We start from the raw sequence: 111,854 nt of genomic DNA on the forward strand, positions 1-111,854 counted from the left end.
CGATGCCGCAGCACTGAAGCGGTTTGTCCCTGCAGGGCTTTAGATACTTCTGGTACATGTAGAAAAGACCCGCTGACCGATCCGCTGCTGGCAATGATCCGGCCTGAATGGTCCATGAAGACATATCCCGACAGAGTCGTCTTCTTTGCCGAACTTGCCAGCTGTGACAACGTTTCAGAAATCGCCTCATAAGGCGCATCCAAAGGTACATCAATTGAAACCGGGTCGGGGCGGGGCGGGGATACCTTGGCGCGAAGCAGATCCAAACTGGGTGAGATGGGATGAAAATCCTGTCTAAGGCGTTTGATCTGCTCGGTGGACAAGCTGTGGCCAATACCCGGCGCGGATTGGAGTTCGGAGAAAGCCGCAGCATAGACCTCGGCAAAGATAACCGCCTGAGACAGCAGACTGCGTTCCGTTTCACGCGCGAACTGGTTGCTGGAAAGGCGGGCGCCCAGTACGCCGATGATTGGAAGCGTTACCAAAGCGATGCAAACCAACGAAATTACCAGCGCAAGAGACGGCCGCCATTTTTGCTTGATGGTCAACACTGACAAACGCCCAGTTTTACGCCAACCCCGTGCACGGTTTGAATGAGGTCGGGATAGCCCGCCGCGCGGGCCTTTTGACGGATATTGCGAATGTGGCTGTCGACCGTACGACCAGACAGATAGGTGTTGTGACCATAGACCAATTCGATTAGCTGCGCCCGCCCGTAGACCCTACTTGGTGCCTTGGCCAGGATCGACAGCACCGAGAATTCGATCCCGGTCAGCTGAATCTCGGCCCCGGCAAGGGTGCAGCGATGCGCGCTATGGTCCAGCCGCAAATCCTGAACAAGCGTTATCTCGTCCGGCGACTTTATGTCTGCCGAGCGGGCGAGAATGGCCTTGATCCGAAGGACCAGTTCACGCGGGCTGAACGGCTTGGTGACATAGTCATCGCCGCCAAGCTGAAATCCAAGGATGCGGTCGATCTCATCATCCCTTGCGGTTAGAAACAGGATCGGCACGGCTGAACTTTTCCGCAGCTCTTTGCAAGCTTCCAACCCATCCATTTCGGGCATTCCGATATCCAGAACAATCAAGTCGGCCGGTGATTTGCAAAACAGGTCCAACGCCTCCTGACCGGTGCCTGCTTCGGTTGTTTGAAAGCCGGAATCTTCCAGCGCAAAGCGGACGACATCGCGGATACGGGCATCATCATCTACGATCAGAATGTTGTTCACGATATGCGTCCGCCATCGAAGTTTCACCGAAGTCACGATCAGAGATCATACTGCCATTGGCCGGGTCAAGTGGAGCTTGCACCCGTGGTTTGTGCCACGTGAAGTCATCCCCCAGCCACCAGGCATCTGTGCGCAGTTTGTAGGGTATGTTTCTCATGCCGCAACCCTCCGACCTCGGGTCAGACGCAGCGCGCCCAAAGCCGCCAGAATTATCAGCCCAAAAATAGTTTGAGGCTCGGGTGTGGACGATCCACTGAACGCGGTTCGGGGGTAGGCCCCGGCGCCTACGCCCGCAACTTGCGGCAAGGCCACCGGTGCGGTGCCCTTTGGCACTTCGCCGGTGTTGACGGCCATTTTGGACACAGCAACAAAAGAGGTGAACTGCGTTTGAAGATTGAACTTCAACCCGAGATCGGTGATCTGCGCCTCAAGCTCGTTAGGATCACTGGTCTGCACCGCCATGGCGCGGTCCAGATCCGCAATCTTGGTGAGCGCCCAGGTCAGTGGGATCGCAGCGCCCTGATCCGCATCGTCTTCGGATGTGGGGCCGGTGGGCAGGGTTGGCGACAGCGGCATCTGTGCTTTTCCACCCTGAACCAGACCGTTGATCGTGATATTGCTCGGACCGCCTCCTTCGTACCGGGCCAGAACCCGGATTGAACCGCCGTCGAACAGGTCGGGAATATGTCGGGGCACCACTTCGCTGACGCTCAGCCCACCCCAATCAATGGATATGTCCGTCAATACTGGTGATTTGAGCTCTCGGGCGAGCGTGTCGGCCACATCCGAGGCGCGCTGAGTTGGGTCAACGTAGCGGGCATAGCCGCGGCCTTCTTCGGCCATCGCGTCCAGAAGATAGCGATTTACCGCAGTGCCCACGCCAAATGCATAGATGCGCGCGTCACCGATTTGCCGACGGACCGTGCGCAAGACATCCGCTTCACGCCCGATATAGCCATCGCTGAGGAAAACGACGATGCGCAGCGTGTTCGTCGGTTGCGGCGTTGCAAAGGCGTGACGGATTGCATTGTCGATCTCGGTTCCACCCCCGGCCCGAAGGTTGTGCACATAGCGCAAACCGGATCGGATGTTGCCGCGCGTGGCAGGAACGGCTTGGGATGCGAATTCGGACGCGCCCGAAGAAAACCGGATTACGCGGAAATAATCCTCGGGGCGCAGACCCTTCAAAGCGGTTTCCATAAACCGTTTGCTGGCATCCAGGGGTGCGCCGCCCATCGATCCTGACGTGTCCAGCACAAAGACCAGTTCCCGTGCGGTGATCTGATCCAGCTGCGGGATTTTTGGCGGCTCGACCAGCAAAGATACAAAGCCACCCCTCTCGTCATGGTGGGCCAGAACTCCGGCCGTCGTTTGATCGCTGCCAAGTTCATAGCGCAGCACAAGATCGCGGTTGTCGATCACCCGTCCGTCCTGAAAGGTGGCACTGACCGTGCCATCCGACCGCCGGACTTGCAGGTCATGCGTTGCACTTGTCAGATTGGAAACGGGAACACCGGCGCGCAGGTTCAAATCCAGCGAGACCCGTGCGGGCTCAATAGTATCGGGGTTCGTCAGGCGCGGGACCGGCGGGTAGTTCGGCAATTCGGAGACCTGCCAGTCATCTATCTGGCTTACGGTTGCGGGGGCCTGGTCTTCTTCGGTGAAATCCGCCAGCACGACGTCTCCAGACGCTTGATCGAAATCCACAGTGCCCTGATAGTGCGGCCCGACGATCAGCGGCAACACCAGCTCATAGGCGTCATCGATCTTTGGGACTGCCTGCACATAGCTAAGCGTCACCGTAATCGACTGCCCCGGCATCAGATTGGCGACATTCTGCGTGAACATGTTGGGGCGATGCTGGGTCAGCAGGGCTGCGGCCTTGCCCTCTTGCTTTGCAGTTTCAAAGGTTTGTTCAGCCTCGTGCTTTTGTTGAATCTGTGCCTCAACCACTTCGTCGCCCACTTGCATCTGCATCGCGTAGACGGCGGCCTTTTGGTTGAGAGGGAACAGATATTCTGCCGACATCGGATCGTCCGACGGGTTTACGAATACCTGCCGCACTTGAACGGTTGCCATATCGCCCTGAATATCAACGGAAAGGTCCGATTTGAGCAGTGGCAGGTCCATTTGCCCGGCTGCTCCGCTGCCGACCAATCGACCCGCAACGTCGTCTTCTGGTTGGGCGTGCACCGTCACTGGCAATAGCAGGAAGAGAAAAGCAAAGCGGCGTATCATATATCCGTTCCTTTGATGGTTTGAATGTCCAGAGCTGCAATCGTGGCAGCGTCGAGTTGCGTGCGTAGCGCGGGGTCCATGGTCCAAGGGGTGATCCTTTGGACGCTGCTCCAGGTGCCGCCGGAGCCGTTCAGCCAGCGCCAGATCGCTTCACCGACGCTGGGTGTGACATGCCCGCTTTGTGAGACGTAGCTAACCGCAACCAGCCATTGATCCCCATCAGGGCCGGTGGCCCGGTAGTAGGCGCTAGGAACACCGTCGTAGCGTGTGCCCAAAAAGCGAACCTTGTAGCCGAGGCCGCGCAGACAGATCTCGGGGGCATGCAGATGCCGTAGTGGCGCGCGCGTGCTGACCACGTTCAGCCCCAGGGGGCCGAACTGCGCTTTTTGCGCCTGACCGCCATAGGCTTCGAAATAATGTGCCTCCATCGCGGTCAGAGGCACGTGTTGCGCAAGATGCCCGTGGATTTGTGTGGGCAGGTTTGGCGTTACCACATGACCAGATACATCCACCGGATTTGCCTTGAGGGATACGATGGCAATGCTGCCGATCAGGCAAGCAATCCCGGCCAGCGCCTTGATGGGGTTCGGCAGGATGATCCGGCTGGACTGTGGGAAACCTGCACGCGGAACCGCATTGCGGGGTCGATAGAACAGCGCAAAGGGCGCAACCGTCAGGCCAAGTGTCGCCAAACCAACAAGGCTGTGCCAAGGCTCGGCCATCACATCGAGATCATGTGCGAGCCCGATCGCCAGAAGCGAAATGCGCAGGCTATTGCCCAAGGTGGCACATCCGATCACGGCCAAAACGCTGAGGCCGCCGACATACCATCGAGGGCGCCTGACCGCGTTTTGGGTGACTACAAAGGCCAGCGACAGCAAAAGCCCGGATGCTCCGGAGCATGGCAAGTCCACCAGAATGTCCCTCTGTTCCAAGGTGATGCGCACCCCGTCGCAGACGACATTCGAGAATAGAGCGCCGAGCCAGCGACAGGACAGCTCCGCCGAAGCTATCTGCAACGGAAATCCAAGTGTGCGCTGTAAGACCATCTCGGTCGGTAGCGAAAACAGGAACAGTGCCGCCATCCAGACTGGCAAAAGCGCAAAAGGACGTCGATTGAGTTGCAACAACCCAACCAACGCAAAAACATCCAAAGCAAGTGCAAGGGCGCTGAGGATATTGACCGCCAGAACCTGCCCCAAGAACCTGATCAAAGCTGCCAGCAGCAGCAAGGCAATCGCTGGCATCTGCGAGCCCGCTTCCCTCGGACGGCCGCTCAGCAGGCTCCTACCGGCCAAACCTAAAATCAGCAGGACATAAACATACCCGTACGATCCATAAGCCGGGCTGAGCCAGCTTCTAACAAGCCATTGTAAAGGCTGCGCGGCAAGAATTGCAGAAGCAATCGCAAAGGCGCACCATGCCAGGGTATCTGCGGTCAAATGTTTCATGCCGCCAGTTGTGACCGGCGAATGCGCATTTCCGCTGCCCAAGATGTGCAGATTTTGATGAGATACTTTTAGCCGAGGTCCTCGTCGCTATTCTCGGTCCTCTGTTTACTGCTCGTAGCGATGGGCTCGCTCAGGTGGGGCGGCTCAGCGGCTTTTGAGCCGTATTGCGTTAAGTCTCTAAGATACGTTTAAGTTTCGCGCGATCAACTTTGGAGGCATGACGCTTGTCCATAGGGATACTATCTACCGAAATCACATTTGGAACGCCAAAACCCAGCGCAGATTTTTTCCATTCCTCGAGGTGATCCGAGGATCCTTGGACGCAAAGAGTGGGGCCTGCTTTCGTTGTGACAAGCGCGCAGCGATCTACGCCCGGCCATTGCTGGGCCGCGACTTCAATCGCAAAGGGGAAAAGCACACCTGAAGCAACTTCAATTTCGGACCCGATCCGTCCCCAAAGCCACAAACGCCCGTCTGCATCCAGCATGCCAGCGTCACCAGTCCGGTGCCAAATGACGTCACCTTCCTTGATTTTGTTTTTCTTTGAGTGAGTTGGGTTCAAATACCCTTCATTCACATGTGCGCCAGCGACTTGAATCTCATTGTCGCGAATGCGGAGCATGATGTCGGGCACTGGATAGCCCACGAGAAGACCCCTTCCAGCAGCCATGTCGCGGTGATCCTCGTCCGAGATGTCCATGGCGTCGAGATGGGCAATCGGTTCAGCCTCGGTCGATCCGTAGACGCACACAACCGAAAGTCTGTGCCGGGTTCTCAACGCCTCCACCAGGTTCGGAAACACAGGTCCGCCGCCGGTGAACACCGTGTGTAGCGGCCCGGTGTCGTTGGATTGAAGCAGTTTTTCACACAGCGATGGAGGGATCAGGGCCCGGGTGATTTTTTGCGCCTGAAGCCAGCGTTCCAACTGTGCGGGCGACAGGCGTTCCAGCTTGCTGAGCCGCCAGTTGGGCAAAACACTTGTACGCCCGGCCGCCAGATTGATCAGGGTGAACACCGGAAAGGCTACCAGATCGCGTTCGGACTTGCCGCTGTCGAGGAGGGACGCGATGGCATCGTACTGCGCCATGAGAAAGGCGTGCGAGCGTGGAATAGCCTTGGGCTGACCGGTCGTGCCGGAAGTGAAGGAGATTAGGGCGATATCATCCGGTTGCACCTTTTGCAGTGCCGGATTGCGGTGGCTCTTTCCGGGTGTCAACAGGGGCAGGGTCCAAAGGCTTGCGATCAGAAACTTCAGCAAAGCATACGCGCCCGCCGAACAAAAAGCCTTTGGTTCTGTGGTCCGAATAGCATGGCGCAAACCGGCCAGTCCCATGGCCGGTTCAGGCAAGACAGCGGTGGCACCAAGCGACCACAGGGCGGCCAGACTGGCATAGAGGTCCGCGTTGACAGGCATCGCCAACAAAACACGATCCCCTTGCTGGACACCCTTTTCCTGCCACCGACACGCCAATTGTTGAACGCGCGATTGAAGGGCTTCAAAACTGATTTGGCGACCCTTGCCGTCTACGATGGCGGTTCGGTCCGGAGCCCGCTTAACTGCAGCAGCGAATTGGGACAGCAGATCAGCCATTCAGCTTGCGCCCAAGCAGGGCATAGCGCCGGAAAATCGTCGCGCCTTCCGCAGCACTCCGATCGGCCGATCTGTTGTCATCATGGATTAGCGCGTGAATGGCCGTGTCGTACCCCATGCTGAGTGCCGTCTTGTGAAACCTGTGGGCCAAATGCCGCCCAGCGCCCGGTTCGAGACTTGCATAGGTCTTAAGGATTGCGGATCTCGGATTGGGGCCTTCGGCATAGTTGGGAATGCCGAACAGAAATCCGGCCAATGTTCCGTTACGGCGGCGAGCAAACAGGATCAGGTCGGGCTTCATCATCGGCACAACCGGCATGTACATGGCCAGAAAATCTGCCTCGGAAATCGGCTTGTAAAACGCGTTGTTTGAGAACGCCCGGGTCGAAAGATCGAAGACCTGACGGAACAGGGCTTCTGGGTCTGTTCCATCCCATTCTTCCACAACGAAACCATCGGTTTCCGGCGGTGCCGACCCGGCAGCGGCCTGCAGCAGCACCCGGGCCGAAAAGTACCGGCTTATTTCGGCAAAACCTGCCGAACGGAACACGTCGGGCGCATGAGGTTTGTTGCTGGGCTCCATCAGGAACGGAGCGGTCCCGTCGCTGTCCTGCGACGAATCTGTAACTGTGCCAGGTATCGCCCGACATAGGTCCAATGATGCGGTCGAGGCCCGCGTCTTGCACCCGCTCTATGCCTTTGCGCAGGATTTCGAGGCCGGCTTCGGGCGATTTACAGGAAAAATCGCCGAAGGTTGCAGCGGGAACGCCGCCCCAGTTCGGACCGTTCAGATATACGGTCAGCTTTGCATCAGCCGTTTTGATGGTCTCTTTGGTCATGAAATAACTCCGGAAAAGAACGCCGCACCAAGCGATCCAGCAACGATCCAAACGTAATAAAGCAAGGGCGGGGCAACGGCCAACAACGTCAGCCTGAGCACTCTGTCTTCTTCGAGCCAATGTGGCCGGACCAATGGCACTGCGACTGTACAAAATAATGAGAACAGGGCCAGAACCGTCAGCGGCTCGGCCCAGTTTGATTGTTCAGAATTCAGGGAAACTGCCCAAGTCCGAATGATAAACAAGGCAGACGCAGCAAGCAGTATTGCAACAGGGCTAGAACGCAACGCAACTGCAATATGCCCCATGGCCAACCCCATGGCACTGAGCCCGAAAAAGGAGATCGCATCCCATCCTGTTGCATTTCCCACAGCAAGCCAACCGAATCCCAAAAGCCCCAGGGCGGCTATGATATCCAGATCAGGGTACTTACTATCACAAGGAGAAGACGTACGCGCCCAGCCGTGTGCGGCAAGAACCATAATCGGCAGTACTGTGTTCTGCAATTTCGCGGCGGCCAGCAGCAAAAAAACTGCGACAACATAAACGCGGGTCGCGTGTTTGGTCAGGCCCAGCTTGGTTCCCACCGCGCCGAAACTGGCAAGGGCGGCAAAGAACAGGGTGGCCAATAGGGTAAGCTCGGCCAAAGAGCTGTGATAATGGCTTGTCAGAAAAATCAATAAGCCAAGCGGCAAGAACAGGTTGTCAAACCCTCGCCAACTTTGTGCCTCGACCAACGTGCCAAAACCCGCAACCATAAGGCACAACATCATGATGTTAGAGGGCGGTAGTTTCGACAAAAACAAAAAGCAGATGATCGCAACCAATAGCGTTACGACAAAAAACACCACTGACCCTTCTAAGCTCTTGTCGCCATCTTCTACCACGTAGCGTTTGGTTCCATACGTGGTTCCGGCAAGTGCAGCGGCAGCATCCGCCAGTGTCAGAACGGCGACTGGCAGGATGTAGAACAGCGTATTTTCCCCGGCCAGCAGGAAGCATAGTCCGACCGACAGAGCGAGCAGGAAATCACCGTAGGACGTACGATCCACCCCATGCAGGGTCGCGCCCAGGCCCGATGAAAAACGGGGCAGACGTAGCACCAGCATCACCAGAACTGTGGCCGCAATCAGCATGTAGACCGGCCAGCGATCAGGAAAGAGCCAGGGCAGCAGCAACGCATAGAGGCCCGTACTGACATGCATCAACTTGCGCTGTACTTCGGCACTCAGACCCGCCGTCTTGGCCAGATGGCGTATGACCATCATGACACCGATTAAAGCCAGCACGGACCCCGCCGCCAACAGAATCTGAACAAGAACAGTCACGGCTGAACCCCTTCGACGACGAAATCCGAATAGAAGAATGCCATGTCGCGGGCCTTCTGCTGTGTTTCGATGTCGGTCAGGGTTTCTATCTGGTCTCTGTATTCCGGCGGAACCCGCCGGGGTGCCATCATGTTCCAATAGACCAACCGGGCGTTAGGCTCGGCGGCGGTCAGGATTGAGCCGTAGACCTGCCGGAAGGTCTGGGGCGACATGTACTCGAAGATGTCGGACAGGTTGAAGCCGCTGGCTTTCTCACCGGTCGACACAAATGCCTCAAGCGATCCAAGGCGGATGTCCAGACGATCCAGTCTGGATCGGATTGTCTCATATTGCTCGGGACGCCAAGCCATCGGCAGCGCGTCGCCGTGATCGCCCTTGAGAATCCAGTGCAGATAGGGATTTTGCGAGGGATTGGTGGTGACCCCCGCGTGACGAATGCGACGGGCGACATGCTGGGCCGGGCTGCCCTCGACATGGTCGAAGAATGCGCTGTCCCGGCCCATACGGCCCATGACTAAGCGAGAGAAAAAGATGTTCAGCAAAAACCGCCATCGAACGGTGTTGAATCGCGTGTCGAAGAAAGTCTGCCGTTCTGCGGCAGCGCGGGGAACGAACACCGCGTCAATGGTTCGGCTTGAATGCACAAGTGGCAGAAGCCAGGTTCGAAAGATGCGAAAATAGCGCTCGAACTTGCCGACGCCACCGATACCGTGTTTTTCAACCTCCGGGGTCAACGCCTGCCAGAAAGCACGCGTTTCGGCATCCGCGGCCTCCAAAACCCGGTTCAGCAATGCCCCCCGTCGGATACTTGCGCGCGAGCCTGTGAGTTCGAGGAATTCGGGATGGGACAGCACCTGATAGGCCGCGACCCTGAGGTTGAGGCAGGCGATCTGCGCCGGTGACAGGTCCAGAACAACAACGCGCGCAGGATCGAGCGTCAACATCGCCAGTGCATTGTCCCCGGCCGAGCAGATGGACACCAATGTCTTGCCCGCACAATCGCCCAAGGCTGATGTGAGAACGTCTGCGTCCTCCCACAGTTGGGCGTAGCGGATATGGTCGAAATCCGCCTTTTTCTCAATCTCACTGCTACCCATCGCACCGCGCCACCGCGCCGCTTGCCCCATCGACCGAGATCATCTCACCATCCTTGATCCAGTGCGTGGCACCCTTCAGGCCAACCACGCAAGGAATACCCAGTTCCCGCGCGACAATGGCCGAGTGAGACAACAACGACCCCCGCTCGACTACGATTGCAGATGCGTTTGAGAATACGGCAATCCAGCCTGGGTCGGTGTGGCGCGCCACCAGGACGTCACCGGGGTTCAGAGCCTCGGTGCGCGGGTCGCGGATCACACACGCGCGCGCCATGATCTGTCCTGCGGAACAGCCCGTGCCGTGCTTCACCCGTGCTGTGTCCACCTCGGCTTCCGCGTTTTTGGACCAAATCGGCGCGATGGCGGGGCCACGAATTTCGATGCGTTCCGGCGGGTCGGGGCGTCGGGACGAGGCTTCATCCTCCTGTTTGCGCTGCGCAACGATACCTTTCAGATCAGGCGATAGGCTGTAGCCTTCGACTGCTCCGAGAACCTCATGCGTTGTCAGGAAAAATACATCCTTTGGGGACGAAAGCAGATCGCGCGTGGCGAATTCCCGGCCGATGCCCAAAAACACACGCCGCGCATAACCAAAGATACGCGTGCGTTCAAAGCGCAGGTTTTCGCGGTCGCGCACACGCGCCTTGGTCCAGCCCAAAATCCATTTGGCCAAATGCCGTTTGAGGGGGTTTGCCGGAAACAGCGCCTGCCAGTCCGGTTCAGCGCCTTCCTTACGCCCGGACGGGGGACGCTCGGCGCTGGCTGCAATGGCCAGCAACAGGCTGGTCGGGTCGTCTCGCAGCGGAACGCTTTCCAGCTTTAGCTCTTCGGTGCACCGGTCGCCGAATTTTTCCAGATACGCTTCAACCTCGGCTTCGATTTGCTTGTGCCCGGACAAAACCGACAGATGCGCAGTGGCCTTCAAAGGTGCGGCAAGACCCGCCTGCCGGACCAACTCTCCCATCCGGGCAATGCGTTGCGCGGGTTCCGCCGAAACGATATCACCTTGCCCGATCATGAGGCCATTGTGCAGGATCAACCCGTCTTCGCCGAGCCATTTTTGCAGCAGATTGCGCGAGCCGCCAAAGGCAATCATGCACAGGAAATCGTTGATCAGCGGGGCGTCCCAACGATCCAGCAGGGTGCTTTCTATGCGCCGGTATTCCGCGGCCAGTTGGGTCGCGTTAGAGGCGTCCACGTTCAGCCCCGTCTGCAATATGTCGTTCAGCCTACGGTAAAAATCGCGCCGGGTCCGCGTCAATCGGATAGCCTGCCAGATCAGGCCACCCGCAACCTTGGTCAATTTCGCGTACTCCACGACCTTGCGCCAGCCGGTGATGGGTGGCGGCGCAAGAGCATCCGTGACCTCACGCGGCATCGGTTCAGAAACGCCCATCATCGTTTCCATGTAGTCGCGGTTCAGCGAAAAACCGGGCAACATTGCCAGCGCGCGATACCAGTTGATCAGATTGTAATAGGCGCGCCCGTCCACACGCCCCAGAAAATTGTCAAACACGGTTGGGTTCTGGGCAACCGTGTGCCGGGACACGCCCAACAGCCTGACAAAGGCGCGATACACCTGAGAATACACATGCAGGGCAAAGGAATAGGTCAGCGGGCTGACGATGCCCGGATAGCTTTCGACGATATTGGAATTGTCGAAAATGGTCAGTGTTTGATCTTCGAGTGGCGCAGGACGCAGGGCCGTGGTGATCGGTCGGGACTGCAGAATATGCAGTCCTTGCGCATCAATCGCCCATTCGATGTCCTGCGGGGGTCCGAACAGCGCTTCGGCCTTTCGCGCGAGGGCAGCGATGGATTGTGCCTCGGGCACGGTCAAATGCGCAGGCGTGCCCGGTGCGCATTCCCGTACGCCATCCGCGCCGATGACCCAGTCCTCTCCGTCCGCTTCCCCTGACACAAGCTGTTCAGCAAGCCCATCAATGGCCGAGATCACGACCACATTGCGCCGACCACTGACCGGATCGGCGGAAAAGGCGACCCCGGCCGCCTTTGCATCGACCATGCGCTGTACGATGATCGCAGGAGCCTCGGCCTCGCCGCCGGATTTGACCGCGCGGTAGGTTTCGACCGTAGTCGAGAAACCGGATTGCCAGACCTGCTTGGCCGCTTCGACTACAGTCTTGCCGGGAACGTTCAGGACCGTTGCGAACTGTCCCGCATGGCTGTGGTCCACGCCATCTTCGGACCGGCCAGAGCTGCGCACCGCGTAAGGTCCGGGCCCGAGTGTTTCAAGCGCGGCAGTCACAGCCGATCGCAGGCCCTTCTGCGCGATTGGGCCGGATTGCCCCATGCGAAACGCATCATTTGTGATGACAAAGAACGCGGGCGGCGAAAATCCGTGCTGCGACAGATGCGACAAGGCTGCCGCTTTCCCTCCGACAACCGAGACATCGTTGGCATCCGTTTGGGCGACAATGAAAGTCATACAACGGCTCCGATCAGTAAGGGCAGGAAGCCGGCCGTGGCATAGCAGAAGAACACCCACAGACCGGAAACAGTGTCCATCCTGTTCTGGGCTTTCACGGTTGGTGCCTGACTGTAGCGAAATGCGGTAGCCCCGCAGAGAACCAGCGCTATCGCGCCGATCAGGGCGCTTGGCCAGCCAACTCCAGTGGCGCTGCCCGTGCCGACAAGAAGCGTGTAGGACAGCAGGACGCAGCCGATCCAGATACGTCCCGCCAGACGCGGACCCCATAGGGCGGAATAGGTGTCGACCCCGGCAATCTCGTTTTCGGGTGCCCATAATTTGCGCCCTATCTCAAGGACGCAGCCATTTACAAAGGACAACGCAAGGAACAGCCACAGAGAGGGCGCTGCCGCGCCTGCCGGCAGCCATTCGAGGCCGCTCAGCAACAAATCAATCAAGGGCATGATTGCCATATGGCTTAGCAAGTACAGAACCGGTCGAGCCTTCAGCCAGGCCGGAACACCGAATTCAACCGTCATCGCCGCGAGCCAGATCCAGACCGCACCCAACAGCCACAAAACCGAAGGGTGCCAAAACCAAGCGGAGGCAAGTGCCAGAGGAATGGTCAACAAACCAAGGCTAAGGACTTCGCCTGGTGAAACCAATCCGCGTGGGATCGGCCTGTCCGGCCTGTATCGCCGGTCATCCTCGGCGTCCTTGAACTCGTCGCAAACACGCATCTGGAAGAACAACACCATGGCCAGCACAAAACCGGCGGCAAAGGCGGGCCACTCGGGCAGTGGGCGGTCTGCCAGACGGGCGGACACGCATATACTGGCCGAGGAAAACACCAGCAGAAGAGGGACGGTTTTCTTCAGCGGAAATCGCTCGGATTGATAAATCCAGAATCGGTTCTGAATGCTCATCTGTGGCGGGCCAGACTTTCATGGGCGCGGGTGAAATGGCCCGCAGCTATCGCGGCGACGATGGAGATTTCACCGCACAGGCATGTGGTTGCGGCCACCTCGGCCAAAGCCGTGCCACACCCACTGCCCCGGAGGCCGAGTATGTTCAGCGCAGCTGCCTGGCTGGGCAAACCGGTTCCGCCGCCGACCGATCCAACAAGGATGTTGGGGAGCGTCACCGAGCAGAAAAGATCGTCGCCCCTTGGTTCCATACGCGTTACACCCATTGCGCTTTCTGCAACGCAGGCCGCGTCCTGCCCGGTTGCGATGTAAAAGGCCGCCAACCCGTTGGCATAATGCGCCTGCGCACCAAACTGCCCGGATAAATGCGCGCCCAGATTGGCGACGCGGCCATAATCCAGCATCGCCTCGACCGTTGTTCCCAGCGTCTTTTCGACAATCTCAGCCGGAAGCGTGACCGAAGCGCTGACCTTACGCCCGCGCCCCGTCACCAGTCCCAGTGCCGAGGCCTTTTTGTCGCCCGAGAAATTACCTTCGACATACCAGTTCTCAATCGCAACAGGACAGTTGTCAGTGATTGCGTGGCACAGGGCATCGGTGGCGATTGTAACCATATTCTGTCCGGCTGCATCACCAGTGGTATAGCGGCAGATCAGGAAAACGACGTTTGTGTCAATGAACGGCTCCAGCGATACAAGCTTGCCATGACGGGTCGTCGCCTCGGCCGCAGATTGGAGCATGTCAATATTCGTCACCACCCAATCCACAAATTGCCCAGCTTTCAGCAGACTCTTGAATACAAACGCCGGTGTCCGCAAAACACCTTCGTACAATACCGCTGTACTAACACCGCCCGACCGGGTGGCGGCGTAAGCACCCCGGGCGTAAGACGCGACCAGCGCGGCCTCGGTGGTTGCGAGGGGGACATGATAGTCGCCGTTTGCGTTCATTCCGTTCAGGCGTAAGGGGCCAATAACCCCGACAGGCAGCTTAATCGTTCCAATGAAGTTCTCGATATTGGTACCATAGGTTTCGGCGTCTTCGATGGTTGCCGGATCTGCGATCTGTGCTTGATCCTCTGCACTGGCTGTCGGTTTCAACTGGTTCCAGAAGCGTCCGATGATCTCTTTGGTAGGCTTGCGGGACGGGCGCAATGTTGAAAACTCTGCGTCGCTTGGGGCCAGCTGCTGGGGTATCTGATCGGCGTCAAGCCGTGCTTTTATGCGTTGAAGCATTTCCCGAACGTGAAACGGAATTACCAATAGCGCGCTCCAATAGATTTTCTGTACAGAGGTGTTGCAGCTAAATACCGCTGCGAGGGCAAGTTATCAGTCGCATGATCGAAATCCAGCCAAATGTTCAACGATCAAGTGTTTGATCCCAAAGGGTCTCGCATTTGTCGCAGTTGAAAGTACCGGTATACTTGGCAATGATATTTTGGGCACGGAAAGCACCGACAAAAGGAATGTGACCCTTCTGAATCTGAACGTGGAGCGATCAAACTTGGGGCACTTTTCAGCCACGAGTTTAGATGCGAATTTTGCTGATACAGCTTGTGTCTGATTGGGCCCGTATCTACAGCTCAAAGAGATTGGTCGAATGTTGTTACAAACCTAAAACTTAAGAAGAGAAGAATTCGTGCTTGACGCTAATCTGGGTGTGACGGTTAGACACACGGGCACTGCGAGCCATTGTGTTCATATGCGAGCAAAAAAAAGTCCAACTAACATATATCTGTTTGATAATAAAAAATTGTTATTCTCCTCGGTCCGCCACTGGTTTCCTGTGTCAGGCGGCACATAGTTCTGCCAGCAGCGACAGAACCTTGCCATTTTCGCCTCATTTCCTTCATCCAGCACCTAGACCGATTTCAATGATCCTGACTTCCATTTTGGGAAAATCAGGGCTGATTTGCAGATCAGACGCCGAAGGCGCCTGTTCCTGCCAATCTGCCACGTGGCGAACGCGGGTGATGCCAGCAAACACCCAATGGTTGTGAAACTCGTAATTCGAGGCGGATATCAACTTTGGCGACCATGTTGAACTGACAGCCATTCGGTTGGCGGAATGTGTGAACTTATCCCAATAGAAGTGAAGGCCGTTAGAAAAGGTCGGTCGCCGACTTGAACTTGCCACAAACCAGCTTATTTGATCACTGGAAAGTTTGATGTATATTTTTGGATGTCTCGATAAGCGCTTTTTCGATGGTTGTTCTTTGTTTTTTAAACCGAGTAGTTGGTACCGGGATAGAAATCGCGTGCAAATCTCCGACCCAGTCTACGAAAGAGAAACCGATAGCCGATACACCTGCAGAATGCTCATCCAAATCATAGGCAAGACCCTGTCCGCGGACCGTATTCAGTTCGGAAAGGAATTCATCTAAATTCCGTTGGATACCATTCCGTTTCCATTCGTTCTGAATAAGCTTTGTCGCATCTCCTTCATCGAGTTGAGCGAGACAAGCTTTCCCGTTTGCCGTGGTGGTCAGTGGAAACACCTCACCCACTTGCGAAACGGTCGTCAATCGATAGACACCTGGGACCTGATCTAAGAAAACCATGCCGATACCGCGCATGACCGCGAGGTCTGTGGTTTCCCCGGTCTTTTGGGTTAACTCCGTCAAGAGAAGCCGGCAGTGTTCTACGATGCTGTACTGCGCGGCGCCCGCGAGAGCGTTTAGTTCCGGGCCGAGCCTTAAGCCACCCCCATTTGCATCTGCTATGACAAGTTTTTCTTCAGCAAGTGCACTTGTGATTCTCTGTACCGTAGAGCGGGGCAGGTCAACACGCTCGGCGATTTTCCCCAAGCTCATTCCGGATTGGCTTTCTTTCAGAACACGCAAAATCGAGGCCGCTCTGGAAATGACCTGAATGCCACCTTTATCCGCTTTTTCAGACATTTAACTTACCCCATTCTGTCTTCGCATCGTGGCTCAGGATGCTTACCGATTTTTCAGTGTTGTACCACAATACGGTGCAAGTCAACCGTATAGTGAGTTTTTAGTTGACCGTTATGCAGTGCGTGTGCATCATCATACGGGACAGGTTGGGAGGCCACCCAGACAATAGAAAAGCGAACACCGCCGCGTTGCCGGCGAACAGAGGAGATATGCCCAATGGTCGAAATCCGCGGCATTGAGTTTCAGGCAAACACCAACAATGACATGGGGCTTGAGTTTTATAACCTGAGCCACAGATACGGGTTTCAGTGCCCCAACTGGCCCTATTTCAAGGACGTCCAGATCGACCGAAAGCACTATATGGCCAAGTCAGGCGTGTTGTCTCAGACGATTACCACGACGATGCACGTGACCACTCATATTGATGCACCGGCGCATGTCGTTCAGGGAACGCCGTTCATCGACGAAGTCCCGCTCCCCCATTTCTTTGGCTCCGGCCTGGTGGTTTCCGTGCCCAAAAAGAAATGGGAGCAGATTACCGGAGATGATCTGGAAAAAGCCTGTGGGCATGCGATCCGCAAGGGTGACGTGCTGATCATCAATACCGGTTGGCACAAGCAATATGAGGATGGCGATTATTTCGCGTATTGCCCAGGTCTCGTTCCTTCCGCTGCGGAGTGGATGATCGAAAAAGGTGTGAAAGTTGTTGGCCACGATACGCAGGCGAACGATCACCCGCTGGCCACGGCCATTGGTCCGCAGCGAAATGGTCCGATCATGCCTCATCTCGAAAAAGAGTATCTTGAGTGGTCAGGCGGAACGCCGTGGGACGTAGATTTCCCCGATTGGGAACCGGTTCACAACATGCTTTTCTCAAAGGGCATTCTCGGCATCGAAAACGTCGGAGGTGATCTGGATGCGGTGACCGGCAAGCGCTGCACCTTCGCGTTCTTCCCTTGGAATTGGGATCGCGGCGATGGCTGCATTATCCGATTGGTTGCGATGATCGACAAGAACCAGTCCTACCGCATCGAAGCTGGCGAAGATTTCTGAACACTCACGGACCGGTCGCCGGTTCTCCGGCGGCCGACAATAACCTTGAGCGGAGGCGGACATGCATCTGAAGCGTTTTCAAGACGCCCAACCTTACGAAGCACCGAACCATTTCGGATGTCACGGGCTTCGCTTGCAAGGGTTCGAAGAGGGCGGGCCGACAAATCAGTGGATCGGCTTCAGCCAGTTCCTACCGGGCGGTGCTGCCGGGCCGGACTCCACGCCCTTTGAGAAAGTCTACGTCGTTCTGGAAGGCGAGATGACCGTAATCGTAGATGGTACCGAAACCACTCTTAGGCCGATGGATAGTTGCACGATCGCACCGGACGAAGTGCGCAAAATTGAAAACCGCGCCAACCACACCTGCAAAATGCTGGTGGTCATTCCGTATCCACCAGAAAGCTGAGGACGAAAAGAATGTCTGATCCACTCAAGATGTTTGACGTAAAAGACAACGTCGCACTGATCACCGGAGCATCTGGCGCGTTTGGCATGGTCGCTGCGCGCGTTCTGGCTGGTGCTGGGTGCAATCTGGTTCTGGCTGCGGGCAATCAAGATGTGCTCGATGAGATTGCCAAAGAGTGCGAAGCGCTTGGTGCCACCGTCGTCGCAATAAATACGCGCCCGACTGATGAAGCGTCATGTGAGGCATTAGTCGACGAAGCCGTCAACAACTTTGGTAGGCTCGATATTCTCGTTGTCGCGTCTGGTATGAACAAGGTGGCGCCGATTAACGAAATGGCTCCGGAGACCTTCGACGCAGTGATGGACGCCAACGTGAACCAAAGCTGGCTGTTGGCACGCGCGGCGGCGGCGCACATGAAGCAAAGCGAGTATGGCAAGATCATTTTCGTCAGCTCCGCGCGCAGCATCCTTGGGCACCCTGCCGGTTACACGGCTTATTGCGCGTCAAAGGCCGCAGTAAATGGGATAACCAAAGCCTTGGGCTGTGAGCTGGGGCCAACAGGGATTACCGTCAACGCGATCGCGCCGACGGTATTCCGCTCGCCTTTGACGGCTTGGATGTTCGAAGAAACCGACGAAGCGAAAGCTGTGCGCGACGGCTTCCTGACCCGGGTTCCAAAGGGGCGACTGGGTGAGCCAGAGGACCTTGCCGGTCCACTCCTGTTTCTCGCCTCGCGGGCATCTGATTTTTACACCGGGCATATCCTTCATGCCGACGGCGGATATACGGCGGGCTAAGAGATGGTGCGCAAGAAGCAGCAGATAGCGGTAATTGGTGCGGGCCTTATGGGGCACGGCATTGCTCTGACTTTGGCAAAGGCGGGCCAATACGTCGCCATCACCGATCCTGTGGAAGATGCGCGAGCCACTGTGCCTGACCGCATTCGCGCAAGCATGGTCGCGATGGGGGATGATGAGGCTACGATCGCAAATACCCTCAAGATGATTGAGATATTTGCGACAACTGCAGGTGCGGTTCGCAATGCCGAAGCTGTCTTTGAAGCGGCGCCGGAAAAGCTGGAGCTAAAGCAAGCAATCTTTGCCGAGATCGAAGCGCATGCACCAGAGACCTGCATACTCGCATCAAATACTTCGGTCATGCCCATCACTCAGATCATGTCCGGTTTGCGACTGAAAAGCCGTGCGTTGGGAACGCATTGGTGGAACCCACCGCACATGATTCCATTGGTCGAAGTCATCAAGACGGAATGGACAGACCCCGAGATAGCACGGACCATGTTCGATCTGCTGAAGGACGCTGGAAAAACTCCGGTGATGGTCGAAAAGGACGTGCCGGGTTTTATCGGCAATCGCCTTCAGCATGCGCTGTGGCGCGAAGCGGTCAGTCTGGTGGAAAACGGTATTTGCGATGCGGAAGCTGTTGATACTGTGATCAAGTCCAGCTTTGGGCGCCGGTTGGCGGTACTTGGGCCATTAGAGAACGCAGATCTGGTTGGTACTGATCTCACACTCGATATCCACGAAAACGTGCTGCACGATCTTGAGGCGCAAAAGGGTCCTTCATCCTACCTGAAGTCGCTCGTTGAAGCGGGCAAGCTCGGCATGAAATCAGGTGAAGGTTTCAGGAAATGGGCCGAGGGCGAGGCAGATCAGGTCCGCCAACGTGTCGCGAAACATCTGAATAATCTCGAGAAGAGTTTGTAAGATCAATCAAACACTGGCGGGAGGTCGGTGAAGGGAGGACGCAATGACAAAGACATTTAAAACGGCCACGAGGCGCAGTTTTATTGCCGGGGCTACGGTGGCAATCGCTGCTCCGGCCATCCTCCGGGCAACGCGCGCCTATGCGGCAAACCCGACGTTAAGGATTGGCAATGTCAGCCCACGTACCGGTCCATTGGCCGGTTTCGCTGAGGCCGACGAGTATGTGCTTCAGGCCATCCAGCAGGTCTTTTCGGCCGGGTTGGACAACAATGGGAAGATTTGGAATGTCGAGATTATCTCAAAAGACAGCCAGTCCAACCCCAACCGCGCAGCCGAGGTCGCGGCTGACCTGATCTTGGGCGATGAGGTCGATATCATCGTTGCCGCTTCTACCCCGGATACGGTGAACCCGGTCGCTGATCAGGCAGAGATCAACGAAGTTCCCTGCATCACGACCGACTGTCCTTGGCAGCCTTATTTCTTTGGCCGCAATGGTGTTCCGGGTGAGGGTTTTGAAACGACCTATCACTTCTTCTGGGGGTTGGAGGATGTGATCGCAGCATTCCTCGATATGTGGGATAAAACGGGTGTCACAAAAACCGTCGGCGGTCTTTTCCCCAACGACGCTGACGGCAATGCTTGGGGCGATGCGGAACTTGGTCTACCAAAACCGCTGGCCGCCGCTGGATATACGCTGACAGATCCCGGTCGCTATCAGCCTCTGTCCGACGATTTCTCAAATCAAATCGCAGCGTTCAAGGCTGCCGGTTGCGAAATCGTAACAGGCAATATGATCCCACCGGACTTTGCGACATTCTGGAGCCAGGCCGCCCAACAAGGGTTCAACCCGAAGGTTGTGACAATCGGCAAGGCACTGCTGTTCCCGTCCGTCATTGAATCGCTGGGCGACCGAGGTGACGGGTTGTCGACTGAGGTCTGGTGGTCCCCGCACCACCCGTTCTCTTCCTCGCTCACCGGCATTTCTTCGAAAGACCTTGCCGAAGGTTATACAGCAGAGTCGGGTCGACCCTGGACGCAACCGCTCGGCTTTAAGCACGCGCTGTTCGAGGTCGTTGCGGATGTCATCAAACGGGCGGATGATTTGGAAGACCCGTCTTCGATCATTTCGGCAATCACGTCCACCAACCTGAACACAATTGTCGGGCCGGTGAACTGGGGTGACGGGCCGATGAACAACGTCACCAAAACTCCGCTGGTCGGTGGCCAGTGGCAGAAGTCCGGAGACGCATATGAGTTGCAGATTGTTGCAAATAGTACCGCGCCCGAAGTTCCGGTGACGGCAGATATGAAACTGCTGGGCTGACCAGACATTCGGCGCCGATCTTGGCGCCGAACCCTCTATCCGAGAGACGCATGACAACGATCCTGAAACTCCAAGACCTGAGCAAGGCATTTGGCGCAGTCACTGTCGCCGACGCTATGAGCTATGAGGTCCAGCAAGGCGAGGCACTCGGGGTAATAGGCCCCAACGGCGCTGGCAAAACCTCGATGTTCAACTTGATCACTGGGACGCTCAAATCCAATTCCGGGGTGATAGAATTCAGTGGGCAGAACGTCACCAAATGGAGCGCGGCAAAGCGCAGCCATACAGGCATCGCGCGTTCTTTTCAGGTCCCACAGCCGTTTTCGGGCATGACAGTTTTCGAGAACGCGATGATCGCCGCCACGCAATCAGCTGGCATGCACGGACATCAGGCCGAGCGCTTTTGTCTGGAGGTCTTGGACCAAACAGAACTGCTGCCCAAGGCAAACGTTCTTGCCGGTAGCCTGACTTTGCTGGAGCGCAAACGCCTGGAACTAACACGCGCGCTTTGCGCTAAGCCCAAACTGCTGTTGCTGGATGAGATTGCCGGTGGCTTGACCGAAGCCGAGTGCAAGTCACTGGTTCAGACCATCAAGGACATCCACGCGTCTGGAGTCACCATCATCTGGATCGAGCATGTTGTTCACGCGCTGCTGGCCGTTGTTGACCGCCTGATCGTTATCGACTTCGGAAAGAAGATCGCCGAGGGCGAGCCGCAGGCAATCATGGAAAGCGCTGAAGTCAAACAAATCTATCTGGGGATCGAAGCCGATGCCTGACTCAATTCTTCAGACACGCGGTTTGAACTCCTACTACGGCGATTTCCAAGCGCTCTATGATGTCGAATTGGACGTCGGCGAGGGAGAAGTTCTCGCAATCATTGGTGCAAACGGCGCAGGCAAGACGACCCTGATGCGGTCAATCACCGGGTTGCTGACGAACGGAGTGGATCAGATTCACTACCGAGGTCAGGATATCAGCCGGCTTCGCGCAGACGAGGTTGCAGAACTTGGCCTCGCCATGGTTCCAGAAGGTCGCCAGTTATTCCCATCTTTGTCAGTCAAAGAAAACCTGTTGATCGGAGCCCAAGTTGGTCGCTCGGGCCCTTGGGATCTGAAAGCTGTCTATAATCTGTTCCCGATCCTCGAAGAGCGCAAAGATCAGGCATCAACATCGCTTTCAGGCGGTCAACAGCAGATGGTAGCCATCGGGCGCGCATTGATGGCCAATCCTGATCTGATCCTGTTCGACGAAATTAGCCTAGGGCTGGCACCGATCATCATCAAAGACATCTATGAGGCGCTGCCCGGCATCATCGGCGAGGGCATGAGCGCGATCATCGTCGAACAGGACATCACCAAGGCACTTTCGGTCTCAAGCCGGGTCTATTGCCTGCAGGAGGGGCGCGTTTCGTTGGAAAGCGCGTCTGACACCGTTTCGCGCGAAGAGATTTCGCGCGCGTATTTCGGGATCGAATAATATGGAATGGCTGAACGCTATCGTGCAGGGAACTTTGCTTGGTGGACTCTACGCCCTGTTTGCCGCAGGTCTGTCGTTGATTTTTGGGGTCATGCGGCTCGTCAATATTGCCCATGGCGATCTGATTGTGTTGGCCGCATATCTCGGACTGACCGTGACGACCGCGACCGGGATGCACCCAATGGCCGCGTTGGTGATTGTCGTTCCCGCTATGGCGCTGATTGGGTATGCCCTTCAACGCGGCCTACTGAACCAAACTCTGGGCGACGATATTCTCCCGCCGCTGCTTGTGACCTTCGGGCTGAGTGTAATTATCCAGAACGGATTGCTGGAGGTCTACACGGCCGACCCCCAAACACTGAATGCCGGTGCACTGGAAACAGCCAGCGTTGCAGCAGGCGGTGTGACCCTCGGGATCTTACCGCTACTGACCTTCGGGATCGCCATCGCTGTGATCTGGGGGCTGCAATGGACCTTTTATCACACCGCACTTGGTCGAGCATTTCGGGCTGTTTCCGACAATCAAGACATCGCCCAGCTTATGGGTCTCAATCGCCGGCACATCTTCGGGCTGGCCATGGCGCTGGCCCTCGGTGTGACAGCGATCGCTGGTATCCTGCTCGGCATTCGGACAAGCTTTGATCCTTCAATCGGTGGAGGTCGTCTGATCTTTGGCTTTGAGGCCGTTATCATCGGTGGACTTGGCAACCTTTGGGGCACGCTGATTGGCGGCGTTATCCTTGGCGTCGCGCAAACCATCGGAGCCAAGATTGATCCGGGCTGGCAGGTGCTAGCCGGCCATATCGCTTTCCTTGTCATTCTTGCCGTTCGTCCGAACGGCCTCTTCCCGAGGGTTTCCGGATGAACTTACAGGACTATTCCGTTTCCCGATCGTCAAAAGCAGCGCGGATTGCTGCAATCCTGGCCGCAATAGGTCTGCTTGTATTGATTGCAGCGCCGTGGTGGGCGGGTCGCGCTGACATGCGCCTGATGGGCGAGCTGTTTCTCTACCTGTCCCTAGCCACCCTTTGGAACCTCATGGCGGGCTATGCCGGTCTCGTCTCGGTTGGTCAGCAGGCTTACGTGGGTTTCGGCGGTTACATGCTCTTTGCGCTTACGATGCTGGGTGGTTTGCACCCACTAGTTGCTATTGCAGCCGCAGGTGCGCTGGGGGCTTTGATCTCCGTCCCTGTTGCTGTTCTGATCTTCAGGCTTCGGGGCGCATATTTTGCGATTGGCACCTGGGTCATCGCAGAGGTCTTTCGACTGAGCTTCGCACAAATTTCTGCGCTCGGCGGGGGATCAGGATCTTCGCTACCGGTCGCCATAGTGAAATCACTGGCGTCCGGACGAGCGATGCGTGAGGCGCTGAGCTATTGGCTGGCGCTCGGAGCTGCTGTGCTGGTGGTGTCTGCCGTGTATCTCTTCTTGCGCTCGCGCCAAGGTTTGGCGTTGACGGCAATTCGCGACAACGAACTGGCCGCCGGAAGCCTTGGCATCGATATCTGGCGCACGAAGTTCATCGTGTACGTTGTCACCTCGGCATTCACGGCAATGATCGGCGCGCTCATCTTCTTGCAAAAGCTACGCATATCACCGGATGCTGCGTTCAGCGTCAATGACTGGACGGCCTTCGTCATCTTCATCGTCGTAATCGGCGGCATCGGTACCATCGAAGGACCAATCATCGGCACTCTCGTCTTCTTTGCACTGCGCGAAACGCTGGCCGACCTCGGAACAATTTACCTCATCGTGCTCGGCGTCGTTGCGATTGTCGTCATGCTCAAGGCACCGAAAGGCATCTGGGGCCTGATCCGCAGCCGCTATGATCTGCAACTTTTCCCGTTGGGCTATCGCGTAAAGCACATCGGACAATCCAAGGAAAACTGAACCTATGGCCCGTCAGAAAAAAACTATCATCACATGTGCCGTAACCGGTGCAATACACACGCCCACCATGTCGGATGCGCTTCCGTACACTTACGACGACATCGCACGGGAGGCGATGGAAGCTGCCGAGGCTGGTGCGTCGATCCTTCACCTGCATGCCCGCAACCCTGACAACGGATCGCCATCCGTTGATCCGAATGACTTTGCGCCTTTCCTGCCCCGCATAAAACAGGCGACAAACGCCGTTGTGAACCTGTCCACCGGAGGATCGCTGACTCTGTCTATTCAGGACCGGATCAATCCGGCTAAGACCTTTAGCCCCGAAATGTGCTCGATGAATATGGGTTCGATGAACTTCTCGTTTCACCCATTGGCCAACCGATATGGCGATGACGATTGGAAATTTGATTGGGAGAAAGACTATGTCGCGAATTCGGATCAGAACATCTTTCGTAATACCTTCCGAGACATTCGCGAAGCAGGAGAAACGCTCGCGCCGCATGACATCAAATTCGAACATGAATGCTACGATGTCGGCCACTTGTATAACTTGAAATTCTGCATGGATATCGGGCTGTTCAAGGCTCCGATCTTCATTCAGTTCATCTTCGGCATTCTGGGCGGCATCGGGCCCGAGGTTGATAATCTGATCTTTATGAAACGCACAGCAGATCGTCTGTTTGGCGAAGACTATCGCTGGTCTGTTCTCGGGGCGGGCGGTGCACAAATGTCGCTTGCCACAACTGCAAGCCAGATGGGCGGTAACGTTCGCGTTGGCCTTGAAGACAGCCTGTTCATCTCTCGTGGAAAACTGGCTGAAAGCAATGCTCAGCAAGTCGCTAAAATTCGACGAATTGTAGAAGAGCTAGGCAGTCAGGTTGCAACGCCCGACGAAACCAGAGAAATTCTGGATTTGAAGGGCGGAGATCGGGTGGACTTCTAAAAAAGTCGCTCAAAACCTTTGGGCTGAACCACCAATCACTATCGCCTTTAGGGTCGACGGTGTTGTTTTCAAACCATCGTATAACGTTGTCATTGGTATTTATTCAGTTGGAGGACGAGAAATACCTAAAGCCCCAGAACTGCCGCACCTAAAGCGCCTAATCAGCGTGAGACATTCCCGCTGCAACATGTTTGATGAGCAGCCCTTCCTCTTGCCCACAAACTCGCAACGGCGACCGCCGACGGCGCAAAAACGAACACGTGGCCATAATCGCTCGACAATTCCCGTTTTTGTGGAATGTCAGTTTGGGGTTTTCTAAACGGGTATTGATGGTTTTCGAATGTTCGATCAAGTGCGTCTTAACTTGGGCGACTCCAGTGCGCGAATAAGATTCTGCGTCGGCCCTGATGTCAGCGATAAGTACATGACACAGCATAGGGTGCTTAGTGAAAATAGCTCCAAATAGCGAAATAAGCCTTCCTTCGCTGATTTTGGTAATTTGCCCCCAAATACACTACTACCCGCGTAGCCATACCGCTTGCCGACTAGAAACTTAAAAAAACGAAATCGAAGGTGATTATTCCAAGGCTTTCAGCAAACTCGGCAGTCGTGCGCCTTGCAGCATAATGTGATCGCGCATCAAAGTGTTCGCAGTTGCTCCATCCTTGTTGAAGATCGCCGCGGCTATCTGCTGATGCTCTTCGACTGATTTTTCCAGTCGACCGACAACTTCATATGGCAAGAGCCGATAGACGTTTATGCGAGCCTGAAGTCGTTCAAGTTGATCAATTAGCCATTCGTTTCCGGCTGCTCGGTGAATGGCTGCGTGAAATACAAGGTTTGCAGCGGCGTAGGCGGTCGGGTCTTCTTTCGCTGCTGCGTCCATGCATTGTTGCAAGCCTTCTTGGATCGACTTCTTGTGTGAAAGCGTCAATGACTCGCTGGCTAAGCGCGCCGCCATCCCTTCCAGTTCCGCAGCAACTTCGAACAAATCGTTCAGTTCTTTCGCAGACAAAACGCGTACTATGGCACCTTTGCGAGGCCTCGTTTCGAGAAACCCGCCATCCACCATTGACCTTATCGCTTCGCGTATTGGAGTGCGGCTGACGCCAAATCTTTTTGACAGCTCAGCCTCTTCCAACTGATCGCCAGGCTTCAGTAACCCACTGAAAATCTCGTTTTTTATCTGCTCGATAAGCATATCTGATGCGCGCGGCATGGCGGCTCCTTTCCAACATTTTCATACAGTGCGTCGGATTCCAAATCCATACAAAAAAGCATCAACGGGATTTTTTTAGTTGCTATATGTATACATATAAGCCATGTAATAATCCACAAGGAGGAATCACAATGAAAAACTTTTCACGATCAACCGCATTGGGCTTGGCGCTTTTTGCGGGCAGCGCACAGGCGGAAGAGCTGCGCCTCTCTCACCAATGGTCGACCGCAGATGTCAGGCATGAGGTCGCTCAAATCGTTGCTGATGAAGTCGCCGCCGCGGATGTGGATCTTGAGATCAAGATCTTCCCGTCCAAGTCGCTCTTTAAGCCGCGTGAACAGTATCGGCCACTGTCACGGGGCCAGCTTGATATGACGGTTTTTCCTCTATCCTACGCAGGTGGGCAACAACCGTCATTCAACCTCACTTTGATGCCGGGTCTCGTAAAGAACCACGATCATGCCGCGCGTTTGAGCCAATCACCCTTTATGCAAGCGCTCGAAGAAAAGATGGCTGAAGATGACGTTATGGTTCTTGTGCATGGTTATCTTGCTGGCGGCTTTGTCGGTAAGGACAAGTGCATCACCAATCCTTCCGATGTCGAAGGACTGCAAACCCGCGCCGCTGGAAAATCTTTTGAGCAGATGTTGGTGGGGGCTGGTGCGTCGATCACGTCGATGGCGTCGTCAGAAATCTACTCGGCCATGCAGACGGGTGTTTTGGATGCAGCAAACACATCATCTTCCTCGTTTGTGTCCTACCGAATTTTCGAGCAGGTGGCGTGTTATACGCCGGCTTCCGACATCGCGCTTTGGTTCCTGTATCAGCCGCTTTTGATGAACAAATCCACGTTTGAAGGGTTGTCGGATGAGCAGCAGGCCGCACTCCTCGCCGCAGCGGAGAAAGCCGAGGCTCATTATCTCGAGCAGGCCAAACTTCAGGACGCGAAATCGGTTGAGGTCTTCAGCGCAGCCGGCGTGGAGATCGCTAAAATGACCGTGGAGGACTTCCAAGATTGGCAAACGCTCGCGCAAGATACGTCATATGCCACTTTTGTCGCCGAAGTTCCTGGCGGTCAGGAGCTTTTGAATCTCGCTTTGGCCGTCGAATAGCCCCGTTGCGTCCGAGGCCAATGCGCCTCGGACAACCTTTCCACTAAAGCAAAGGACGCCCGCCATGTCCGGACACGCCCCTGCAGCAATTGTTCGAACGACAAGTGACCACCAAATTGTTCGATCCATCCACAAAATTTCAAGCGCCGCCGGTTGGTGCTCTGCATTAATGATCCTGACAGCTGTCGTTCTGACTTGTCAGATGATCTTTGTTCGATTTGTCCTGAATGGATCGACTGTGTGGCAAACAGAGATCGTCGTCTATCTCGTCATCGCCGCAACTTTGGTCGGGTTGCCATTTGTTCAATATCAGCGGGGGCACGTCAATGTTGATTTGATCCCATTGGCATTGCGAGGGCGCGCTCGGTTTGGCCTTGCGGTTCTGACCCTTAGCTTGTCCATCATCATCACGGCGGTGCTGCTGTTCTACGGCTACGAGTATTGGCACTTTGCCTACAAGCGTGGTTGGACATCTGACACGGTCACAGCCGTTCCGCTGTGGATCCCGTATCTGTCGCTACCTGTCGGCTTCGGTTTGTTGCTTCTGCAACTTCTCGCTGATCTTGTTGCCCTTTTGACAAAATCTGAAACCCCGTTTGGGCTGGAGGCATAACGATGGACCCCCTCATCCTTGGCGCCCTTGTTGGCGTTTGCACCATCCTTGTTCTTTTCTCTGGCGTGTCCGTTGCCGTAGGCTTGATGATCGTCTCTGCTGGTTTTTTGTTGGTCTTTGATGGCATTCGGTCATTGGAACTGATGCCAGAGATTTTCTTTGGAAAGCTCGACAGCTTTGCGCTTCTCTCGATCCCGATGTTCATCATCATGGGGGCATCAATTGCATCTACGCGAGCGGGCGCGGACCTGTATGAAGCACTCGAAAGATGGCTCACGCGCGTCCCCGGCGGGTTGGTGGTCTCGAACCTGGGCGCCTGCGCATTGTTCGCTGCAATGTCAGGTTCGAGCCCCGCAACCTGCGCTGCGATTGGCAAAATGGGCATTCCTGAAATGCGCAAACGCGGCTACCCGGAAGGGATCGCGACGGGTTCTATCGCGGCGGGCGGCACGCTCGGTATCCTGATCCCGCCTTCGGTTACTATGATCGTCTACGGGATCGCGACCGAGACATCGATTGGCCGTCTGTTCCTGGCGGGTGTCTTTCCTGGCCTGCTTTTGGTGGGGCTCTTCATGGTTTGGTCGCTCTATGCGACCTGGCGATCCGGCGATACCGCGCTGCTGACCGCTCGCAGTTATTCTTGGAGACAAAAGTTTGAAGTTCTGCCGCGTGTTGTGCCGTTCGTCGCAATCATCATCGGTGTGCTTTACACAATGTATGGTGGGGTCGCGACGCCGTCGGAAACGGCAGCGGTTGGCGCGATTCTGTGCTTGGTTGTGGCCATTGTCGTCTACAAGCTTTGGGATATCCGTAAAATCTGGATGATCTTGCAGGACAGCACCAAGGAAAGCGTGATGATCCTCTTCATCATCGCAGCAGCTGGTGTGTTTTCTTACATGCTGTCGAGTCTTTTCATCACGCAAAGCATTGCGACCTGGATCGGGACGCTGGACGTTAACCCTTGGGTTTTGATGATCGCAGTGAACATCTTCCTGATCATTGCGGGCTTCTTCCTTCCTCCGGTCGCGGTGATCCTGATGGCGGCTCCGATCTTGTTGCCAATCATCACGACTGCTGGCTTTGACCCGATCTGGTTTGCGGTGATCCTGACGATCAACATGGAAATCGGGCTGATCTCTCCACCCGTTGGCCTGAACCTGTATGTCATCAACGGTATCGCCCCGGATATTTCCTTGAAAACCATCCTGACCGGCTCCCTTCCATTCGTTGCCTGCATGTTGATTGCCATCATCTTGCTTTGCGTCTTCCCGGGCATCGCAACCTGGTTGCCTGAAGCCGTCATGGGTCCCGCGCTCTAAATCTATCTCCTGAAAGGAAGGACCATGTCTTTTGCTACTAAGTACCGCCGCGTTGGCCTGATTGTTCCCAGCTCTAACGTCACCATGGAAACGGAAATTCCAGCGCTTTTGAAAGCGCGGGAGACGATCCTGCCCGATCGTTTTGCGTTCCATTCGTCTCGCATGCGGATGAAAAGTGTGGTGAAGGAAGAGCTTGAAGCTATGGATGCCGACAGCCAGCGTTGCGCGGTCGAGTTGTCCGACGCGGCAGTCGAAGTGCAGGCCTATGCGTGTCTGGTTGCCATTATGTCCATGGGGTTGGGCTATCACCGAAGATCCGAAGTCAAACTCAATCAAGCGACCGTCGACAATGGATGCCCAACTCCTGTCCTGAACTCTGCGGGCGCGCTCATCGATGGAATGAAGGATCTCGGGATCAAAAAGGTCTCGATAATTTGCCCGTACATGAAGCCGCTCACGAAAATGGTTGTGGATTATATCGAGAACGAGGGTATCGAAGTGCAGGACTTCCTTGCACTGGAAATACCGGACAACCTCAAAGTCGCATCACAAGACCCAACAGCTCCTGCCGAGCTTTGGCGTAAGCTTGATACGCGCGGTGTCGATGCCATTGTTGCATCTGCCTGTGTCCAAATGCCGTCGCTCCCATCAATCGAAATGATTGAACGTGCGTCCGGCCTCCCAACTTTGTCAGCCGCCGTTGCAACGACGCGCCAAATATTGCGTCGCTTGGATTTGACTGAAGTTGCACCGGGCGGTGGTGCCTTGTTGTCAAACGGCATGACAGCGTCCTTGCAAGAAGTGGCCTGATTTTTCTTTGCGCTGCTCCCTCGTGGGGCAGCGTATATCCAAGCCAAATCAAATCTTCGGCCTTGAACCGAAACCTGAGACGGGAGCTTTGGAAGTGTCGCATCAGGTATCCATCTATCCGATCTCTCAAGCGACGACTGCAACGTTTACGGAACTCTATTTTCGTCTGACCTTCCTGTTTTTCATTCAACGCGGCAGCAAATACGTTCTCCACCCGACCCAAGGCGAAATGCAGGGCGAAGAAGGGGATTTGATGATCTTCCCGCCGGGCGCCATGGTCACCATGGAAAACCGACCGGTCATGAATGAAAACTACCGCGCTTTGGGAGTCTGCTTTACCCACGATCTGGTGGATGGCGTTTTCTCTGATGTGCCAAGAACGCAAGCTGAAAAGGGCGTCCAAATTGTTAGAGCTTCAGAGCACAACCCGTCTGATATCCTCAGCTTGATCACAGATACGCTGAACAACGCCTCGCTTCCGGAAATGATCAAACAGTATCGACTATTAGAGCCTTTACTCTGGCTTCGCGCACAGGGTTTCAATTTGCCGACGCAAGTTGAAGATGATCCAATCAGTCAAGTCCGCCGCTTGATCGAAACGGACCTTAGCCATCCATGGGTGGCCGGGGAAGTCGCAAACCATTTCGCGATGAGCGAAGCCACCATGCGACGATGGCTGTCAAAAACAGGTCAGGGGTTTGCAAAGATTCTATTGCACACGCGATTGGAACGAGGGTTGAGCTTGCTGCAAACCACAGACAGCCAAATCTCCGCAATCGCAATGGATTGTGGTTTCAAAACGCCATCTCATTTTTCGGACGCTTTCCAAAATAGGTTCAGGATTAGGCCAAAAGACATCCGTTCCGCGAAAGGTTGATCGAATTTCGACATTAGTTGCGTGGCTGTCGGAGGTAGCACCAGTGCGTGGTGTCTAATTTGGTTCCATCGACAACACGAAAGTTCAGGAAAGGAACTGAACAATGCTACGCACATCTCTTCTTGCAACTCTGTTGGTCGCGAGTGGTCTGACGTCCCCTGTTGTGGCGGACACCTTCCAACTGACCAGCCCCCATATTGCAGAAGGCACCCGGCTCGACGCAGCCCAGGTCTTCCAGGGCTTCGGCTGTGAAGGCGACAACGTTGCGCCGACACTGGCCTGGACCGGCGCACCTGAGGGTACCGAAAGTTTCGCCGTCACTGTCTACGACCCTGACGCGCCAACCGGCTCTGGCTGGTGGCACTGGTTCGCCTTCAACATCCCGGCAGAAGTAAGTGAATTGCCCAGCGGCGCGGCGGTCCCGGCGGGTGCAGTGGAACTGACCAACGACTATGGCGCAGAAGGCTTCGGCGGCGCATGCCCGCCGCCGGGTGAGGTGCACCGCTACAACTTCACTGTCCACGCTCTCGGAACCACACTGGAGTTGGACGAGTCCGTCAGCAATGCACTGGCCGGGTTCATGGTGAACGCCAACAGTCTGGCTTCCTCAACCATCACAGCCGTCTACAATCGTTAATCACTTGCGCCTCGGGGTGGCCCCGTGGCGTAACGATTCCTCACGGAGAATACCGATGAAAATCACGATCGACAGCTTTGCCAACGGCTCACCGATCCCAGCCAAGTTCGCGTTTGGACAGATCCCTGCCGAAGGTCGCTTTGCCTTGTCCGGCAACGTAAACCCTTCAATCGCATGGAGCGACGCACCCGAAGGTACAAGATCTTTCGCTCTCATTTGCCATGACCCGGATGTTCCATCCTCCGGCCAAGACGTGAATCAGGAAGGTAAGACAGTTCCAGCCGATCTGCCACGTGTTGATTTCTACCACTGGGTTGTTGTGAACATTCCAGCGAATGTATCCGAGATTCCAGAGGGCGCAGACAGTCTTGGGGTTACGGCCAAAGGCAAAACCGCAGGCCAGCGTTCCTACGGTCGTACTGGGATCAACAGCTACACAGACTGGTTTGCTGGCGATGATGAAATGGGCGGGAACTACGGCGGTTATGACGGCCCATGCCCGCCTTGGAATGACAGCATCATCCACCACTACCACTTTACTGTCTTTGCATTGGACATCGACCGACTCGATTTGCACGGATCCTTTACTGGGGCTGACGCGTTGGCGGCCATGAAAGGCCATGTTTTGGGGCAAGCTTCCCATATCGGCACCTACAGCATGAACCCCGACGTAGTTGCCTGAGCTACCTGATTGCCCGGAGCCTCTTGAAAGGGAGGCTCCCGCTCTACAAGGAACGACCCATGTTTTATGAACCGCGAAACGGCCACGGTCTACCGCACAATCCCTTCAACGCTCTCATCACACCAAGACCGATCGGCTGGATCTCCACCCGCGGGATGGATGGGGCGGAAAACCTTGCACCGTATTCGTTCTTTAACGGTGTTTCCTATTCCCCTCCGCAGGTCATGTTTGCATCAACGGCCAGCAAAGAGGACCGCCAACGCGGCAAAGATTCAATCGGAAACGTGATCGACACCGGGGTATTCTGCGTCAATGTAGTGGGGCATGATATGCGCGACGCGATGAACAAGACTTCCTTGCCGGCGACCCGCGATATCGATGAATTCGACCTCGCTGGGCTTGTACGCACAGAATGTGAAACGATCCCCTGTTCGCGTGTGGCCAACGCCCCCGCGAGTATGGAATGTAAATTGACTAAGGTCGTCGATCTGCCTGGCAGCTCCAACATCGTAGCATTTGGTGAAGTCACGGGCATTCACCTCAACGACAATTATCTGATCAACGGCATCTTTGATGTTACCAAGTTCCAACCCTTGGCACGATTGGGCTACCAGGACTATGCGCGCGTGACAGAGCTTTTCAGCCTCAGGCGACCAAGAGCATAGGCCATTTTCAATGGGTGACGGTGTGCAAAACACTATCGTGCGGCAAGTTTTATGACTCACGCGTTACTTCGAGGCTAGGAGGATTTTGCGATGAAAATCATATAGACGGATCCGTCTGCCTGCATCTGCCCAAGCAGGCGGTAAAGCAATATTGGACAAATCTAAGTGAATATCTACACACCTGTGCAAGCAGTGGCTCAAGACTCTAGTAGCAGGGATCATAAGAAGAACTCTGCCCGTTCAATAACCCAAACTAACGCGATCAAGCTTGCACATGCGGCGACGGCGGCACGAGATCCGACCCAGATACGGCCCGGTTGCTTGCGCAGGAGAAGCACCAGCGGCCAGACCAAAAAAACGATCATGACTTGACCAGCCTCTACTCCAACATTGAAGGCCAGCAGGCTGTGCCAAACATTGGGTGCATCGACGCGAAGAATTTGGTGCAACATGAACGAAAAACCGAACCCGTGCAGCAACCCGATGCCGGACGTGATTGCGAAGGCTTTCAAATCAGCATGTCCCTTTTCTGGCGGCCATACCGCCATGGCGGCCGCGTAGATAATCGATATCGCGATCGCCAATTCGACGCTTGGGATGAACCAGGCTCCGCTTGGAGCGAAACCAAAGAATCCCAGGATCAGCGTCACGGTATGGCCCAAGGTGAAACCCGTGACCCGAGCTAGAAGGCTATGAAGGTTCAAGGCGCCGATGATCATGCAGAGCACAAAGAGTACGTGGTCGGGACCCTCCAATATGTGCCGAATGCCTTCGACAAAGAAAGTTGAAGCCGCTGCAGTCGCCGATCCCGACACCTCTACAGGGTCATGCATAAGCCCCCGCACGCGATGTGCCCGAACTTTATTCCCATTGTAGTCGAGGATCAGGTTTGCGGTGTCTTCTTGTCCCGTCAGTCCGGGATCAGAGGTGTAGGAAAGGCTGTAAGTGTCGAATTGCCCCCCGATAAATCGCAAATGGATGTCAACCGTCACAGCGCCCACGTAAGTCGCTTCTTTAGTGGAGAAAACGTCTTCGAGCACAAGTGCAGCACGTGCCTCATCAAGCGTTGCAAACCCGGGCTCCTGGCCCACTGGATTTAGCCTGACGGATATGATGTTCGCGGTCTGTCGCTGACCTTCAATCGTCAGAATGAAACTGTCCGCAGCGATGGCGGCCAAGCCGATCGGATCAGCGTCCAAGGCTGTCTGATCCACATAGTGCATCAGCACACCGTCTTCGATCTGATTGTATGTGTAAGGTGCCGGGGCGGGCAATCCGTCGGGGCCTTCTGGGCCTACAAGTTCTGCCACCAAATAAGGCATAGGCATGCGAATATAGACATCAAGACCATCCTTTGAGTGGGCTACATGATGAATTCGGACGTTCTGATTCAGGTTGAAATGAGCCTTGGCATGATCCGCACACACCATAATCGCGATAGACAGGAACGTAAGAATACGGGCCTTCGTTGATTTCACTGTACTTCCCCCCCTGTTTTTGAGCTGACAATCGTCAGACCATCCAGCATCCATTGGTCGCCGCGCCGTGAGACATCAAGCACGCCGCGATAAACCACGGCTTGTCTGTGTAAGTGGCCCCAATGACCGCCGCTGACACGAGCCGTCCAATTGGCCAAAGCTTGATGCTGGTTTCTGGCCCGGCCGGGCATGAAGCTCTCGACATTCAGGTCCGAAATACCTTCAACGCGGGCCAATGCGCCTGAGGGCAAAGTCACTGACAAGGCACGACGCATCTCTGCTTGAACCTGGTCGCGATTGGATGCTTCGACAAATGGCTCCATCGCCGTTGCGGCAATGTCATCCTGCGTCTCAAGCATCGTGGTACCGATGTTGGCCACCAGCCCTTCCACGATTTGATGAGCAGCGATCTCATCCGGCACGGGCGCTTTGGCGAAAGGAAGCGCGCCTTTCAGTGAAGCGATGGCAATTGCCGCGGCCCCGAATGCACCGGTCAGGCCGAGAAAGAAAAAACGCTGACCTTTGGTGCGCCGCAAAGAAAGAAATACGCAAATCAAACTCAGAAAACCCAAGCCGAACGCAAACAAAGGTACCTGTGCTACGCCCGCTGTTGTGACGACGACAGGGCTCGTTTTCGGCTCCATCCAACTTGTCAGGTGGTTGTTCCAGCTAACGAAGGGATCGGCTTCGTAAATCTGCGACGGCACCGCTCCCGCCGGATCCGTGAGGGTGATGGGAATGACGTCCAGGCCATCCGGGAACAGCTCCCATCCTAGATCAACGCGGTCTGGCAAGGCCCCGACCGGGTAGGAAAGAACAACGCCCAGCAGCATCGTGTTTCGGTTTGCTTCCGCCTCATCTGGAAGAACGCGCAAACCTTCAGCCCCAATTTCGATACGTGAGACCTGTACTGTTTCGGGTGTCATTGGCTTGCTGTCGATGGTAATCGGATTTCTTGTCGCAAAAAAATCCGCAATGTCAGACTTGATGCCCGCGACCTGATCCGCAGGCAGTCGTTCAGCGCGTCCAAAGTCCAGGTCAGTCCAAGTTTCGAAGTCTTTCAAACGCAAGATGATTTCGTGCCTTACGACGCGGGGTTCGACGGCCAGAAACGACATCATCGGGGATTTATGGTGGCGAGTTAGATTTGGGTTCTCAAATCTTGTGAACCACGGATCGTTCCAATCTGGCAGCATTGTCTCAGCCTGCGAGAGATAGCGATAATCTGTCACTGGAACGCCCATGTGTTCGGCCACAACACCAATGGAAGCCATTGGGATACCATCCGGATTTAGCGGGGGGACAAATGTGATCCGTTCAGGCTTGACGCTGAACGGAAACGCCATACGCACGTAGATGACATTCTTGCTGCGTGGCCGTGGCCGATACTGAGCGCTAAGTGATGTTTGCCGTGATATCCGCGGGCGCACATCAATCGTGTTCGTTGTCCCGGTCAGTTCTACGCCGTCCGCCCAAATCTGAAGATTTTGTCCTGTACGTTCGGCCAACGACTTGCCTGAACCGTCATCAGGAATGACAAAGATGGGATAGTCGCTCAGGTCTATTTCCAAGACGACACGGACCTGATCAGCTTCCACCGAAAGCTCGACAAAGTTTGGAGCGGTTTCCCCGCCGTAGGGGGAAACGAGATCGGCAATTGACTGATCTGCGCTCAACACAAGACCTGCGAGCATCGAGCTCAAAAAGACCCATATAGCTCCAGAGGTGTTGTTCTTAGAAATGAAAGGCAACGGCAGCATAGATGCCATTCTGATCCACATCATAGGCAAACTCCCCTCCCGAACGGTCCGTGGAAAAGTCAATTCCGTAGAACTGATAGCCAAACCGCAGGGACGTATTTTCCCAACCTTTCCAGTCAAAACCAGCAAGAACCAAGTATTGCAGGTCATCACCATTCACACCGAAGCCACTCAGTTCAGCACGGCTGGCGAAGCTCCATTTGTCGTTGATTTCCGTGGCATAGCGGACTGCGATCATCGGCTCGAACCAGTCTTCCGTTCCACCCAGCGTTACACCGGGACCAGGACCGCTTATGTCGATCTCTTGCTTTAGACGGTTCCACTGAACACCAATAGCGGCATCCGCTGCGAAACGTCGGCCCGAAGCATTTACTCCGTTTGCAAACCTGTACGCAGCCTGCACGTTGGCAAAGGTTTGCCGGACATCAACTTCAACGTCCGCCGTTCCACCCGGTAACGTGCCATCTTCGCCAAGCCTGACGTAATAGACCTCTGATATGATTCCGAAGTCACCGTTCCAGCCTTCGTAGCGCACCGAAGCAGCGCCTTGGAGAACGTCGAGAACCTCGCTCAGGCTCAGGTCTAAATCAACGCTTGTACCATCAATTGTCGATGTGCCCGTGGTACTGAGCGGTAGGAACAAATAAGGCGTAATGGAATGCCGCCAACCGTCTTCATCATCCTCGGAACGCGCCAAGACGAGATGCGGGTCATCGCGTGCGGGACCGGGATGCCCACGACACGGGCGGCGCAGGCTGCTGCGTGTTTCCTTGTAGAACTGGGCAACGGAGACAAGTTCCTATTCGACATTGGTTCGGGGTCGGCCGAGCGGATTTCGTCGCTGCAAATCCCCTACAGCTACCTCAACAAAGTGTTTATCGGTCATCTGCACACCGACCATTTTGGGGCGCTGCATGACCTGTTCATCGGTGGCGCGCTGATGGGGCGAAACGTGCCACTGCGCGTCTGGGGTCCAAGCGGACCAGCTGAGGAACTTGGCACCGCCTATGCGTTGGATCACATGCAGAAGATGCTGACCTGGGATCTGGCGGGGCGAGCCGGAAACGTTGATTTCCGCGGCTACTCGATGGAGGTGAACGAGTTCGACTACAAACTGGAAAACGAGGTCATTTACGAGGAAAACGGGGTTCAAATCCGCACTTTCCCGGCTATTCACTCGATCGACGGCGCAGTCAGCTATGCGCTTGAGTGGAATGGGTTGAAGTTCGTTTTCAGTTCGGACACCTACCCAAACAAGTGGTTCAAAGAATACGCCAAGAACGCCGACCTCGCGATTCACGAGTGTTTTATTGCTGTTCCCGAGCTAGGGTCTGTTGACAATCAGCGTGCGGCGACGAGCATAGCGCAGAGGTGCCAGTTAGCAGCGTAACTGATGTCGGTCTTGTCGTATCGCGTTGCTATACCTCTGAATTCCTTGATCTTTGCGAAGTAATTTTCAATCAGATGACGCCACTTGTACATGTGGGTATCGTAGTCTCTCAGCATTTTTCGGTTCGATTTTGGCGGGATAACAGCAGTAGCGCCGCGCTCATCAAGGTCTTTCAGAAGCCAATCAGAATCGAAGGCTTTGTCGGCCAGCAAAGCTCCGAAGGAGACATCCTGGATCAGGGGAGCAACTCCTTTCATGTCGTGTGCTTGCCCCGGTAGAAGCAGAAAACGGAACAAGTTGCCGAGCGCATCGACCAGGGCCACAATCTTGGTCGTCAGCCCGCCGCGAGAGCGTCCGATGGCTTGATGCTGAGTCCCCCTTTTGCGCCCGACGCCTTCTGATGGACTTGCACAATTGTTCCGTCGATCAGAGCGTATTCGAGGTCGGGCTCTCTGCTTATAGCATTGAAAAGACTCTCAAACACACCGGCTTTGGCCCATCGACGAAAGCGTTTGAAAACCGAATTCCAGTTACCGAAATCCTTGGGTAGGTCACGCCATGGCGCGCCTGTTCGTACGCGCCAAAGTACCGCTTCCATGAACCGTCGATTATCCTGACCCGTCGCCCCCGGGTCACCGGCCTTGCCGGGCAGGAGCAGCGCCATCTTCTCCCAAAGATCATCCGAAATCACAAAACGGTTTTCGTCCATTCAAACCTCCATTTTGGAAACTTGAATCAGAGTTCAGACAAATTGTGAATCCCAAATGTCAACAGACCCTAGTAACGAAGATGAAGTTCACACCGGAATCCGCTTTGTTGGTTGGCACGCAAGTACACACGGCACCGGAAGCGTTTGGCAAGGTAATGAGCGATATCCAGCCTCGCATGGCCGTTGCCTATCACTTCTTCAACGACTTTGACACATCGACCGGCGTCTATGAACGTATTCGGTCAACGTATGATGGGCCGCTTAGCATGGCCGATGATTTCATGGCCTGGAATGTGACCAAAGACGACATCATCGTGCGGATGGCGGCGACCGAGGAACGTACTTGGTCTCCTCCGCTGGCATCACCCGCCCAAGCTCCTTCGCAGGATGATCGGACCGAGTTCTCCGAGCGTTCAGGTGTCGCATTGGATGCGATGCAGTTCTCAGACTTCACAAAGAGCGGATATGACGACGTTGATGATGTTTTGCGTCCGATCTTTGAAGAAGCGTCAGAAGTTCTGGGCCAAGAGTTCCCTTATCCGGGCGACAACTGAAACCGCGGTCGACCGGCGCCACTTTACAGGTCGCGCCGGTTTAGAACTCGGATAGGAGGAAATTCATGCGGAACAGCTCTTTGATATTGCGTGCGGCTCTGTGTTCTGGCGCGTTTATATTTGCGCTATTTCACACCGCCAGCGCTCAATCCTTCGGCCAAGTCCTCGGTGTTGGGGTAGTACACATCGCGTGGGCGATCACGCACCTTCGTCGGGGAAACTTCCTCTGCTTCCTGCGCATATGCTGCTGAGGGGGCGACTACATCGAGCACGGCTTTAGAGAACTTTTGTGGAGAAACAGCCCAAGCGCCGAAGAGCAAACCAATTGCGAAGTGCTTAATGAGTCTTTTGTCGTTCGAACGATAAGCCATGAATCCTCCTCCAATTTCTTAGCGGCGCAGCAAGCAAAATTTGTGATTAAGCGCGCTTTGGACCACTGTTCCGGCTATCAGCCTGACGCTTGTCGACCCCTCACGTAAGTGACTCACAGTGAGTAATTGGGTGACTCACGTCGTAATAATTGCAAAGATAAGAATATGATGGGTTCTTCCAGAAACATCTCGGATACTGACAAGCGCGCTGCACTCGACAGATTGCTTGAAGATGCGCATTTGGATGGGTCCGATAGGCTTCGGGGTTTTCTCACATACATCGTTGATGAGGAACTTGCAGGGCGTGGCGATGAAATTCGCGGCAAGACCATAGCTCAGGATGTTTATGGCCGCGATACGTCAGAGGGTACCGACCCGGAAAACGTGGTGCGCGTGGACGCACGTCGGCTTCGTCAGTTCTTGGAACTGCACTATGAAGGCGTTGGAAAGGATGACCCTGTTCGCCTGTTTATTGACAGCGGAGGATACAGGCCGCGGTTCGAGAGAGTTACGGGAAGCGATCCAGTATCCAGAGACTCGAAGCGTATTGTTCTGCCTATAGGTGCATTTGCCATTGGGGCTATCGTCGGAAGCTTGGTCGCTGTTGGCCTTGGTCCTGGCAGACAAGAATCTGATCCTGTCGAACTAAGCAACTGGCCCGCGATGGACCCAAGCGTGCATTTGCAGCGCGCTGCAATCTACGAAAAATCTCCGGCTGCATTACAAGCATTCAATTTGGCGCACCAGGCGCGGACAATGATTTTTCCGATCTTTGACAGACAGCGCCAAGTGTTGGTTCTGTCCGTGTTTGAAGGCGTGATCGAGATCGACCCGGAGTATTTCGGCGGATATGCGGGTGCCTCGCAAGCACTCGCATCCTTGTCCTTGATAACTCCACCTTCAGGCGCCAAGAGCGACTATGCTAATGCCGCTATGAAACTGGCGAACCAAGCTGTGAGCCTGGCGCCGGACCAAGCCTGGAGCCAGTCTGCCAAAAGCTGGGCCTATTTTGCCAATCGCGACTATGACGCGGCTTTGCAGCTCGGAAGACGCGCATCCAAACTTGATCCGAATGACGGGGCCGTCCTCGACTTCCTTGGTGCTGTGGCCTTGTTTTCAGGGGAGTTCGAAGAGGCTATCGAGACGGCGGACAGGCTCTCACTTCTAGACTCCAGCAACCAAAGGTTTGCCAACCGAAACATTTCAGGCGCAACACATTTTCATCTTGGGGAATATCAAACTACGGTAGACCGCTTCGAAGAGGCCAAGCAAATTGGCGATCCGCTTAGCGCGCCTTCTCTGGCCTATGTGACGGCTGCCTTGTCCGCGATGGGCAGAGATCAAGCAGCTAAAGCGAAGTTGGCTGAATTTGAGCGCGCTTGGCCAAACGCGCCAATTGGTGCGATGCTAAAAAGTATTCACAGAGACGCCGAAAACGCCGAAGCCGTGTTACGCGAGTTACGAAAACAAGGCTGGATAAGTCCTGTAACAAAGGAAGATGCACAGCGATAGGCTGTCTTGCGAAGATCGCAACAAACTTGACTGGTGCCAGCCTTCTGATTGAAAACAACGTCACCCTAATGCCATTCATTAAACGGCAGACTACACCCGCGTCATGTGAAATCTGAGTCATCCGTGAAGCAGTCGGATTTGGACAATGCACCATCAGACACGTTGGGCTCAAATATGACCTTAGTGGCAGTGTCGATGAATGGCGTCTCTTCGCGAACGGCTGGTCATTATGCACCCCCTTTGTAAGTGTTTGGAAACATTGAAAGCTGATTCTTTGGTGTTGCGCGACACGGGCGCCCCTTCCGCTTAATTGTGGTTTTAACGGCCTCTGAGTGCAGATCATTCGCATGGATTTGGTAAGGTGCCCCATCCACAAGGCGTTTTGCTGGCAAGATTCCGTCCTTGATCAATCTTCGGATTACGTGGTTGGTTACACCGAGTTCGTTTGCCGCCTCTGTCATGGTGCGATACGGGCCGGTCTTGTCTGCGGACAGATAACCATGGATGTCGTTGACCCGGCGGATCGCGGAGACACGTTTGGCGTTCCACGTCTTGCCTTGGCCGGTTGGCAAGCCTTGCCGGTTCAGGCAGGCGGCGATCGCTTCGTCTGACCAGCGCCCGGCCATCTCGCGGATGATGCCCAGGGCTCGCTCGCTGGTTTTGGCACCGTGCTCACCTGGTTTGGGCTTCTTGGTCCTCAATTCCGTGTGTCGTCCACCTTTCCAGTGGATCACGAGGACAATCTCGCCACTCTCTTCGTCTATATCTGCGATGATGTCTTCGACGATGGTACTGATGAGCCGCTGGCGGTTGCGCATGGTTGTGCCGGGCGCATCCCAGGCGGCCTGTAGATCATTGGCAAGGCTGTCCAGCCGTTCGGGATCAACGGTATCGCCGTCGTCGTCACCCTCTTCGAGACGCTGTTCGAAGATTCGAACCCGGCCAAGGGCCTCCTCCCAGCGTTTTTCCAGCTCCGAGGCGATCAACCGGTTCTCCGGATCGCAGGACGCGTAACGCTTCTCGGCAAGAGAAGTCTCATACCGTGCTTGTTGGAGTTCCAGTTCAAGAACAGCTTTCTTCTCCTCGTCCGCTTTGCTCATGGCCACCTGCGCAGCGACAGATGCCTCAATGGCCAATGGTGCAACCGCTTCCAGAACGGCGGCTGTGACCAGCTTTTCCGCCCGTGCGCCGCCGAAAACGACACAGCGCTTTTGTCCGAGCAACAGGTTCGGGGTGTCGCATCGATAAACCGGCCTGGGTTTGCGGCCTGTGTACACCACTCGCAGGCGACGCCCACACCGGGCGCAGGAGAGAAGGCCCGCAAGGAGAGCGCCACCGCCGCGCCCGGACTTGACACCACCTTTGCGACCAAACGCGTTGCGGGCCAGCTGCGCCTGATTGCGTTCGTATTCATCCCAGCTAATGTAGCCTTCGTGATGATCCTTGAGAATAACATCCCAATCCTTGGGTGATTTACGGTTCTTATAGGTGACATGCGCACGTCCGTCCCGGATTTCGGTCTTCTTTCCTGTCTTACCGTAGGCGTAAACGCCCGCGTAGAACATGTTCTTCAGCACGCTGATGACATTGCGGTAACGGATAGGCCGCCAATCGAAGGATGTCAGCCGAACGCCGTCGGATGGCCGGGGGAAGTGGATACCTTCAGCCGCCATGGCGAGCAAGACTTGCCGCGCACTACCCAAGTCCCGGAACCGAGAGAAAATCTGCCGGATGACTTTCTGGATCCGAAGATCAGGATCGAACAAAACGCCCGCATGCCGGTCCCACAAATAACCGATTGGCGGGGTATAACGCAGTTCGCCTCGCTTTGCCTTCGATCTCGCCGCCTCAACCATTCTGGTGCGTAGCACGCCAAGTTCGAACTCGCTGATGCTGCCCTTCATGCCCAGCAGCAGCCGGTCATTTGGGCGGCGAGGGTCGTAGATGCCATCATGGTCAATGACGCGAGCTTCTACCAAGCCGCAGAGTTCCAGCACATGATGCCAGTCGCGTCCATTGCGAGCGAGCCGGGAAACTTCCAGACAGAACACTGCGCCGACAGAGCCGGAGCACAACAGCGCCACCAGCCGTTCAAAGCCGGGCCTCTCAGCACAACCACTGGCGGTCACGCCCAGATCGTCATCAATCACATCGATGTCGGTAAACCCATATCCACGCGCGGCCTCGACAAGGTCGTATTGGCGGCGTTGGCTTTCGAGGTTCATCATGACCTGGGTCTGGGTTGACTGGCGAACATAGATGATTGCCCGTCGCCGCAGCAGGGCTGGTGGGAGAATGGTACCGTGATCAATGCTCATCGCTCATCTCCTCCATTCTCGCTCCCGCTGCGGAAAGCAGCAGTTGCGCCAGTGCATTTAGAGCAGCGGCCTGTTCCTCCTGTGTCATTTGCGTGATCGGAAGGGGTTGAAAGGGCAGCGACAATTGTACTGGGGGTGTTTGTTTCGGGATCATCCTCGGCCTCCTGTGTCGATTCTTTATCGACACAGCTTCGCCGGAACCCCAGGGACACAAGGACACCATGGAGATCATTCAGCGCAGCAATGGAAACCAGCGGCATTCCCAAACTCAGTGTAGAACACACCGCCGCGTTGAGAACCCATGCAGGCGCCATGACCACCACACCAGGATCGCGCTCCAAAGCTGCGTATTGCTCATCTCCGCTTTGATAAACCCTAAACACCCGGACATCTGATCCGAAATAGGCATGCCATCTGTAATGCACACGGCAAATTTGCCCGACATGGGCAGAATGAACGGGAAATGGTGTTTGGTCAGCAATGCTTGACGTTTGACTTAGTAAGGCATCCTAACTCAAACACCCGTTACGCGGCGAAATTAAGCCCAATGCTGCAAATCAGTTGTTGGCAAAGGGTTGTGGCGTTGCCTCTCAGGTTGTCGGCTAGTCGTCATTTGCGGCCCTACGAAGACCTTGGCGTTGCACGGGTAATGCCGTTCAACCTATGGGTAGCGATATCTATGCCGTATCGATTGGACCGGGTGGGCCAGATGTGGAGTTCGGCTCAAACGCAGCCAATGGGGGGCATTGTTGGGCTATCATACGGAATTGCAAGTTGTGATTGACATCAGCCAGACGTGTTACGTTTCTACCGGACGTCCATTCCGGTCAAAAGCGCTGCGCTGCGACTTTCGCATTTCCGCCAATCGTATGGCGTGTCGCAGTTTCGTTACGACGATGACAGCAAGGCGAGATCAGCCGAACATTGGGCTACAAGGCAGCCGCTGCATAAATCTCGGGTCTGTCCCTTCCCGATGCTGTTTGTGAACTGTCACATCAGAGGCCCAATGCCGCATTAGTACAACTGGGCCACATCTTGCCCATCTATTATGATCGCAAGAGCCCAGAATTTTCTCATTTCCTCTTCTGCGGCACGCGCTGCTAGTTCTTCATCGGGAATGCGTTCGACCCGGAAGCCAAATTGTTCAAACCCGCTACAGTCAACTCTGCTTAGAATGATTGGGACCACATTTCTTTCTATTGCGGCGGCCGCAAGTCGCCTTGCGATTTCCCACGCGGCTTCGGGCATTTTGTGGATTCGGACGCCAATATTAATGTGGCTATCCGCGTCACGTTCCCAAAGGGCAGCGGACGGCAGCAGATCCATATCCGGGAACAAGAGGTCGCCACGTGCCTTGCTCTGACGACCAGGCGCGACCAGATCGTCCAGATCTGCTGGTCGCTCTGGTGTCGTATTGCTCAGTATTTGTTGCCAACGGTTCTCTGTCATTTTTTCTGTCACGTTGCTGCTAACAATTCGGCGGCGGTTGAAGCTCCTGGCTCGGGTAGCTCAATCTGCGCCATGGCGGCGCGAAGGGTTTCCCCGCTGCCGTAGTCCAGGAAATCCGACACTGCACGCTCAAGCTTCATGAATTCACTTTCGGTTATCGTCACGCAAAGATCACGATCGGATAACGCCCTTGCGCGGCGTTCCTGATCATCCAGATAAGGGGCAGACTGCGGGATCAGGATTGCAGGAATTTTGTGGTACAGAAACTCATGGACCGAGTTATACCCGGCCGCAGAGATGACCAAATCCGCAGCCAGACATAGCTTTGTGGCCTCGAGCGTATGAACCACCTTGGTATTCTTCCAGCCGAATGCTGAAGCCTGAACAGTGCTTCCGGGCCAGGTAACGATCAGATGCAGGCAATCGTCCCGCGTCTCAAGCATCCCTGAAATCGCTTGCAGTTGCGCGGATCGGTCTGAGGCCACACCCCCACCCAACATACTGACAACCAGTTGCCTGAAGTCGCGCCCAAACCGTTCGGCAAGCCGCTCCCAGAGTTCTTCAGCCTCTTTCGCTGTTTGGCCGACCTGACGGAACACAGGCCCTACATAGTGAACCTGATCACCATAGCTGTAGGCGTCGTTAAGCTCTTCAAACGCTTCTGACGGTACGATGACCCGGTCGAAAATCCCTTCGCGGCGGAGCATTGTGTGCCTTGACCGGCCCTTCGGCCACAGGCCGCGTCTTATCCAAACCGCCGATAGCCTGTTTTCTTGAATTACGCGATGGACCGAGTCGAACACATAGCCGCCGTCAAAAACCAACCTGTCGCCTTCCTGTAGCGCGGCGCTCAGACGGCGATAATTTATGATGTCATTGGCGTTGGAACTGTCCATTGCATCTGCGCGAGCGACCATTGGGATACAGTCGATGCCTTCGCGCCGGACAACCGGGACACAACTTGGAAAGACCGCGAATACCGGCGATACGTCGGCTGGCAGAGCATTGGCGATCACAGAACACCGTTGCGCATGGCCCAAGCCCACTCCGTTCGTTGGCAGAAACAAGGTTCTTTGCGTTTTGCGCGAGGGAGCGGGCGGTTTTGCGGTCAAGCTAGCCGCGGACTCCAGCCTGGATATATCCAAGGAGCGCAACCACAGAGATTTCTGCGCCTGTTCTGCAATGAACGAAGTGTTTCCGAGGATCTTGCCAATCAGATATCCATCCAGAGCGAAGAGCGTTTTTGGCCCAAGCAGCGTCGGAGCACCCGAGGACATCAGAACTTCGTCCTCTGTGCAATCGATCACCAGGCCGCCGGCAGCTATTAACTCAACCGCAAATTCGGCCATTCTGTCGCCTGCAATACCATGCCCGAACATCGCAAGAATATCCGTCGATTTTGCCAGAGTAAGCGGAGAAAGATCGGTATACAGAGTTCTGGGCAGATCGGCGAAATGCGATGCCTTTATGAACTCATTCTGAGCGCCGCTGACGACAAGCCTCAGATTATAGTCACCCTGATTGCTCATCCGCGAAAGGCAGGGCAGGGTTTCCGGGTTGTCTAAATCCGTAGAGCCCAGGACAACCGTTACGTCCGTCAAATCACCAACGGGACGTGAAACCGGGCGAGACTCAGCGACCAATGGGCTTACTGCGGACGGCAATATGGATCGCGGCTGGGTTTCGTTCAGGTCAATGACCTTGGGTTCGCGTCCCAGCGCAAATGCCAGCCGAGCTTTGGCACCAATATAGCTTTGCTCGGTCTTGAAACGACCGGTTGCAATCACCGGAGTATCCGGGCCGAGTTGCTTTCGCCTCAATGATGCGAGCAGTTGATCGTCGACCTCTTCGGCGCCGAGAACAAACACGGCCTCGGGGGTGTGATCTTCGGGATCGACAAGCAACATGGACGCTTCATAAAGCCTGCCGCGCCCGGCATCCTCGGGCAGATAATCCGCATCAATGCAGGCTACGAAACCGCGATTTTTCAGCTTTTGGGCAAAAATCAACTGCGCATCCATGGTACACGACTCATGGCCAAACGCGCTCCATTTTGGGGCTTGAAAGCGACCGCTTTGGGCAGGTTCGTCGCCAGGCCTGAAGAGCCTTTTCCGGGTTATATAAGATCCAACGTCGGAGCGCGTCGAACCCGACCCTGAACCATGACGTTGCCCGCCGCTTGTGGGCTTTTTTCGGGATCCCCTGTCGGCCCATCGCCTGACTTGCGCATCGGTATGCCCAGGTCATGGCCAGCGCAACGATCGTAAGGAGTGTCGCAAGCTTGTGCGGGTCGGTGATGTGAGTGTCTTCGATATTGAAGCCACGAGTTTTGGCATCTGCGAAGAGGCATTCAATGCCCCACCTTTTGCGATAGAGTTTGAGTGGGTTTTTTGGGGCGTCGATGTTTGTTGCGACCCAAATCAACTCGCCACCTTTGATCCGTTTCCCCTGAAAGCGAAATAGGTTCTTGGGCGTGTGCGCCATGCCGCCCAGCCAGCCTTTCCATTGGCCCTTGCGGCGTTTGCGCAGCAGCGAACGCAACTGGAACCGGCGTCCGTCTTCGGTGTGGATGTGCATGTTTTCGCGTAAGCGGACGACGAATGGAACGTTGTTTTCAGCGAGAAAATCCAACCACTTATCCCCAATGAACTCCCGGTCTGCCAGCAGAGCCTCAATGGAAGATGCCCCGAACACTCGAAGATATCGTCGGATCAACTTCTTGCGTTGCCGCGTTGAGCTATTACCGCTGTTACCCAGAAGCGACCACATCAGAGGCACCTTGAAGCGGCGTGTCACGATCGCCAGAACCAGAAAGTTGATATCGGTCTTGCCCAACTTCCAGTTGGTCCGGTCCAGCGCAAGGAGCTTTGGACCCTTCAGATCAAGCAGGCAGATAATCAACCGCGCAACCACATCTCCATCCAATCGAACATGCTGGAAGAAGCGCTGAAGGCGGCGATAACTCGATGCATGAAGAGCGCTGCCGGGGAACTGACTCGCCAGATGACCAAGGTTCACAGTTCGACCGTTTGCCAGACCAATCAGCATTATGGCCAGGGTCTCCAATCGCGTCTTGCTCAGATCAAAATGTGGGCTTAGCGTTGTCATCAGAGGGGTGAGGAGAAATCCGAACATCCTGAAGATCCTTGTAGTGAAGAATCTTCAATTCGAATCCTTTTCGCCCCTCGTTTCAAGAAGCGTCGTGTACCGTGCTGCGCATCAAAGGATCGGATCGAGCGTGTGCCCGCCTCAATAAAAATCACGTCTGCACCCCGTTTTCCGCGCCTAGAATACCGGCAAATTGCGCCCGGAAGGTTTCGGCTGAGTACCGTTTGAGTGCTGCTTGCGACGCAGCGACTTGTTCACGATATCGATCAGGGGCCGAAATGAAACCAGATATAATTCCATCTACTTCGGCAGGCTGACATGCGATTACAGCATCACCAAAGGTCTTGCCGGTATTCGGATCTGTCAGAACAACCTTACCGGCTGCGAGCGCTTCGGCGATCACGCGCCCAAAACTCTCTCGCCAGGTTGGGGCAGTAAAATAGACAAAAAAATCAATCATCTCGAAAAAGCTCTCAACACTGACGGCATCAAAGGGCAGCAGCGTCCAATGCGGTCGATGCAGCTCGTCATCCAGCAACGCATTCGCCCCCAGAATAACGTTGGATTTAGCGTGTTTCGGAAAACACAGATCAAGGTCGGCGACGGGTGGAAACTTTTCAAAACCGGGTCGTGAATGCCGTCCACGGCGATCTTCTGGCTTTTCGCAGGGTTCGCTCAGATCAGTGGAGAATATGTTGAACCAGTCGACATCCAGAACATTCCAATGGCGGCCTTCTCGAAATTTGGACAGCCAGTTTGTCACGGTTTCACGATTATACGAAGAAATCGGTGCGAGCGTTTTCTTAAGCGCCAGAGTTGACTGGTCTATCTGATCGAGACAGCAAGAGACATCGAAACCTTCTTCTCCGCCGGGGCGCAAGAAGTTCTCATGCGTTACAACAATCAGTTCCTGTGCATAAATCTTTGTGCTCAAGGACTTTTGAAACTTTAAAAAAGACGGGTTATGCAGGATCGCGAAATCGGCGCTGATCCGAGGGGCATCCCAGACAACAGGTATGTTCAACTCATCTATCACCTGCCGTAGGACCGGTGCGAGATGTCTTTTGTCGCCAAACATTCGCGACGCTATCGCATACACGATCACTTCGCCGAACTCGGCCGTTATGCGCAGCTCTGCAGCGACAGCCGCCGATGTGCCGCCCGAAAATCGCGGTTCGATAACATAGGCGATCTTCAGCTTGTCCGAACATCTAATTGCTTGAAACATAGACATAAATGTCAGTGTTGCAGCGAACTGGCGGTTCGCGTGACCTCTGCGTCGCCCGAGGCCGCGGGGTCGTAGTCGTAGCTCACCGAGCCACTGTTGGCAATTTCACTGAAACTGCGCAATTCACGGGACAATTCGTCATCACCCTGAAGCAGTTCGGGGTTTTTCTGCAGGTACTCCAAAAGCGCCTGAGTGTCATTGGTGGACAAGAGCTGATCAATGGCCAGCAAGTGTTCCAACGTTATCTCGGCGCGCGCGCCATGTGACGTCATCAAAAACGATAGAGCGGTTACTATGGCAACCAGTTTGCTGTTCGGCATCTATAAAACCCGGTCGATGATTGTTAACTCTACTTTACACTTTTTACTCTCTGCCCGACGAACACTGTATACGGTCATTGATTTGTTGCCGTTTTAAGTTTGCTTAACACCTGTCTTTTTAGTTGGGTGACTTGATTTTCCTGAGGCGCTTTGCGGCGCGCCTTTTTCACTTTTGGTTTTCCCGCGCTTTTGCCTGCCAACCACAACTCAATGACGCCACTTGGCGTCTTGGACTTGGAATCAGTGAAATCCCGTAGCAAAGCCCCTGCATCCTCTGCGAGAGCCGCTGCCTGCTGCGCGTCTTGCGGGTGATAAAAACGGACGTTGGTTTGCGTGATACTAAAATTCACGCTGTTCGATGTGCTCAACTCATGGCCGGATGACGCGAGGTTTATCAGGACTGAGTTCACAGTATCCGCCGTCAAATTGCTGGGCGCAAACAACACAAAACTTGCGCCTTCGGTACTTGTAGCCGATCCGACTGGTTCGGAGTCGGTCGCCGGTGCAGTTGCTATATCAGTGGCGTCAGGCAGTTCGGCGCCAGGCTGCAACTGTCGGGGTGCGATACCTTCTGTAAACGGAACAATGTCTTCAGTTTCTATTGTTGGGGATGTTGAAACGGTCGTTAGATCAGTGCCCTTTTGTTCAGCAGGGTTAGGTGCTTGCGGCGGTTCGAAGAAACCCAATGCCGCCAATTCCACCAGAGCCACAGAGTTCGGCCTTGTTGGCGTAGCAACTGATCCGTCTGGTTCAGGTCGATGGGTCAGCGCCTTCGTTGTCAATGGCTGGCGCTCTTCCCCATAGGTGAGTGCAACCGGTTGTATAGAAAATTCGGGTGGGTTCGACGGAGCAATTGTAACAACGGGAACATCAGCGAGGTGAACTAAAGTGGCATTCCCGCCCGACAGCACAGAAACCGGGCCTTGGCCGCCTTGCGGCTTGGCATCTCGCACAACGCTTGAAATTGCGGCGACTGCTAACTTTCCTTCAATATCCGCTCGAGGAGCCTCAAGCGCGACAGGATTGGTCAGAACATTCGGGGCGACTGACAGCAGGACTGGCGTGGTTGGTGCAGGTAGCACCGGCGTGATTGGTACGGAGTCCATGAACACTTCCGGCAGGGGAAGCATCGCCATTGTAACAATTGGCGTGTCCTCAAACGCGCCATAAATTGGTTTGGATAGCACCGGGACGAGTGGCACTTTGATGGGTGCCGGCGCAACAAAGGTCAGGGGCGGTGCGTCGGTCGAAACCTCTTTCGTTACGGTTTCCAATTGCACATTTGTTCCGCTGGCTTGCGCCGTGGGCGCGATGCGTTCTGCGCTTGGACTTATAGAGCTTGTCTGTTCAGGAGACTCCATCGGTTTCCACCACGACAAGACAGCAAAAACAAAGGATGAAGCGACCACACCAATAGTACAGCCAAGAGCGACTGAACCTATCCAACCTGTAACAGATCGCTTGCGCTTTAACGAACCGAAGGTCAGAGCATCGGAGTTGCTATGCTCGGTAAGATTTGCACTTCCGTTCGCCGCGACATGTTCCGGCAAGTCCCGGTTTGCGTCTTCGCCACCGGTTAGACCGTTGTCGAACGGCGACGCAAATTCATCACCTTTGTTTGTTTTCGCCGTTTTGTCCTTATGTGGCTCAGGTTTTGGATGCTTATCTTGGTCCAGTTCGGCCTGGTTTTTGGTAGCCCTCCGTGCGGTCACGGGTGCATTTGCCACTGCATTGCTGCGAACTTTGGGACCCACATCACCAGCGGATTTTGGCCTAGTTTGACCAGTGCCTTGCTGCTCTGCCGAACGATGAGCGAGGATTTGTTCCCGTTGCTGACGGGCTTCAACAACCTTTTCCCGAAAGTGCTTTTGTCTGGTTCTATTTTTGCTTGGGGTTGAATGATCGCTTAGTTTTTTATTTGGCTTTGGGGCTGGCTTCTCAGCGTGCACCTTATCGCGCGACGCAAGATTTCTCTCCCGCTCTTTACGCGCGATTTCAAGCACCTGTTGCCACTCTTCGGACTGAATGAAATCATAGATTTTGGTCGGGTCGCTGCCGACCTTGTCTTCAACCGTAGGTGGCGCTCTGGTGCCGCTGGCCTTTGACATAAATAAACCCCGAACCTTTAACCGCAACACGTTCTATGCTTTTGAAGCGATAGAAAAATTGTTACTCGTTTCAAATAGATACCCTAAAACCGAGTCGATTATAAAAATTTCGGACTCAAAAACAAGTAAGTCACTTTGACCTTTTTCAATCGGCGCTGGCTGTGGTGTTAAGTCGTTTTCGGGCTGTCGGCGTTTAGGTGCGGGCAGTGCGCATTGATTTCCGCTGAACAGTTTGGTGATTGCGCCGGCGATCGGGCTTTGCCCTGCTGTCCTCCTGCGGTGTGAATTCCGCGCCATAGGTTCATACAGCCCTAGGCGGGTCGCGATGGTTGACCTCGGGCAAATTTTAGAAGCCAGAACGAAAATGGCCAGTCCGCAGACCGGCCTTTGACGAGTGATCTGCGCTCAATTAGAACCGCCATTCATAAGAGGCCCAGACCGCCTGCGTTGACACATCTGCGCCAAGGGTCGATCGGGCTTCTAGGTTCAGGCTGCCGCCGTGATCATATGCCTTTTGGTAGCTCAGGCCGACTTCGCCAAAAGTTTCGCTGCCACTGCCGCCGGACGCCAAAAGGAGAGTGTTGCCGAAGATTGTCACATCAACCGCAGACGGGGCATTCGCGTCTCGGTGAACGGCCGCAAGCGAGGCTGACAGAACTCCGCCCGCCATGGATGTCGCATAGCTTCCACCCAACCGCGTTTCACTGAAAGTCACATCACGCTCTCCGATCGTTGCATTGGCGGATGCACCCGTTTCTGAGTACCCATCCAGGTTCTGGCGGCCATACAGGAAAGTCGCCTGCGGAGTGATCACAGCGCCGCTTTGCAGCGCGTAATCCCGCTGAGCTGCTACCAAAGCTGTAAACATGTCGCTGGAGTAGTCGGCGATTGTGTCAGATCCATTGACGACGCGGGTTTCGTCGTGGTCGAGTTGTCCATAGCCCAGCCCAAAACTCAGATCGGCAAACCCGAAGTTCTGAGCGACTATGCCGCTGAGATAGACACCGGTGGTGTCAAACGATGCAGCGCCGAAGGTTCCGTCATTTTCAAGGTAGCTGGCCCCGATGCCAAATCGCAGGCCCGCACCCAGATCGCGCGTCACACCAGCGCTTACACTCCACATATTCGAGGACAGGTCCGGTGTGCCCGATCCTGAATCCGCGTCGCTTTGGCTGCCGCTGATCATGATGTAGGGGTGGTACCCTTCGATAGGACCGCTGCCTTTTGTGCTCAGCACCGTCCGTTCACCGCTGTTCAGGTCAGGCGGCCCTTGCAACTGGCGGGCAAGATCATAGGACAGGCCCGCGATCTCAAAGGATTGGTTCAGATTGGGTTGCACCTCGTCAGCGTCATAAGTCGCATAGACCGGTGCTGATCCGCCTTCGCCATCCACAAACCAACCCTGACTGGGATCAGTGACGCTGGTGGTAAACTCGCCCTGAGCGGTGTCGTCATCCTGAAAGCGGTAGACGGCTCTGCCGCCCGCGTTCGTCAGGTTAACGTCGTGATCGCTGACCCTGATCGTGCCATCGATATCCGCAGTGGTCTCGACGTTCAGCGTGCCGCTTCCGTCACCCAGAAACACCGCGTAGCTTTCGCCCGAGGATGTGGCAGTGATATCCCCGGTTATGTTGACCGTGCCTGCTGCCGCCTCGACCAAAAGACCATAGGCCTCCGCATCAGGGCTATCTACTGACACTTGGATCGTGCCGCTATGTGCAATCATCCCGCCCGCAGAAAGCTGTTCGGCGTGCAGGCCATAAGCGCTGGCCGTTCCGTCGCCCGATACCGCGACGCTGATGCTGCCGCTGTTTTCTAGTGATCCGCCGATCTCGTTCGCAGAAATCCCCCAGGCGGACGCTTCCGACACACCCTGCGTTGTGGCGTTCACGGTCACGGTGCCGCTGTTGATGAACGATGCCCCGGACAGGATGTCGTTGGGTTCAATGCCGAATGCCTCAGCCTGCGCAACGTCATTTGCGGTCAGCAGAACCGTGATGTCGCCCGAGTTCCGAAAGCTGCCTTCGATGTCGGATACGTCGATCCCGTAGGCGGCAATGTCGATCATGTTTTGCGACGTCGCTTCGACCAGAACCGCGCCGGAATTTGACAGCGATCCCGTCGTGGTTACGTCACCTAAGTCCATGCCAAAGGCACGTGCGAAGAAGCCATTTTGACTTTGCAATGAAACTGAGACGTCGCCCGAGTTCGAGAACGCCCCCTCAACGTCATCTCCGAATTTTCCGAACGCGACGCTTCCAAACGAGCCGTCTGCCTCGACTGCTACGGAAACTGTTCCCGAGTTTTCGAATGTGCCGCCCGCTTCAATCGCACCAAACTCGATCCCCGCGGCGAAGGCGGACGAAGAACCGCTGTTTCTGACATTGACCTGGATGCTGCCCGAGTTGCTGACCCCACCGCTAATGTCGCCGATTTCCAGCCCGGCCGCATCGGCCGAGGAGTTTCCGACCGCTGCAACTGTGATAGTCGCCGAGTTTTGAAATTGACCCGAGACGTCGTCCATTTCGATGCCATCGGCAAAAGCAAAAGCGCCTTCGGCATAAACCTGAATCGAACCTGAATTTGTGACCTGACCAGCTAGGTCATCCATGTCGATACCGTTTGCATGTGCCGACGATCCGCCAACGGCCTGAACCTGAATGCTACCGCTGTTTTCGAATGTACCTGAGAAGTTGTCCAGATTGATGCCTTCGGCAAAAGCACTGGTTCCATTCGCTGTCGCCGCAATCGTTCCTGTGTTTGTCAAGGAGCCGGAAAGATCATCACCGTTGATGCCGACCGAAATGGCGGATGAGGTCGCCGAGGCCGAAACCGTCAGGTTCCCGGTATTCCGCAACTGACCGGAGATATCGCCGACGCTAATTGCTTCGACATTTGCCTGGGTCGCGTTGGTGGTGTTGATGTCAATCGAACCGCTGTTTTGCAAAGCGCCGGAAACGGTATTCGCCGAGATGCCATCGACACGCGCGTCGGAGCCGTCAGTGCTGATCGCGATTGTACCGTCATTGGTCACGGACCCCATGATACCGGACATGCGAATGCCGCTAACCTCGATGCTTGATCCCTGCACATTCATTTGGATTGTACCTGAATTTGTCAGGTTACCGGACACATCCCGTGTGTTTATGCCGTAGGCGGTCGCGTGGCTTGATGCGGATACCGTCAGGGCCAGAGTGCCCGAGTTGTTCAGCGTGCCAGCGACGTTTTGGGCGGTAATGCCGTAGGCCTCACCGCTCGATGCATTCTGAGCATTGACCGCGATGTCTCCGGCATTGTTCAGGACCCCAGAACCGCCGATATCCTGCACCAAAATGCCCTGCGCCTCCGGGCTGTCTCCGGTTGCAGTGACTGTCAGCACGCCGGTGTTTTGCAGTGTCCCTGTCAGGTCACCGGCTTCGATACCTATAGCGCTCGCGCCCGATGATGCGATGGCAGACACCGTCAGCGTCCCGGTATTTGTGACGTTGCCGCTTACGTCATCGACCTGTAAACCGATTGCTGTTGCGCTCCCGCTGGTGGCCTCTGCCCGGGCGGAAATGCTGCCGCTGTTTGAAAGTGAACCCGCAATGTTGTCGGCTTTGATCCCGCGGGCACCTGCGCTTGTGCCACCGTCCGCCCTTACGTCCAGCGTGCCGGAATTCGTGACGGTTCCGAAAACATCGACAAAGTTCAGTCCGTCAGCATTGGCGTCGCTTGTATTGGCAATCGCACGAACACTAACGGTGCCGCTGTTGGCGAACGTGCTGGTGCCGGCAATCTCCCCAACGTCAAAACCATCGACACTGGCCCTCGAACCATTAGCCATCCCGTTCAGGGCGCCGGTGTTGTTCACCGAACCGGTAATCCCACCGCTGCCGCTCGCAACCTCTATGATATCAAAAAAAGCGCTGCTGTTGGTCGTGTTGACGTCGATCGTCAAAGCACCGCTGTTCTCCAGATGTCCCGAAAGGTCTAAAATTTCAATCGCATCGCCGTTTGCATTTGTGCCACCGTCCACCTGAACCCGGATCGCCCCGGTGTTGGTCAGGTTTCCTGAAAGATCGTTTATCTCGATCCCGTCTCCGCCCGCATTTCCGGTCAGGCTTGTTGCAGCAACGGCTATCGGACCCGAATTTATTGCTTGCCCCGTAACCAGATCAATCTGAATGCCGTCGGCATTGGCGGCAAAGCCGCCAGTCGAAGCGGTAACATTGATGCTGCCCGTGTTCGTCAGCGTCCCATCCACACTGGTCGAGCGAATGCCGTCAGCCACGGCTCTGCTGCTTGTATCCACGTCAACGTCAATGGTGCCCGAATTCGAAACCGTTCCGGCCACTGCACCGGTCTGGACACCTGCCGCCGTCCCGAATGTCAAAGCAGAGTTTGCTATGCTGATCGTGCCGGTGTTTTGCAGCGCGCCGTTGACGTCACCCTGAACATTTATGCCCATCAGGTTCGCGGAATCGCCTAATGCCGCTCCCATCGTGATCGTGCCCGAGTTCAGAACGGAACCGGACAGGTCCCCGTTAATGTCAATCGCGGCGCGGGTCCGGTTCACCCCTTCTGTCGCTGACAACAACCCGTCATTGGTCAGGTCGCTGGTATAGTCCGGTACATTGATGACAACCAGACCTGAGCCTGACAGCGGGTCCACAATGATCGAACCGGTACTGGTGATCGTTTGGTCTTCGTCAACGGCGCTCACCAAAGGTGTGGTTCGCGCGGTCGAGACGACCTCTGCGCTGCCGCTGCCAACGGACAGAGTCACCAGCGAGACTGAACTCAGAAAAAGCGATGGCGCGACACTTGCCACCTTACCTTTGAATTTCGTCAAACGACCACCGCGCGCAACCGCGCGTTTCTTCTGCTCAGTCAGCATAAAACCCCGCCTCACCTGGCTATATTTTCCGTACTCTGTGCCTCCGGTTTGCTCCGAAGTGCACTCGCGTTGCGTACCTCTTTAAGCCACGCATAGGAACGTGGTTAAAGGGCTAATAGAGGCAGGATTATGGCTGAATCAGCAATTTAGAACTTTGGTTTATGCCTTATTTTATAGGGCTTTATGCCAGTTTGAGACTTAACGCCTACTTCCGCATTGGTTCTCCAGCAGAAGCTCTTTTGATTGTTCCAAATCGTCAGGCGACAGATCCGCCATCGGTGAGGTCTTCCAGCAGCGCACTCAGCAGTTGAGCTTTCCCGCCGTATCCCGATTTTTTGTAGATCGAGTTGGTCTGGGCCTTAATCGTACCTTCCTTGGAATTGCGAATCTCTGCCATCTCAGCGGTCGAGCAGCCCTTGATCAAAAGTCGGGTGACTTCTCGTTCGGCATCCGAGAAGGACCATTTTTCGAAGTAAGCGTTCAACAGGTCTTCGAACGCACCGGAAGCGCGGGCAACCTTGTCTTCCAGGGTCTCTTGATATCGCCGCATTTTGCGGACCTCGTTCCCCAACACCATGATCGCGCCGAACAAAGACAGCATGATCAGAACCTCCCAGACGTGGATTTCATCCCATTCGTCGATCCAGGCCACACCCATTGCTTCGCCGATATCTTCAAACAGCATCACGCAAGCGCAAAACAGAGAGGCGAAGAAAGAGAAAGTCAGACGTTTCTTGGAAGGCATTTGTGGAACCATGGCAGTTGAGAAGTGTCGAAGCTGCCTATGTAAAACCCGACAGTCGCACAAGCCCATGATTGGCGTCTCGGCTATCATGCCGACTTTTCCAGTCGCACGGGTTTGAATTCTCTTCTGAACACGAAATGCACCTTATGGCTCGATCCCATAGCGCCCGAGAAGCTCTGTATTCCGACTGCTCCTATTGTCACCGCGGTGATGTGCCTAGTTCAAACTTAGAAATGGGGAAAGAAAACCGTGGTAACAATCAAACTGGACCACTTCGGCGGGGCTGACTAAGCTGACGCAGGCTTATTGTATGGATTGGCTCACGACCAACATATCGCTGCAAAGACGAGTTTCGTTTGGCCGATCAGTGATAATGAAGTGAAATTGCAGGTTGAGACATAAAGGGGTTGGAAGCGGCGTGTTGAAGGTCTTAGTTCATCAAGGTTTTCACAAGACCGGGACAACAACGTTTCAACGGACCCTTTCCAAGAACCAGCATACCTTGAAAGACCGCGTCAACGTACTTTTGCCTCGGGATGTTCAGGATGCGGGTTTCTCGGCACGACGGTACGCAGTAGCGCCCAAAGACCGCACCTTAATAAACTTTGGCAAAAAGCTTCGGAGCGCCCTTAAACCTTATGTCGGCCAAACTGAAAAACCGCTGTTAATCAGCAATGAGGAGTTCGCCGGCTTGATTCCAGGGCGCAAAGGCGTGTGGTCCTACACATATACCCACGTCCTGGCAGAGGCTTTGTTGGAGGAAATTCAACAGCTTACTGATGCGCAAATTCATATCACGCTGCTATACACGACCAGAAGCCCAGCAGACTGGATACGAAGTACATACTGGCAAAACCTGCGTTCTAACCGAATTCTCGAAGATATCTCCGAATACAGTAAATTATTACACCAGGGCGCGGACCTCGGCGCGGTGGTTGATCGGGTCAGAGCGTCAGTGTCGTCCCGTGCCAACGTCGTGTCTGTTGATGTAACGGACCAGAGTGACCGTTTAGTGCCGCTCATCAAGGCACTTTCCATACTGGATGTCAGGTCGGATGACTTGATTGCAATCAAAGACCAAAACGTTCAACCAAACGGAAGTGCGGAATACTTCCTGGAATTGAACCGATCACCTATGACAGACGAAGAAGTCGCCGCTGCAAAACGTGCGCATTTGGATCTAATTAAGGCTGGGGTGCAGCAATCAGGCAATCAAGTTGGTGACTGGGGCGAAATGCCCAGAGATGCGTAAAGCAGCAATCCATCCGGAGGGTCGGGATGGCGATCAGTTGCGACGGTTATGCGGACAAACCAGAGTTTTCCGATTGTTCATGACCTGTCCGATTAGCGTCTGCCTTCGACCTAGGCGACGTGAAACCTGAAGGTGCGCTTGACTATTTCCGCATCACATTTCCCAAGGCGGCTTCGCGCCAATCTCTGCGATCAGAAAGTCCATGAAAACCCGAACTTTGGGGGATAACACGTTGGACTTGGGATAGATAAGCCACAAAACATTGCCTTCCTTGGCCTCAAAACCCGGCAGAACTTGCGTCAACCGACCCGATCTAAGGTGATCATGCACACTCCATAGTGCGTTCAAGGAAATACCCGCACCGGCCAGCGTGGCGCAGACCTGGCTTTGGCCGTCGTCGATTATCAGCTGACCCTCAGCCGCCGCTGGGTCAAACGCGGCTTCCTCACCAGCCTTTCCGGTCAACAGACGCTGTTGGCGATTTTGGAAAGCGATCAGGTGGTGGTTATTCAGGTCGGCGGGTGTTTTGGGGGTGCCGTATGTGTCGAGGTAGTGCGGCGCGGCGCATAGAACGCGCCGGTCATCAGCTAATTTTCGACCTTTCAGGCTGGTGTCGACAAGCGGGGCGTTTCTGAGTGCCAGGTCATAACTCCCTTCGATAAGATCAAACTGAACATCCGACAATCGCAAATCGAGCGTGAGGCCGGGGTGCTGTTGAAGAAACTTCGGCAGGATCGGTGCGATGTAAAGCTGCGCAAAGGTGCTGGGCGCAGCGAAACGCAGTGTGCCTTGGATATTGGTGGCTTGCTTGCCCAGGGCCGCAAGTGCCGCCTCTTCCTGCGCGATGATCTCTCGGGCGAAAGGCAGGAAATCGGCACCCTCGACGGACAGCGACACTTTGCGCGTTGTGCGGTGCAACAGCTCAGAACCCAAGTGAAGCTCTAGTTTGGCGAGCTTTGCGCTCGAGACAGCTGGAGCCATACCCAAAGCGCGTCCCGCCGCGCTGATGTTCAGCATTTCTGCTGCCGTTACAAACAATCGTAACGCTTCTGTATCAAGTCCCATTATATTGAAAATCCGAATTATCAATCCATGAACGGACAGTTTATATCAAATTAGATTGGCATTAAATCCCTCTCATCAATGCACCATAGCATGGGAAGGAGGCGCAAAATGACCCGGACGGCCACAGTTAACTACCACGTTCACAAGCCCTTTCGGCAAGCCTTTGAACTAGATGCTGGTGGGATTGCAGGTAACCTGATTTCCCCCGAATTAGTCGCTACAGCCGTGTCGTTGGCAGATAACCGCGCGACGACCGATATCGTTACATTCGGGTCTGATGCCGTTGAATTCATACCGTTGGAAACAAAGGTGCGCGACTTTACAGGCGAGGCCTGGAAGGCAACATACGATGCCGAGCTGACAGCGATGCTTTTGAGCAGGCTGGGCGTGCGTGAGGTTGTGGTTTTTGACCATACCGTTCGGGTAGATGACCCGAATGCGACACGTAAACCCGCGCGCAACGTCCACAGTGACTACAGTAAGGGCGGAGCTGAGCAGCGCCTTGTCGACCTGTTGGGCCCTGAGGCCGCAGCGGAATGGGCGCAAGGTCACTATGCCTTTGTCAATGTGTGGCGTCCTGTGGGACATCCGATCAATTCGGCTCCCCTGGGCTTTGTTCGCCCGTCATCGGTTGACCCGTCTGACTGGATTCTATTGGACCTGATCTATCCGGACCGCAAAGGGCAAATCATGGGGCTGGTGGGAAACCCCAGGCATGAATGGATCTATCAATCCAAGATGACACCGGATGAAGTCGCGATCTTCAATATCTTTGATAATCAAGGGCTGCCGTCGATCGCGCATGGTGCGCTCGATATGGTCGAGGACCCAAGTATCACTACCATTCGTAGAAGCATCGAGAGCCGTACTTTGGTGCGTTATTAGAGGGGCCCAGAGATGTTGGATAAAAAGCAACCTGCTGAGTTTGCCCAAATCAACGTGGCCTATAACCGGGTATTTCGTCCGGGGCGGTTGAGCGTTGGCCTTGTGTTGCCACTCGAAACATATGCAGTCGGCGCAGAACCAATGCTGCGCGGACATCTGGAAGCGGCTCAGAGGGCAGAGGGCCTTGGGTTTGCAGCACTTTGGCTGCGGGACGTGCCGTTCAATGTTCCAAACTTCGGGGACCCCGGACAGGTTTTCGATCCATTTGTCTACTTGGGTGCGCTGACAACAGTGACGGACCGTATTGCGCTTGGAACGTCGAGCGTGATCCTGCCATTGCGTCATCCCGCCCACGTGGCCAAGGCAGCGGCGACTGCAGATGTGCTCTCGGGTGGTCGGTTGCTGTTGGGTGTCGCTTCCGGTGATCGACCCGAGGAGTACCCGGCGATGAACCACAGCTTTGACGACCGCGGGGCGCGTTTCCGTGACAGTGTTGACTACATCCGCGCAGTTGGATCAGCTTATCCCAAGCATGAAAGTGGGCAAGGCGCACTGTCTGGCGGAATAGATCTGTTGCCAAAGCCGCATGGCTCGCGCCTGCCGATGCTCATCACCGGTGGTAGCCAGCAATCGCCCGATTGGGTGGCGCAGAACGGGGACGGTTGGATGACCTATCCGCGCAGCGCGTCGGCCCAAGGGCAAGTCATTGCGGACTATCGGCGGCGCGTGAAGGTGGCGGGCCAAACGGATAAGCCCGTCATGCAGTCGCTTTATGTTGATGTCGTTGCCGACCCCGCTGCGCCTCCGCGCCCGATCCATCTTGGGTTCCAGTCTGGCACCGACTTTCTGCGCAGCTATCTGCGCGAGATTGAGACCCTCGGGGTCAATCACGTCGCACTGAATCTAAGGTTCAATCAAGCACCCATTGATAAAACTCTCAAAAAACTGGCGGACACGTTGCTGCCTGACTTTTCCTAAAGGATCAGACCGATGACCAAGACTATTCTCATTACAGGTTCGACCGATGGCATTGGCCTGCTGACGGCCAAGAAACTGGCCGCTGATGGGCACAAAGTGCTGCTGCATGGCCGCAATGCTGCCAAATTAGAGCGGGCAGCTAACGAGGTCGGCGGCAATGTCGAAACCTATGCCGCAGATCTGAGCGATCTGTCCGCGGTACGAAAACTCGCCGAGAGCATACGGGCCGGGCATGACAAACTGGACGTGTTGATCAACAACGCAGGTGTGTTGAAAGCCCCGCAAACCGTGCTTGAGAATGGGCAGGATATCCGCTTTGTCGTGAATACGCTCGCACCGTATCTGTTGACCGAGTTGCTGCTGCCGATCATTCCCGCCGAGGGGCGTGTCGTGAACCTGTCTTCGGCGGCTCAGGCCCCAGTGAACACAAAAGCGATGCAGGGCAATGTGCCGCTGGCGGATATGGAAGCCTATGCCCAAAGCAAGCTGGCTATCACCATCTGGACCCAAGATTGGGCCAAGTCACAGGCCGAAGCACCGGTTATGATCGCCGTAAACCCCGGATCGCTTTTGGCCTCGAAGATGGTGAAAGAGGGCTTTGGCGTTGCCGGGAACGACATGAACATCGGTGCCGATATCCTGATTGACGCGGCATTGGGTGAGCGGTTCGCTGACGCGTCTGGTGCCTATTTTGACAATGACAGCGGAGCCTTCGCAAATCCGCATGCCGCAGCACTGGACGAAGATCACGTTGCAGACGTGATGGCCTCCATCAGGGGTTTGATCAGCCGGACTGACTGACCCAAGCGGCGCGATCGCGCCTCACACTTCCATCTTTACCCCCCCCAACTCCTCACGCTTACCGCGTTGAGGCCCAGGAAAGGACTGCCTTATGAAATACGAGAACTTTCAAACCTTTGATGTAGCCGTCGCAAACGGCATCGCCACGGTCACATTCAACTTTGGCTCGGTGAACGTTCAGGGCCAGGAAATGCTGGCCGACCTCAACAGTCTGGCCATGCGGCTGGAGCGGGACCGCGACACCAAGGTCGTGATCTTTCAATCCGCCAATCCGGAAATCTGGGTTTGCCACTACGACACCGAGCTACTCAAGGACATGTCGACCGAGGCCGTATCCCGCGAGGATGCACAGCTTCTGGATCTGCAATCGGTCTGTGAGCGGATCAGCAAGGTGCCACAAGCCACCATCGCAAAACTGGAAGGGTTTGCACGCGGTGGCGGGCACGAATTGGCCTTGGCACTCGATATGCGTTTTGCGGCGCGTGGAAAGTACAAGTTCATGCAGATGGAGGTCGGCATGGGCATCCTGCCCTGTGGTGGTGGCGCTTCGCGCATGGCACGTCAGACCGGCCTTGGCAAAGCGCTTGAGATCATCCTGAGCGCACAGGATTATGACGCGGATGATGCCGAGCGTCTGGGCACCATCAACAAAGCGTTGGAGCCTGATGAGATTGGCCCATATGTGACCGCGCTGGCCGAAAGGATCGCACAATTCCCGGCAGAGTCGATCAATGCCTGCAAGCAGATGGTCTATGAATCCATCGACAAACCGATTGATGAGGCACTGAAGGCCGAAGCCTATTGGCTGTATCAGGCCACCAGCAAAACCCCGGCGGTCAAACGGTTCACCATCGCGGATGAACAAGGTCTGGAACACGACATCGAGAACCAGCGCAAATGGGGCGATCTGGTGATGCAAGTGCAGGACATCAATTAACCACCACCCAACACAAGGAACTCGTCAAGCGTGCGTGGTTTCCACGCGGGCCTGACACACTGTCTCACAAAAGGAACACCCCAATGAAAGCACTGGTTCTAAAATCTTACGGACCCGAAGCACCGTTCGAGCTCACTGAAATGCCCGACCCGGTCGCGACATCCGGACATGTGGTCGTCAAAGTGGCCGCAGTCAGCGTCAACACCGTCGACACAATGATCCGAAATATGGGTGCAGACCTGCCTCTGTCCCCCCAATTGCCCGCCGTGCTTGGTATGGATTTTGCCGGTACGGTCGTTGCAATTGGCGACGGTGTGGAAGGTTTTGCCATAGGCGATGAAGTATACGGCTGTGCGGGTGGCTTGATGGACCTCCCGGGCTCACTGGCAGAGTACATTAACGCAGATGCACGCCTTATTGCCCACAAACCCAAGACGCTGAGCATGCGTGAAGCCGCAGCGCTGCCTCTCGTTGGCATCACCGCTTACGAAGGATTGACTCGAGCCGGTGTTGGCGAAGGGCAGACCGTTTTGGTTCAGGGCGGCGCAGGTGGTGTTGGCCATGTCGCCGTCCAAATCGCCCGCCACCTTGGCGCAACCGTGTCCGCAACAGGTCGTGGCGCAGATCAGATGACCTTGATCGAGGGTCTCGGTGCGCGGCCCGTGGATTTCACAACGCAAAAAGTCGAGGATTACGTGGCCGAACACACAGACGGCGTCGGCTTCGATGTGGTGTTTGACAGCGTTGGCGGCCCGAACATGACAAACTCGTTCGAAGCGGCCAAGCTCAATGGCCATGTCGCCTCGACGGTCGCGATGGTCGAGCTCGATTTGACGCCCGTGCATTTCAAAGGCTTGTCCCTGCACGTCGTCTTCATGCTGATCCCGATGATGCACGATGTTGGACGGCAAGCCCATGGAGACATCTTGCGGACGCTGGCGGATCTGGTGGATGCGGGTGGTCTCAAACCGATTGTTGATGAACATCATTTTGGGTGGGCCAATGCCGACGCAGCTTATGCGCACCTGACGACAGGAGCTGCGGTCGGAAAGGTCGTTGTAGAGCTGTGATCTGGCCCTGCTAAGGATGGTGCGCGGTAACCTTGCGCACCACCTCAGTAGAGGCTGCGAACAAATGCCTATCAGAAACTAGCTGACCTCAAAGCAAATTGCGCCTCGGGTTGTTTTGGGCCATGGGGCCGACATCAAAGCCCGCATCGAACCAGACACTCAATGATCTGCATTGAATGTCTGGCGAAACTGCAATTCACCTTAGCGACGACTTTAGGGCCGTTCAGAATTGCCGGTTTGAGCCTGTTTTAACGTGTGATTCCTGAGCGCCTCCGCCAAATTCTTGCTCTGCGGTCAACTCCAATTTTGCTCTGGCCGAAAACTCCTTTTCGTAACCAAGCAATAGGTTGCCGCCCGCAAAATCTGACGGAGCCAATAGTTTCGCCGTAGGTGGCGATGACATCGCGCGATGTGAAAAGCCCGCTGGAATTGACGGCGGCGTACACCGGATCAGTGCCACCTTCATCCTGTACGAACCAGACTGGCCGGTCGTCGGAAGCCGTTTCGGTAACCGGACAAAGCCTGAAACCTTGCGCAGAAACCGCATTCCGGGTTCGGAAACGGTGCAGTCAGATCTCCGCCACGGGTCGATTGCGCAGGGGTTCCGTGGGACATGGACGAGCCGCCGCGATTGTTCTACGTAAGCCTTCGGCGGTAAAGCAGGCCGCTGATCCAGGCCGTATATTGGAGTTCGCAGAATGGTTCAGGGCAAGCAAATGTCTGTTCAGGACGCTTTTCAGCATGGTATGGCGCACTATCAGAATGGTCAGTTGAAGCCAGCTGTGCAGCTATTTTCTGAAATCATCCGCGCGGTTCCCCAACATGCGCAGGCCCATCAGATGCTGGGTCTGATCGCGTTCCAGACAGGCCAGATCGACCCAGCAGTCAAAGCGATGACCGAGGCCGTGCGACTGCAGCCCGACAATGCAAATTTCTTGACCAATTTCACCGAGGTTCTTCGATCCGCAGGTCATCTGGAGCAAGCGTCTGAGATTGGCGCGCGCGCTGTTCGTCTGGCACCGGGGGCTGCCGCAGCGCACTCTAATTTGGGGCTGGTACGTTACGATCAGAAAAACCTGATTGAGGCTGAGGCCTTTCAGGAGCGGGCGCTGGCACTTGACCCAGAATTCGACCGTGCAATTAACAATCTGGGAAGTATTGCGCGTGATAACAGCGACCGGGTCAAGGCGGCGCAGTATTACCGCAAGGCGCTGAAGATTAATCCAAATTCATCTGAGACTGCCAACAATCTCATCTCGGTTCTGATAGAAGCCGAGAAAGTCGCTGAGGCACATAGCGAGGCGAATGCACAACTCGAGAAGTTTCCTCGTGACGCTGAGTTGCATCGCAATTTTGGTCGGATTTTCATGCTGGAGAATAATCTGGACCGAGCCGAAAACGCCTTTCGGAATGCGATTGCTCTGAAAGATGACAAGGCGGACAGTTATGTCGGGCTGTCGCAGGTTCTCTATGAAAAGAACCACCCGAAGCTGGCTTTGATCGAAGCAGAGCATGCCCTGCGACTGGACCCGGAAAGCGCCGCGGCATGTCATCAGATCGGCTTGGCCAAGGCGCATCTTGGCGACGCCGAAACCGCAATCGAATTCTATGAAAAAGCTTTGGATCTGAAACCCGACCTTTCGTCCAGCCGAATGGCACTGGGGCATCTGGCAATCGAACGTGGCGACTTCAAAGAGGCGCGCGCGCATTTTGAACAGGCCGCCAGAACAACAGACGACCAGTTGAACGCCACAATCGCTCTGGCAAAACTGGAAACGGTCACCCCGGAAAACCCTGTATTTCAGAAGTTGGAGGCGGCGTTGCCGGATGCATCTTCCATGCTTCCGCAGAAGGCTGCTGCCTATCACTATGCGTTGGGCGAGTGTTACGAAAAACTGAAGCGTTACGAGGACGCTTTTGCGCAGTTCAAACGCGGCGCTGATATCAAACGTACGCTCACGGATTATGATCCAGCGGACACCGACCAATTGACAGACGATCTGATCGCAACTTTCGACCGGGCCATGATTGAGCGCTTGCGAGAACACGCGATCTCAACCGACCGACCGATCTTTGTACTGGGGATGCCCCGCTCGGGCACAACATTGACCGAGTCCATCCTGAATGCTCACCCAAAAGTTTTTGGAGCAGGCGAGCTAAATGACCTCCATAACATATTCGGTCGACTGGGCGATGCAGGCGGCAACGTGCCAAAGTCTGTCAAAGCCGCCAACGGAGACAAGTTGAAAGAAAGGGCACGCGACTATGTCGATGCGCTGACCCGGCATGCGCCCGATATGCCGCATATCGTTGACAAAATGCCCGTCAACTTTCAACTCGTCGGGTTAATCCACGCGCTGATGCCGAACGCCAAGATTGTTCACGTCGCACGGAACCCGTTCGATACCTGTTTGTCCTGTTACACAAGGCTGTTCGAACGCAGTCAGCTTCACAGCTATAACCTTGTTGAGCTGGGTCGCTACTACAACAACTACAGCCGCATCATGGATCACTGGCTGAGCGTCCTGCCGACGGATGCGTTTTACACTGTGCAATATGAGGCGTTGATTGAAGATATCGATACCGAAGCGGCTCGGCTGATCTCATATTGCGGTTTGGAGTGGGACGATGCCTGTCTTGAGTTCCACAAAAGTAAGCGGCGCGTCCGAACAGCAAGCGTTCAACAGGTTCGGCAGCCTTTGTACTCTTCGTCAAAAGAGAAGTGGCGGAAGTATGAAACGCAGCTAAGCCCATTACTCGCGACAATCGACGTTGCCCGACGTCAGAACTAGGCGCATTGCTGTCTGAGCCACAACTGCCCAAATCGAACCCGTATTAACCTGGGCGAACGGCAGCTGCGAAAGCGTCAATGGGCGGCAACGGGACAGATTGCTCAACGCTGAGATTATCTGTTCGTTACGTGCAGCTTTACCTGTGTGTCACACCGATCTAGCGCTATCTGGTTGTATTGTTAGGTTTTGGTGGAGCCTAGGGGAAACGCCGCCGAACACCTAATGCACTGATAGTAAACACTATTGTGGTGTGCTTGTTTGTACTGTGTTCCACCTTAGTGGCTCACCTGCACAGAGGCAACTAGTGTGATTGCGCCGGTGTATTGGGCAGAGTTTCCACTCTATTCCTTCCGCGGCCCAAGTGCGCACCTGACAACGCACTATGAAGCTGGGTATCTGGTACTGCTCAGTTGTCGCTTTTCTTCATTTGCAACGCATCTATCGCCAAAGGATCTTAGAACCTAAGCAAGCAACGTGGGCTTTTTCACTGGATTAAACTTCACTGCCATCCCACAATCAACTAAGACGTGTAGTGTGTCGGAAGGCTTCGCTGCAGCCATATTGAAGCAAACTGTTTACAAGGCCCGATACTGTGGAAGTTGCTATACTGTTAGTCGTCGCCTTAGTAGCTGTGCTGCTCATTGCGCGTAGCAAACGCCAGCCCGACATAAGAAATAAGCCTACACGACAAGCAACTCCGGAGTTAAAGCCGAAGCTGGGTGTGTCGCGTTCCCAGAACACAAGTCAGCCATCACGTTTCGATGCTGGCAGTTCAGTACCGAAACCCACCACAACCGTATTAGAAGGTCCTGCCTATGTTGTGGACGGTGACACGATAAAAATACAGAAGAAGCAGGTGCGCTTGTTCGGCGTTGATGCGCCCGAGATTAACCACCCATACGGCAAAAAGGCTAAGTGGGCTTTGGTATCCCTGTGCAAGGGGCAGAGAGTTAGGGCAGAGGTTACTGCCGAGGACGCCCACGGTCGTACAGTGGCAAAGTGTTTTCTTGAAGATGGGCGCGACCTTTCTGCAGAAATGGTCAAGCTCGGGATGGCTATAGACTGGCCTAAGTTCTCAGATGGTAAGTATAGGAGCCTTGAGGTTCCGGATGTGCGTAAGAAGCTATGGTTGGCCGACGCTCGTCAAAAGGGGCGAATGAAGGTTTGGGAGCAATATGAAGCCAAGCAAGCTCAGCGCGACCAGAATGAGTAGCGGCTGGCCAATATCAACACGTCAGGTCCACTGGAAACTGCTGGTTTGCACAGTTATTTCTGTAGCATGATTAATCGCTAGTCTCTGCATTTGCGACTGCACTGGTTCTTTCTTCGTCTCCGGTGGTTGCCGAGAACCTTGTCTTACCAAAACGCCTGTTCCCGAATGGGGCAGAGACGGCCCTTGATGTCGTGTCTTGCATAAACACTCTGAATGGTCATCTCGAACCCGCCAAGACGCCGTGCCAGAGTACCAGCCTCTTTAGGGCATCTCGTACGCACTGACACACCAATGGTCCTATGTGAGGTGTTTGGTCGGGTTTTGGGTATTGGTCTTGTGTCGTGGGCCGGAGTTTTCACAAAGCCGCTGTTTCTGGCATGTGTTCTTTCGACCGGTTGCCGGAATGATATTCAAGAACACATTATTACCAGCGCAACACTTCCGCTCACGCGATCTCTTCCGCGTTGATTTAGTTTATGTCAACCTTTGCACCATGGGCTTTGGAGACTCACGACTATGAAAAGACTTGTTTTTGCAGCGTCGCTTGCATCCGCCTCGGCGTTTTCCGTTTCCGCCGATACCCAGACAGCAGAGGAGATCATTTCTAGCATCGACTCCAGCAACTGGGCCGTTGACCCGATGGACTATGGGATGACCGCCATGGAGTTCCAGCGCAAAGAGGCAGACCTCATTTTCATGGACATGCTGTCTCGGGCCGGATTGAACGAGTTCGTGCATTTTGACGGCCTGTCGAAAGCTGCCGATAAGTGGGTCGTAACGCCGAATGCGGACACTGTTTACTCTGTTGCCGTCATTGATGCGCGCAAAGGTTTCTCGGTCGAGTTGCCCGATGTCGGCGACCGCTTCATTTCTTTGCATGTTCAAGACTACAATCACACGTTTGTGGATTACACTTGGGACTCAGGCCTTCATGAATACGCGGGCGAAGATGTCGACACCGACTACGTCATCATTGGCGTCCGGGTTGGCACAGACGCCAGCCAAGGAGACCTCGATTACATAGACAACGTCTTACAGCCAGCGATGGTGATTACGGCCAACTCAGCCGTCCCCTTTGAAACAGACACGACCGAGGAAGACGTAGCTGAGCTGCGCGACGCCCTCTTGGTGGAATGGGGCAATCTGCCAGACATGTTCGACTCCGTTCAGTTCGATATCAAGGATGTCTCGGATTGGGAAAAGTGGACATATGCCATCGCCGGGTCTTGGGGTCTGAGCCCTGAATCTACAGCAATGTACGCGTCTTGGGCACCGGAAGGCACAAAAGCCAATACGTGCTACACTGCGACCTTTGACAAAGTCCCTGCGGAAGCGTTCGCATCTCTCACTATGTACGACGAAGACAATTACTTGATGACGGACGAGTACAATGTCGTCAGCACGAACCGTGAGGCATACCGGGCAAATGCTGATGGGAGTTTCACGATAGTCTTCGGGGACGATACGTGCCGTGAAATCGCCGAGGAGCGTGATGTGAATTATGCACTTACTCCCGTTGATGGATGGCGCGCTCAAATTCGGGCATACAGCCCAGACGTCGAAGCGATGAAGTCTTACACCTTGCCCGAGTTGGAGTTGTTGCCGGTTCAATAACCTGTGCGAAGAAAGGTAGCCGGTAATAGATGACAAGACCAAACTTAGGACTGGCACCTCATATGAAACGTATGCTTCCGCTGGCGGTGACTTGTGCCAGCGATAATCCACGGACTCACTATGGTGTAACCACGTTTGCACTTACTGCGCACTGAGTGCGCTGTGCAGTCTTGTTAGTGTCGATGGGAAGCCAGAGGCCTTTTGCAACCGGTAAACTCGGCTAAAGCGAGCTGTCTCCGCGTGAGTTGGCTGTCCGCTTCACCGACACGGAAAAGTATTTTGTGTCAGAGGCTTCCGTCTATCGCATCCTCAAATCGTACGACCTGATCACCAGCCCGGCTTATGTGGTTTTGTCCGCAGCGGATGAGTTTCAAGACAAAACGACACGACCGAACCAGCTTTGGCAGACCGACTTTACCTATCTGAAAGTGATCGGCTGGGGGTGGTTCTATCTCAGTACGATCCTGGATGACTTCAGCCGTTACGTCATCGCCTGGAAGCTTTGCACGACGATGAAGACCGAGGATGTGACCGACACTCTGGACCTCGCCTTGCAAAGCTCAGGCTGTGATCAGGCAACCGTGTTGCATAAGCCGCGTCTGCTCAGCGACAACGGGTCCAGCTACATTTCCGGAGAGTTGGTTGATTGGCTGGAAGATCAGCAAATGGATCACGTGCGTGGGGCGCCATATCATCCGCAAACCCAAGGCAAGATCGAGCGCTGGCATCAGACCCTCAAGAACCGCATCTTGTTGGAAAACTACTATCTGCCTGGCGATCTCACGCAGCAGATTGACGCCTTCGTCGAGCATTACAATCATCGTCGCTACCACGAAAGCCTGCAAAACCTCACGCCCGCTGACGTCTACTTCGGACGAGACCAGACCATTCTGAGACAACGAGAAAGGATCAAACGAAAGACAATCGAAACGCGTCGCTTGCTTCACCGCAAATCCGCCGCATAATCACGCGAACCGGATGAGTCAGATTCTCTCTTAGCTCAGACTGCCAACTGGCCCAAAACTCCTGACGACGGACAATCAGACCACTTCCATATACCCTGTAACCTTCCCAATGCTTTGTTGACTGTACTTACTGATAGCGTCGGCAAGCTGTGGTCTTTGGCCGCTTGTATGGCGTCACTAGGCGTCAGGCCAATCGTTTGCGGTAGTTTGTTTCTGTTGGTGGGAAGCTCAAGTAGGACATTCTTGAAGTCGCGTGCGTCAGCTTTTTTGTAGTCGAGAATTGGCCGGTCGCCTTGCAATTCTATGAAAAGGTCTGTCCAAGCCTGATAGTCGTTCAGCAGCTTGGCCGACCATTGACCTGTCTGTTCCGCCTCAGCTTTTCTCTCGGCAAACAGGATGGACAGGAGCGGGCTAGAAAGTGCCTGTGGGCGGCTATTTGAGACTTTGACTGGGTCAGTGTCGAAAATAGGTTGGGCGCTCTCTGCGGCGCTTACAGCCGCGCTGGGCTTCGTGCTAAAATCGTATTCCTCAAAGGTCTTATCGTGTTCTAACATGGCTTTGTGGAAGCCAATCCAAGCCTTCCGAATTTCATCAAGGATGACCCAAGCATTTTCTCTAGTCTGTTTCTGGGGCACGCCAGTCGCGTTGCAGAAAGATCGGAACTGCTTAGCAACTTCATCCTTGCCCACTAAGTCCCAGTAGTCTTCGTTGTCCATCTCATAGAGTTGGATGGTGTCGTCTATGCGCTCTTTCTCAAGCTCGGTATAGGGGCCGAGTTCGTCCCTGCGCGCCTTTGCCCGTTCCAATACTCTCTTGAAATGCCCGTGCACCTTTGTGCGCAGTTCGCCGTAGTTCATGCCCGATTGTTCTGTGTGCTTTGTTATTGTGTCGCCGCACACTGCAAGACGTCGTGCCAGAGTACCAGCCTCTTTAGGGCATCTTGTACGCAAAGACACCCGAAGGGACCTACGCGTGGTGCTTGGTCTAGTGTGGGGTTTTGGTCTTGTGTCGGGTAGGGGCCAACGAAAGTAGTAGATGCCATGTCTGGACAGTGAGAGATACGCATGCAGCTTCATTTTGTGTCACACCTGTGTGTCACACCACTCTAATGCTTGCTATCTAGTTGTATTGTTAGGTTTTGGTGGAGCCTAGGGGAGTCGAACCCCTGACCTCTTGCATGCCATGCAAGCGCTCTCCCAACTGAGCTAAGGCCCCATCTAGGGACTGCCGAAGCAGTGGACGGACGTTTATGAGACGGCGGCGGTGAGTGCAAGTCCAAAAAATTGGAATCCGCCAAAAAGTTTGCGACCCGCGTCCTGCGGGTATGAGGCGGCAAGGGGCCGCCTCGGACCGGTTTTAGTTTTCGTCTTCCGACGACATGTCGGTGATATCGTCCAGCGAGACGTTATCGTTGTCGTCGTCGTCATCGTCCAGCAGATCATCGTCCAGATCGACATCGACATTGTCGTCATCATCCAGAACCAGATCCTCTTCCGACGCGTTCTCACGCGCTTTGGCCGAGGCCGCATCTTCCGCATCTGCGGCGATCATCCGGCTTTTGCCGGTCTCAAGCTCCACGATCTCGCCGGTGTAGGGGCTAACGATCGGGTCCTTGTTCAGGTCATAAAACCGCTTACCAGTGGTCGGGCAAACGCGCTTTACGCCCCATTCTTCCTTGGGCATGTCAAATCCCCTTGATATCAGGTGAGTCGTGTCAACGATTCAGGTCACGTGCCACATGCAGCGGGCACTGTCAAAGCCTTTGAGCAGGAGAAACAGGCATATGGGAGATCACGCACTGCCCGGGACGCCTCCGGTGCCGCTGACGTTGCGCAAATCCGCGCGGGCGCGGCGGATCAGCCTACGGATTTCCCAGTTGGACGGAAGGGTTACGCTGACCTACCCACAGGGTGTCCCCGAGGCCGAAGCGCTGAGTTTTGCCCGGACAAAGGAAGAGTGGATTCGCCAACACTTGCTGGATCGCCCCGACCCGGCAGTGGTCCAACTCGGACAGACCATACCTATCGAAGGCGTGGAGCGGCGAATCGTTCCCGCAACCGGGCGACGTGTGCTGTTGCAAGGCGACGAGATTGCAGTGCCTGAGGGCTCTGAAGCGCGGCGTCTGTCCCGGTTTCTGAAGGAGCTGGCACGGGATCGTCTGACCGGGGCCTGCGATGACTACGCAGCAATGTTGGGGCGATCCTATACCAGCCTGACCATCCGCGATACGCGGTCCCGATGGGGGTCATGCAGTTCTGCCGGAGGGCTGATGTTTTCATGGCGGCTAATCCTCGCGCCGTCCGAGACCTTGCATTATGTCGCGGCGCATGAGGTCGCGCATTTGGTCGAGATGAACCACTCACCTGCCTTCTGGGCGCAGGTTGAACGGATTTTCGGTGACTACCATTCTCAGCGGCGTTGGTTGCGTGAAAACGGGGCGCAACTGCATCAGTACCGGTTTGACGCCGCCGTGAGTTGACCCGGCTGTCGTTTGTGATCACAACATGAGGCATGTTGACCACACGCCCGTCAGAATCGCAGACCGCAACGCATGACAAGGTCTATCGCGCCCTGCGCTCGCGCATCATGCACGGAGAGATGGCGCCGGGGCAGGCGTTGACCCTGCGTGGGATTGGCAGGGAATTCGGTGTCTCAATGACTCCCGCGCGTGAAGCCGTTCGGAGGCTGGCTGCGGAAGGGGCGTTGTTCCTGTCCACATCGGGGCGGGTCTCGACCCCCGAACTGACAAATGACCGGATTGAGGAACTGGCCGCTCTGCGCGCTTTGCTCGAGGTCGAACTGGCCAGCCGTGCGCTGCCGCGGGCGCATATCGCACTGATTGACCGGCTGCAAAGCATAAACATGAATGTGGCCGAGATGGTCACCAAACGCGACGCGGTTGGTTACATCCGCACCAATCTGGAATTTCACCGCACGCTATATCTGCGGGCGCAGGCCCCTGCGATGCTGGCAATGGCGGAAACCGTCTGGTTGCAGTTGGGGCCAACCATGCGCGCGCTTTACGGACGGCTCAGGCGGACCGAGCCTCCGCATTATCACAAGCTGATCATCGCCGCCTTACAGGCCGGAGACGAACCCGGATTGCGTCTGGCGGTGCGCTCTGACGTGACGCAGGGCCTGCGGATGCTGGTCAGCTAGGCGGCTTGTCGCCGAAGCGCTGGAATAGTGCCGGATCAGGTGTGTCGGTGTGGCTTGCGCGATGTGTCTGGGTTACTCTGGACCAAATCACAACAAGAGCAGATTTCAGCCATGATCAATCGACGTAATTTCTCACTGGGTCTTGGGTCGACCCTTTTGGCCGCTTGCTCCACAGGGGCGCCGTCCACTGCGCCTGCGTCGCGGATGCGGCCGGTTCCCAATTCGGGATGGGACGCCTGGGTCGCCGGGTTCAAAGGTCGCGCGGCGGCACAGGGCATTTCACAAACCACCCTCAATCGTGCGTTTCAGGGGGCAGGGTATCTGCCCGGCGTGATCGAGCGCGACCGCAACCAGGTCGAATTCAAGCGCTCGCTCGAGGATTACCTGGCCATCGCCGCCTCGGACGAGCGGATTGCTACAGGCAAGCAGATGCTGGTGCGCCACGCAGGAACGCTGTCGCAGATTGAGGCGAAATATGGTGTCGACAAAGAGGTGGTGGTTGCCGTCTGGGGGCTGGAAAGCCGTTATGGCGCAAGACGGGGGGATGTGCCGGTGGTTTCGGCGACCTCAACGCTGGCATATGACGGGCGGCGCGGTGAATTTTTCGAAAAGCAATTGATTGCAGCGTTGCGGATCATTCAGGAAGGCGACACGACGCCAGACAAGATGACCGGCAGCTGGGCCGGTGCAATGGGGCATACTCAATTCATCCCGACCTCTTATCTGGCCTTTGCGGTAGATTTCACCGGCGACGGTCGCCGGGATATCTGGTCAGAAGATCCTGCGGATTCACTGGCCTCGACCGCCGCGTATCTTGCGCGTTCGGGCTGGGTGCGGGGACAACCCTGGGGCGGCGAGGTCGGAATGGTCACTGGTACGCCTGTCGCCGTGTTGCAGCCTCAGGTACCAGGGCCGCGCATCGCGGTGTTCCGCAATTTTCAGGTTATCAAACGGTACAACAATTCCGACAGCTACGCGATTGGGGTCGGGCATTTGTCGGACCGGATCGCAGGGGGGGCGCCGTTCCAAGCCTCGTTCGGGCCGGATGCAACGGGTCTGACACTCGAGGACCGCAAAGACCTTCAGCGGCGTCTGACGGCTGCGGGGTATGATACGCAGGGCGCTGACGGGGTGGTTGGCAACAACACCAAATCCGCCATCAGCGCCTATCAGCGCGCCAGTGGGCTGGCCGTGACTGGCGAGCCTTCGGTCGCGTTGTTGCGCAGCCTTGGTGGCTGACGGGTTACGCCGCCAGCCCTTTCGAGCCGATATCCAGGAATTTCTGACGGCGGTCCGTGATCAGGGCTGCCGCATCTTTTCCGTCCAGCTCTTTCAGCATTGCCGCGATTGCTGAACGTACGGATTCGACGGTTGCTTCGCGATCACGATGTGCGCCACCTTTGGGCTCGGTGATAATCCGGTCACAAACGCCCAGCTTGTAAAGATCCTGAGCAGTCAGGCGCAGCGCCTCAGCGGCCTCGCGCATTTTCTCAGCATCCTTCCATAGGATCGAGGCACAGCCCTCGGGCGAGATCACCGAATAAACCGAATGTTCCAGCATCGCGACGCGGTTTGCGGTGGCAAAGGCCACAGCCCCGCCCGAGCCGCCTTCGCCGATGATGACCGACACCAGCGGCACTCCGATCTTCAGGCACATTTCGGTCGAGCGCGCGATGGCCTCAGACTGCCCACGTTCCTCGGCCCCTTTGCCGGGATAGGCCCCGGCCGTGTCGATCAACGTGATCACCGGCAGGCCAAACCGACCGGCCATCTCCATCAGGCGGACAGCCTTGCGATAGCCTTCGGGACGGGCCATGCCGAAGTTGCGTTCAATCCGCGATTTGGTGTCCGAACCCTTTTCGTGGCCGATCACCATCACCGGTTGGTCGTTGAACCGGGCAAGGCCGCCAATTACCGCCAGATCGTCGGCAAAGTTGCGATCCCCGGCCAGAGGGGTGAATTCCGTGAACAGCGCGTCCACATAGTCGTTGCAATGTGGGCGTTCCGGATGCCGCGCCACCTGACATTTCCGCCACGGGGTCAGGTCTGCATAAAGCTCGTCCAGCAGTTTGGCGGCCTTGGCGTCCAGCGCGGCGGCTTCTTCGGCCACATCCATCTCTTCATTGGTGCGGGCCAGCGCGCGCAGTTCCTCGGCCTTGCCTTCGATCTCGGCAAGCGGTTTTTCGAAATCCAGATACTGGGTCATGACGCCTCTCGTCGCGGAAGTTCTCTGCTATATGACCCGAGGTCGCCCGGGATGCAACTCGGCAGGACTTGCAGACGTGGAATAGGCGTTCTGCCTTGGGCTGCTCACCCCGACCAAAGAACCGGATAGAGCGAGGCGACCAGCAGCGCCGCCATGGTCCAGTTGAATGTCACCAGCCGACGCGGGTTCGTCAGGATGCGCGCCATTTGTTGCCCAAGCACAGTCCAGGTGCTAACCGAGGGCAGGTTTACTGCGCCAAAGATCAGGGCAACGATCACGATGGCCTTAAATGTGTGATCCGGGGTGTAGGCCGTGGTTGCCGTCAGGGCCATGGCCCATGCCTTGGGGTTGACCCATTGAAACGCGGCTGCTTGCAGAAAGGTCATCGGCTCGCCCGAGACTTCGGCACCCTTAGCGGGCGCTGCATGCGCGATTTTCCAGGCGAGAAACAGCAGATACACCACCGAGGCAAGTTTCAGCACCGTGTAATTGACGGGGTATGTCTCGAATATCTGCACCAGACCCGCGCCGACCAGCAAAACCATGACCGTAAAGCCCAGCCCGATCCCAAGCATATGCGGGATCGTGCGGCAGAACCCGAAATTGGCGCCCGACGCCATCAGCATCAGGTTGTTCGGTCCCGGTGTAATGGATGAGACAAAAGCGAAGGTGATCAGGGCAAGAAGGATTTCGTGGGTCATGTTTCAGATAATTGCTGCATCAGCACCAAATGAAATTGCTTCTTTGTGCAATCTGACATTTATTCTGCAACTTATGACTAAGATTGATCACATTAACCAACAGATATTGCGTGAGCTTACCCGAGACGGTCGGATCAGCAATCTGGAGCTGGCCGAGCGGGTTGGCCTTTCGCCCTCGGCCTGTTTGCGCCGGGTGCAAGAGTTGGAACGCTCAGGCGTGATCGCGGGCTATCGTGCGGTGTTGAACCCCGCGGCGCTGGGCGTGGGGTTCGTGGCTTATCTTGGCGTTGGACTTGGAGAGCACACCAAGGCCGCACAAGAAGGGTTCGAGCGCGCCCTGCAGCGTGCGCCCGAAGTGGTGGAATGCCATAACATCACCGGAACGATCGAATACCTCTTACGCGTCGAATGCGCCGATCTTCCATCATACAAAACCTTTCACACCGAGGTTCTGGGGACGCTGCCGCATGTGACCTCGATCACCTCGTATGTGGTTATGGAATCGCCGAAGGATATGCGCGCCTGAACGCCCGGAATGTGATCTTTAACTATCTTGCAGGGTAAATCTTCAGGTTTTACTGTCATGGAAATGGCCGCACATAAGGGGATCAACCTCGACAGGGCCGAACTTAGGGAGATAACCATGCCATTCGTCCGGACCGGAGCGTTTGCCGCAGCCTTGGCGTTGATCGCCGGGGCGGCACTGTCCGCACCATTGAAACTGCAACCCGCCAACCCGCAACCTAGCCCAAAGGCCGGGTTGGATGTGAAATACGTTGGCACGGGGAATCAACACAAGAAGATCCGGGATTTGGGTCAAGCCAAAAGCATGCTGTCTAAGGCGCAGCCCGGCGCACCACTGCGAGGGTTGGACTATAGGGACACCAGCAAGGGTGATAACGTTATGACCTTCGAAGGTGCGTATAACGTTGCCGCTGAGGTCACGGGGTATATGCGTTTTGATTCACCCGGAATCTACGAGCTCGAAACATGGTCGAATGACGGGATTGAAGCCTGGGTGGGTGGCCAGCAGATCGGGATGGTCCGGGGCATTCAGGGATGCGAGGCCAACCAACGGACTGAGGTCGAGGTGCCAAAAGCCGGTTGGTACCCGTTGAAGATCATTTATTTTCAGAAGCTTGGGACGTCCTGCCTGATGATGAAATCGGGTAAACAGGGTGAGCGGATCACCTGGACGCCCAACGACGTCTTTGGAAGATAACTGAAAGGCCCCCAATCGGGGGCCTTTTTGGTCTCAGCCGTTGGCGGCGATCAATTCGGCCTGTGCCACGATCACCTCAGCCTGTTTGATCGAGGCGATATCCACCAGACGGCCTTTGTACACGGTCGCGCCTTCGCCGTTGGCCTTGGCCTGTTCCATCGCGGCGAGGATTTCTCGGGCTTCCGAGACGGCCTCATCCGATGGGGTGAAGACCTGATTGGCCAGCGCGATTTGCTTGGGGTGAATGGCCCATTTGCCAACCATGCCCAAAGTGGCCGAGCGCTTTGCCTGCGCGATATAACCCTCATCATCGCTGAAATCGCCGAACGGCCCGTCCACAGGCAGCACGCCGTGGGTGCGGCAGGCAGCGACGATGGCGGCTTGTGCCCAATGCCATGGATCGGACCAGTGTTTCTCACCTTCGCGCAGCATGTAGTAGTTTTCCTGTGTGCCGCCGATTCCAGTGGTTTGCATCCCCATCGAAGCCGCGAAATCCGCAGCCCCCAGGCTCATTGCCTGCATCCGGGGGGAGGAGGCGGCGATTGCCTCGACATGGGCGATACCTGCGGCAGATTCGATGATGACCTCAAAGCTGACAGGTTTAGTGCGGCCCTTGGCGCGTTCGATGGCTGTGACCAGTGCATCGACCGCATAAACATCCTCGGCACAGCCGACCTTGGGGATCATGATCTGATCCAGACGGTCGCCGGCCTGCTCTAGCAGGTCAACTACGTCGCGGTACCAATAGGGTGTGTCCAGGCCGTTGATCCGGACCGACATGTATTTGCTGCCCCAGTCGACGGTGTTCAGCGCTTCGATCACGTTGGCGCGGGCGGTGTCCTTGTCCGAGGGCGCGACCGAGTCCTCCAGATCAAGGTTGATTACGTCCGCTGCCGACGCGGCCATTTTAGGGAACAGCCTGGTGTTCGATCCCGGCCCGAACAGCTGACAACGGTTGGGGCGCGCAGGGGCGGCGGGTTGAAGGCGAAAGCTCATCTGGACCTCGAGAGAGAAATGAAATTACAATTTTCCTGCTCAATGAGGTATTAAATTGCGCAGCTGTGCGCAAGGGTGTTTGTGCAACTGCGGCAATGCGAGTGCAGCATTTACTGTTTGGTGCGCTGTGAATGGTGATTAAAGAATAATCACTCTGAAAACTTGAAAGAAAACTGCGAGAATTTGGTCAGGGGCGCGAAAATCTCCTGTTCATGCTGGAATTGCCGAAGGAAAACGCGAAACACTCGTCAAGCTCGTCCAATAGGCTGCGTCGGAATCAAAGGAGTGAACCGCAATGATCGAGACACCGTACCTGCTGTTTCTGGGCGATGCGCCCGACCAATTGGCGGCCAAAGTGGCCATCGGCATTCGGGACTGGCGCCCCGAGAATGCCGTGGGCCAGTTCCGAATGGACGGTTGCAAGGCCGATCTGGGCTTGACCGACATGACTCTGGCCGAGGCCAAAGAGGCCGGTGCCAAGACGCTGGTCATAGGCGTCGCCAACCGTGGCGGAATCATCAGCGAAGCCTGGAAAGAGGTTCTGATTGCCGCTCTTGAGATGGGTTATGATCTGGCCTCGGGCCTGCACAACCTGCTGCGGGACGAAGGTGATCTGGTGGCTGCGGCGCAAACCCATGGCGGCACATTGCATGACGTGCGCGTGCCGACGGTCGGCTATCCGATCGCTAACGGTAAGAAGCGTTCGGGCAAACGGTGCCTGGCCGTCGGAACCGACTGCTCGGCCGGCAAAATGTACACCGCCATGTCCGTGGACGCCGAAATGCGCAAGCGCGGCATGAAGTCGACCTTCCGCGCAACGGGTCAGACCGGCATTCTGATCACCGGTCAAGGTGTGCCTCTGGACGCGGTTGTTGCCGATTTCATGGCTGGGTCGGTGGAATACCTGACACCTGAAAACGATGTGGATCACTGGGATCACATCGAAGGACAGGGGTCGCTGTTTCACGTCTCTTACTCGGGCGTGACCATGGCTCTGATCCATGGCGGCCAGCCGGACGCATTGATCCTGTGTCATGAGCCGACTCGCACGCATATGCGTGGTCTGCCTGAATATTCGCTGCCGACGCTGGAGCAGCTACGGGACACGGCCTTGCCGTTGGCGCGGGTGGCAAATCCAGACTGTCAGGTCGCGGGTATTTCGATCAACACGCAGCATCTGAGCGAGGATGACGCGACGGCCTATATCGCCAAGGTTGAAGCGGAGATGGGTCTGCCCGCCACCGACCCATACCGCTTTGGCGCAGGCAAACTGGTAGACGCGCTGGCAGCGATGTGATCTGAACGGCGCGCCGGATGGTGGGCTTTGATCCGCCTCCGGCGGCCGTATTTTGAACGAGAAGAAGGATGGGGTGCGTGCAGGTAGAAGTCTCTCGTGATGTGTTTCGGCTGGCGCAGGTGTTCACCATTTCGCGCGGGTCGCGAACCGAAGCCAAGGTGCTGACGGTTCGGATTTCGGATGGAGAGCATCAGGGTTGGGGCGAATGCGTCCCTTACGCGCGCTATAACGAGACGCTGGAGTCGGTTGAGGCCGAGATTGCCGGGCTGCCCGAAATGTTTGATCGTGAAGGGGTGATGGACCTTTTGCCTGCCGGCGCGGCCCGAAACGCGGTGGACTGCGCGTTGTGGGATCTGGAAGCCAAGCGCGCCGGGAAGCGCATCTGGGATCTGACTGGCTTGCCGATGCCGGGGCCTGAGATTACGGCCTATACTCTGTCGCTGGATACGCCTGAGAAGATGCGGGCGCAGGCGGCTGCGAATGCGCATCGCCCGCTGTTGAAGATCAAGCTTGGCACGCCGGATGATATGCCCCGCCTTGAGGCGGTTCGTGCAGGTGCGCCCAAGTCCAAGATCATCGTCGACGCAAACGAAGGCTGGTCCGCCGCGGTATACGCTGATCTTGCGCCGCATCTGGTGCGGTTGGGCGTGGCGCTGGTCGAACAGCCTCTGCCAGCCGGAGAAGATGACGCGCTGATCGGGATGGAGCGTCCGGTACCGGTCTGCGCTGATGAGTCCTGCCATGACCGGGCGAGCCTGCCCGGCCTGAAGGGCAAGTATGATGTGGTCAACATCAAGCTGGATAAAACCGGCGGTTTGACCGAAGCGCTGGCCCTGCGTGAGGCCGCGTTGGCCGAAGGGTACAAGATCATGGTCGGCTGCATGGTCGGCAGCTCTCTGGCCATGGCTCCTGCGACACTGTTGGCGCAGGGTGCGATGGTCACAGACCTTGACGGCCCGCTTCTGTTGGCCGAAGACCGCGACAACCCGCTGATTTTTGATGACGCCGGAGTGCATCCGCCTGTGGCAGCGCTTTGGGGCTGAGGAGAGACAAATGACCCGCACCGTTTATGTGAATGGCGAATACCTGCCCGAGACCGAGGCCAAGGTATCCATCTTTGACCGTGGATTCCTGATGGCCGACGCGGTTTATGAGGTGACCAGCGTTCTGGACGGTAAGCTGATCGACTTTGAAGGTCACGCGGTGCGCTTGAAGCGTTCTCTGGATGAGCTGCAGATGGCCGAGCCTTGCGGCAAGGATGAACTGCTGGAGATTCACCGCAAGCTGGTCGAACTGAACGGCATCGACGAAGGTCTGATCTATCTGCAAGTCACCCGCGGCAGCGATGGCGACCGGGATTTTGTATTTCCCGCGGCAGATACCAAGCCGACGCTGGTTCTGTTTACGCAGAACAAGCCGGGTCTGGCGCACAGTCCTGCGTCGAAGAAAGGTGCCAAGATCATCTCGATCGACGACATCCGTTGGGGTCGCCGCGATATCAAAACAACGCAGTTGCTGTACCCTTCGCTGGGCAAGATGATGGCCAAGGCCGCTGGATGCGATGATGCGTGGATGATCGAAGATGGCTATGTGACTGAGGGCACAAGCAACAACGCTTATTTCGTCAAAAACGGCAAGATCGTCACGCGCCCTCTGTCCAATGACATCCTTCACGGTATTACACGTAAAGCCGTGCTGCGCATGGCGGCTGAGGCGCAGATGGAAGTCGAGGAACGCCTGTTTACTATCGACGAAGCTAAGGAAGCTGATGAGGCATTCACCACTTCGGCCAGCGCCTTTGTCATGCCGGTGATCGAGATTGATGGCGTTGCGCTGGGCGATGGCACGCCGGGCCCGATTGCCAAGCGACTGCGCGAGATCTACTTGGACGAAAGCCGCAAGGCGGCGATTTAAATCAAAGGCCCGCCGGATTGGCGGGCCTTTTTCGTTTCAGGGGACTTAGCCCTTTTTTCCAACATTCTCTTCAAAGGCGACTTCGAAAGTCGCCTGTTTTTCGGGGCTGGCATCGGTCTGATAGTTGGCCTTCCACTCATCCATGGTCATGCCATAAAAGATCTGACGGGCCTCGTCCTTGCCCATCTCAATACCTTTTTCGTTAGCAGCTTCCTGATACCAGCGTGACAGGCAATTGCGGCAGAACCCGGCCAGATTCATCATGTCGATATTCTGCACGTCGGTGCGATCTTCCATCAGGTGCTTTTGCAGCCGACGAAACGCGGCGGCCTGAAGTTCGATTTCGGTTTGCTTGTCCATGGTCCGGCTCCGGCTTGAAGGTCGTGATCTGGTTCTGAGTTAAGGATTTCGATCTGAGGTTGCAACAATTGGGTCAGACGGACGAAGCCTGTGAAACAAGCAGTCACACACCAGTCGATCATATCAGGTGCAGCGCCAGCCAAGGCACCACGCAAAACACAAGCGTCAACAGTTTGTACTTGGCCAGATATCTGAAATAGGCTTGCTTCAAGTTGGGTTTACCCATGCGAAACAACCGGCTGTGAAAATCCGCGACCCAATCCTGCAAGGTGACGATCGTGATCGTAGAAACCAGCAGCAGCCCGATATTGATAACAGCCATCCAGCCGAAAAAACTTGTCAGTGTTTCCTGAGACATAGGCACGTCCTTTCCCCATGTAATATGGGGGTCGGCTCAGGGCCTCACAAGTCAAACTGCTCAGAGCGCCTGTCGGTTCACAGATCGCTTTGCTCAAGGGCGTCTTGCAGAACTACAGCCAGCCTTTCGGCCCAACCCTGTTGCCCTGCGTGGTCCGCAATCAAGTCATTCCGTAGTTCGATCAAAGCATTGGGGCGGCCATGAATGGTGCAATGCTTGTCAATCGCGTCACCGGGCAAAACGCCGGTATAGGGTTCGTTCACACCGACACACAGGTCGCTTTCCTCCTGCAATCTGTTGATCAAAGGGTGCGAGAACCGTTCGTCGGGTGTGTGCAGAACGCCGATATGCCAGGGTCGCGGCGCGCGCCCGCGCAATTGGCGGGTGAAGGAGTGCATCGAAACGATCACCGCATGGGGCAGGGCGGCCATGCGGCCCAGTGCCTCGTGATAGGGGCGATAGCACATGTTCAGGCGCCGTTCGCGCTCGGTCGCGTCGGCGTGGCGGTTGCCGGGTATGATCGACCCGTCATAGAGCTTCATCAGCAGGGTAGGGTCGTCCTCACCCCGGTTCGGGTCGATCACGAGGCGAGAGAAATTGGCAGCGATCACAGGCGCGTTCAGGATCTCGCCCAGATGCTTGGAAACCTCATACGCACCGACGTCATAGGCAATGTGACGCTCCATATCCTCGCGCGGCAGGCCGAGGTCTCCGCCGTTGATTTCGGGCGGAACGGTATTGGTCGCGTGGTCGCATGTGATCAGCCAGCGCGAGGGGCGATCAGCGCCGTGGATAAAAAACGGAGAATACGTCATAAGCCTGTCATCTAGTTTGTCGCAGGTGTAGGGCAGTTGCTTTGGAAAGGGAATTGCGCAATAAGCGCCCTGAAGCAATGTTTGCGGTAACATTTTTGCGAATCCCAAGGAAGACGTGAGGAGAAGGACACCAATGCGACGCCTGAGAAATGTAAAAATCGTGGCGACGCTGGGACCGGCGTCTAATGACTATGACACCATCCGCGCCCTGCACGAGGCAGGCGCAGATGTGTTCCGCCTGAATATGAGCCACGGCAGTCACGATGAAATTCGTGAACGGCACCGGATTATCCGGCAGGTGGAAAAGGATCTGGACAGCCCGATAGCCATTCTGGCCGACCTTCAGGGGCCGAAGCTTCGCGTCGGTGTCTTCGCCAATGACGCGGAAGAACTGGAAGAAGGCGCGGCGTTCCGGCTGGACCTCGATCCTGACGCAGGGGACATCAATCGTGTTTGCTTGCCGCATCCCGAGATTTTTGCCGCCTTGGAGCCGGGCGCGCGTCTGCTGGTGAATGACGGCAAAATTCGTCTGATCGTGAAAGACTGCGGTCAGGACTTTGCCAATTGTACGGTTGAGGTCGGTGGAACGATCTCGAACCGCAAAGGTGTCAACGTGCCAGACGTGGTGCTGCCGTTGGCGGCTCTGTCCGCCAAGGACCGTGACGATCTGGAATTTGTTTGCCAGCTGGGTGTCGACTGGCTGGCGTTGAGCTTTGTGCAGCGCGCCAAGGACGTGTTTGAGGCGCGCGCGCTGGCCGATGGTCGTGCCTCGATCCTGTCCAAGATCGAAAAGCCTGCGGCGGTTGAGGCGTTTGACGACATTCTGGATGCATCCGACGGTATCATGGTTGCGCGGGGCGATCTGGGCGTTGAGCTACCGGTCTCTGCGGTACCTCCGATCCAGAAACGTCTGGTGCGAAAGTGCCGTGGCGCAGCCAAGCCGGTGATCGTCGCGACTCAGATGCTGGAGAGCATGATCGAAAGCCCGATGCCCACACGGGCTGAAGTTTCGGATGTCGCCACCGCCATTTATGAAGGCACGGATGCCATCATGCTCAGCGCGGAATCGGCGGCGGGTTCGTATCCGATCGAGGCCGTTCAGACCATGAACAAGGTCGCCATCGAGGTCGAGGCCGACCCGACCTATACCCAGATCATCGCGGCCTCTCGAACCGCGAAGGGCACGACGATTGCCGACGGGATCGTGGCAGCTGCGCGTGAGATTGCGGAAAAGACCGACATCAAGGCCATCTGCTGCTTCACTCAGAGCGGCACAACCGCGCTGCTGACCGCACGGGAACGTCCCGGAGTGCCGATCATTGCCATGACGCCGGCCACCGGCACCGCCCGTCGGCTGTGCCTGAGTTGGGGATGCCATTGCGTGATGACGCCCGAGCTTGAGCGGTTCAAGGGTGCTGTGGTGAACGCGGCCCGTGCGGCCCGTTCCGGTGGGTTCGCCTCGGAAACCGACCAGATCGTGGTAACTGCGGGTGTCCCGTTCAACGTCCCCGGAACGACCAACATTCTGCGTATTGCCCCGTGTGATGAGCGTCTGATCTACAACACCGATCCGGGCTAATGTCCGGGTGCCGCAGGGGTGGGACAGATGCAGTGCTTGTTGATTGACTGACCCACCTTGTGAAAAGCGCAGATTCTGGGCGAAACCCCCTTGCCAGTAAGGCGGAACTTGCGTAAACGGCGCTTCTGATCGCGTGACCGGCCGAGATGGCATGCCGAGTCGCGTTTAGTACCGAACCCTGAAAGGAGACGGAAATGCCTAAGATGAAGACCAAGTCGAGCGCCAAGAAGCGCTTTAAGGTGACTGCGACCGGTAAGGTCCTTGCTGGCCAGGCCGGCAAAAGGCACGGCATGATCAAGCGGACCAAAAAGTTCATCCGCGACGCCCGTGGCAACACCACCCTGTCCGCCCCCGACGCCAAGATCGTCAAGGGCTACATGCCCTACGACCGCTAAGAGGAGATTAGAAGATGTCCCGCGTTAAAGGTGGAACCGTAACTCACGCCCGTCACAAGAAGGTCATCAAGGCCGCCAAAGGTTACTATGGCCGCCGCAAGAGCACCTTCAAGGTTGCCCGTCAGGCCGTCGACAAGGCCAACCAGTATGCAACCCGCGACCGCAAGAACCGCAAGCGCAACTTCCGCGCGCTGTGGATCCAGCGTATCAACGCCGCTGTCCGTTCGCATGACGAGGCTCTGACATATTCCCGCTTCATCAACGGTCTGAACCTGGCCGGTATCGAAGTGGACCGCAAAGTTCTGGCCGACCTGGCCGTGCACGAACCGGAAGCGTTCGGCGCGATCGTCGCCAAAGCTCAGGCTGCTCTGACTGCCTGATCCTCTTTCGAGAGACAGTGAATGAAAAGCCGTCCCAATTGGGGCGGCTTTTTGCTGAGTGGCTGCCTTAAGCGGCGGGGGTAAGAGCCTTTTGCGCGGTTGCAGCTACCGCGTTTGAGAACTGCTCTTCTACCTCGGGCGACATACGTAGATGCACATCGCCGCCACCAACGCAGTATTCGGGTTTCGACAATCCCGGTTTATCGCTCCGTCCGGTTGCATCACGCAGGTCGAAATAGGCCAGCCCCTGCGCCCTTGATTTTTGCCGCAATCCCGAAGACAGCGCGGCGTTGATTTGCCAATGGCGGTCGACTGTGATGTTCAGCTCTTCCATCCTCCGCGAAAACTGCCCGCGCGGGATGTCCAGACGTGCGCGAATCCGCCGGTGCAGGAGTTTCCGCAGGGCCTTCGGCTCATCAATCGTTGCGGTGTTAAGGCCTTTGATCGCGATCCCGCGGTTGCCCGCGAGGCTGCGGCAGGCCTCAAGATACCGGTCTTGCAGATGCAGCCGCGTGTCGATGGCCTCTTCGAGGCTGATATTGTCCCGGAAGGCAACGTAATAGCAGCTCAGCTCGGCATCGACTTGGCCAAACCCGAAACAGATGACATCCGGGTCAAGGCGGCGGATCGCCCGGGACGCGCGAAAGAAGGATGAGCCTTTGTCATCTTTCGGATAAAACCCCGCCGCCGTCGCACCCTTGATGCTGACGACATGGGCCGCGTCAAAGCCGTCGATGGTCGTGGCGCTGATCCGCCCATACCGAAAGCCCGACCCGTCCGGTTTTGTGCCAATCAGTCGGGAATGCGAATCCCCGACACACAGAAGCGTTTTCATTTGCCGTCCCGTTGCGTTTGTGGTGCCAAGCTCAACCTTCCGCGCTGCGGCGTCAAGCCGGCTCGTGCCGGTCTTTGTCTGAAAGCAACAGCGGCTGGACGAGTTCACCAACAGGGCTGGAATACGGGGGGTTTCTTGCTAATAGTCGCCCCGTAACGGATGCGGCTGGCACGCGCGTCTGATCAATTGGATGCTTTGGTCAATCAGCCTGATACAAGACATCCGGAACTGTTTGAGCAGGTGAGACGATGGTTGCCATCAGCAACAAGTACAAGTTCATTTTCCTGAAGTCTCGCAAGACGGCCGGAACCAGTATCGAGCGGGCCTTATTCCCGTTTTGCACCACGCTTGAAGGTGACTCGCCGCTGGAGTTGTCGGATGCCCGGTATGCCGAAGGCGTCGCGCGCGGACCCGCGCCCGAAGGATGGCGGCCGCATATCCCAGCGGCGCGCGTGCGTCGGCGTTTGGGGCGCGAAAAATGGGACGCGTATTTCCGCTTTACCGCGGTGCGCAACCCTTTTGATCGGGTTGTGTCCCACTTCTTCTGGCTGCGCCGCGAGAACGCAATCATACAATCCGACAATTTTGACGAGGTGCGCGCTGCATTCCGTCAGTTCTGCGTCCGCCCCCGGTATGCCACGGACCGCGACATTGTCACGATTGACGATGAGTTTGTCGCTCAGGATGCGATCCGTTTTGAATGTCTGGCCGATGACCTGTCGCGCATGGCCAAGAAGCTGGGCTTTGAAAAGCCGTTGGATCCGCTGCCCGAGTTCAACAAGGGTATCCGCAAATGGGGCGATGTGCCGGTTGCAGATTTCTATGACACGGCCTCGATAGACGCGGTCAAACGCACGATGAGCTGGGTCTTTGACAATTTCGACTATTCCGAAGACCCGCGCGATGCGCGCATTCCTGAAATTGCGTCCTAAGCCGTAACAAAAAAACCGGCGCGTTTGGCGCCGGTTTTCTGTTTCGATAGAGGGCGTCTTAGCCGAAGACACGCCCCAGCGCGCCGTCGACCGCATCCGTGATCTGGTCTATATCGTCAGCTGTCGCGATCAAGGCCGGTGAGAAGCACAACGTGTTGTTGCGACCGGGGATCGAGCGGTTGGTGACGCCGATGATCACGCCCTGCGCCATACAGTCGGCTACAACTGCCTGAGCCAGTTTTTCCTCGACAGGCTCTCTGCTGCCGCGATCCGCCACCAGTTCGGCCCCAAGGAACAGGCCCTTGCCGCGCACGTCACCGATGACTTTGTGCTTTTCCATCAGACCCTGAAGATTGGCCATCATGCGATCACCCATGGTTGCGCAATTGCCCAGCAGGTTCTCATCTTCGATGATGCGCATGTTCTCAATGGCTGCTGCCGGCCCGGCGGTGCAACCGCCGAAGGTCGAGATGTCGCGGAAATAGTTCATCGGATCCGCAGCATCGTCCTTGAACAGGTCAAACACCTCTTCGGTCGTTACCATGCAGGCAATCGCCGCATAGCCCGAGGCGACGCCCTTGGCCATGGTGACGAAGTCTGGCTTGATACCGTATTGCTGATAGCCAAACCAGGTGCCGGTACGACCGACGCCGCAGACGACCTCGTCGATATGCAGCAGCACATCGTATTTCTTGCAGATCTCCTGCACGCGCTGCCAGTAACCCTCGGGCGCTTCGATCACGCCACCGCCTGCTGTTACAGGCTCAAGGCAGAGGGCACCAACGGTGTCGGGGCCTTCGCGCAGAATGACCTCTTCGATCTGGTTCGCTGCCCATTCGCCAAAGTTCTCTTCGGGCGCGCCGTCGAGCTCATGCTTGCGGTATTCCATGCAATGCGGCACGCGCACGAAATCAGGCGCGAAGGGGCCGTACTGCGCGTTGCGCTCGTCCTGACCGCCTGCCGACATCGCCGCCAGGGTCGAGCCGTGATAGTCGCGGTCGCGGTACAGGATCTTGGTCTTTTTGCCGCCATAGCGTTTATGGGCGATCTGGCGAACCATCTTGAAGGCTTTCTCGTTCGCCTCGGACCCTGAGTTGGTGTAGTACACCCGGCTCATGCCCGGCATTTTGGCGATCAGATTTTCGGCGAAAATCGCGCCGGGGATCGAGCCTGCCGAGTTGGCGAAATAGCACAGCTTCATCAGCTGATCGTAAACCGCCTTACAGATGGATTCGCGGCCATAGCCGACATTGACGGTCCAGACGCCACCGGACACAGCGTCCAGATGCTCTTTGCCGTTCTGATCCCAGACACGCATGCCTTTGCCTTCGACAATGATGCGCGGATCATTGTTTTCAAAGGGTTTATGCTGGAGCAGATGGTGCCAGATATGGGCGCGGTCGGCTTCGACTACGCGGGAAAGATCGTTTTCGTTGAACGTGCCGTCCATGACAAGTCCTTTCAATCAGGTGCGGTGCTCGGAATGCGGGGGTACCCGGACCCGGCTTTGTTTTCGATGTCACAGATCACCGCGAAAGCCTAGCAGGAGATAGGGCCAGATAGCATCATACCGTATAACCAGTCCACCCCGCGCCGTATTTCTACGGGTTTGTCAGACGCTGTCCTTTGTGCTCAATTCACGCAAACGCGATTTGGGAGGATCGGCGGATGGGAGACAAGCAGATTTACGAGCGTCATCTGGACAAATGCCGGGCAAACTACACGCCTCTGTCGCCGCTGAGTTTCATCGAACGCACGGCACAGGTTTATCCTGATTACCCTTCGGTCGTGTATGGCGATCGCCGCTATAACTGGGCTGAGACCTATGCGCGCTGCCGCCAGCTGGCCAGCGGGCTGGCGGCACGAGGGATCGGGAAGGGAGACACCGTCTCGATCATCGCCGCCAATATCCCCGAGATGTATGAGGCGCATTTCGGCGTACCCATGGCCGGAGCGGTTTTGAACGCGATCAACACACGGTTGGATGCGCCGATCATTGCCTTCATCCTGAATCACGCAGAGGCCAAAGTGTTGCTGGTCGATCCCGAGTTTTCAGGCGTGGTGAAAGAGGCGCTGAAGGAAGTCGACCGCGATCTTTTGGTGATCGACATCGAAGATCCCAGCTTTGATGGAGGAGAAAAACTGGGCAGCCTGACCTATGACGCGCTGCTGGCCGAGGGCGACCCAGAGTTCGACTGGTCCTTGCCCGGTGATGAGTGGGACGCGATTACGTTGAACTATACGTCTGGTACCACGGGTAACCCGAAGGGCGTTGTTTATCACCACCGTGGGGCGGCGTTAAACGCACAGTCTGATTTGCTCGATTGGGATATGACCAAGCACGCGGTTTATCTGTGGACGCTGCCGATGTTCCATTGCAATGGCTGGTGTTTCCCATGGGCGATAGCGGCCAATGCAGGCGTCTCGATATGTCTGCGCGCTGTACGGGCCGAGCCGATCTATGCCGCGTTCCGGGAAGAAAAGGTTACGCATTTCTGCGGAGCGCCGATTGTGCTGAACATGCTGGCCCATGCGCCGGACGAGCTGAAGGACTTCGACCATCAGATCAAAGTGATGACCGCCGGCGCGCCGCCACCCGCTGCGGTAATCGAAGCGATGGAGGCGATGGGTATTGAGGTAACCCATGTCTACGGCCTGACTGAGACTTATGGCCCGTCCGTGGTTTGCGCATGGAAAGACGAGTGGGACGCCAAAGACCCTCAGGAACGCTCAGCGCTGAAGGTTCGGCAGGGGGTGCGGTATTCGGCCCTGTCTGGCCTGATGGTGGCCGACCCTGAAACGTTGGAGCCTGTGCCTGCCGATGGCGAGACCATGGGTGAGATTTTCATGCAGGGCAATGTGGTGATGAAAGGGTATCTCAAGAACCCGGATGCGACCGGCAAGGCCTTTGCCGGGGGTTGGTTCGCCTCGGGTGATCTTGGGGTGATGTATCCTGACGGGTATCTCGCGATCAAGGATCGGTCTAAGGACATCATCATCTCGGGCGGTGAGAATATCTCATCGGTTGAGGTGGAAGGGGTGCTCTACAAACATCCTGCGGTGATGGAGGCCGCAGTCGTGGCCCGCCCGGATGAGAAATGGGGCGAAACCCCCTGCGCGTTTGTTGAACTGAAGCCCGATGCGTCCGCGACCGAGGCGGAACTGATTGCCTTCTGCCGGGACAACATCGCCCATTTCAAAGCACCCAAGACGGTCGTTTTCGGCACCCTGCCCAAAACATCCACGGGCAAGATTCAGAAATTCGTTCTGCGGGATCAGGCGCGCGCGTTGGGTTAAGTCTTTAGCTTGTCGAAGATCGACAGGTTCAGGTCCAGCAACTCACCCATCCAAACCGCCCGGTCGCGGTGATCCTCAAGGTGCTGGCCGGTTTCGGGGTGGGTGAAGACGGTCAAACCCTGACGGTTCAGCATCAGCCAGGGGATGACCTGATCGAAGGCGTCTGCTGCAAACGCCAATTGGCAGCTCCAACGGGGATGTGGACCTACATTCTTGGCGTGCATCCGGCCCATTTCAACAGGAAACAGGCGCGCAGCCTCTTCGCAGACCTGCTGCGCGATGTTCTGCGTTTCGGCATCGAAATAGACATGGGCATGGTAGCCGGTGATCTCGGGCATCTGGGCCTCCCTCCTTGAGTTCTGTGCAGGCTACAGGCAATGGGTCGCCATGCCTACTGAGCGTGGCACACAGGGTCTGTGCGCCAGATCAGGTCGGGACGTTCGCCTCCGGGTGCGCCGCGGCAAAGGCGGGATGTTCAGCACAGGCGGCTTCGACACTTAGAATGCTTGGCAGGTTGGACAAATCAACCTCATACCGGCGTGCGTTGTAAAGCTGCGGGATCAGGCACAGGTCGGCCAGACCGGGGTTGCGGCCGGTGCAATAGGGGGCTTGCTCGAATTCCGTCAGCAGAGCTTCGAATGCCAGCAGGCCGGGGCGAATGAAGTGGCGCATCCAGTCGCCGGGCATCCCCTCGGCCCCTTCGCTAAGCTTTGTAGCGTATTGTGCCACCGACAGGTTGCAGACGGGGTGAACGTCAACGGCGATGGATTGCGCCAGCGCTGCCGCTTTGGCGCGCAGCGCGGGGTCGGTGGGCAACAGGCCCATACCGCGCGTCTGATCCAGATAGTCGATGATCGCCAAAGATTGGGTCAGCCGTTGCCCGTCAATCTCAAGCACCGGAACCAGACCTTGCGGGTTGCGGCCTATGTGGTCCTGGGATTTCTGCTCTCCGACGCGCAGATCGACCGAGACCGCGCGATAGGCGATCCCAGCCAGATTCAACGCGATGCGCACACGGTAGCTGGCCGAAGATCGCCAGTAGTCGTACAGGACCACTTCGCTCATTTGCTATGCTTCCTTAAGCGTCGCAGCTTTCACCGCTTGGGTGAGCACTTCGGCGTCTCCGATATGGTTCGCAAGCACCAGCACCAGCCGCGCGTTCAGCGCGTCGCTGTTCGCCTTATCCAACCCGTCATGGGCGGCGAGCAGTCCGGCATAGAACTCATCTGCATCATCAAGGTTAGGGGTGAGGATCAGATCGGCCATCTTGTTTACTCCTTACCTGTAGCGCGGCGGATCGCCTGCCGGAATGCGTTCTCTTCGAATGTATCGCGCCGTGCGGCCACGTGCTGATCAGGGCGGATCAGATAGACCGCGCTGGGCGCATCCGCCAGATAGCGGCGCTTGAGTTCCAAAGTCAGATCATCCTTGACCGACAGCGCCAATCGCGTCGCCTCGACCCCGCCTTCCTCAATCCGGTCCGGGGCGTCCGCGTCGATGGTCAGCAGGGTGAACTTCCCCGCCAGCTTCGGCAACAGGAATTCATCGCCCAAAGGCGCGTCCGGGCAGGCTGCACCGGGGCGTGTGATCTCTGGCCCGTTCAGCGCATCGGCTGAACTAAGCGACGAGCCCTCATAGGTGCAGGGCTTGCTGAGACGACCGGAATTGACCAACGGTCGGGCGAATTCGTATTGCTCGCTGAGGTCCAGAACCGCGTCTCGCAGCAGGCGCGACATCTCGGATTTCGGCGTGATGAAATCGGTCGAGCGGCTGGACTTGGCGATATTCTCATCTGCTGCCTGTACCCTCTCGCGGCTATAACTGTCCAACAGCAGTTCGGGCGCTGTGCCGTCGATTACCAATTTTAGCTTCCAGCACAAGTTGTCTGCGTCCTGAATCCCCGCATTGGCCCCCAGTGCTCCGAACGGGCTGACCTGATGGGCGCTGTCCCCGGCAAACAGCACGCGGCCATAGCGGAACCGCTCCATCCGGCGGCACTGGAACGTGTAGATCGAGACCCATTCCAGATCAAATGCAACGTCCTCACCCAGCATCGCTTTGAGGCGAGGGATGACATTCTCGGGACGTTTCTCGCGTTCTTTGTCGATATCCCAGCCCAGTTGCAGGTCGATGCGCCAGACGTTGTCGGGCTGCTTGTGCAACAGCGCCGATTGCCCGCGATTAAAGGGCGGGTCGAACCAGAACCAGCGCTCGGTGGGGAAATCGGCCTCCATCACAACATCGGCGATCAGGAAATTGTCCTCGAACACACGACCTTCGAAATCCAGTCCCAGCATGCGCCGGGTCGGGGAGCTGGCCCCGTCGCAGGCGATCAGCCACTCGGCCTCGACATTATAGGGGCCTTCAGGGGTTTCGACCTCAAGCGTGACATGCGTGTCATGGGTGCCGATGGCCTCAACCTTGTTGCGCCCGCGAATTTCGATAGGTGCGCCCGTGGCCTGCAACGCGCGCACGCGGTCGACCAATGCGCTTTCGAAATAGTATTGCTGCAAATTGATGAAAGCCGGGTTCGCAAAACCGGTGTCGGGCTGGAGGTTGAATTCATAGACCTGCCGGTTGTCGAAAAAGACCTTTCCCGTATCCCATTGAACGCCCTTTTCGACCATCGGACGCGCCGCCCCCAGCCTTTCAGCGATGTCCAGCGTGCGTTGTGAGAAACAAATGGCGCGGCTGCCAAAACTGACCTTGTCATTGTCGTCCAGAACCACGACCTCGACGCCCTGCTGAGCCAGATCAATCGCGGTGGCCAGTCCAATTGGTCCGGCACCAATCACAATCACCTTGTGGCGAGCGGTTGTCGCCATGTCCTGATCCGGGCTGCGTTCATAGGCATAGAGCGGGACTTCGAAAATCTTGTTCATGGGCTCTCTCCCGATGTTTTGACGCCGATGGCGCGCAAGACTTTGCTCTCCGGCCGCATGGGGCCGGAAGGTCACGCCCATGGTTTCACCGAAGAAACCGCCATAAAACGATCTGGATCAAATGCGACGGTATGTCCTTATTTCTGCAATGCCTCCCACATCTCGAGATCCCGCTGAGCGGTCCAGATGCGTGGCGTGTCAATGCCGCGTGCTTCGTCGTAGGCGCGCGAGACGTTGAAGGGCAGGCAGTGCTCATAGATCGCGTAGTCGGCGAATTTCGGATCGCATTCGGCGCGCACGGCGTCCCATGCCTGTTTCAGGGATCCACCACGCGCGGCGACCCGTGCTGCGGGGCGATAGGTGCTGGCGACAAAGTCGCGGGTGCTTTCGATCGCGGCGTTTACCAAGTCTTGCCCGATCAAAGCATCCCCACGACCCGGAGCGATGGCGTCCACGTTGAACCTTTTGATCGCATCCAGCGTGCTACTCCAATCGCCGAAATGCCCGTCGCCGCAGTAGCAAGCCGAGCGGTATTCAACGATGTCACCCGTGAACATCACGTTTTGATCCGGCACGTGGATCACGATATCCCCGGCGGTATGGGCGCGGCCCAGATGCATCAGATCGACCCGACGTTTGCCCAGATAGACGGTCATCCGGTCGCTGAACGTGGTGGAGGGCCACGTTAGACCGGGAATGCTTTCATGGCCTTCGAACAGGCGGGGGAACCGCTGGAACTCGCTGTCCCAATCTTCTTGCCCGCGTTCAGCGACCATGGCGCGGGCCGTGTCCGACATGATGATCTGTTGCGCACCATAAGCGCTGGCCCCCAGCACACGGACGGCGTGGTAATGGGTCAGCGCGAGGTGCGTGATCGGTTTGTCGGTGACTGAGCGCACGCAGTCGATCACCTTGTTGGCCAGACGCGGTGTGGCCTGAGCCTCGACGATCATCACACTGTCGTCGCCGATGATCACGCCGGAGTTTGGGTCTCCTTGGGCTGTGAACGCGTAAAGCCCCTCGCCAATTTCGGTGAAGGAAATCGTCTTTTCCGTTAGGTCCGACTGTGAGGCGAAGGCTTTGGGCATTTTGAAATCCTTACCTTGCGTAAGGATCAGTCAGGGCAGGCAGTACGGTGCCGACGCATTCACCGAACCCAATGGTGTACTCTTTGCCTTTTGCGGCTCCGGTCAGGGTCAGGGTGTCCCCGTCTTCAATGAAGCTGCGGGTTTCGCCGCTGTCCAGCGTCAATGGTTCCTTTCCGCCCCAACTCAGCTCCAACAGCGATCCGCGTTCAGGCTTGGTCGGGCCTGAGATCGTGCCTGAACCCAACAGGTCCCCGGTGTTCATCGGGCAGCCCGAGGTCGAATGATGCGCCAGTTGCTGCGCGGCTGAGAAATACATCTGTTTGTAGTTCGTGCGTGCGATGGCGGTGGCAGGTTTGCCTGCGGGTGCCATCGTGACCGCCAGGTCGATGTCGTACAGCATCGGGCCGCAGTCTTTGAGGTGGTCCAGCAACTCGACCTCACGTGCAGGCGTGTCGCAGCGAAACGGCTCAAGGGCTGTTTTGGTGACAATCCACGGGCTGATTGATGTAGCGGTCGCTTTGGACTGGAACGGGCCGAGAGGTTGGTATTCCCAAGCCTGAATATCGCGCGCCGACCAGTCATTTAGCAGCACATAGCCAAAGATCATGTCATCCGCTTCTTGCACCGATACAGGCCCGTCCGAAGGGGTGCCAACGATCGCGCCCATCTCAAGTTCGATATCAAAGCGGCGGCTGGGCAGATAGGCAGGCATGTCATGATCGGGGGATTTCAACTGCCCCCATGGGCGGCGGATATCGGTGCCCGAGACAACGACCGAGGACGCCCGGCCGTTATAGCCAATAGGCAGATGCAGCCAGTTCGGCGGCAGCGCGTTTTCCGGCCCGCGAAACATGGTGCCGACGTTTTCCGCATGGTGACGGCCCGAGTAGAAATCGGTGTATTCGCTGACCGCCAGGGGCATGTGCATTTCCGCATCCGCCTGTGCAACCAGCAGGGGTTCAACGGCATCGCGGTCCTGTGATCCTTCGGCCAACAGGGACGTGAGCCGGTTGCGCAGAGCGGCCCAGACAGCGGGGCCTTGCTCCATCAACGGGTTCCAGAAGGGCAGATCGAACAGGGGTTCATCGGTCAGGTCGATCAGCCCCTCGGCCTCGGCGGTGGTGACGTCCAGGATCATGTCACCGATTGCAACGCCACAGCGGGGCTCGGACCCTCCGGTTGAGAACACGCCGTAGGGCAGGTTGTTGAGCGGAAACGGGTGGTTCGCATCATTGGCCGCAGCCAGCCAGGATTTCATCAAAGGCATTTGTGATCCTTGTGCGTTTATTGTGCGTCGCGCAGTGATTTAAGCCCTAGCAGCATAGCGGCCAAAATCATGAAACCACCACCGGCGCGGTCCAGCCACAACCGGGCTGATCCTTTCAGGCGCGTTGCCAGCCAACTGGCGCTGCCGCCATAGGCGGTCAGGAACAGCCCGTCGAGCGTCAGGTAGGTCACCGAGAGGATTGCGAATTGCGGCCAGAACGGAAGTGCGCCGTCAATGAACAACGGGAACAGGGCGGCAAAGAACACCACCGCCTTAGGGTTGGCGGCTGAGGTGATGAAACCCTGCATCCACAACGCCTTGCGGCTGGCGCGCCGGGCGGCCTGTGTTGTCTTGCGTTCGGCTTTCACAATCATCTTCAGTCCTAAGAAGACTAAATAGGCCACGCCCAGCCATTTGATCACGGCCAGCGCGGTGCCTGAGGCCGCGAGGATCGCTGCCAGGCCAAGGCCTGCCGCCAGCATTTGCAGCAGATTGGCCGTCAGGTCTCCGGCAGCCGTAAACAGCCCGCGTTTCAGACCATTGGCTGCCGAGTTGGACAGCATCAATAACTGGCTAGGGCCGGGTGTGCTCATCAGCAACAGGACCGTGGCGACATAGGTAACCCAGATATCAAAGCTCATAGCGACCTCACTTTTTGCCCGGAGTTCCGTCGAACTTTTTCTCAAGCGAGGTCCAGCAGTCAATGTAATCGTCCTGCAAGGGGGCCTCATTGGCGGCAAAAGGCGTCAGATGCTGTGGAAAGCGGGTTTCGAACATGAAGGACATGGTGTTGTCCAGCTTGTCGGGGCCGAGATTGGCGTTCGAGGCCTTTTCGAATGCCTCGCGGTCCGGCCCGTGCGGCAGCATCATGTTGTGCAGGCTCATGCCGCCCGGAACAAAGCCCTGCGGTTTGGCGTCGTACTGGCCGTAGATATTGCCCATCAGTTCGGACATGATGTTTTTATGGTACCAAGGCGGGCGGAATGTATCTTCGGCCACCATCCAACGTTCGCGGAACAGGACAAAGTCGATATTGGCCGTACCCGGCTGCCCCGAGGGCGCAGTCAGCACGGTGAAGATCGACGGGTCTGGATGGTCGAACAGGATCGCGCCGACCGGACAATATGTGCGCAGATCGTATTTGTAGGGCGCATAGTTGCCGTGCCAAGCCACGACATCCAGCGGGCTCTGACCAATCTTCGTGGTATGGAACTGCCCGCACCATTTGACGGTGACGGTCGATGGCGCCTCGCGATCTTCAAACGCCGCGACCGGAGCCTTGAAGTCGCGCGGATTGGCCATGCAGTTCGCGCCGATCGGGCCGCGCCCAGGCAGTTCGAACTTCTGACCGTAGTTTTCGCAGACAAACCCCCGCGCGGGGCCGTCCAGCACTTCGACACGGTAGACCAGCCCGCGCGGCAGGATGGCGATTTCCTTGGGTTCAAGGTCGATGATCCCAAGCTCTGTCGCAAAGCGCAGGCGGCCTTCTTGCGGTACCACCAGCATTTCGGAGTCGGCCGAGTAGAAGTAAGCATCCACCATCGACTCGGTAACCAGATAGATATGGCTGGCCATGCCAACCTGCGTGTTCACGTCCCCCGCCGTGGTCATCGTGCGCATACCGGTCAGCCAGGTCAGCCCCTCTTCAGAATGCGGCACGGCATCCCAGCGATACTGACCCAGTGAAATAACATCCGCATCAACGTAAGGCGCGGATTTCCAATAAGGGAGGTCGGTTTTTTCATAACGGTGTGAATGCTTTACTGAAGGCCGGATGCGATAGCACCACGTGCGTTCCGGCGGGTTCGCGGTAAAGGCCGTGCCGCTCAGTTGTTCTCCGTACAGGCCATAATTGCACCGCTGCGGGCTGTTCATGCCTTGTGGCAACGCGCCCGGCAGGGCCTCGGTCTCAAAATCGTTGCCGAAGCCCGGCATATACCCGGCATGGGTGCCAACCGATGTGCTGGCCTGCGTCATCTGATGCGGATCGGTCGGATGGTTCATCCTGTGTTCCTCCGTTTGCTTCTTGTGAAATAATAGTTGATTTTGTAACTAACAAGCATGACAGACAGTGAATTCGGTGAAAGTGATGGCTTTGATCTGCGGGATTTCCTGCCCTATCTGCTGAACCGCGCAGCCGAGGAAAGCGCGCTGGAGTTTCAGCAGATCTACAAGGACCGCTACGGTATGCTGCGCACGGAATGGCGGGTCCTGTTTCATCTGGGCAACTACGGCCAGATGACGGCGAAACAGATTGGTGAGCGCGCGCGGATACACAAGACCAAGATCAGCCGCGCGGTACACAGGTTGGAATCCCGCCGGTATCTGCAACGCAGCCGCAGCGAGTCCGATCGCCGAGTCGAAAACCTGAGGCTGACTCCGATGGGCCAATCGGTTTATCGCGAGCTTTACGGTATTGCCGGGCAATACGATGCGCGGCTGGCAGAGCAATTCAGCACCGACGAGGTCGCACTGTTGCGCAACATGCTTCGGCGGCTGGCGCATATGGGTTGAGCACTGGTAATTTCGCCCTTTTGCCCCAGATGACATCCAGAGTGGACACTGGAATAATAACAAAATGACAACCTCAAACGCCGACTCGGCGAAATCACGCGATCTGATCGAATGGCTGGTGACGCGCGGACTGGAAGGCGCGCCGAAAGAAGAGCTGTTGGACGGCTATTGCAACAAGCTGCTGGAGATGGGTGTGCCGCTGATGCGCTTTCACGCAGCGCAATCGACGTTGCACCCGGTTTACGGCGGCACCGGCTTTAGCTGGTATCAGGGGCAGGGCGGTGAATCCGAGAAGTTCGAATACACCGAAGAACCCAGCGAACAGTGGCGGCACAGCCCTCTATTTGCGATCGTCAATGGCGAGACTGAGGTGATCCGCGAACGTCTGGTCGATCAGAACGAGGCCAGCCGCTTTCCACTGTTGAACGACCTGCGCGAGGTCGGAGCCACCGATTACTACGCCACCGGGGTCAGATTTGATGCGCCGACCCATAGTGGACCAAGGGACGCCAAAAAGGCAGTGGGCGGGGTGTTGATGTCCTGGACCTCGAACGCGCCCAAAGGGTTTGAGGATGAGGATCTTGATCTGATCAACACAGCGATGCCGCATCTTGGCCTGGCGCTGAAATCCGCGGCGAGCGAGCGGGTCTCAAAGGATCTGATGCGGGTCTATCTGGGCCGTGACGCAGGGCGGCGCGTGTTGTCGGGCGAAATCCGCCGGGGTTCGTTGCAGCAGATTGATGCGGTGATCTGGAACTTTGATCTCGAAGGGTTCACCAGCCTGTCCGAAGAACTGCCGGGCAGTGAGATCATCGACATGCTGAACGACTATCTGGCCGTGGCTGTAGGTGTGGTCCACGAAAATCAGGGCAATATCCTGAAGTTCATGGGCGATGGGTTGATGGCGATGTTCGATGTCGGTGAGATCGACGAAGATGCCCGCGCGGCCTTAAAAGCCGTGCCAATGCTGCAACAGCGGATGGAGGCGTTGAACGCCCAACGCGCCGCTGAGGGCCTGCCGGTGGCCAGTTTCACTCTAGCCCTGCACTCGGGCCAGATTCTTTACGGCAATATCGGCTCGGAAACCCGGTTGGATTTCACTGTCATCGGTCCCGCCGTAAACCAGACCGCCCGGATTGCCGGGATGCACCGGTCGCTGGGTCAGCGCATTCTGATCTCGGACGACGTGGCGCGCGCGGCGCAGCCTTGCGGGCAGGACCTGATCTCGGTTGGGCGCTACATGCTGCGCGGTGTGCCCGAGCCGAAAGAGTTGTTCACGATCTACAATCCAACGCAATAAGTACTTTGGCAGGCGGTTGCATTCCGCGCACCCGCCCGTCGAGCGGTAGGATTTGACCGCCTCCCTCACCCGACAACCGTCTGTTTCCCCGTGGTTTTGACGGATCAGGCTTCTGCTGTATGATCCATCGTCAGGTGCGAAAACCGTCAAGAGTGTCTGGTTACGTTGGTTGGGGGGCACGCAGCCCGTGCAATTCGAAAGTCTATTTGACTCTTTCGTGGTGATGCTGGCGCTGGTCGGCTCGGCGGTTTGGTTTCGGCAAAGGAATGTCATTCAGGATCGAGAGCAGGGGGTGTTCGCGCGCCTTGTCACAGATTTCGCCCTGCCAGCCCTGATCTTTGCCAATCTCAGCAGCGAGCCGTTCCGGGTACAGAATTTCGAACTTGCGCTGGTCCTGTTTCTGGCTATCGCCGTGGTCATGAGCGCGGCTTGGCTGGCGGGGCGTTGGATGCGGCTGGAGCGCCCGGTGTTGGGCTCGGTGATCCTTGTGTCTGGGGTCGGCAGCACCTCGACGCTTGGCTACTCCATCTTGCAAAATATCTACGGCGACAACTCGGAAATCATGAGCCAGCTGGTCGTCATGGGCGAGGTTGGCGTGGTTTTGCCCCTATTCACCGTTGGTGTCGCTATCGCGAGCTATTACGGTGAAAACAACGGCGAAGGCCCTACAGTCGGTGAAGCCTTTCGGTCCTTCCTTCGCTCGCCAATTTTCGTGGCCTTTGTACTGGGCATTCTGGCCTCAGCCATAGGGCTGCATCAGGACAACAAAGTCGTGCGGTTGCTGGACGACTTCCTTGGGATTGCGAGCGCGTCACTGACCTTTCTGGTAGCCTTTACCATCGGCCTGATGCTGCGGCCGATTGCTTTCCGGGAACTGGCGGGGCTTGTCGTGCTGGTTTGCGCGTTGAAGCTGATCCTTGAACCCATTGTCGCGGGTGGGTTTGCTCTTGTTTTGGGTTTGCCGGACTTTCAGCGCGATCTTCTGCTGGTCGAGGCCGCGATGCCGTCTGGCGCGCTGGCCGCTGTCATTGCGGCCCGGTATGGCTGTGATGCGGCGATCGCGTCCGCGCTGCTGATAGCGACGTTTCTTCTTAGCCTGTTTGCAGTGCCATTGATTGGATATCTGGCGCTTTAGGGCGCGGTCAGAAGTCGATCTCGACGCCTGGCAGGTTCAGCTCTTTCATCATGTCCCGCAACTCCTGCCGCGCAGCAATGTTCGAGATGTTCAGCTGTTTGACCCCGATATCCTTGAGGTCCAGCAGGGTCAGCCCGCGCGGGAATAGCTCCCGGAAAATCACCCGCTCGGAAAAGCCGGATGCGACGCGGAAACCGATGCGCTGCGACAGCATCTCGATTGCGCGCTGCATCTTTTCCTTGTTGACCATGCGCTGCGTACCCACACGGTTGCGGACAACGACCCAGTCAATGGGTTTCAACCCGGCCTGCGCCCGCAGTTGCCGGGCGTTCCAAACCATCTCGGAATAAACCGACGGGCCAAGAATTTTCTCACCTTTTGAATCAATCCGAGCCAGCAGGTCAAAGTCGATGAAACTGTCGTTTAGCGGCGTCACAAGCGTATCGGCCAGCGAATGCGCCACCTGGCTGAGGCGGGTATGCGAGCCGGGGCAGTCGATCAGGATAAAGTCACTGTCGCTTTCCAGCTCAGCCACAGCGGCCGAGAGACGGTGGTCATAGATGTTCTCACCGGGTTTCAGCGTGGTTGCGTCGATCTCGGGCAGGTCGTGATGGCGCGGGCTGGGCAGAGTTAAATCCGAGTTTTTCAGAAAGTTGATGCGGTTCTCGAAATAACGCCCAAGGCTGCGCTGACGCAGGTCCAGATCAAGCGTGCTCACCTTATGACCCAGCCGGGCCAGCGCGGTAGCGACATGCATCGACACGGTCGATTTTCCTGCGCCGCCCTTCTCGTTCCCCACTACGATTATATGTGCCATGCCTGTATTCCCATGTCCCGCCGTGCTTAACCACACGTTGTTGCCGACCACTATATGTTGTGTAGGCCGGGAAGGGAAGAACCCCAAGCGCCATCTCAGGGCAATATCAGGCCCTAAATTGGAAAACTCAAGCGGACAGGCCGGTTAAGACGCGCGCTTGCCAAACAGGATGCCCTGTTTCACTGTCCGGATCGTGGTTTTGCGATAGGGGCCATCATTGGAGCATCTGTTCCTGAACGTTCTGAATGTGGTCCTGCCGGTCCTTATCTGTGCGGGAGTCGGCTATTGTCTGGCCCTGATCAAAGCACCGTTCGACAACAAGGTAATTGGCGGGATTGTCTCGCGCGTGGGGTATCCGACGCTGATCATCTCACACCTGTCTGCGACCACAATTGCCGTCGGAACGTTTCTGGACGTGATGGCCGCTGCCGCTCTGGCGATTGCATTGTTTGGAGTTCTGGGGGGTATCGCTCTTAAAGCTATGCGTCTGCCGGTGCGGGCGTTTCTGACTCCGCTGATGCACGGCAATGTGGGCAATATCGGCCTGCCGATCACCCTGCTGGCACTGGGCGATGCGGGCATGGCCTACACAATGGCGTTCGTGGTCGTTGTGCTGATCAGTATCTTTACGGTTGGGATGTGGATTCCCGCCGGTGAGTTCTCGCCCAAAAAGCTCGCCACCTCGCCGATCATCTACGCGGTCATCATCTCACTGATCCTTATGACCAGCGGCTATAGCCTGCCGCAACCCGTGGCCAAATCCTTTGACATACTCGGAGGGTTGTCGATTCCGCTGATGTTGCTGACGCTGGGCCATACTCTGGCGACCTTGCGGATCAAGAGTCTGGGGCGGGCAGTGATGCTGACCGTTCTGCACCTGGTGATGGCGGTTGTAGTCGCTTCGGCTCTGGTCAGGGTGTTCGGCTTCACCGGGGCCGAGCGTGGGGCGGTGATCCTGTGCTGCCTGATGCCGTCCTCGGTCGCGACCTACCTGTTTATCGACCAGCATGTGCCGGAATACGGACCGGATGTTGCGGGATTCATTCTGGTGTCGACGCTAACCACAATCGTCGTGCTCCCGGTCGCGCTGTCATACTGGATCTGACACGCACCCTATGCGCCGAGGCAAAAATCGCTAAACTGCTGATTAATTGCGTTAAAGATCATGGTTTGAGGGCAGGTTGATGAGCGATAAGACCTCGGCGGAACTATCCCAGCAAGCCCGCGCACGTGTGGTGCTGGCGATGACAGCGATCTGCATGATGGTGGTGGGGTTCAACACCACTGCGGTGACCACTGTCCTGCCCAAACTGAAAGCCGAGTTCGATCTCACACCGTCCGGCCTGCAATGGGTGATGGCGACCTACACGGTCGCCAGCGCGACGCTAGTCACCATCGTCAGCCGATTGGGCGACATCACCGGCAAGATGGGTGTGTTCTTCTTCGGAATGATCGTCTTTGCCATAGGGTCTGCCTCGGTCCTGTTTGCGCAGGACGGTGCGATGCTGCTTTTCGGTCGCGGGGCTCAAGGGGCCGGTGCGGCAGCCTTGTTCGGCACCTCTCTGTCCGTACTGACGGCCGCCACGCCCGAAGAACAACGCGCCAGCGTCACAGGTGCCTGGGGCGCGGTCGTCGGGCTGGCGATCGGGGTCGGCCCCATCGTCGGCGGGGCTTTGGGGCATTACGTCACCTGGCGGGCAGTTTTTGCGGTCGATCTGGTGTTGCTGGCCGTGGCCTTTGTTATCGCGTTGCGCGTCAGTAAGGGAAAATACGTGCCGGACACGCGCCTTGCCGAGGCGAAATTCGACTATCCCGGAGCCGTCGCAATCCTGTTTTTTCTGGGGCCGTTGTCCTTTGCGCTCAGCAACGGGGAAAGCGGTGGGTGGACCACGCCTTTGACGCTGGTTCCATTGGCTATTGCTGCGGTGGCGACTGTCGGGTTGGTGATCGTCTCACGCCGCAGCGACGACCCGCTGATCGAGTTGCGGTATTTCCGTCATCCACGCTATTTCATGGCTGCGGCGGGGATGTTCTTTACCGGCTTCACGCTGTTCTGCTTTTTTGTCTACTTCAATACGTTCGTCCAATCGCCGGATGCGTTTGGCTATACGTCGATTGGGGCAGGGCTGGCTATCATGCCACTCAGCCTCAGCATGTTCGTCATCTCGGTAACGGCGCCCCGCTTTCTGGCACCATACAGCTTTCAATGGCCGGTTGCGATTGGTCTCGGGGCGATGGCTTGCGGTTTCCTTCTGTTAATGAACACCTCAAACACAACCCAGTATGCCGAGATCTGGTGGAAACTGCTGATCGTCGGGATCGGTATGGGCATCTGTTTCTCTCTATTGCCGCGCCTCGGTCTACGACTATTGCCCGAAGAACACGTGGGGCAGGGGTCGGGTGTGATTAACGCCTGCCTTTATTTCGGAGCCACCATGGGAGCCGTGGTCGGCGGTCTTGCCGAAGCCATCACCACCCGCCGAGGTCTGTCCGAGGTCATCGACGCGCTGCCCGCCGGTTCAACCCAACGCGAGGATCTGGCCCATGCCTTGACCCACGGCACGCCCAGCCAGATTCAGCAGCTGATCGCAGAGATGGACCCGACGGCCAGTGCGGCTTTGGCCAAGGCATTGAGGGATTTGCAGGACAACGCCTTTGACGCCGCCATGATCGTCGCCGCGATAGCCGCGCTGATCGGAATGGCGCTGGCGTTGATGTTGTTGCGCGGACCGGTGCCACCGGTCCACAGCGCGGCCGAGTTGACGCGAGGGACGCGCTAGGTGGCCTTACAAATCTAACCTCCGAGATACACTTTGCCCTTAGGGCGAAAGAAAACTTTTTGGTCGTGCAGCTTTCCAAGCAGATCATGGATGCGACGCAGAGTGTCTTCACGGTCTGTCTTACCAGTGTCGCCCTCGTCCATCGCAGCCTGAGACAATGTAGCGACCGAGCCGCGCAATGCAGTTTCGATAAGCTCCATATCCTCGACCGAAAGCTCGATCATGTCGTTGTATTGGGGCATTTTCTGGGTCTCCACGATATCTTAGAGCGTGATAGACCCCAGTGTACCATCAGTCTGTCTTCGGAGAAATTGTCTTAGCGGATCTCACCTGAATGTAGGTCGAAAGGAAAAACATGGAGGACGAGAGCAGCGACATCCAGAACCTGGTGAAGCCTACAGACTCTTTAGTGGCTTTCCGTCTATGCGAACTTCTGGCGCATAGGGGCCCGGCGAGTAAATTGTAAGGCCATCTTCGGTATATGCAACGTCAAGATGTTTCTCGGGAACAGTGTTGTCTGTTGCCCATAAATAAAACAGTTCGCATGACGCACCTGGGGGTAACTCGTAAAAGTCGAGGTGAGGCTCAATCGTAATCTCCAGGGGCTTCCCTTCATTTTGATTGTGCACTGTCAGAATCGGCACGTTGAATTCAAGGGAATCGGACACCTTTTCGTACTTTCTACTTGTTGCCGAATAGCGCTCAAAACACTGTTGAGGGTAACCGGCGAATGCGTCAGGTCAACGAAAAAGGCCGCCCCATGGGACGGCCTTTCGCATCTCAAACGGGTCAGGCTTAGAAGCCCAGACCTTCGTATTTCTTCTTGAACTTCGACACGCGGCCACCAGCGTCCATCAGACGCGCGCCGCCGCCGGTCCATGCAGGGTGCACGGAGGGGTCGATTTCCAGAGCCAGCTGGTCGCCCTCGGCGCCCCAGGTGGATTTCATCTGAACCACGGTGCCATCGGTCAGTTTGACGTCGATGACGTGATAATCGGGATGGATGTCTTTTTTCATCTTTCCGCTCCTTACGCCTCGGCGCCAGCCTTGGGCTTGTAGTTGGTGACTTCTGCGATACGTGCGGATTTACCGCGACGGGTGCGCAGATAGTACAGTTTGGCGCGACGGACGCGGCCACGGCGGACAACGGTGATGCTGTCGATGTTGGTCGAATGCAGCGGGAACACACGCTCCACGCCTTCGCCAAACGAAATCTTTCGGACGGTGAACGAACCGGCGATGCCGCTGCCACCTTTACGTGCGATGCAGACGCCTTCGTAGTTCTGCACACGGGTACGCGACCCTTCGGTCACTTTAAAGCCTACACGGATGGTGTCACCGGCTTTGAAATCGGGGATGTCTTTCCCCAGGGCGGCAATCTGTTCCGCCTCAAGCTGTGCGATCAGGTCCATCGCAGTTACTCCTATCTGCTCGTGGTTGGTCCACGAAGTTTGGGCACGGCCTGAGAGCTCTTGGTCTTCACCGGGTCCTGCGTACAGCCCGCCAGAGGTCAGATCGAATGTTCCTTTGGTCCGGTCCGCCCTGACACGCCGTAGCTGAAGAAAGCCGAGCGCAGCGCCATGAAGCAAACCAAAACACCGGAGTCGCGCAGTCGCGGCACCGGATTGCGGTGCTTTACGGGGTTTGTGGTCTGGGATCAAGCCAAAATCGCCATGTTTATCAGGCCGGAGCGGTGGGTTTTTGCCATTGGAAAACTGCACCGTTGCCTTGTGGCGTGGATCAGGCATGCTGGAGGCAATTACAAGAGCAGATTTTTGAAACAGGAACCGATCATGCGCATTGCGTTGATGATGGCCATTATGGCCTTTGCGACCCTGTCCTGCGGTCGCGGCAGCCCTCCGCCTCAACAGGTCGAGGCCAAAGCATTTCTCGGCAACACGGCCCCTTCGGTGATCTATCCGGATTTTGGCGATGCCGACCCGCATGACTGGGACGGGCGTCACCCCGGCCGCTATCCGGTACACGGGTTGGATGTGTCGCGCTGGCAGGGACCGATTGACTGGCGCAGAGCCAAGGCGTCAGGCGTCAGTTTCGTGTTCATAAAGGCGACCGAGGGCGGCGATGTGGCCGATCCGATGTTCGACGATCACCGGCGCGGCGCGCAGGCGGCGGGTGTGCCATGGGGGGCGTATCACTATTATTATTTCTGCCGACCCGCACATGAACAGGCGCGGTGGTTCATCCAAAACGTTCCCAAAGGCGCAGACCTGCCGCATGTTCTGGATATGGAATGGACGCCGCTTTCCAAGACCTGCAGGTTGCGCCCCGATGGTCGCACTGTCCGTCGAGAAGCTCAGCGGTTCCTCGATATCCTTGAGCGCCATTACGGGCGCCGTCCGATTGTCTACACGACCGTAGATTTCTTCGCCGATACAAATATCGACCGACTACCCAAAACCGAATTCTGGTTGCGATCCGTCGCGGGACATCCCCGCGAGGTATATCCGGGAGCAAACTGGCGGTTCTGGCAATATACCGGCACCGGACTGGTGCCGGGTGTTCAGGGCAAGGTGGATATCAATACCTTCAACGGCCACCCTGATATCTGGGCACGCTGGAAAGCCGGTTAGTCCTTGGACTTTCGATAGGCGTCCCACAGATCGGGACGCCGTTCTTTGGTGATGTTCTCTGACATCTCACGCCGCCAGTCGGCAATGCGTCCGTGGTGGCCGGACATCAGGATATCCGGGATCGGGCGGCCCTTCCATTCGGCGGGGCGGGTGTATTGCGGATGTTCAAGCAGGCCCGAGGAAAAACTCTCTTCCTCGGCTGAGGCCTGATTGCCCAGCACACCGGGGATCAGCCGCACGGTCGCGTCGATCAGCGCCTGCGCCGCGATCTCTCCACCGGTCATGACAAAATCCCCTAAGCTGACCTCTTGCACGCCGTAATGTTCCAGTACCCGCTCATCAACGCCCTCGAAACGGCCACACAGCAAGGTCATTCCATCGCAGCGCGCGAGGTTCTGCATCATACGCTGATCCATCCGGCGGCCGCGCGGGCTGAGGTAGATCAGCGGCCAGTTACCCTGAATCCCCGCCATCGTGTGTTCAATCGCTTCGCCCAGCACATCAGCACGCAGTACCATTCCCGCACCGCCACCGGCGGGTGTGTCATCGACATTGCGGTGCTTGCCGACGCCGAACTGGCGCAGATCGACGGTTTCCAGCTGCCAAAGACCTTCTTGCAAGGCTTTGCCGGTCAGGCTTTCGCCCAACACGCCCGGGAAGGCCGAGGGGAACAGGGTGATGATCTTGGCCTTCCAGACGCCGTGCAGATCCGGTGTCGGGGTCATCAGTTCGCGCGGCTTCAATACCGGGCGGATCGCCTTGCGGCCATGGGATTTGCTGGGCGTGTCAGTCATGTCGTGCCGATCAGAGCGCTTTTCGCGCGTTCAATTACTGCCGTCTTTTGCGCGATCAATGCGGCCTCGTCCAGACGCGACCGGTTGAGGTCAAGAAGCTCGGCCAGAATGTCCTCGGGCAGGCGGGTGTTGGTCTTTGAAGGCGGTACCAGCTGGTATGCCTTGTCGCGTGGCAGGTCCAGAAATTCCGCGAAGGGCGTACCGGGGCCATAGCGGCGTACCTGCAACTCTTCCAGCCAGTCCGAGGTGACGGTGACTGAGGGCAGCCGGTCGCGGATACGGTTCACCGTTTCTTCGAGCGCGGGCAGGTGGTCCATATTGGCGCGAAAGGCGTCAAAGTCGTGGACCTGACGCATCCGTTCCAGATCATGTGCCCACAAGCTGCGCAGCCAACCGCCGCGTTGGCGCAAGGACAGATAGATGGTGATCTCAACCTCTTGCCCGGACAGGCGATGGCGGATGGCGTCGACCACGCAGGCGGCCAGTTCCGGGGCCGCGGCATAACCCTGTTCGATATTGCGGCTGGGACGCAGGCCTGAGAAGTTTTCCTCGCTCAGGACCAGCCCGCGTTTTTCACCGAAATCCAGCGTCTCAAGAAACGTCCGCACCTGCGAACCGAATTCGGCGAGCGTACCCACGGTTCCATAGACAGAGTGGTTGGTCGCGGCCCGCGACAAGCCGGATTCGCGGGTACGATAGGGCAGGACCAATGCGAAATGCGGCCAGATCAGCTCGCGATTTTCATAGAGGAAAGACTGCGCCGCAGTGGTCCCGGTTTTGTGCAGGCCCAGATGCAGCAGAACGCGCCGCATCAGATCAGCCCCTCGGGCGGGTCTGCGACGATGCGACCCTTATCCAGATCGACCGTTGGGACGGCTTCCAGAGTGAAAGGCAGCAAAACAGTGGCCTTCAGGCCCGGCCCATGAAGTTCCAGCAGATCAGTCGCGCCGTGATTCTGTACCGATTTGACCCGACCCAGAAGGGTGCCGCCGGTGTCATAGACTTTCAGCCCGATCAGGTCGGTGTGGTAGAACTCATCATCGGGCAGCGAAGGCAGCTGATCGCGCCGCGCAAACAGGCGCAGACCCTTCAGCGCATCGGCCTCTTCCTTGGTTTCCACTCCGCCCAGCCGGGCCGCGAACCCGTTTTTGATTGAGCGTGTCAAAACCAGCGGATAGCGCTCCGTGCCGCCCTCATCAGTCAGGGGCGAATAAGCCTCGATATCCTCGGGGACGGCACAATAGCTTTTCAGCCGGACTTCGCCGCGCACCCCATAGGATCCTGCAATGCTTCCGACGCAGATCAGGTCACTCATTTGGCTTATCCACCGTCACACATAATCCGTCCTGCCAGTCACCGCGTACGGCGCAAGCTTCGCGCTGGTTCGAGCGTTCAAAGAACACACCGACAATAAAGGCGATCATCAGCAGGATGGGAAGTCGAATAAGTCCGAACATACTCAGCGCACCTCAATCGGAAGGCTGTCGGCACGGTTTTCCCAGCCCGCGCGTTCCAGTTCAGGCGTTTCGGAAAACGTTTCGGGCCAGCCGACGCAGAAATAGCCGATCAGGCGCCAGCTTTCTGGCACGCTCAGATCGCGGGTCAGTTGCTGGGGGTCAAGGATCGAGACCCAGCCCAGACCCAACCCCTCAGCCCGCAGGGCGAGCCAGAACAACGTTATGGCAGAGACAACCGAATAGCGGCGCATCTCGGGCATCGTTCCCGCGCCAAGACCTTGCCCCTTGTCGGTGGCGTCGTCACAAAATACGGCCAGCTGTACCGGTGCTTCCTGCATACCGGACAGTTTCAACTGACTGTATAGTTGTGCTTTTTCGCCGGAATAACCTTCCAGCGCTTGCGCGTTGGCGGCTTGGAAATTCTCGAGCGCCGCATTGCGCGCCGCCTCGCTTTTGACGCGGATCACGCGCCAGGGTTCGCTCAGCCCCACCGAAGGGGCCAGTCGAAATGCGTCGAGGCAGCGCGTCAGCACTGCCTCGTCTATAGCGTCGGTGCGGAACCGGCGCACATCGCGCCGGAGCCGCATCAACAGATCGAACTGCGTGCGAAAATCGTCGGTGAAAGTCTGATCCCGCACGCGCCCGCCTGCTTATTCTTCTGCAGCCGCTTCTTCAGCCGGTGCAGCAGCCGCTTCGGCAGCTTCAGCAGCCTTTGCCGCTTTCTCTTCCGCGCGCTCCTGGGCTTTCTTGCCCGGAGTACCCTTGTTGGGGTTGTTACGCTCGGCCTTTTCACGGGTGCCGGCTGCTTCCAGCATACGCGCGATACGGTCGGTGGGCTGGGCGCCCTGATCCAGCCAGTATTGGATGCGCTCCATGTTCATTTTCACGCGCTCTTCGCTGTCTTTCGGCAGCAGCGGGTTATAGGTGCCCAGTTTCTCGATGAAACGGCCGTCGCGGGGCATGCGGCTGTCAGCAGCCACGATGCGGTAGAAGGGACGTTTTTTCGAGCCGCCGCGGGCGAGACGAATTTTCATTGCCATGGTGGTATCTCCTTTGAATGGCGTGTCCGGGGCTAGCCCGGTTTAGTTCTGGTGTTTCTTATGGTGTCGGATGACTTCCTGAATGATGAAATTCAGAAAAGCCTTGGCGAAGTCGGGGTCCAGATCGGCCTCTTTCGCCAGGTCTTCTAACCGAGCGATCTGCGCGGCCTCGCGCGAGGGATCGGACGGGGGAAGGTCGTGTTCGGCCTTGAGCTTGCCAACGGCCTGCGTGTGCTTGAACCGTTCGCCCAGCGTGTAGACAAGGATCGCGTCCAGCCGGTCGATGCTTTCGCGATGCTCTTTCAACAGCGTGGCAGCTTGTGTCACGGGGTTGGTCATTGGCCGGTCCTTTCGGTGGTCAAAGCGGTGTTGGTCATGCGTAAGCCTCCATGCCGCCATTCACCAGATCGGCGGGGGCAGGGTGACGCCAGATTTCGGTCTTGCCGAATTTCGGGTGTTCGTAGTGATAGTCGAACTGTGCGCCCAACCGTTTCGCCACCGCCTTGCTGGCGTGGTTTTCGGGGTCGATCAGCGAGATCGCCGTCTCCCAACCCAGCACGTCATAGGCATGGGCGCGCGCCGCCAGCGCGGCCTCGGTTGCATAACCTTTGCCGGTTGCATGGTTCATCAGGGTCCAACCGACCTCGGGCTCGGGCCAGCCTTCGGGGAACCACAGTCCAATACGACCGACATAGGTGCCGGTGTCTTTTTCATCGACACTCCAATACCCATAGCCGCGCAGAGCCCAATGACCAAAATGCATGGCAATGATCCGCCACACTTCATCCCGGCGCAGAGGTCCGCCAACATACTTCGCAGTATCGCTGGCGAAGAACTCGGAGTCCGCGTCCAGATCATCCACGGACGGCGCGCGCAGGATCAGGCGTTCGGTCTCAAGCCGGGGGATATGATCGGCGATCAGGTTCACTTCTTCTTCCCGAACCCGCTGAGGCCGGGAGGCAGGCCCATGCCGCCACCCATGCCAGGCATACCGGGCATTTTGCCGCCCATCGCCTTGGCCGCCTGTTCCAGCGCCTTGGGGTCCATGCCTGCGGCCATTTCCTCGGGTGAGGGGCCGCCTTTGCCAAACATGCCCTTCATGGCCTGTTTCAGCATCTTGCCTTTGCCCATCTTGCCCATCTTCTTCATCATGTCCGACATCTGCCGGTGCATCTTGAGCAGCTTGTTGAGGTCGCTGACCTCCATTCCCGAACCCGCCGCAATCCGTTTCTTGCGGCTGGCCTGCAACAGTTGAGGGTTGGCGCGCTCACGTTTGGTCATCGACTGGATCATGGCGATCTGCTGGCGCAGGATCTTGTCGTCCAGTCCGGCCTGATCCATCTGCTTGGCCATCTTGCCCATGCCCGGCATCATGCCCATCATGCCCTGCATGCCGCCCATCTGGATCATCTGTTCCAGCTGCATTTTCAGGTCGTTCATATTGAACTGACCTTTGACCAT

110 protein-coding genes, 1 tRNA gene and 1 pseudogene (2 of these 112 running past the window's edge) are annotated in these 111,854 nt (G+C 56.5%); 51 read left to right on the forward strand and 61 right to left on the reverse strand.

Annotation, left to right across the window (positions count from 1 at the left end; genetic code table 11):
- A protein-coding gene (locus tag ACOQOY_RS14700) for an ATP-binding protein (protein WP_420586121.1) crosses the window boundary here: on the reverse strand, nucleotides 1–116 show its 5' portion. Its footprint begins 1,006 nt before the window's first position; 116 of the gene's 1,122 nt are visible here — the first part of the coding sequence; it begins with the start codon at nucleotides 114–116; its stop codon lies beyond the left edge, outside the window.
- Between the two features lie 165 nt (nucleotides 117–281).
- On the opposite strand from ACOQOY_RS14700, the gene ACOQOY_RS14705 reads away from it, so the two are divergent.
- Nucleotides 282–554 carry a hypothetical protein gene (locus ACOQOY_RS14705; RefSeq protein ID WP_420586122.1) on the forward strand — a complete coding sequence of 91 codons (273 nt, stop codon included), beginning with the start codon at nucleotides 282–284 and terminating at the stop codon, nucleotides 552–554.
- Here the strand turns inward: ACOQOY_RS14705 and ACOQOY_RS14710 are convergent.
- The 11 genes from ACOQOY_RS14710 to ACOQOY_RS14760 all read right to left on the reverse strand — a co-directional run bounded on the left by ACOQOY_RS14710 (nucleotide 545) and on the right by ACOQOY_RS14760 (nucleotide 16,028).
- Entirely contained in the window at nucleotides 545–1,228 is a 684-nt protein-coding gene (locus ACOQOY_RS14710; RefSeq protein ID WP_420586123.1) for a response regulator transcription factor, read from the reverse strand. The two genes, ACOQOY_RS14705 and ACOQOY_RS14710, sit on opposite strands and share 10 nt — an antisense overlap.
- Nucleotides 1,229–1,381: 153 nt before the next feature.
- Nucleotides 1,382–3,466, reverse strand: a complete 2,085-nt coding sequence (locus tag ACOQOY_RS14715) for a VIT and vWA domain-containing protein (RefSeq protein ID WP_420586124.1) — start codon at nucleotides 3,464–3,466, stop codon at nucleotides 1,382–1,384.
- Nucleotides 3,463–4,917, reverse strand: a complete 1,455-nt coding sequence (gene xrtT / locus ACOQOY_RS14720; RefSeq protein ID WP_420586125.1) for an exosortase T — start codon at nucleotides 4,915–4,917, stop codon at nucleotides 3,463–3,465. The genes ACOQOY_RS14715 and xrtT overlap by 4 nt, the downstream gene beginning before the upstream one ends.
- A gap of 169 nt (nucleotides 4,918–5,086) precedes the next feature.
- Nucleotides 5,087–6,508 (reverse strand): AMP-binding protein, encoded by a 1,422-nt coding sequence (locus ACOQOY_RS14725; RefSeq protein ID WP_420586126.1) that lies wholly within the window; start codon nucleotides 6,506–6,508, stop codon nucleotides 5,087–5,089.
- The gene (locus ACOQOY_RS14730; RefSeq protein WP_420586127.1) at nucleotides 6,501–7,091 is read right to left on the reverse strand and encodes a hypothetical protein; all 591 of its coding nucleotides are present in this window, start codon (nucleotides 7,089–7,091) and stop codon (nucleotides 6,501–6,503) included. The genes ACOQOY_RS14725 and ACOQOY_RS14730 overlap by 8 nt, the downstream gene beginning before the upstream one ends.
- A gap of 252 nt (nucleotides 7,092–7,343) precedes the next feature.
- The gene (locus ACOQOY_RS14735) at nucleotides 7,344–8,675 is read right to left on the reverse strand and encodes a hypothetical protein (RefSeq protein WP_420586128.1); all 1,332 of its coding nucleotides are present in this window, start codon (nucleotides 8,673–8,675) and stop codon (nucleotides 7,344–7,346) included.
- Complete coding sequence (locus ACOQOY_RS14740; protein WP_420586129.1) at nucleotides 8,672–9,772, reverse strand: DUF3419 family protein; 1,101 nt, start codon at nucleotides 9,770–9,772, stop codon at nucleotides 8,672–8,674. Before ACOQOY_RS14740 ends, ACOQOY_RS14735 begins: the two co-directional genes overlap by 4 nt.
- Nucleotides 9,765–12,221, reverse strand: coding sequence for a PEP/pyruvate-binding domain-containing protein (locus tag ACOQOY_RS14745; RefSeq protein WP_420586130.1), 2,457 nt, complete (start codon nucleotides 12,219–12,221; stop codon nucleotides 9,765–9,767). Before ACOQOY_RS14745 ends, ACOQOY_RS14740 begins: the two co-directional genes overlap by 8 nt.
- Entirely contained in the window at nucleotides 12,218–13,129 is a 912-nt protein-coding gene (locus tag ACOQOY_RS14750; RefSeq protein WP_420586131.1) for a UbiA family prenyltransferase, read from the reverse strand. Before ACOQOY_RS14750 ends, ACOQOY_RS14745 begins: the two co-directional genes overlap by 4 nt.
- On the reverse strand, nucleotides 13,126–14,364 hold the full coding sequence (locus tag ACOQOY_RS14755) for a hydroxymethylglutaryl-CoA reductase (RefSeq protein WP_420586132.1): 1,239 nt from the start codon (nucleotides 14,362–14,364) through the stop codon (nucleotides 13,126–13,128). The genes ACOQOY_RS14750 and ACOQOY_RS14755 overlap by 4 nt, the downstream gene beginning before the upstream one ends.
- Nucleotides 14,365–15,281: 917 nt before the next feature.
- The gene (locus tag ACOQOY_RS14760) at nucleotides 15,282–16,028 is read right to left on the reverse strand and encodes an IclR family transcriptional regulator (RefSeq protein WP_420586133.1); all 747 of its coding nucleotides are present in this window, start codon (nucleotides 16,026–16,028) and stop codon (nucleotides 15,282–15,284) included.
- A gap of 216 nt (nucleotides 16,029–16,244) precedes the next feature.
- Between ACOQOY_RS14760 and ACOQOY_RS14765 the strand changes: the two genes are divergently transcribed.
- The 10 genes from ACOQOY_RS14765 (at nucleotide 16,245) to ACOQOY_RS14810 (ending at nucleotide 24,847) form a co-directional block, all read left to right on the forward strand.
- Entirely contained in the window at nucleotides 16,245–17,081 is an 837-nt protein-coding gene (locus tag ACOQOY_RS14765; protein WP_420586134.1) for a cyclase family protein, read from the forward strand.
- Between the two features lie 61 nt (nucleotides 17,082–17,142).
- On the forward strand, nucleotides 17,143–17,487 hold the full coding sequence (locus ACOQOY_RS14770; protein ID WP_420586135.1) for a cupin domain-containing protein: 345 nt from the start codon (nucleotides 17,143–17,145) through the stop codon (nucleotides 17,485–17,487).
- 11 nt (nucleotides 17,488–17,498) lie between these two features.
- Nucleotides 17,499–18,284 carry an SDR family NAD(P)-dependent oxidoreductase gene (locus tag ACOQOY_RS14775; protein ID WP_420586136.1) on the forward strand — a complete coding sequence of 262 codons (786 nt, stop codon included), beginning with the start codon at nucleotides 17,499–17,501 and terminating at the stop codon, nucleotides 18,282–18,284.
- Nucleotides 18,285–18,287: 3 nt separating this feature from the next.
- Complete coding sequence (locus ACOQOY_RS14780) at nucleotides 18,288–19,211, forward strand: 3-hydroxyacyl-CoA dehydrogenase family protein (RefSeq protein ID WP_420586137.1); 924 nt, start codon at nucleotides 18,288–18,290, stop codon at nucleotides 19,209–19,211.
- A gap of 43 nt (nucleotides 19,212–19,254) precedes the next feature.
- Nucleotides 19,255–20,535, forward strand: a complete 1,281-nt coding sequence (locus ACOQOY_RS14785; RefSeq protein ID WP_420586138.1) for an ABC transporter substrate-binding protein — start codon at nucleotides 19,255–19,257, stop codon at nucleotides 20,533–20,535.
- Between the two features lie 50 nt (nucleotides 20,536–20,585).
- A complete protein-coding gene (locus tag ACOQOY_RS14790; protein ID WP_420586139.1) occupies nucleotides 20,586–21,314 on the forward strand; it encodes an ABC transporter ATP-binding protein in 729 nt (242 codons plus the stop codon).
- On the forward strand, nucleotides 21,307–22,014 hold the full coding sequence (locus tag ACOQOY_RS14795; protein ID WP_420586140.1) for an ABC transporter ATP-binding protein: 708 nt from the start codon (nucleotides 21,307–21,309) through the stop codon (nucleotides 22,012–22,014). The genes ACOQOY_RS14790 and ACOQOY_RS14795 overlap by 8 nt, the downstream gene beginning before the upstream one ends.
- Nucleotide 22,015: 1 nt before the next feature.
- Entirely contained in the window at nucleotides 22,016–22,879 is an 864-nt protein-coding gene (locus ACOQOY_RS14800) for a branched-chain amino acid ABC transporter permease (protein WP_170518731.1), read from the forward strand.
- Nucleotides 22,876–23,904, forward strand: coding sequence for a branched-chain amino acid ABC transporter permease (locus ACOQOY_RS14805; protein ID WP_420586141.1), 1,029 nt, complete (start codon nucleotides 22,876–22,878; stop codon nucleotides 23,902–23,904). Before ACOQOY_RS14800 ends, ACOQOY_RS14805 begins: the two co-directional genes overlap by 4 nt.
- A gap of 4 nt (nucleotides 23,905–23,908) precedes the next feature.
- Nucleotides 23,909–24,847, forward strand: a complete 939-nt coding sequence (locus ACOQOY_RS14810; RefSeq protein ID WP_420586142.1) for a 3-keto-5-aminohexanoate cleavage protein — start codon at nucleotides 23,909–23,911, stop codon at nucleotides 24,845–24,847.
- Between the two features lie 577 nt (nucleotides 24,848–25,424).
- On the opposite strand, the gene ACOQOY_RS14815 is transcribed toward ACOQOY_RS14810, so the two are convergent.
- A complete protein-coding gene (locus ACOQOY_RS14815) occupies nucleotides 25,425–26,066 on the reverse strand; it encodes a GntR family transcriptional regulator (protein WP_420586143.1) in 642 nt (213 codons plus the stop codon).
- Nucleotides 26,067–26,197: 131 nt separating this feature from the next.
- Between ACOQOY_RS14815 and dctP the strand changes: the two genes are divergently transcribed.
- The 8 genes from dctP (at nucleotide 26,198) to ACOQOY_RS14855 (ending at nucleotide 32,781) form a co-directional block, all read left to right on the forward strand.
- Entirely contained in the window at nucleotides 26,198–27,178 is a 981-nt protein-coding gene (dctP, locus tag ACOQOY_RS14820; RefSeq protein ID WP_420586144.1) for a TRAP transporter substrate-binding protein DctP, read from the forward strand.
- A gap of 64 nt (nucleotides 27,179–27,242) precedes the next feature.
- On the forward strand, nucleotides 27,243–27,791 hold the full coding sequence (locus ACOQOY_RS14825) for a TRAP transporter small permease (RefSeq protein WP_420586145.1): 549 nt from the start codon (nucleotides 27,243–27,245) through the stop codon (nucleotides 27,789–27,791).
- 2 nt (nucleotides 27,792–27,793) lie between these two features.
- The gene (locus ACOQOY_RS14830) at nucleotides 27,794–29,110 is read left to right on the forward strand and encodes a TRAP transporter large permease (RefSeq protein ID WP_420586146.1); all 1,317 of its coding nucleotides are present in this window, start codon (nucleotides 27,794–27,796) and stop codon (nucleotides 29,108–29,110) included.
- A gap of 24 nt (nucleotides 29,111–29,134) precedes the next feature.
- Nucleotides 29,135–29,920 carry a maleate cis-trans isomerase family protein gene (locus ACOQOY_RS14835; RefSeq protein WP_420586147.1) on the forward strand — a complete coding sequence of 262 codons (786 nt, stop codon included), beginning with the start codon at nucleotides 29,135–29,137 and terminating at the stop codon, nucleotides 29,918–29,920.
- 94 nt (nucleotides 29,921–30,014) lie between these two features.
- Nucleotides 30,015–30,797 carry a helix-turn-helix transcriptional regulator gene (locus tag ACOQOY_RS14840; protein ID WP_420586148.1) on the forward strand — a complete coding sequence of 261 codons (783 nt, stop codon included), beginning with the start codon at nucleotides 30,015–30,017 and terminating at the stop codon, nucleotides 30,795–30,797.
- Nucleotides 30,798–30,900: 103 nt separating this feature from the next.
- Nucleotides 30,901–31,434, forward strand: a complete 534-nt coding sequence (locus tag ACOQOY_RS14845) for a YbhB/YbcL family Raf kinase inhibitor-like protein (protein WP_420586149.1) — start codon at nucleotides 30,901–30,903, stop codon at nucleotides 31,432–31,434.
- Nucleotides 31,435–31,489: 55 nt separating this feature from the next.
- Nucleotides 31,490–32,116 (forward strand): YbhB/YbcL family Raf kinase inhibitor-like protein, encoded by a 627-nt coding sequence (locus tag ACOQOY_RS14850; RefSeq protein WP_420586150.1) that lies wholly within the window; start codon nucleotides 31,490–31,492, stop codon nucleotides 32,114–32,116.
- 59 nt (nucleotides 32,117–32,175) lie between these two features.
- Nucleotides 32,176–32,781 (forward strand): flavin reductase family protein, encoded by a 606-nt coding sequence (locus tag ACOQOY_RS14855; protein WP_420586151.1) that lies wholly within the window; start codon nucleotides 32,176–32,178, stop codon nucleotides 32,779–32,781.
- A 218-nt stretch (nucleotides 32,782–32,999) separates the two neighbouring features.
- Here the strand turns inward: ACOQOY_RS14855 and ACOQOY_RS14860 are convergent, their stop codons facing one another.
- Genes ACOQOY_RS14860 through ACOQOY_RS14870 form a run of 3 tightly spaced genes read right to left on the reverse strand, consistent with a single transcriptional unit; the run spans nucleotide 33,000 to nucleotide 36,716 of the window.
- Nucleotides 33,000–34,259: a HupE/UreJ family protein gene (locus tag ACOQOY_RS14860; protein ID WP_420586152.1), complete on the reverse strand. Its 1,260-nt coding sequence runs from the start codon at nucleotides 34,257–34,259 to the stop codon at nucleotides 33,000–33,002.
- The gene (locus ACOQOY_RS14865) at nucleotides 34,256–36,043 is read right to left on the reverse strand and encodes a hypothetical protein (protein ID WP_420586153.1); all 1,788 of its coding nucleotides are present in this window, start codon (nucleotides 36,041–36,043) and stop codon (nucleotides 34,256–34,258) included. The genes ACOQOY_RS14860 and ACOQOY_RS14865 overlap by 4 nt, the downstream gene beginning before the upstream one ends.
- Nucleotides 35,994–36,716 (reverse strand): hypothetical protein, encoded by a 723-nt coding sequence (locus ACOQOY_RS14870; protein WP_420586154.1) that lies wholly within the window; start codon nucleotides 36,714–36,716, stop codon nucleotides 35,994–35,996. Before ACOQOY_RS14870 ends, ACOQOY_RS14865 begins: the two co-directional genes overlap by 50 nt.
- Between ACOQOY_RS14870 and gntH the strand changes: the two genes are divergently transcribed.
- The gene (gene gntH / locus ACOQOY_RS14875; protein ID WP_420586155.1) at nucleotides 36,678–37,409 is read left to right on the forward strand and encodes a guanitoxin biosynthesis MBL fold metallo-hydrolase GntH; all 732 of its coding nucleotides are present in this window, start codon (nucleotides 36,678–36,680) and stop codon (nucleotides 37,407–37,409) included. The two genes, ACOQOY_RS14870 and gntH, sit on opposite strands and share 39 nt — an antisense overlap.
- On the opposite strand, the gene ACOQOY_RS14880 is transcribed toward gntH, so the two are convergent.
- Nucleotides 37,361–38,118 (reverse strand): IS5 family transposase gene (locus tag ACOQOY_RS14880; protein ID WP_420583776.1). Its coding sequence is split into 2 segments (ribosomal slippage): nucleotides 37,361–37,782 and nucleotides 37,782–38,118, totalling 759 coding nucleotides; the frame shifts between segments, so codons are not numbered across the junction. The two genes, gntH and ACOQOY_RS14880, sit on opposite strands and share 49 nt — an antisense overlap.
- Nucleotides 38,119–38,198: 80 nt before the next feature.
- Here ACOQOY_RS14880 and ACOQOY_RS14885 point away from each other — a divergent pair.
- A complete protein-coding gene (locus tag ACOQOY_RS14885) occupies nucleotides 38,199–38,672 on the forward strand; it encodes a hypothetical protein (RefSeq protein ID WP_420586156.1) in 474 nt (157 codons plus the stop codon).
- 125 nt (nucleotides 38,673–38,797) lie between these two features.
- Here ACOQOY_RS14885 and ACOQOY_RS14890 read toward each other — a convergent pair whose 3' ends face one another.
- Nucleotides 38,798–39,043 carry a hypothetical protein gene (locus ACOQOY_RS14890; protein WP_420586157.1) on the reverse strand — a complete coding sequence of 82 codons (246 nt, stop codon included), beginning with the start codon at nucleotides 39,041–39,043 and terminating at the stop codon, nucleotides 38,798–38,800.
- A 165-nt stretch (nucleotides 39,044–39,208) separates the two neighbouring features.
- Here ACOQOY_RS14890 and ACOQOY_RS14895 point away from each other — a divergent pair, with 165 nt between their 5' ends.
- On the forward strand, nucleotides 39,209–40,555 hold the full coding sequence (locus ACOQOY_RS14895) for a tetratricopeptide repeat protein (protein WP_420586158.1): 1,347 nt from the start codon (nucleotides 39,209–39,211) through the stop codon (nucleotides 40,553–40,555).
- Between the two features lie 227 nt (nucleotides 40,556–40,782).
- On the opposite strand, the gene ACOQOY_RS14900 is transcribed toward ACOQOY_RS14895, so the two are convergent.
- The 10 genes from ACOQOY_RS14900 to ACOQOY_RS14945 form a co-directional block, all read right to left on the reverse strand.
- A complete protein-coding gene (locus ACOQOY_RS14900; protein ID WP_420586159.1) occupies nucleotides 40,783–42,873 on the reverse strand; it encodes a recombinase family protein in 2,091 nt (696 codons plus the stop codon).
- Complete coding sequence (locus tag ACOQOY_RS14905; protein ID WP_420586160.1) at nucleotides 42,863–43,027, reverse strand: hypothetical protein; 165 nt, start codon at nucleotides 43,025–43,027, stop codon at nucleotides 42,863–42,865. The genes ACOQOY_RS14900 and ACOQOY_RS14905 overlap by 11 nt, the downstream gene beginning before the upstream one ends.
- Before the next feature lie 860 nt (nucleotides 43,028–43,887).
- Nucleotides 43,888–44,322 (reverse strand): hypothetical protein, encoded by a 435-nt coding sequence (locus ACOQOY_RS14910; protein ID WP_420586161.1) that lies wholly within the window; start codon nucleotides 44,320–44,322, stop codon nucleotides 43,888–43,890.
- A gap of 8 nt (nucleotides 44,323–44,330) precedes the next feature.
- Nucleotides 44,331–46,343: a glycosyltransferase gene (locus ACOQOY_RS14915; protein WP_420586162.1), complete on the reverse strand. Its 2,013-nt coding sequence runs from the start codon at nucleotides 46,341–46,343 to the stop codon at nucleotides 44,331–44,333.
- A 10-nt stretch (nucleotides 46,344–46,353) separates the two neighbouring features.
- Complete coding sequence (locus tag ACOQOY_RS14920; protein ID WP_420583443.1) at nucleotides 46,354–47,457, reverse strand: IS4 family transposase; 1,104 nt, start codon at nucleotides 47,455–47,457, stop codon at nucleotides 46,354–46,356.
- A 124-nt stretch (nucleotides 47,458–47,581) separates the two neighbouring features.
- Complete coding sequence (locus ACOQOY_RS14925) at nucleotides 47,582–48,658, reverse strand: glycosyltransferase (protein WP_420586163.1); 1,077 nt, start codon at nucleotides 48,656–48,658, stop codon at nucleotides 47,582–47,584.
- Between the two features lie 11 nt (nucleotides 48,659–48,669).
- Nucleotides 48,670–48,978, reverse strand: a complete 309-nt coding sequence (locus tag ACOQOY_RS14930; protein WP_420586164.1) for a hypothetical protein — start codon at nucleotides 48,976–48,978, stop codon at nucleotides 48,670–48,672.
- Nucleotides 48,979–49,052: 74 nt separating this feature from the next.
- Nucleotides 49,053–51,086: a hypothetical protein gene (locus tag ACOQOY_RS14935; protein WP_420586165.1), complete on the reverse strand. Its 2,034-nt coding sequence runs from the start codon at nucleotides 51,084–51,086 to the stop codon at nucleotides 49,053–49,055.
- A gap of 409 nt (nucleotides 51,087–51,495) precedes the next feature.
- Nucleotides 51,496–55,965, reverse strand: coding sequence for a beta strand repeat-containing protein (locus ACOQOY_RS14940; protein ID WP_420586166.1), 4,470 nt, complete (start codon nucleotides 55,963–55,965; stop codon nucleotides 51,496–51,498).
- Nucleotides 55,966–56,221: 256 nt separating this feature from the next.
- The gene (locus ACOQOY_RS14945; protein ID WP_420586167.1) at nucleotides 56,222–56,710 is read right to left on the reverse strand and encodes a helix-turn-helix transcriptional regulator; all 489 of its coding nucleotides are present in this window, start codon (nucleotides 56,708–56,710) and stop codon (nucleotides 56,222–56,224) included.
- 418 nt (nucleotides 56,711–57,128) lie between these two features.
- Between ACOQOY_RS14945 and ACOQOY_RS14950 the strand changes: the two genes are divergently transcribed.
- Complete coding sequence (locus ACOQOY_RS14950; protein ID WP_420586168.1) at nucleotides 57,129–57,962, forward strand: hypothetical protein; 834 nt, start codon at nucleotides 57,129–57,131, stop codon at nucleotides 57,960–57,962.
- Nucleotides 57,963–58,115: 153 nt separating this feature from the next.
- Here ACOQOY_RS14950 and ACOQOY_RS14955 read toward each other — a convergent pair whose 3' ends face one another.
- Nucleotides 58,116–59,027, reverse strand: coding sequence for a LysR family transcriptional regulator (locus tag ACOQOY_RS14955; RefSeq protein WP_420586169.1), 912 nt, complete (start codon nucleotides 59,025–59,027; stop codon nucleotides 58,116–58,118).
- Nucleotides 59,028–59,135: 108 nt separating this feature from the next.
- On the opposite strand from ACOQOY_RS14955, the gene ACOQOY_RS14960 reads away from it, so the two are divergent.
- The 9 genes and pseudogenes from ACOQOY_RS14960 to ACOQOY_RS15000 form a co-directional block, all read left to right on the forward strand.
- Nucleotides 59,136–59,912 carry a CmcJ/NvfI family oxidoreductase gene (locus ACOQOY_RS14960; RefSeq protein ID WP_420586170.1) on the forward strand — a complete coding sequence of 259 codons (777 nt, stop codon included), beginning with the start codon at nucleotides 59,136–59,138 and terminating at the stop codon, nucleotides 59,910–59,912.
- Between the two features lie 12 nt (nucleotides 59,913–59,924).
- On the forward strand, nucleotides 59,925–60,890 hold the full coding sequence (locus ACOQOY_RS14965) for an LLM class oxidoreductase (RefSeq protein ID WP_420586171.1): 966 nt from the start codon (nucleotides 59,925–59,927) through the stop codon (nucleotides 60,888–60,890).
- 12 nt (nucleotides 60,891–60,902) lie between these two features.
- Nucleotides 60,903–61,691 carry an SDR family NAD(P)-dependent oxidoreductase gene (locus tag ACOQOY_RS14970; protein ID WP_420586172.1) on the forward strand — a complete coding sequence of 263 codons (789 nt, stop codon included), beginning with the start codon at nucleotides 60,903–60,905 and terminating at the stop codon, nucleotides 61,689–61,691.
- Between the two features lie 91 nt (nucleotides 61,692–61,782).
- Nucleotides 61,783–62,628, forward strand: a complete 846-nt coding sequence (locus ACOQOY_RS14975) for an enoyl-CoA hydratase/isomerase family protein (RefSeq protein WP_420586173.1) — start codon at nucleotides 61,783–61,785, stop codon at nucleotides 62,626–62,628.
- An 83-nt stretch (nucleotides 62,629–62,711) separates the two neighbouring features.
- The gene (locus ACOQOY_RS14980) at nucleotides 62,712–63,698 is read left to right on the forward strand and encodes a zinc-dependent alcohol dehydrogenase family protein (protein WP_420586174.1); all 987 of its coding nucleotides are present in this window, start codon (nucleotides 62,712–62,714) and stop codon (nucleotides 63,696–63,698) included.
- Between the two features lie 716 nt (nucleotides 63,699–64,414).
- Nucleotides 64,415–66,490, forward strand: a complete 2,076-nt coding sequence (locus ACOQOY_RS14985) for a tetratricopeptide repeat-containing sulfotransferase family protein (RefSeq protein ID WP_420586175.1) — start codon at nucleotides 64,415–64,417, stop codon at nucleotides 66,488–66,490.
- Between the two features lie 592 nt (nucleotides 66,491–67,082).
- The gene (locus ACOQOY_RS14990) at nucleotides 67,083–67,703 is read left to right on the forward strand and encodes a thermonuclease family protein (RefSeq protein WP_420586176.1); all 621 of its coding nucleotides are present in this window, start codon (nucleotides 67,083–67,085) and stop codon (nucleotides 67,701–67,703) included.
- Nucleotides 67,704–68,219: 516 nt separating this feature from the next.
- The gene (locus ACOQOY_RS14995; RefSeq protein ID WP_420586177.1) at nucleotides 68,220–69,317 is read left to right on the forward strand and encodes a DUF1254 domain-containing protein; all 1,098 of its coding nucleotides are present in this window, start codon (nucleotides 68,220–68,222) and stop codon (nucleotides 69,315–69,317) included.
- 224 nt (nucleotides 69,318–69,541) lie between these two features.
- Nucleotides 69,542–70,282, forward strand: a pseudogene (locus tag ACOQOY_RS15000) (IS3 family transposase); the annotation flags it as partial.
- Nucleotides 70,283–70,317: 35 nt separating this feature from the next.
- Here the strand turns inward: ACOQOY_RS15000 and ACOQOY_RS15005 are convergent.
- From ACOQOY_RS15005 to ACOQOY_RS15015, 3 genes are all read right to left on the reverse strand, one after another.
- Nucleotides 70,318–71,139, reverse strand: a complete 822-nt coding sequence (locus tag ACOQOY_RS15005; RefSeq protein WP_420586178.1) for a hypothetical protein — start codon at nucleotides 71,137–71,139, stop codon at nucleotides 70,318–70,320.
- Nucleotides 71,140–71,421: 282 nt separating this feature from the next.
- Nucleotides 71,422–71,497 (reverse strand) — tRNA-Ala (locus ACOQOY_RS15010).
- Between the two features lie 141 nt (nucleotides 71,498–71,638).
- The gene (locus ACOQOY_RS15015) at nucleotides 71,639–71,965 is read right to left on the reverse strand and encodes a TIGR02300 family protein (RefSeq protein ID WP_420586179.1); all 327 of its coding nucleotides are present in this window, start codon (nucleotides 71,963–71,965) and stop codon (nucleotides 71,639–71,641) included.
- Between the two features lie 100 nt (nucleotides 71,966–72,065).
- On the opposite strand from ACOQOY_RS15015, the gene ACOQOY_RS15020 reads away from it, so the two are divergent.
- The 3 genes from ACOQOY_RS15020 (at nucleotide 72,066) to ACOQOY_RS15030 (ending at nucleotide 74,680) form a co-directional block, all read left to right on the forward strand.
- Nucleotides 72,066–72,761: a M48 family metallopeptidase gene (locus ACOQOY_RS15020; protein ID WP_420586180.1), complete on the forward strand. Its 696-nt coding sequence runs from the start codon at nucleotides 72,066–72,068 to the stop codon at nucleotides 72,759–72,761.
- 32 nt (nucleotides 72,762–72,793) lie between these two features.
- A complete protein-coding gene (locus ACOQOY_RS15025; protein WP_420586181.1) occupies nucleotides 72,794–73,441 on the forward strand; it encodes a GntR family transcriptional regulator in 648 nt (215 codons plus the stop codon).
- A 111-nt stretch (nucleotides 73,442–73,552) separates the two neighbouring features.
- Nucleotides 73,553–74,680, forward strand: coding sequence for a lytic murein transglycosylase (locus ACOQOY_RS15030; RefSeq protein ID WP_420586182.1), 1,128 nt, complete (start codon nucleotides 73,553–73,555; stop codon nucleotides 74,678–74,680).
- Between the two features lie 4 nt (nucleotides 74,681–74,684).
- On the opposite strand, the gene ACOQOY_RS15035 is transcribed toward ACOQOY_RS15030, so the two are convergent.
- Together ACOQOY_RS15035 and ACOQOY_RS15040 are read right to left on the reverse strand one after the other, a co-directional pair.
- Nucleotides 74,685–75,647, reverse strand: coding sequence for an acetyl-CoA carboxylase carboxyltransferase subunit alpha (locus ACOQOY_RS15035; protein WP_420586183.1), 963 nt, complete (start codon nucleotides 75,645–75,647; stop codon nucleotides 74,685–74,687).
- A 104-nt stretch (nucleotides 75,648–75,751) separates the two neighbouring features.
- The gene (locus ACOQOY_RS15040; RefSeq protein WP_420586184.1) at nucleotides 75,752–76,348 is read right to left on the reverse strand and encodes a LysE family translocator; all 597 of its coding nucleotides are present in this window, start codon (nucleotides 76,346–76,348) and stop codon (nucleotides 75,752–75,754) included.
- Nucleotides 76,349–76,421: 73 nt separating this feature from the next.
- Between ACOQOY_RS15040 and ACOQOY_RS15045 the strand changes: the two genes are divergently transcribed.
- On the forward strand, nucleotides 76,422–76,874 hold the full coding sequence (locus ACOQOY_RS15045; RefSeq protein WP_420586185.1) for an Lrp/AsnC family transcriptional regulator: 453 nt from the start codon (nucleotides 76,422–76,424) through the stop codon (nucleotides 76,872–76,874).
- Between the two features lie 117 nt (nucleotides 76,875–76,991).
- Complete coding sequence (locus tag ACOQOY_RS15050; RefSeq protein ID WP_420586186.1) at nucleotides 76,992–77,570, forward strand: PA14 domain-containing protein; 579 nt, start codon at nucleotides 76,992–76,994, stop codon at nucleotides 77,568–77,570.
- Between the two features lie 33 nt (nucleotides 77,571–77,603).
- On the opposite strand, the gene ACOQOY_RS15055 is transcribed toward ACOQOY_RS15050, so the two are convergent.
- Nucleotides 77,604–78,566, reverse strand: a complete 963-nt coding sequence (locus ACOQOY_RS15055) for an L-malyl-CoA/beta-methylmalyl-CoA lyase (protein ID WP_420586187.1) — start codon at nucleotides 78,564–78,566, stop codon at nucleotides 77,604–77,606.
- Between the two features lie 295 nt (nucleotides 78,567–78,861).
- On the opposite strand from ACOQOY_RS15055, the gene dgcN reads away from it, so the two are divergent.
- The 3 genes from dgcN to ACOQOY_RS15070 all read left to right on the forward strand — a co-directional run bounded on the left by dgcN (nucleotide 78,862) and on the right by ACOQOY_RS15070 (nucleotide 81,777).
- Nucleotides 78,862–79,863: an N-acetyltransferase DgcN gene (dgcN, locus tag ACOQOY_RS15060; RefSeq protein WP_420586188.1), complete on the forward strand. Its 1,002-nt coding sequence runs from the start codon at nucleotides 78,862–78,864 to the stop codon at nucleotides 79,861–79,863.
- A gap of 77 nt (nucleotides 79,864–79,940) precedes the next feature.
- The gene (dgcA, locus tag ACOQOY_RS15065; protein ID WP_420586189.1) at nucleotides 79,941–80,906 is read left to right on the forward strand and encodes an N-acetyl-D-Glu racemase DgcA; all 966 of its coding nucleotides are present in this window, start codon (nucleotides 79,941–79,943) and stop codon (nucleotides 80,904–80,906) included.
- A gap of 10 nt (nucleotides 80,907–80,916) precedes the next feature.
- A complete protein-coding gene (locus tag ACOQOY_RS15070; RefSeq protein ID WP_420586190.1) occupies nucleotides 80,917–81,777 on the forward strand; it encodes a D-amino-acid transaminase in 861 nt (286 codons plus the stop codon).
- 45 nt (nucleotides 81,778–81,822) lie between these two features.
- Here the strand turns inward: ACOQOY_RS15070 and ACOQOY_RS15075 are convergent, their stop codons facing one another.
- The 3 genes from ACOQOY_RS15075 to ACOQOY_RS15085 all read right to left on the reverse strand — a co-directional run bounded on the left by ACOQOY_RS15075 (nucleotide 81,823) and on the right by ACOQOY_RS15085 (nucleotide 83,310).
- The gene (locus ACOQOY_RS15075; RefSeq protein ID WP_420586191.1) at nucleotides 81,823–82,137 is read right to left on the reverse strand and encodes a DUF1244 domain-containing protein; all 315 of its coding nucleotides are present in this window, start codon (nucleotides 82,135–82,137) and stop codon (nucleotides 81,823–81,825) included.
- 118 nt (nucleotides 82,138–82,255) lie between these two features.
- Nucleotides 82,256–82,495, reverse strand: coding sequence for a DUF6868 family protein (locus ACOQOY_RS15080; RefSeq protein ID WP_420586192.1), 240 nt, complete (start codon nucleotides 82,493–82,495; stop codon nucleotides 82,256–82,258).
- 77 nt (nucleotides 82,496–82,572) lie between these two features.
- A complete protein-coding gene (locus ACOQOY_RS15085) occupies nucleotides 82,573–83,310 on the reverse strand; it encodes an N-formylglutamate amidohydrolase (RefSeq protein ID WP_420586193.1) in 738 nt (245 codons plus the stop codon).
- Nucleotides 83,311–83,443: 133 nt separating this feature from the next.
- On the opposite strand from ACOQOY_RS15085, the gene pyk reads away from it, so the two are divergent.
- The 3 genes from pyk to rplT all read left to right on the forward strand — a co-directional run bounded on the left by pyk (nucleotide 83,444) and on the right by rplT (nucleotide 85,664).
- Complete coding sequence (gene pyk, locus ACOQOY_RS15090) at nucleotides 83,444–84,889, forward strand: pyruvate kinase (RefSeq protein ID WP_420586194.1); 1,446 nt, start codon at nucleotides 83,444–83,446, stop codon at nucleotides 84,887–84,889.
- Nucleotides 84,890–85,083: 194 nt separating this feature from the next.
- Entirely contained in the window at nucleotides 85,084–85,284 is a 201-nt protein-coding gene (gene rpmI / locus ACOQOY_RS15095; protein ID WP_010443552.1) for a 50S ribosomal protein L35, read from the forward strand.
- Between the two features lie 14 nt (nucleotides 85,285–85,298).
- A complete protein-coding gene (gene rplT, locus ACOQOY_RS15100; RefSeq protein WP_152457001.1) occupies nucleotides 85,299–85,664 on the forward strand; it encodes a 50S ribosomal protein L20 in 366 nt (121 codons plus the stop codon).
- A 67-nt stretch (nucleotides 85,665–85,731) separates the two neighbouring features.
- On the opposite strand, the gene ACOQOY_RS15105 is transcribed toward rplT, so the two are convergent.
- Nucleotides 85,732–86,499 (reverse strand): hypothetical protein, encoded by a 768-nt coding sequence (locus tag ACOQOY_RS15105; RefSeq protein WP_420586195.1) that lies wholly within the window; start codon nucleotides 86,497–86,499, stop codon nucleotides 85,732–85,734.
- 248 nt (nucleotides 86,500–86,747) lie between these two features.
- On the opposite strand from ACOQOY_RS15105, the gene ACOQOY_RS15110 reads away from it, so the two are divergent.
- Nucleotides 86,748–87,431, forward strand: coding sequence for a sulfotransferase family 2 domain-containing protein (locus tag ACOQOY_RS15110; RefSeq protein WP_420586196.1), 684 nt, complete (start codon nucleotides 86,748–86,750; stop codon nucleotides 87,429–87,431).
- Nucleotides 87,432–87,489: 58 nt separating this feature from the next.
- Here the strand turns inward: ACOQOY_RS15110 and ACOQOY_RS15115 are convergent, their stop codons facing one another.
- A complete protein-coding gene (locus ACOQOY_RS15115) occupies nucleotides 87,490–88,881 on the reverse strand; it encodes an aspartate aminotransferase family protein (RefSeq protein WP_420586197.1) in 1,392 nt (463 codons plus the stop codon).
- Between the two features lie 218 nt (nucleotides 88,882–89,099).
- On the opposite strand from ACOQOY_RS15115, the gene ACOQOY_RS15120 reads away from it, so the two are divergent.
- The gene (locus ACOQOY_RS15120; protein WP_420586198.1) at nucleotides 89,100–90,728 is read left to right on the forward strand and encodes an acyl-CoA synthetase; all 1,629 of its coding nucleotides are present in this window, start codon (nucleotides 89,100–89,102) and stop codon (nucleotides 90,726–90,728) included.
- Here ACOQOY_RS15120 and ACOQOY_RS15125 read toward each other — a convergent pair.
- The 8 genes from ACOQOY_RS15125 to hmgA all read right to left on the reverse strand — a co-directional run bounded on the left by ACOQOY_RS15125 (nucleotide 90,725) and on the right by hmgA (nucleotide 97,969).
- A complete protein-coding gene (locus ACOQOY_RS15125; protein ID WP_420586199.1) occupies nucleotides 90,725–91,066 on the reverse strand; it encodes a DOPA 4,5-dioxygenase family protein in 342 nt (113 codons plus the stop codon). The genes ACOQOY_RS15120 and ACOQOY_RS15125 overlap by 4 nt on opposite strands.
- A gap of 88 nt (nucleotides 91,067–91,154) precedes the next feature.
- A complete protein-coding gene (gene maiA / locus ACOQOY_RS15130; RefSeq protein WP_420586200.1) occupies nucleotides 91,155–91,793 on the reverse strand; it encodes a maleylacetoacetate isomerase in 639 nt (212 codons plus the stop codon).
- A 3-nt stretch (nucleotides 91,794–91,796) separates the two neighbouring features.
- Complete coding sequence (locus tag ACOQOY_RS15135) at nucleotides 91,797–91,994, reverse strand: DUF2783 domain-containing protein (RefSeq protein WP_420586201.1); 198 nt, start codon at nucleotides 91,992–91,994, stop codon at nucleotides 91,797–91,799.
- 5 nt (nucleotides 91,995–91,999) lie between these two features.
- Complete coding sequence (locus ACOQOY_RS15140; protein WP_420586202.1) at nucleotides 92,000–93,610, reverse strand: FAD-dependent oxidoreductase; 1,611 nt, start codon at nucleotides 93,608–93,610, stop codon at nucleotides 92,000–92,002.
- A 137-nt stretch (nucleotides 93,611–93,747) separates the two neighbouring features.
- Nucleotides 93,748–94,698 carry an MBL fold metallo-hydrolase gene (locus tag ACOQOY_RS15145; RefSeq protein ID WP_420586203.1) on the reverse strand — a complete coding sequence of 317 codons (951 nt, stop codon included), beginning with the start codon at nucleotides 94,696–94,698 and terminating at the stop codon, nucleotides 93,748–93,750.
- Between the two features lie 10 nt (nucleotides 94,699–94,708).
- Complete coding sequence (gene fahA / locus ACOQOY_RS15150; protein WP_420586204.1) at nucleotides 94,709–95,965, reverse strand: fumarylacetoacetase; 1,257 nt, start codon at nucleotides 95,963–95,965, stop codon at nucleotides 94,709–94,711.
- 17 nt (nucleotides 95,966–95,982) lie between these two features.
- Complete coding sequence (locus ACOQOY_RS15155; protein WP_420586205.1) at nucleotides 95,983–96,606, reverse strand: LysE family translocator; 624 nt, start codon at nucleotides 96,604–96,606, stop codon at nucleotides 95,983–95,985.
- Nucleotides 96,607–96,613: 7 nt separating this feature from the next.
- Entirely contained in the window at nucleotides 96,614–97,969 is a 1,356-nt protein-coding gene (hmgA, locus tag ACOQOY_RS15160) for a homogentisate 1,2-dioxygenase (protein WP_420586206.1), read from the reverse strand.
- 57 nt (nucleotides 97,970–98,026) lie between these two features.
- Here hmgA and ACOQOY_RS15165 point away from each other — a divergent pair, with 57 nt between their 5' ends.
- The 3 genes from ACOQOY_RS15165 (at nucleotide 98,027) to ACOQOY_RS15175 (ending at nucleotide 100,914) form a co-directional block, all read left to right on the forward strand.
- Nucleotides 98,027–98,479 (forward strand): MarR family winged helix-turn-helix transcriptional regulator, encoded by a 453-nt coding sequence (locus ACOQOY_RS15165; protein ID WP_420586207.1) that lies wholly within the window; start codon nucleotides 98,027–98,029, stop codon nucleotides 98,477–98,479.
- A gap of 64 nt (nucleotides 98,480–98,543) precedes the next feature.
- Nucleotides 98,544–99,779, forward strand: coding sequence for an adenylate/guanylate cyclase domain-containing protein (locus ACOQOY_RS15170; protein ID WP_420586208.1), 1,236 nt, complete (start codon nucleotides 98,544–98,546; stop codon nucleotides 99,777–99,779).
- A gap of 187 nt (nucleotides 99,780–99,966) precedes the next feature.
- A complete protein-coding gene (locus tag ACOQOY_RS15175; RefSeq protein ID WP_420586209.1) occupies nucleotides 99,967–100,914 on the forward strand; it encodes an AEC family transporter in 948 nt (315 codons plus the stop codon).
- 7 nt (nucleotides 100,915–100,921) lie between these two features.
- Here ACOQOY_RS15175 and ACOQOY_RS15180 read toward each other — a convergent pair whose 3' ends face one another.
- Nucleotides 100,922–101,731 (reverse strand): division plane positioning ATPase MipZ, encoded by an 810-nt coding sequence (locus ACOQOY_RS15180; protein ID WP_420586210.1) that lies wholly within the window; start codon nucleotides 101,729–101,731, stop codon nucleotides 100,922–100,924.
- Nucleotides 101,732–101,948: 217 nt separating this feature from the next.
- On the opposite strand from ACOQOY_RS15180, the gene ACOQOY_RS15185 reads away from it, so the two are divergent.
- On the forward strand, nucleotides 101,949–102,836 hold the full coding sequence (locus ACOQOY_RS15185; protein ID WP_420586211.1) for an AEC family transporter: 888 nt from the start codon (nucleotides 101,949–101,951) through the stop codon (nucleotides 102,834–102,836).
- Nucleotides 102,837–102,915: 79 nt separating this feature from the next.
- Complete coding sequence (locus ACOQOY_RS15190; protein ID WP_420586212.1) at nucleotides 102,916–104,511, forward strand: MFS transporter; 1,596 nt, start codon at nucleotides 102,916–102,918, stop codon at nucleotides 104,509–104,511.
- Nucleotides 104,512–104,525: 14 nt separating this feature from the next.
- Here ACOQOY_RS15190 and ACOQOY_RS15195 read toward each other — a convergent pair whose 3' ends face one another.
- The 3 genes from ACOQOY_RS15195 to rplS all read right to left on the reverse strand — a co-directional run bounded on the left by ACOQOY_RS15195 (nucleotide 104,526) and on the right by rplS (nucleotide 105,923).
- Nucleotides 104,526–104,753 carry a hypothetical protein gene (locus ACOQOY_RS15195; protein ID WP_420586213.1) on the reverse strand — a complete coding sequence of 76 codons (228 nt, stop codon included), beginning with the start codon at nucleotides 104,751–104,753 and terminating at the stop codon, nucleotides 104,526–104,528.
- A 553-nt stretch (nucleotides 104,754–105,306) separates the two neighbouring features.
- On the reverse strand, nucleotides 105,307–105,528 hold the full coding sequence (gene rpmE / locus ACOQOY_RS15200; protein WP_420586214.1) for a 50S ribosomal protein L31: 222 nt from the start codon (nucleotides 105,526–105,528) through the stop codon (nucleotides 105,307–105,309).
- 11 nt (nucleotides 105,529–105,539) lie between these two features.
- The gene (rplS, locus tag ACOQOY_RS15205; protein ID WP_039541573.1) at nucleotides 105,540–105,923 is read right to left on the reverse strand and encodes a 50S ribosomal protein L19; all 384 of its coding nucleotides are present in this window, start codon (nucleotides 105,921–105,923) and stop codon (nucleotides 105,540–105,542) included.
- A gap of 381 nt (nucleotides 105,924–106,304) precedes the next feature.
- Here rplS and ACOQOY_RS15210 point away from each other — a divergent pair, with 381 nt between their 5' ends.
- Nucleotides 106,305–107,102 (forward strand): GH25 family lysozyme, encoded by a 798-nt coding sequence (locus ACOQOY_RS15210; RefSeq protein WP_420586215.1) that lies wholly within the window; start codon nucleotides 106,305–106,307, stop codon nucleotides 107,100–107,102.
- Here ACOQOY_RS15210 and trmD read toward each other — a convergent pair.
- The 9 genes in view from trmD to ffh are tightly spaced (at most 42 nt apart) and all read right to left on the reverse strand, a layout consistent with a single transcriptional unit that may run on beyond the window.
- Entirely contained in the window at nucleotides 107,099–107,896 is a 798-nt protein-coding gene (trmD, locus tag ACOQOY_RS15215; RefSeq protein WP_420586216.1) for a tRNA (guanosine(37)-N1)-methyltransferase TrmD, read from the reverse strand. The two genes, ACOQOY_RS15210 and trmD, sit on opposite strands and share 4 nt — an antisense overlap.
- Complete coding sequence (locus ACOQOY_RS15220) at nucleotides 107,893–108,708, reverse strand: hypothetical protein (RefSeq protein ID WP_420586217.1); 816 nt, start codon at nucleotides 108,706–108,708, stop codon at nucleotides 107,893–107,895. The genes trmD and ACOQOY_RS15220 overlap by 4 nt, the downstream gene beginning before the upstream one ends.
- The gene (gene rimM / locus ACOQOY_RS15225) at nucleotides 108,708–109,211 is read right to left on the reverse strand and encodes a ribosome maturation factor RimM (protein ID WP_420586218.1); all 504 of its coding nucleotides are present in this window, start codon (nucleotides 109,209–109,211) and stop codon (nucleotides 108,708–108,710) included. The genes ACOQOY_RS15220 and rimM overlap by 1 nt, the downstream gene beginning before the upstream one ends.
- On the reverse strand, nucleotides 109,204–109,353 hold the full coding sequence (locus ACOQOY_RS15230) for a hypothetical protein (RefSeq protein ID WP_420586219.1): 150 nt from the start codon (nucleotides 109,351–109,353) through the stop codon (nucleotides 109,204–109,206). Before ACOQOY_RS15230 ends, rimM begins: the two co-directional genes overlap by 8 nt.
- Nucleotides 109,354–109,355: 2 nt before the next feature.
- Nucleotides 109,356–109,991, reverse strand: a complete 636-nt coding sequence (bluB, locus tag ACOQOY_RS15235) for a 5,6-dimethylbenzimidazole synthase (protein ID WP_420586220.1) — start codon at nucleotides 109,989–109,991, stop codon at nucleotides 109,356–109,358.
- 12 nt (nucleotides 109,992–110,003) lie between these two features.
- The gene (gene rpsP, locus ACOQOY_RS15240) at nucleotides 110,004–110,393 is read right to left on the reverse strand and encodes a 30S ribosomal protein S16 (protein WP_170388164.1); all 390 of its coding nucleotides are present in this window, start codon (nucleotides 110,391–110,393) and stop codon (nucleotides 110,004–110,006) included.
- A gap of 42 nt (nucleotides 110,394–110,435) precedes the next feature.
- Nucleotides 110,436–110,732 carry a chorismate mutase gene (locus tag ACOQOY_RS15245; protein ID WP_050605269.1) on the reverse strand — a complete coding sequence of 99 codons (297 nt, stop codon included), beginning with the start codon at nucleotides 110,730–110,732 and terminating at the stop codon, nucleotides 110,436–110,438.
- Between the two features lie 34 nt (nucleotides 110,733–110,766).
- The gene (locus ACOQOY_RS15250; RefSeq protein WP_420586221.1) at nucleotides 110,767–111,321 is read right to left on the reverse strand and encodes a GNAT family N-acetyltransferase; all 555 of its coding nucleotides are present in this window, start codon (nucleotides 111,319–111,321) and stop codon (nucleotides 110,767–110,769) included.
- A protein-coding gene (gene ffh, locus ACOQOY_RS15255; protein WP_420586222.1) for a signal recognition particle protein crosses the window boundary here: on the reverse strand, nucleotides 111,318–111,854 show its 3' end. It continues 969 nt past the right edge of the window; only the last 537 of its 1,506 coding nucleotides appear in the window; the start codon falls outside the window, past its right edge; the stop codon is at nucleotides 111,318–111,320. Before ffh ends, ACOQOY_RS15250 begins: the two co-directional genes overlap by 4 nt.

The organism is Ruegeria sp. (assembly GCF_965221235.1).
Classification (GTDB): domain Bacteria; phylum Pseudomonadota; class Alphaproteobacteria; order Rhodobacterales; family Rhodobacteraceae; genus Ruegeria.

What these genes read in the sequence shown, in the direction of transcription:
- rplS (WP_039541573.1), bottom strand. Translation starts at nt 105,923, where the DNA reads ATGGACCTGATCGCACAGCTTGAGGCGGAACAGATTGCCGCCCTGGGG.
- pyk (WP_420586194.1), top strand. Translation starts at nt 83,444, where the DNA reads ATGCGACGCCTGAGAAATGTAAAAATCGTGGCGACGCTGGGACCGGCG.
- ACOQOY_RS14825 (WP_420586145.1), top strand. Translation starts at nt 27,243, where the DNA reads ATGTCCGGACACGCCCCTGCAGCAATTGTTCGAACGACAAGTGACCAC.
- hmgA (WP_420586206.1), bottom strand. Translation starts at nt 97,969, where the DNA reads ATGAACCATCCGACCGATCCGCATCAGATGACGCAGGCCAGCACATCG.
- ACOQOY_RS15110 (WP_420586196.1), top strand. Translation starts at nt 86,748, where the DNA reads ATGGTTGCCATCAGCAACAAGTACAAGTTCATTTTCCTGAAGTCTCGC.
- ACOQOY_RS14915 (WP_420586162.1), bottom strand. Translation starts at nt 46,343, where the DNA reads ATGGATGCGCAGTTGATTTTTGCCCAAAAGCTGAAAAATCGCGGTTTC.
- ACOQOY_RS15040 (WP_420586184.1), bottom strand. Translation starts at nt 76,348, where the DNA reads ATGACCCACGAAATCCTTCTTGCCCTGATCACCTTCGCTTTTGTCTCA.
- ACOQOY_RS14785 (WP_420586138.1), top strand. Translation starts at nt 19,255, where the DNA reads ATGACAAAGACATTTAAAACGGCCACGAGGCGCAGTTTTATTGCCGGG.
- ACOQOY_RS15030 (WP_420586182.1), top strand. Translation starts at nt 73,553, where the DNA reads ATGATCAATCGACGTAATTTCTCACTGGGTCTTGGGTCGACCCTTTTG.
- ACOQOY_RS14965 (WP_420586171.1), top strand. Translation starts at nt 59,925, where the DNA reads ATGTTGGATAAAAAGCAACCTGCTGAGTTTGCCCAAATCAACGTGGCC.
- ACOQOY_RS14745 (WP_420586130.1), bottom strand. Translation starts at nt 12,221, where the DNA reads ATGACTTTCATTGTCGCCCAAACGGATGCCAACGATGTCTCGGTTGTC.
- ACOQOY_RS15140 (WP_420586202.1), bottom strand. Translation starts at nt 93,610, where the DNA reads ATGAACAAGATTTTCGAAGTCCCGCTCTATGCCTATGAACGCAGCCCG.
- ACOQOY_RS14730 (WP_420586127.1), bottom strand. Translation starts at nt 7,091, where the DNA reads ATGGAGCCCAGCAACAAACCTCATGCGCCCGACGTGTTCCGTTCGGCA.
- ACOQOY_RS15245 (WP_050605269.1), bottom strand. Translation starts at nt 110,732, where the DNA reads ATGACCAACCCCGTGACACAAGCTGCCACGCTGTTGAAAGAGCATCGC.
- ACOQOY_RS14795 (WP_420586140.1), top strand. Translation starts at nt 21,307, where the DNA reads ATGCCTGACTCAATTCTTCAGACACGCGGTTTGAACTCCTACTACGGC.
- ACOQOY_RS15015 (WP_420586179.1), bottom strand. Translation starts at nt 71,965, where the DNA reads ATGCCCAAGGAAGAATGGGGCGTAAAGCGCGTTTGCCCGACCACTGGT.
- maiA (WP_420586200.1), bottom strand. Translation starts at nt 91,793, where the DNA reads ATGAGCGAAGTGGTCCTGTACGACTACTGGCGATCTTCGGCCAGCTAC.
- ACOQOY_RS14805 (WP_420586141.1), top strand. Translation starts at nt 22,876, where the DNA reads ATGAACTTACAGGACTATTCCGTTTCCCGATCGTCAAAAGCAGCGCGG.
- ACOQOY_RS15145 (WP_420586203.1), bottom strand. Translation starts at nt 94,698, where the DNA reads ATGCCCAAAGCCTTCGCCTCACAGTCGGACCTAACGGAAAAGACGATT.
- ACOQOY_RS15005 (WP_420586178.1), bottom strand. Translation starts at nt 71,139, where the DNA reads ATGAACTACGGCGAACTGCGCACAAAGGTGCACGGGCATTTCAAGAGA.
- ACOQOY_RS15165 (WP_420586207.1), top strand. Translation starts at nt 98,027, where the DNA reads ATGACAGACAGTGAATTCGGTGAAAGTGATGGCTTTGATCTGCGGGAT.
- rpmI (WP_010443552.1), top strand. Translation starts at nt 85,084, where the DNA reads ATGCCTAAGATGAAGACCAAGTCGAGCGCCAAGAAGCGCTTTAAGGTG.
- ACOQOY_RS14945 (WP_420586167.1), bottom strand. Translation starts at nt 56,710, where the DNA reads ATGCCTTCCAAGAAACGTCTGACTTTCTCTTTCTTCGCCTCTCTGTTT.
- ACOQOY_RS14975 (WP_420586173.1), top strand. Translation starts at nt 61,783, where the DNA reads ATGAAATACGAGAACTTTCAAACCTTTGATGTAGCCGTCGCAAACGGC.
- ACOQOY_RS15230 (WP_420586219.1), bottom strand. Translation starts at nt 109,353, where the DNA reads ATGTTCGGACTTATTCGACTTCCCATCCTGCTGATGATCGCCTTTATT.
- xrtT (WP_420586125.1), bottom strand. Translation starts at nt 4,917, where the DNA reads ATGAAACATTTGACCGCAGATACCCTGGCATGGTGCGCCTTTGCGATT.
- ACOQOY_RS15120 (WP_420586198.1), top strand. Translation starts at nt 89,100, where the DNA reads ATGGGAGACAAGCAGATTTACGAGCGTCATCTGGACAAATGCCGGGCA.
- ACOQOY_RS14705 (WP_420586122.1), top strand. Translation starts at nt 282, where the DNA reads ATGAAAATCCTGTCTAAGGCGTTTGATCTGCTCGGTGGACAAGCTGTG.
- rpmE (WP_420586214.1), bottom strand. Translation starts at nt 105,528, where the DNA reads ATGAAAAAAGACATCCATCCCGATTATCACGTCATCGACGTCAAACTG.
- ACOQOY_RS14810 (WP_420586142.1), top strand. Translation starts at nt 23,909, where the DNA reads ATGGCCCGTCAGAAAAAAACTATCATCACATGTGCCGTAACCGGTGCA.
- ACOQOY_RS14910 (WP_420586161.1), bottom strand. Translation starts at nt 44,322, where the DNA reads ATGACAGAGAACCGTTGGCAACAAATACTGAGCAATACGACACCAGAG.
- ACOQOY_RS14750 (WP_420586131.1), bottom strand. Translation starts at nt 13,129, where the DNA reads ATGAGCATTCAGAACCGATTCTGGATTTATCAATCCGAGCGATTTCCG.
- ACOQOY_RS14780 (WP_420586137.1), top strand. Translation starts at nt 18,288, where the DNA reads ATGGTGCGCAAGAAGCAGCAGATAGCGGTAATTGGTGCGGGCCTTATG.
- ACOQOY_RS14900 (WP_420586159.1), bottom strand. Translation starts at nt 42,873, where the DNA reads ATGAGCATTGATCACGGTACCATTCTCCCACCAGCCCTGCTGCGGCGA.
- ACOQOY_RS14935 (WP_420586165.1), bottom strand. Translation starts at nt 51,086, where the DNA reads ATGTCAAAGGCCAGCGGCACCAGAGCGCCACCTACGGTTGAAGACAAG.
- ACOQOY_RS15070 (WP_420586190.1), top strand. Translation starts at nt 80,917, where the DNA reads ATGACCCGCACCGTTTATGTGAATGGCGAATACCTGCCCGAGACCGAG.
- ACOQOY_RS15080 (WP_420586192.1), bottom strand. Translation starts at nt 82,495, where the DNA reads ATGTCTCAGGAAACACTGACAAGTTTTTTCGGCTGGATGGCTGTTATC.
- ACOQOY_RS14740 (WP_420586129.1), bottom strand. Translation starts at nt 9,772, where the DNA reads ATGGGTAGCAGTGAGATTGAGAAAAAGGCGGATTTCGACCATATCCGC.
- rpsP (WP_170388164.1), bottom strand. Translation starts at nt 110,393, where the DNA reads ATGGCAATGAAAATTCGTCTCGCCCGCGGCGGCTCGAAAAAACGTCCC.
- ACOQOY_RS14775 (WP_420586136.1), top strand. Translation starts at nt 17,499, where the DNA reads ATGTCTGATCCACTCAAGATGTTTGACGTAAAAGACAACGTCGCACTG.
- ACOQOY_RS15170 (WP_420586208.1), top strand. Translation starts at nt 98,544, where the DNA reads ATGACAACCTCAAACGCCGACTCGGCGAAATCACGCGATCTGATCGAA.
- gntH (WP_420586155.1), top strand. Translation starts at nt 36,678, where the DNA reads ATGCCGCCAACCGTCTTCATCATCCTCGGAACGCGCCAAGACGAGATG.
- ACOQOY_RS14930 (WP_420586164.1), bottom strand. Translation starts at nt 48,978, where the DNA reads ATGCCGAACAGCAAACTGGTTGCCATAGTAACCGCTCTATCGTTTTTG.
- ACOQOY_RS14765 (WP_420586134.1), top strand. Translation starts at nt 16,245, where the DNA reads ATGGTCGAAATCCGCGGCATTGAGTTTCAGGCAAACACCAACAATGAC.
- ACOQOY_RS14885 (WP_420586156.1), top strand. Translation starts at nt 38,199, where the DNA reads ATGAAGTTCACACCGGAATCCGCTTTGTTGGTTGGCACGCAAGTACAC.
- ACOQOY_RS14955 (WP_420586169.1), bottom strand. Translation starts at nt 59,027, where the DNA reads ATGGGACTTGATACAGAAGCGTTACGATTGTTTGTAACGGCAGCAGAA.
- ACOQOY_RS14970 (WP_420586172.1), top strand. Translation starts at nt 60,903, where the DNA reads ATGACCAAGACTATTCTCATTACAGGTTCGACCGATGGCATTGGCCTG.
- ACOQOY_RS14960 (WP_420586170.1), top strand. Translation starts at nt 59,136, where the DNA reads ATGACCCGGACGGCCACAGTTAACTACCACGTTCACAAGCCCTTTCGG.
- ACOQOY_RS15180 (WP_420586210.1), bottom strand. Translation starts at nt 101,731, where the DNA reads ATGGCACATATAATCGTAGTGGGGAACGAGAAGGGCGGCGCAGGAAAA.
- ACOQOY_RS14770 (WP_420586135.1), top strand. Translation starts at nt 17,143, where the DNA reads ATGCATCTGAAGCGTTTTCAAGACGCCCAACCTTACGAAGCACCGAAC.
- ACOQOY_RS14760 (WP_420586133.1), bottom strand. Translation starts at nt 16,028, where the DNA reads ATGTCTGAAAAAGCGGATAAAGGTGGCATTCAGGTCATTTCCAGAGCG.
- ACOQOY_RS15105 (WP_420586195.1), bottom strand. Translation starts at nt 86,499, where the DNA reads ATGAAAACGCTTCTGTGTGTCGGGGATTCGCATTCCCGACTGATTGGC.
- ACOQOY_RS14995 (WP_420586177.1), top strand. Translation starts at nt 68,220, where the DNA reads ATGAAAAGACTTGTTTTTGCAGCGTCGCTTGCATCCGCCTCGGCGTTT.
- ACOQOY_RS14815 (WP_420586143.1), bottom strand. Translation starts at nt 26,066, where the DNA reads ATGCCGCGCGCATCAGATATGCTTATCGAGCAGATAAAAAACGAGATT.
- ACOQOY_RS14925 (WP_420586163.1), bottom strand. Translation starts at nt 48,658, where the DNA reads ATGTTTCAAGCAATTAGATGTTCGGACAAGCTGAAGATCGCCTATGTT.
- ACOQOY_RS14850 (WP_420586150.1), top strand. Translation starts at nt 31,490, where the DNA reads ATGAAAATCACGATCGACAGCTTTGCCAACGGCTCACCGATCCCAGCC.
- ACOQOY_RS15045 (WP_420586185.1), top strand. Translation starts at nt 76,422, where the DNA reads ATGACTAAGATTGATCACATTAACCAACAGATATTGCGTGAGCTTACC.
- ACOQOY_RS14755 (WP_420586132.1), bottom strand. Translation starts at nt 14,364, where the DNA reads ATGCTTCAACGCATAAAAGCACGGCTTGACGCCGATCAGATACCCCAG.
- ACOQOY_RS15075 (WP_420586191.1), bottom strand. Translation starts at nt 82,137, where the DNA reads ATGGACAAGCAAACCGAAATCGAACTTCAGGCCGCCGCGTTTCGTCGG.
- dgcN (WP_420586188.1), top strand. Translation starts at nt 78,862, where the DNA reads ATGATCGAGACACCGTACCTGCTGTTTCTGGGCGATGCGCCCGACCAA.
- ACOQOY_RS14835 (WP_420586147.1), top strand. Translation starts at nt 29,135, where the DNA reads ATGTCTTTTGCTACTAAGTACCGCCGCGTTGGCCTGATTGTTCCCAGC.
- ACOQOY_RS15055 (WP_420586187.1), bottom strand. Translation starts at nt 78,566, where the DNA reads ATGAGCTTTCGCCTTCAACCCGCCGCCCCTGCGCGCCCCAACCGTTGT.
- ACOQOY_RS14855 (WP_420586151.1), top strand. Translation starts at nt 32,176, where the DNA reads ATGTTTTATGAACCGCGAAACGGCCACGGTCTACCGCACAATCCCTTC.
- ACOQOY_RS15220 (WP_420586217.1), bottom strand. Translation starts at nt 108,708, where the DNA reads ATGCGGCGCGTTCTGCTGCATCTGGGCCTGCACAAAACCGGGACCACT.
- ACOQOY_RS15020 (WP_420586180.1), top strand. Translation starts at nt 72,066, where the DNA reads ATGGGAGATCACGCACTGCCCGGGACGCCTCCGGTGCCGCTGACGTTG.
- fahA (WP_420586204.1), bottom strand. Translation starts at nt 95,965, where the DNA reads ATGCCTTTGATGAAATCCTGGCTGGCTGCGGCCAATGATGCGAACCAC.
- ACOQOY_RS15025 (WP_420586181.1), top strand. Translation starts at nt 72,794, where the DNA reads ATGTTGACCACACGCCCGTCAGAATCGCAGACCGCAACGCATGACAAG.
- ACOQOY_RS14845 (WP_420586149.1), top strand. Translation starts at nt 30,901, where the DNA reads ATGCTACGCACATCTCTTCTTGCAACTCTGTTGGTCGCGAGTGGTCTG.
- ACOQOY_RS15155 (WP_420586205.1), bottom strand. Translation starts at nt 96,606, where the DNA reads ATGAGCTTTGATATCTGGGTTACCTATGTCGCCACGGTCCTGTTGCTG.
- ACOQOY_RS14985 (WP_420586175.1), top strand. Translation starts at nt 64,415, where the DNA reads ATGTCTGTTCAGGACGCTTTTCAGCATGGTATGGCGCACTATCAGAAT.
- ACOQOY_RS15135 (WP_420586201.1), bottom strand. Translation starts at nt 91,994, where the DNA reads ATGGCCGATCTGATCCTCACCCCTAACCTTGATGATGCAGATGAGTTC.
- ACOQOY_RS15115 (WP_420586197.1), bottom strand. Translation starts at nt 88,881, where the DNA reads ATGGACGGCACGTTCAACGAAAACGATCTTTCCCGCGTAGTCGAAGCC.
- dctP (WP_420586144.1), top strand. Translation starts at nt 26,198, where the DNA reads ATGAAAAACTTTTCACGATCAACCGCATTGGGCTTGGCGCTTTTTGCG.
- rplT (WP_152457001.1), top strand. Translation starts at nt 85,299, where the DNA reads ATGTCCCGCGTTAAAGGTGGAACCGTAACTCACGCCCGTCACAAGAAG.
- ACOQOY_RS15035 (WP_420586183.1), bottom strand. Translation starts at nt 75,647, where the DNA reads ATGACCCAGTATCTGGATTTCGAAAAACCGCTTGCCGAGATCGAAGGC.
- ACOQOY_RS14790 (WP_420586139.1), top strand. Translation starts at nt 20,586, where the DNA reads ATGACAACGATCCTGAAACTCCAAGACCTGAGCAAGGCATTTGGCGCA.
- rimM (WP_420586218.1), bottom strand. Translation starts at nt 109,211, where the DNA reads ATGAGTGACCTGATCTGCGTCGGAAGCATTGCAGGATCCTATGGGGTG.
- trmD (WP_420586216.1), bottom strand. Translation starts at nt 107,896, where the DNA reads ATGACTGACACGCCCAGCAAATCCCATGGCCGCAAGGCGATCCGCCCG.
- ACOQOY_RS14895 (WP_420586158.1), top strand. Translation starts at nt 39,209, where the DNA reads ATGATGGGTTCTTCCAGAAACATCTCGGATACTGACAAGCGCGCTGCA.
- ACOQOY_RS14890 (WP_420586157.1), bottom strand. Translation starts at nt 39,043, where the DNA reads ATGGCTTATCGTTCGAACGACAAAAGACTCATTAAGCACTTCGCAATT.
- ACOQOY_RS15085 (WP_420586193.1), bottom strand. Translation starts at nt 83,310, where the DNA reads ATGACGTATTCTCCGTTTTTTATCCACGGCGCTGATCGCCCCTCGCGC.
- ACOQOY_RS14980 (WP_420586174.1), top strand. Translation starts at nt 62,712, where the DNA reads ATGAAAGCACTGGTTCTAAAATCTTACGGACCCGAAGCACCGTTCGAG.
- ACOQOY_RS14920 (WP_420583443.1), bottom strand. Translation starts at nt 47,457, where the DNA reads ATGTTCGGATTTCTCCTCACCCCTCTGATGACAACGCTAAGCCCACAT.
- ACOQOY_RS14715 (WP_420586124.1), bottom strand. Translation starts at nt 3,466, where the DNA reads ATGATACGCCGCTTTGCTTTTCTCTTCCTGCTATTGCCAGTGACGGTG.
- ACOQOY_RS14940 (WP_420586166.1), bottom strand. Translation starts at nt 55,965, where the DNA reads ATGCTGACTGAGCAGAAGAAACGCGCGGTTGCGCGCGGTGGTCGTTTG.
- ACOQOY_RS15050 (WP_420586186.1), top strand. Translation starts at nt 76,992, where the DNA reads ATGCCATTCGTCCGGACCGGAGCGTTTGCCGCAGCCTTGGCGTTGATC.
- ACOQOY_RS14725 (WP_420586126.1), bottom strand. Translation starts at nt 6,508, where the DNA reads ATGGCTGATCTGCTGTCCCAATTCGCTGCTGCAGTTAAGCGGGCTCCG.
- ACOQOY_RS15210 (WP_420586215.1), top strand. Translation starts at nt 106,305, where the DNA reads ATGCGCATTGCGTTGATGATGGCCATTATGGCCTTTGCGACCCTGTCC.
- ACOQOY_RS15195 (WP_420586213.1), bottom strand. Translation starts at nt 104,753, where the DNA reads ATGCCCCAATACAACGACATGATCGAGCTTTCGGTCGAGGATATGGAG.
- ACOQOY_RS14800 (WP_170518731.1), top strand. Translation starts at nt 22,016, where the DNA reads ATGGAATGGCTGAACGCTATCGTGCAGGGAACTTTGCTTGGTGGACTC.
- ACOQOY_RS15190 (WP_420586212.1), top strand. Translation starts at nt 102,916, where the DNA reads ATGAGCGATAAGACCTCGGCGGAACTATCCCAGCAAGCCCGCGCACGT.
- ACOQOY_RS14905 (WP_420586160.1), bottom strand. Translation starts at nt 43,027, where the DNA reads ATGATCCCGAAACAAACACCCCCAGTACAATTGTCGCTGCCCTTTCAA.
- ACOQOY_RS14830 (WP_420586146.1), top strand. Translation starts at nt 27,794, where the DNA reads ATGGACCCCCTCATCCTTGGCGCCCTTGTTGGCGTTTGCACCATCCTT.
- ACOQOY_RS14865 (WP_420586153.1), bottom strand. Translation starts at nt 36,043, where the DNA reads ATGATGTGGATCAGAATGGCATCTATGCTGCCGTTGCCTTTCATTTCT.
- ACOQOY_RS15125 (WP_420586199.1), bottom strand. Translation starts at nt 91,066, where the DNA reads ATGCCCGAGATCACCGGCTACCATGCCCATGTCTATTTCGATGCCGAA.